Origin of the sequence: Streptomyces sp. NPDC012508, from assembly GCF_042902595.1 — a bacterium.
Taxonomy (GTDB): Bacteria; Actinomycetota; Actinomycetes; order Streptomycetales; family Streptomycetaceae; genus Streptomyces.
Map to the genome: position 1 here is coordinate 400,862 of NZ_JBIBEO010000004.1, position 108,884 is coordinate 509,745.

Genomic DNA, 108,884 nt, shown 5'->3' on the forward strand with positions numbered 1-108,884 from the left:
ATGTCGGGACCAAGGGGCGGCGCAGTAAGCGCCGGAGGAGGACCAAGTGCGCAAACTGCTGCCGCTGCTGAGCACCAACCCGCACGGAGGCGGCCGTTCCGCCCTCACCTGTCGGTTCCGCTGTGGTGACGCCTGCTTCCATGAGGTGCCCAACACCAGCGACAACGAGTACGTCGGTGACGTCATAGCCGGCGCTCTCTCGCGTCGTTCCATGGTGCGCGCCGCCGCTGTCGTGACCGTCGCCGCCGCTGCCGGCAGCGCCGTCATCGGCTCGGGTGGCGCCACGCCCGCCGTCGCCGCGGCCAACTCGGACGCCGCCACCGCCGCCGCCAAGGGCCGCCCCGTCGCCGACGGAGCCCGTGGTCTCCGCTTCACGCCCGTCGCGCCCAACACGGCCGACAAGGTCACGGTGCCCGCCGGCTACGAGCAGAACGTGGTCATCCGCTGGGGCGAGCCGATCCTCCGCGGCGCACCGGCCTTCGACGCCGACAAGCAGACCGCCGCCGCGCAGGCCGGCCAGTTCGGCTACAACAACGACTTCCTGAGCCTCCTCCCCCTCCCCGGGGAGCGGGACCGCCAGATCCTCGTCGCGAACCACGAGTACACCGACGAGATCCTGATGTTCAAGGCGTACGACGCCGCCAACCCGACCCGCGAGCAGGTCGAGATCGCCTGGGCCGCCCACGGCTTCTCCGTCGTCGTGGTCCAGGAGGAGAAGCGTTCCGGCAAGCTCACGCCGGTCACGCGCCACCCGCTCAACCGCCGTCTCCACACCACCAGCGAGTTCGAGCTGACCGGCCCCGCCGCCGGCTCCGCGCTCCTGAAGACCTCCGTCGACCCGACCGGCCGCAAGGTCCTCGGCACGCTCAACAACTGCGCCGGCGGCACCACCCCCTGGGGCACCACGCTGCACGGCGAGGAGAACTTCAACCAGTACTTCGCCAACGGCTCCAGCGCCACCGACAAGCGCTACGGCATAGGCACCGGCGCCTCCGAGCGCAAGTGGGAGCGGTTCGACAAGCGCTTCGACCTCGCGCAGGAGCCCAACGAGGCCCACCGTCAGGGCTGGGTCGTCGAGCTCGACCCGTACGACCCCGAGTCCATCCCGAAGAAGCGCACCGCGCTCGGCCGCTTCAAGCACGAGGCGGCGCAGCCCCGCCTCACCGCCGACGGCCGCCCGGTCGTCTACATGGGTGACGACGAGCGCTTCGACTACTTCTACAAGTTCGTCTCGTCGAAGCGGATGATGAAGGGCAACTCCCGCGCCGCCCACGCCCACAACCTGACCCTGCTCGACGAGGGCACCCTCTACGTCGCCAAGCTGACCGGCGACAGCCCGGCCGCCCAGATCGACGGCACCGGCAAGCTCCCGAACGACGGCGAGTTCGACGGCTCCGGCGTCTGGATCCCGCTGGCCACCGGCGACGTCTCGCACGTCGAGGGCATGACCGCCGCGGAGGTGTACGTCTTCACCCGCCTCGCCGGTGACAAGGTCGGCGCCACCAAGATGGACCGTCCCGAGGACGTCGAGCCGTCCCCGCGCTCCGGCCGGGTCTACGTCGCGCTCACCAACAACTCCGACCGCGGCAAGGCCGGCAAGGCCCCGGCGGACGAGGCCAACCCGCGCAACCTCAACAAGCACGGCCAGATCCTGGAGCTCGCCGAGCACTGGGACGACCCGGCCTCGGACGGTTTCGCCTGGCGTCTCTTCCTCGTCGCGGGCGACCCGAACGACCCGGCCACGTACTTCGCGGGCTTCCCCAAGGACAAGGTCTCCCCGATCTCCTGCCCCGACAACGTCGCCTTCGACCCGCACGGCAACCTGTGGATCTCCACCGACGGCGCCCAGCTCGGCTCGCACGACGGCCTGTTCGGTGTCGCCACCCAGGGCGAGCGGCGCGGTGAGATCAAGCAGTTCCTGACCGTCCCCAAGGGCGCCGAGACCTGCGGCCCGATCATCCAGGACCGCCGCGTGATCGTCGCGGTCCAGCACCCGGGCGAGCTCGACGGCGCCTCCGTCGAGAACCCCAAGTCGGAGTGGCCCGACGGACCGGGCAAGATCGTCCGCCCGTCGGTCGTCTCCGTCTGGCGCAAGGACGGCCGCGACATCGGCGTCTGAGCCCGCTGAACGTGGTGTGAGGGGCGTGGCACCGCCCCTCACACCACTCCCAGACCCTCCCTGAACCGTACGAACTGCTCCTCCGGGTCCCCCGTGTACGCCCATGGCACCCATGCCGCCCGCGTCCCGAGCATCCCGAGCACCTCGCGCGCCACCTCCACCTGGCCCGCGTAACAGGCCGCGTGTGCCAGGTAGTTGAGGTCCGGTACCTCTTCCGGCGCCACCGGGCCGCCCGGCTCGCGGCCACCGATCCACCGCTCGAACGTGCGGCGCAGCTCGTCCACCGCCAGCTCGTGCTTCCAGTGCTGGTCGAAGCCACGCACGGGACCTCGCCCGAGCGCCCCGTCCGCGATGTAGCGGTACTCCTCCACCCGCGCCACCTGCACCAGGACCGGCAGCGGCGACCCGGGCGGCGCGACACCGGCCGCGTCCCGCGCGAAGTCGTACATCGCCCCGTGCGTGCCGTGCCACCGCGCCGACCAGTAGCGCATCACCTGCGCGTGTCCCTCGGTGTTGTACGGGTCGCGGCGCCGCAACTCGTCGAACCACTGCCGCAGTTCTCGGCGCGGCACCCCGCCCTCGTACAGCCGGGCCACCGAGAGCAGCGAGACCCACGGCATCGGGTCCGCCGGGGCCGCCTCCGTCGCCCGCAGACAGGCGTCGACGGTCGCGTCGACCCGCCCCCGGTCCACGACCGTGCCCCGGCCGGCGGCGATCGCCGTGTCGAAGACCCGCACCACCTCGGTGGCCGCCCGCAGCACCGCCGCGTCCGGGCTGTCCGGCTCCGCCGCCCGCCACGCCTCGACCGACGAACTGCCCGCGGCCGCGTGCGCGAGGAGCCGCACCCGGTGTGTCCGGCGCGCCCAGTCCTCACCGGTGTCCCGCAGCAGATCCCGTACGCCCTGCCAACGGCCGATGACGATGTCGTGCCGCGCCTCGGTGAGAGCGCGGTCGCCGAAGTCCGGGTCGAAGACGGGGGTGAAGCGGGCCGCGCGGGCCGAGCGCCCCGATCGGCGGAGAGCGGCCATCCAGGTCCTCCCTCGGAAGCCATGAAGCCAGAAGCCGTGAAGCCGGAAGCCGTGACGCCGGCGGCGCCTCGTGTCAGAAGTCCGTCGCCAGTGATTCGTCCGTCCTGCGTGCCCGCGCCGTGCTCGGTGCGAACGGCTCCGCGGCCGCCAGCGCGCGCGCCGCGTCGAGCCGCGCCGGGCGGTAGTACGCGCTGCCCCGGCGCCAGTACACGAGCATCGGGACCACGCCCACCAGCAGCCCGCCCAGGCCGATGACCCGTGACGTCGTGGTCAGTTCGCCGAGCGACTCGACGAACGCCCACAGCATGAAAGCCGCCCCGAGCAGTGGCCAGACGCCCCCGACGAGGAAGTTCCGTACGGAGCTGAGCAGCATCCCCCGGTACGCGACCACCGCGGCGATCCCGCCGAGGCCGTAGTAGAACGCGATCAGCAGGCCGATCGCGGACACCGCGTCGCTGAGGATCCGCCCCATCGGACCGGCGGCCGCCGCCGCGCCGAACATCAGCAGCGCGGCTCCCCCCACGGCGGCGATCGCCACCCACGGGGTGTTCCAGCGCCGGTGCACGGTCCCGAGCGCGGCCGGCATCGTGCGGTCGCGGCCCATCGCGAAGAGCGAGCGGGTCACCTGGATGAGGGTGGTCTCCAGGGTGGCGATCGTGGACAGCAGGACCGCCACGACCAGCAGCTTTCCCCCCACTCCCGGCCAGATCTCCTGGCCGAGCACGGCCAGGACGTTCGCGCCCGCGGACTCGATCTGCCCCGAGGTCAGGAGCACGTTGACCGCGACCGTGAACGCCTCGAAGACCAGGAAGACGACTCCGACGCCGACGATCGCGGCGAGCCCGGCCGTGCGACGGCTGTTCCGGGTCTCCTCGCTGAGGTTGCTGGTGACATCCCAGCCCCAGTAGTAGAACGCGGCGATCAGCGCGCCCGAGGCGAAGCCCGCCGGGCCGTCGAAGTGGCCGAAGCCGAACCAGGACCAGTCGAACGCGGTCGCGTGGCCGCGGTGCAGCAGCGCGGCCAGGATGAAGGCGACGAGGATGAACATCTCGACGCCCGACATGATCAGTTGGGCCCGTACGGTGAGCCGGGCGCCGCCCAGGACGACGAGCAGCATCATCAGGAACCAGCCGGCGCCGACGGCCGCGGCGAGCGGGGTGTTGTCGGCGAGCCCGGGATCGACGAGGGAGAGCGTCAGCGCGCCGGCGGGGAGCGATCCGGCGACCATGAAGACGGTCGCGGAGACGACGAGGGCCCAGCCGGAGAGGAAGCCGAGGAAGGGGTGGAGGGTGCGGCCCACCCAGGAGTAGCCGGCGCCCGCGTTGACGTCGATCCTGCCGAGGCGCGCGTAGGCGAGGACGATGCCGAGCATGGGTATCGCGCAGTAGAGCAGCGCCGCGGGTCCGGCGAGGCCGACCGCGCCGAAGAGCACGGCCGTGGTGGCGGCCAGGGAGTAGGCGGGCGCACTGCCCGCGACGGCCATGACGATGGTGTCGAAGGTCCCGAGAACATTGGGCTGGAGCCCTCTGCCGGTGGTCGTGCGCATGGCGGCTGTCCTTGGGGGGCACGGGAGCGGTGCAGGACGAAGTGACCGTGCCGCCGAGTCAGTTGTTCGCCGGACCGCGCACGGATCAAGGTGAATCGAGCGCATCGTAGTCGCCCGGACGGATTCCGGTAACGGCGGATGGAACCTTCCGTTCTGTGACCGCCGGTAAGGGCATCGGTGCGCCCCCAGCGGGGCGTTTAGCCCGCGGTGGCGCGGGGAGTGGCGATCGCGCGGGCCGCCATGACCTCCTGGCGCAGCGGGGCGAGCACGCCCTCCTCGTCGCCCGTCAGTTCCGTCCGTACCTCGATGAGGACGTCCGTGCCACGCAGCCCGTCGGCGAGTTCCCGCAACTGCTGCTCCACCGCCGTGACTTCCTCCCGGGCCGGGGGCGGGGCGCCGTGGTTGACACGGACCCGGGCGGCGGTCGTCGCGTCGACGATCCGCTCGACGGCGACGACCAGCGGCCACCAGGCGGAGGCCACGGTGCCGGTCGGCGGCGGTTCGGTCAGGGCGCGCTGGAACTCGGAGCGTACGGCGGACAGATCGCGGTACAGCTTCCGCCGGGCCCGCAGACGGGCGGGCGGGTCCTCGTCCTCCGGCGAGCAGAACGCCTGCGTCACATAGGCCGCCGAGTCGGCGACGGAGTCCGCGAGCCGGTCGCCGATCCGGCTGTGCCAGGACTCCGGCCAGAGCAGATAGCCGGCGACCAGGGCGATCCCGCAGCCGATGAGGGAGTCGTAGAGCCGGGGCAGCACCAGGTCGAAGCCCTGCTGGTTGAGGAGGTCGGAGAGCAGCAGGATGACGGGGGTGATCGCCGCGGTCTGGAAGGCGTACCCCTTGGCGGAGAAGGCGGGGATGAGCGCGGCGAGGACGATCATCACCGGCACGTCCCACCATCCGCGCGGCACCTCGGCGAGGACGAGCGCGGCCGTGACGAGCCCGACGGCCGTGCCGAACGCGCGCAGCACGGCCCGGGAGAAGACCGAGCCGAAGTCCGGCTTCATCACGAAGGTGACGGTGAGGGCGACCCAGTACGAGCGGGGCACCTCGATCACCGAGACCACCGACTGGGCGAGGCCGATGCAGAGCGCGAGCCGCAGCCCGTACCGCCAGGACTCCTCGGAGAGCAGGACCCCGCGCACCACCCGGCGGGACCTGACCCGCAGCGCGGCGGGGCGCCCGAGACGGTCGTCCACGTTGTAGGGGTTGGGCTCCGCCTGGCGGACGACCGTGGCCGCGTGGCGCAGGGCCTGGTCGACGGCCTTCTCGGCGGGGCGTGTGGCGTCGGGGAGGTCGAGGTCGGGGATGTCGGTACGGCCCTCCCCGACCGCGTCGGCGAGTGCGCGCACGGCGGCCGGGATCGCCGGGTGCAGGGGGCGGTGGAAGCGGCGGGCGGCGACGTGGGCGGCCGGGGCGGCCTCCACGAGGGCGATGACCGCGTTGAGCTGGGCCAGCAGCCGTACGAGGATCGGCGCGCGGCCGTGCTCGCGGGCGCGGCGGGCGAGGACGAGGTCGTACGACTGGTTGAGGGAGGCGGTGACATCTTGGCGCCGCTCGTCGTACGCGTCGGTGCCGGCGGCTTCGAGGACGTCGGCGACGGCCCGGTAGGTGCCGGCCACGGCGGTCCGCTCGGGGACCCCGCCGCGCAGCGGCCAGCCGAGCAGGGTCAGGACGAGGACGAAGGCCCCGCCGATCCCGAGCAGCAGGGGCGGCTTCCACCAGGGATCGGGCATCGGCAGGCCGGCGCCGACGACCGCGTTGAGGAGCAGCAGCAGGCCGGACACGGAGGCGACGGCGCCGATCGAGGAGATCATCCCGGAGACGAGCGCGATCAGGGTGAGCACGGCGACGGCGAGCCAGCCTTCGCCGTACACGAGGCTGCCGAGGGTGACTCCGAGAGCGCCGAAGAGCTGGGGGACGGCGATGTTGTAGAACCGCATGCGGTACGCGTCGGCGGTGTCGCCGATGACCCCGGAGAGGGCGCCCATGGAGACCAGGGCCCCGTAGACGGGCTGGTCGACGGCGAGTCCGACGGCGAGCGGGGCGGACAGCGCGACGGAGGCGCGGGCGACGGCGGCCCAGGGGATGGGCGCGGGGGCCGGACGGAGCCCGGCGGTGAGCCAGGGCGGTGGGGTGAGCCGCGCGGGACGTGCCATGGGGCTCACGGTACGGGGGCGGCGCGTGCCTGCCGGGGAGGCGGACGGGGCGGTGTCAGCTGCGGTATCCCTCCACCTCCGCCGCCGGGCGGACGGCCGCCGTGTCCGGGTCCTCGCCGAACTCGACCTTCGCGCGGCGCTGGCGCAACAGGTCCCAGCACTGGTCCAGTTGCACCTCCAGCTCGGCGAGCCGCGTCCGCTCCTCCGGGAGGAGCCCGCCCATCCGCTGGCGCAGGGCCCGCTCCTCCTCGACGAGGGTGCCGATGTTCGTGAGGATCTGCTCGTCGTCGTACATCCGGTCCATGGTTCCAGCGTCGCCGATCAGCGCCCGGCGTGCAGGTCGAGCTCGGTCAGGACGGCCCGGTGGTCCGACCCCGCGAGGTCGAGGAACCGCACGTCACGCACCCGGAAGTCGTCGCTGACCAGCACGTGGTCGATCTGGACGTACGGCGGCAGGGGCAGCTCACGCGGCCAGGTCGGGGTCCGCGCGGCGCCCCCGAGCCGCGCGGCGTCGTGCAGCCGGCCCGCGTCGAGGACGGCGCGGAACGCGGCATGGTCCTGGGAGGCGTTGAAGTCGCCGGCCAGGAGCACCGGGGCGCCGTCGCGGTGCGCGGCGGCGAACTCCGCCACCCGCGCCAGCTCGCGCTTCCACAGGTCGACCTGGCGGGGGATCGGCGGGAGCGGGTGCGCGAGCCGCAGCTCGACGTCCCGGCCCCCGATCCGGGCGCCCGCGCCCGGCATGCCCATCGCGGCCGGGATCGGGGGCCGGGGGGTCAGCGGGTACGCGCTCAGGATCACGGAGCCGGTCGAGCCCTCGCCGTCCACGACCGCGCGGTGCGGATGGCTGCCGGCCAGGGCCGCGGTGAGGGCGCGGACGCAGGCGTGGTCGCACTCGGAGACGTACACGAGCTGCGGCCGTTCCCGTCGTACGGCCTCGGTGAGGGCCTCCGTCGCCTGGCCGAACTCGACGTTGGCGGTGAGTACCCGGAGCCGTTCGACGACGGGCCCGCGGGCGGTGGTGGTGTCCGGCCCGTACGGCAGCGTGAACCAGGCGGTGACGGCGAGGGCGAGGACCGCGAAGCCCGCGAGCGCCCGCCGCCGGGCGCCCGTCGCGAGCAGTGCCGCGAGGCCTGCCGGGACGGTGAGCCAGGGCAGGAACGACAGCGCCTGCGGTACGGGAGTGACCGCGTCGGTGCCGAGGAGGCGGCAGCCCGTGACGACCGTCGGTACGGCCACGAGCAGGCCCGCGGCCCAGGCGGCGAGGCGCCGTCCGGGCCGGGGAGAGGTCGGAGGGGATGCGGGCGCGGGGGACGGGTGTTCTGCCAGGACGTGCTCCACCCCGTCAGTGTCGCAGCGCCTGCTGGATCTCCGCCTTCGTCGCCCCCGAGAGGGTGCGATTGCTGCGCGCGGTACTGGTCTTGGACCCGGCCGGCTCCACGCCGTCGATGCTGACGACGACGGCGTCCAGCAGATTGCCGTCGCCGTCACGGAAATTGACCCGGACCGTGTAGTCGGCGTTCGAGTCCGTGGGGTTGGTGGCGGTGATCTCCGCGGTGGTCCGGTCGCCGTCCGTCCCCGTCGCGCCCGCCTTCACGTTGTCGGTGGCGTTCACCCCGTCCTTGACCTGGTTCATCTTCTCCTCGGCCGCCGAGGCGACCGCCGCCGTGGCGGAGGAGACGATGTCCTCGGCCGCCTGCCGGTCCTCGTCGGTGCAGCCGGTGACGCCCGTCATGACGACCGTGAGGAGCGCGGCGGCGCGGACGGCGCGGCTGCGGGTGCCGGCGCGGGCGCGTGTAGGGGTCACACCCTGTCCTTGCCGAAGGAGGTGTCGTCCGTGGCCAGCGCCCAGATCACGAAGATCGAGATGGCCATCGAGAACAGCGCCCACCAGGGGTGGTACGGCAGGAAGAGGAACTGGGCGATGACGTTCAGGGAGGCCAGGGTGATGCCGCCCATGCGACCCCACTCGGAGCCCTTGAGGATCCCGGCTCCGGAGACGGCGACGAGGATGCCGAGGACGATGTGGATCCAGCCCCAGCTGGTCAGGTCGAACTTGAAGACGTAGTCGCCGACGCGGGTGTAGACGTCGTCCTCGGCGACCGCGGCGATGCCCTGGAGGACGTCCAGGACGCCGATCACGAGCATCAGGACGCCGGCGAACAGGGTGCCGCTGGACGCCCAGGCGGAGCTGGAGGGGCTGCGGGGCGGACGAGGGGGTGCGGTGTGCTGGCTCATGGGCTCATCGTGCGGCGGCCGGTCCGGGAGCGACCGTTCAGCTGGGCCGTACGGGTGACGGCGCGGGAGCCTTGCCTCCCGCGCCGGTGCCTCGGAGCGCGCCGAGGAACGCGGCGAGCGCCGCGTCGAACTCCGCCGGTCGCTCCAGGTTCGGCATGTGCGCCGCCCGCTCGACGACCGCCAGCGTGGAGTGCGGCAGCGCCGCGTGCATCGCCTCCGCGTCCGACACGGGGGTGTACGCGTCGTCGCGGCCGACGACGACGAGCGCCGGAACGGAGACGGTGGTGAGGAGCTCGCGGTAGTCGGGCCGCTCGGCCCGGCCGCGCAGCGCCGCCGCCGCGCCCTCGGGATCGGTGGCGCACATCATCCGGTGGACGTGGGGCGCGGCGTGCGTGTTGTACGGGGCGACCATCCGGTCCAGAACCTCGTCGGCGTACCCCTTCATGCCGTCGCGGACCAGCCGGTCGGCCGTCTCGCTGCGGCCGGCCCTCCCCTCCTCGGTCTCGGCGGCGGGGAACGTGTCGGCGAGGACCAGGCCGCGGATCCGGCCGGGGAAGAGGCGGTAGCACTCCATGACGATCTGGCCGCCCATGGAGAGTCCGCCGAGGACGAACTCCTCGATGCCGAGGTGGTCGAGGAGCGCGGCGAGGTCCTCGGCGAAGGCGGAGAGCGGGGTGGTGCCGGGGACTACGGTGGTGGCACCGTAGCCGCGCAGATCGGGGGCCACGACCCGGTGCGTGGCCGAGAAGCGGTCGATCTGGGGCCGCCACATCGTGCGGTCGAAGGGGTGGCCGTGGACCAGGACGAGCGCGGGGCCCGTGCCCTCGTCCTCGTAGCCGATCGTCAGTCCGTCGATCTCTGCGGAAGCCATGGTCCGAGGCTAGGCAGCCCTCATCACTCGGTGCAATGACATCCTTTGCTCTCGGTGCAATGAGAGCGGGTGTGGCGAGGGAGAGGGGCCGATGGACGAGTACCGCCGGATCGCCGACCGGGTCGCGGAGCGGATCGCGGACGGGCGGCTGCGCCCCGGTGACCGGCTGCCGCCGCAGAGGGTGTTCGCCCGTCGGCACCGGATCGCCAACTCGACCGCGATCCGGGTGTACGGGGAGCTGGCGCGCCGGGGTCTGGTCGTTGGCGAGGTCGGGCGTGGCACGTTCGTACGGGCGGCTCCGCCGCCGCCCGGTGCCGCGCTCGCGCTCGCCGAGGCCACCGGGCACGCGCCGGTCGACCTCCAGCTCAACTACCCGGTGGTGGCCGGGCAGGCGGAGCTGATGGCGCGGGCGCTCACCTCCCTCGCCCGCGCCGACGTACTGGGCGAGGCGACGGGCCGTCCGGCGGCGGCCGTGGGGACGCCGGAGGCGCGCGCCGCCGCCGTCCGGGTCCTCGCGCGCCCGGGCTGGGAGCCCGACCCCGACCGGGTGCTCTTCGCGGGCAACGGCCGCCAGGCCATCGCGGCGGCGCTCGCCGCGCTCGTGCCGGCCGGGGGCAGGCTGGGGGTCGAGGAATTGACGTATCCGCTGGTCAGGGCGGTAGCGGAGCGGCTCGGGGTACGGCTGGTGCCGATCGCGCTCGACGGGGAGGGGATGCGGCCGGACGCGCTGGCGGAGGCGGTCCGCGCGGGATCGCTCTCCGCCGTGGCCAGCCCACCCTGCACAATCCGCTCTCCGTGACGGCGAGTTCGGCCCGCCGGGCCGAACTCGCGGGCGTGCTGCGAGAGTCGGGGCTGACCGCGATCGAGGACACCACCTGGGCGTTCCTGGTGCCGGACGCCCCGGCGCCGCTGGCCGCCCATGCCCCGGAGCGGGTGGTGCTCGTCGACAGCCTCTCCAAGCGCCTCGCGCCCGGGCTGACCGTCGGCCATCTGGTCGCGCCGGAGGGGCTGGTGGAGGACCTGGCGCGTGCGCTGCGCTCCGGTGCGTGGACGGCGGGCGGCCTGGCGCTCGCGGCGGCGACCCGGTGGGCGGCGGACGGCACGGTGACGGAGGTCGTGGCGGCGAAGCGCGCGGACGCGGCGGCCCGGCACGCGCTGGTGGAGCTTCATCTGGGCGCGTACGCGATCCGCACCTCGCCGCACGCGTACTACTGCTGGTGGAAGCTGCCGGCGCCCTGGCGGGCGGAGGCCTTCGTGGCCGCGGCGGCGGCGCGCGGGATCGCGCTGACGCCGGGCGCGGACTTCGCGACGGGCGGTCGCGGGGCGGCGGACGCCGTACGGGTCGGGCTCGCCTCGCCCCCGCTGCCCGTCTTGGACGACGCGCTGCGGCGGCTCGCCGGGCTTGCCTCGGAGATCCTGGATATCTAATATCCAGAACATGAGGATGAACGAGGGCGTGGAGTGGGCGCTGCACAGCTGCCTCAACCTGGCCTGGATCGGGCCGGAGCGGGCGGTGACGGCGGCTCGGCTCGCGGCCTATCACGAGCTGCCGGCCGCCTACCTCAACAAGCAGCTCCAGGCCCTCTCCAGGGCCGGGATCGTCAGCTCGGTCTCCGGGCCCAAGGGCGGCTTCCGGCTGGCCCGGCCGCTCGACCGGATCACCCTCATGGACGTCGTGGCGGCGATCGAGGGCCCGGAGGAGGCGTTCCGCTGCTCCGAGATCCGGCAGCAGGGGCCCGGCGCCGGTCCGGCCGGAGGGTACGCGGCCGAGTGCGCGATCGCGGGCGCGATGGGGGCGGCGGAGCTGGCCTGGCGGCGCGAGCTGGCGGCCCGCACCCTGGACGACGTACGGCAGCGGGCGGAGCTCCAGGCGCCCGCGGCGCCGGAGCGTATCCGGCACTGGTTCGCCAACGCCTGACGGGGTTGCCAGGCCGGTGGTCGACTCGGTGACCGGCCCGTATTCGACGCGCCCTCCCTGCGGGGAGGGCTTTTCAAGAGGGTTATTCTGGATGTTAGATATCCAGGTTGAAGGCTCGCGGCAGCGGGCGGGCTGGGCCCGGGTCGGGGCCGTCACGCTCGGCATCTTCACCGTGATGACGGCCGAGCTGCTGCCGGTCGGTCTGCTCACCCCGGTCGCGGCGGAGCTGAACGTGTCCCCCGGCACGGCGGGTCTGACGGTGACCGTCCCGGGCCTCGTGGCCGCCGTCTCCGCCCCGCTGATCGCCGTGCGGGCCGCCGGGGCCGACCGGCGCGCGGTCCTCGTCGTCCTGATGGCCCTCGTCGCCGCCGCGAACCTGGTGACCGCGGCCGCCGCCCACTTCGCGGTCGTCCTCGGCGCCCGGGTCCTGCTCGGTGTCGCCATCGGAGGCTTCTGGGCCCTCGCGGGCGGCCTGGCGCCCCGGCTCGTCCCTGCGGCCGACGTCGGGCGGGCCACCGCCGTGGTCTTCGGCGGGGTCTCGGCCGCCTCCGTGCTCGGCGTCCCGGCGGCCACCACGGCAGCGGAATGGACCGGCTGGCGAGGGGCGTTCGCGGGGGTGGGGGTGGTGGCGGTGGTGGCGACGGGGGCTCTGGTGTGGCTGCTGCCCCGCCTGCCGGGCGCGGGCACGGGCCCAGGTACCGGCACAGGTACCGCCCCAGGTACTGGTACTGGTACGGCCACGGGCTCAGGTGCCGGTACGGGGACGGGCTCAGGTGCCGGTACGGGCACGGGCTCAGGTGGGTTCGGCCCGCTGCTGCGGCTGCCGCGCGACAACGCGCGCGTGCGCACCGGGCTGCTGCTCACCCTCCTCCTCGTGACCGGCCACTTCCTCGCGTACTCCTTCGTCCGGCCCGTGCTCGCCGAGCACGTCGACGTCTCCGGGGAGCTCATCGGTGCGGTCCTCCTCGGGTACGGACTCGCGGGCGTGGCGGGGAACTTCCTCGCCGGCCCCGCGGCCGGCCGCTCCCCCCGCCGTACCCTCGCCGTCCTCTCCGCCGGCCTGACCGCCGCGCTCCTCGCGCTCGCCCTCGCCGGCTCCACGACCCCGGCCGGTGCCGGGCTGCTGCTCCTGTGGGGGCTCGCGTACGGAGGGGTCTCCGTCGGGCTGCAGTCCTGGTTCATGGCCGCCGCCCCCGAGGACGTGGAGACGGCGACCGGCCTCTACGTCAGCGTCTTCTGCCTCTCGATCGCGCTCGGCGCGCTTCTCGGCGGGCTGCTCGTCGACGCGACCACGCCCACCGCGCTGCTCTCCACGGGGGCCGCGCTCACCCTGGCCGCCTGCCTGGCGGCCGTACTCTCCGGAAGGAAGCACACCTCATGACCAGCACCGACACCACCGGCACCACGGGCACGACCGCCTCGACCGCCACCGGCGCCGACCAGCGCACGATCACCAACCCGGCCACGCTCCACGACCCGTCCCCCTTCGGCTACAGCCACGCCGTCTCCGCCCCCGGCGAGCTCGTCTTCATCGGCGGCCAGTACGCCTCCGACGAGACCGGCGCCCCCGTCCCCGGGGACTTCGCCGCCCAGGTCGAGCTGTCCTTCACCAACCTCCGCCGCGCGCTGGAGGGCGTGGGGCTCGCCTTCGACCACGTCGTACGCCTCGGTTCGTACATCGTCGATCACGATCTCGCGAAGCTGGAGGTGCTCGGCAAGGCGCTGAACGGCGCCTTCGGCGACCGGCTCCCCGCGCAGACGCTCAGCGGCGTCGCCGCGCTCGCGCTGCCCGGGATGCTCTTCGAGATCGACGCGGTCGCGGTACGGCCCGCGGGCTGACCCGGCCCGCGGCCTGGCCCGGCCCGCCCCGGCCACGTCCTTCCGGCCCCGCCGCCCCGCCCCGTCCGGTTGCGGCGGCGGGGGCTCCGGGTGTGCCCTAGAGGGTGCAGGGGGGCGAGAGTGAAGGAGCTCCTGCCATGGCCGCACACGCAGCGATGCCCGCCCGGAGGCATCCGAGTACACACGGCTGGGGTCTGCCCCTCACGCTGGGCTTCGCCTACGGCTTCTGGGCGGCGGCGATCGTCCGTGAAGGCGGCATCATCGACTGGGGCGAGGTCGTCCTCGGCATCGTGTCCGGAGCCGTGCTCGCCGGCGCCGTGTACGCGATGCGACGGTGGGGCCACGTCCTGCCGCGCGAAGTGCACGCGGCGGCCTGGGGCGTGCTCGCCGGCTGCGCCGTCGGCTTCCTCTTCAGCCTCTCGAACCCGAGCGTGCTCTCGGCCACCGTCCTCGGCCTGATCATCGGCGCCGGGACCACCATCGCCGCGTTCTACTGGCTCTACACGCACGAGGACGTCAAGGCCGTCGAGCGGGCCGTGGCACGACGGCGCCGGTAGGCGATCGCGACGGCGGCGAGCAGCGGGGCCCAGGCCGCCAGGGGCAGGTAGCAGACGAGGAACAGGGCCTGCTGGACCGCACCCTCGGTGTGCGTGCCGACGGCGTCCGCGGCGCCGATCCCGGCGACCGCCACGTACGTGAACCAGCCCGTCAGGGCGAAGAGGCCGAACGCCCCGCCCAGCGCGGCGGCGCTCGCGCCCCGAGCCGGGACGGGCCTCCCGCCCAGGAACGGCAGCCGTCGCGGGAACACCTCGCCCCACGAGCGGACCAGCCCGAGCGTGAGGAAGGCGAGCAGCTCGGCGACGACCGTCAGGACGATCTGGAACGTGTTCTGGGCGAGTCCCGGGTCGTCGACGCGGGCGACGGGCAGTCCCAGGGTCAGCGCGATCCGCCAGATCCCCGAGGGCAGGACGATCAGCGGTACGGCGTGGGCGGCGAGGTCGGCCCAACGGGGCACGCCGGGCAGGGACTTCATCTTCGGCATGACGTCAGCGTGCCGCCGGGACGGGGGCCGGGACGTCGGCTCGGCAGCCGTACCCTCTCCGCCGTACGGGGGAGATCGGGTCGTTCTCTGGCATCCGGGCCGGGTCCGTCGGAGACTGGGTGGGAGCGGAACGCATCCGGCAACCTGGAGGCACGCGCATGACCGACCTCGCCATCGAGACCGAGGGTCTGGTCAAGGTCTTCGGAACGAACCGTGCCGTCGACGGGATCGATCTGCGTGTCCCGACCGGCATCGTCTACGGCGTCCTCGGCCCCAACGGCGCGGGCAAGACCACGGCCGTCAGGATGCTCGCGACCCTGCTGAGACCCGACGAGGGGCGGGCCCGGGTCTTCGGCAAGGACGTCGTCAAGGACGCCGACACCGTGCGCGGCCGGGTCAGCCTCACCGGCCAGTACGCCTCCGTCGACGAGGACCTCACCGGCACCGAGAACCTGGTCCTGCTCGGCAGACTCCTCGGCCACAGCCGCCCTGCCGCCCGGGACCGCTCCGCGCAGCTGCTCGCCGCCTTCGGGCTCGCGGAGGCCGCCGACAAGCAGATCAAGAACTACTCGGGCGGCATGCGGCGCCGTATCGACATCGCCGCGTCCATCCTCAACACCCCCGACCTGCTCTTCCTCGACGAACCGACGACCGGACTCGACCCGCGCAGCCGCAACCAGGTGTGGAGCATCGTCCGCGCGGTCGTCGACCAGGGCACCACCGTCCTGCTCACCACCCAGTACCTGGACGAGGCGGACCAACTGGCCTCCCGTATCGCCGTCATCGATCACGGCAAGGTGATCGCGGAGGGCACCAAGGGCGAGTTGAAGGCCTCCGTGGGCTCGGGCTCCGTGCACGTACGGCTTCGGGACCCCGAGCAGCGCCCCGAGGCCGAGCGGGTCCTCCGGGACGCCCTGAAGGCCTCCGTCCAGCTCGACCCGGACCCGGTCGCGCTCACCGCCACCGTCGACGGCCACGGCACGGACCTCGGCGCCGCCGAGCAGGCCGCGCGGGCCCTGACGGAGCTGGCGCGGGCCGGGATCACGGTCGACAACTTCGGGCTCGGCCAGCCCAGCCTCGACGAGGTGTTCCTGGCGCTGACGGACAGGAAGGGAACGACGGCATGAGCACCGTCACCTCCGGCAAGGACGCACAGACCACCGACACCCTCGACTTCGTCGCCCCGAAGGCGGACGAACTCGCGGCGCTGCTCGTGGGCCGGTCCCGCCCGCCGCGCCCCAGCGCGCTCTCCGCCTCGATGACGTTCGGCTGGCGGGCCATGCTGAAGATCAAGCACGTGCCGGAGCAGCTGTTCGACGTGACGGCTTTCCCGATCATGATGGTGCTGATGTTCACGTACCTCTTCGGGGGCGCGCTGGCCGGCTCGGTCTCGGAGTACATCCAGTTCCTGCTGCCCGGCATCCTCGTGCTGAGCGTTGTGATGATCACGATGTACACCGGCATGTCGGTCAACACGGACATCGAGAAGGGCGTCTTCGACCGCTTCCGGACGCTGCCGATCTGGCGGCCCGCGCCGATGGTGGGCTATCTGCTCGGCGACATCGTGCGGTACGTCATCGCCTCCGCGGTCATGCTCACCGTCGGCATGATCATCGGCTACCGGCCGGCCGGCGGGGTGGTCGGCGTCCTGCTCGGGGTCGCGCTGCTGCTCGTGTTCTCGTTCGCCTTCTCGTGGATCTGGACCATGTTCGGGCTGCTGCTGCGCACCGAGAAGGCGGTCACGGGCGTCAGCATGATGGTGATCTTCCCGCTGACCTTCCTGTCCAGCGTCTTCGTCCTCCCGATGACCATGCCCGGCTGGCTCCAGGCCTTCGTGAACAACAACCCGGTGACACACCTGGCGGACGCGGTACGCGACTTGATGGCCGGGAACTGGCCGGCGGCGGACATCGCCTGGTCGCTCGGGTGGTCGGCGCTGTTCGTGATCGTCTTCGGCGCTGTCACCATGCGGCTCTACAACCGCACGTAGTCACTGCCCTCGCGGAGTGGTCTGCTGGACCGACCAGCGGTTGCCGTCGGGGTCGGCGAAGTACACGAACGAGCCCCACGGCTGGTCGTCGATGTCGGTGACCTCGACGCCGCGCCGCTTGAGGTCGGCGTGGGCCTCCTCGATGTCCGTGACGACGACCTGCATGTTGTCGAGTGAGCCCGGCTTCATCTGGGTGATGCCCTTGCCGAAGGCGATCGAACAGGCCGAGCCGGGCGGGGTCATCTGGACGAAGCGGATGTCGTCGCTGACGGGGAAGTCGTGGTCGAGGTGGAAGCCCACCTGCTCGTAGAAGGCCTTGGCCCGCTCGATGTCGGTGACGGGCACGCCGATCAGTTCCAGCTTGATGTCCATGACGGCATCATGCGCCCGCCGGGTCCCTGTCGCACGGGAAACCCGGTCAGTCGCCGCGGACCACGACCACCGGACACGGGGCGTGCTGGGCCACTCGCGTGGAGACCGAGCCCAGGACCGCCGCCTTGAAGCCCGCGTGGCCGCGGTCGCCGACCACCAGCAGGGACGCTCCCTCGGCCTGGTCGATCAGGGCCTGGGCCGGGTTGCCGCCGACGACCGTGCGGGTGACGGCGGCGGCGACGTCCGGGGGCAGGGCCTCGGTCAGGGACTCCTCCAGGATCTGGTGCGCGAGATGCTCCGGCTCGAAGTCCGGCGGCACCCCGGGCGCCGCCGACCAGGACGCCGGGTACTCCCATCCGATCACCGCGTGGAGCGTGTCCCCGGTGAGGGCGGCCTGCCCGGCCGCCCACCGCAGCGCCTTCTGGGACGGCTCCGAACCGTCGACGCCCACCACGATCCTGCCGGCCATGTCGATCTCCGCTCGTCGTACGGCACATCCGCCCCCAACGTAAGAGAGGATCAATCCAGGCGCAGGTCGGCGAGCTGCCGCTCGAACGGCACGACCTCCTCGTCGTCCGCGGCGCCCGCCGGGCCCCTGGCCGCGACCAGGTCGGCGAGTTCGTGGCCCGCCCGGGCGATCCGGGACGGCAGGCCGTCCGTGTACTCGTCGCCGCCCGAACCCCAGTCCTCCGACGCCGCGTAGACGGCCGTCGGGACGACCAGCGCCCGCAGATAGGCGAAGAGCGGGCGCAGCGCGTGGTCGAGGACGAGGGAGTGGCGGGCCGTGCCGCCGGTGGCGCCGACGAGCACCGGCCTGCCCGTGAGCGCGGCCGGGTCGATCAGGTCGAAGAAGGACTTGAACAGGCCGCTGTACGAGGCGGTGAAGACGGGGGTCACCGCGATCACCCCGTCGGCGCCAGTCACCGCGTCGATCGCCTCCTGGAGCTGCGCCGAGGGGAAGCCGGTGACGAAGTTCTTCGCGATGTCGACGGCGACGTCGCGCAGTTCGACGACGCGGACCTCGACGATGTACTCCTGCTCGGTCAGCCGCTCCTGGGCGGCCTTGGCGAGGCGGTCGGCGAGCAGCCGGGTGGAGGAGGGGCTGCTCAGCCCGGCCGACACGGCGACCAGCTTCAGGGTCTGCATGACTTACGCCTCCTGGTTCTGCGGGGCGGTGCGGGTGACGGCGGGGTGGAGCGGGGCGGTCTCCGGGACACCGGCCGGCCGCAGGTTGGCGAACTCCTTGCGCAGCACCGGGACGACCTCCTCGCCGAGGATGTCGAGCTGCTCGAGGACGGTCTTCAGCGGCAGGCCCGCGTGGTCGACCAGGAAGAGCTGGCGCTGGTAGTCGCCGACGTACTCCCGGAAGGACAGGGTGCGTTCGATGACCTCCTGCGGCGAGCCGACCGTGAGCGGGGTCTCGCGGCTGAACTCCTCCAGGGACGGGCCGTGGCCGTAGACCGGCGCGTTGTCGAAGTACGGGCGGAACTCCCGTACGGCGTCCTGGGAGTTCTTCCGCATGAAGACCTGACCGCCGAGGCCCACGACGGCCTGCTCGGCGGTGCCGTGGCCGTAGTGCGCGTACCGCTGCCGGTAGAGGCGGACCATCTTCTCGGTGTGCTGCTTGGGCCAGAAGATGTGGTTCGCGAAGAATCCGTCGCCGTAGTACGCGGCCTGCTCGGCGATCTCGGGGGAGCGGATGGAGCCGTGCCAGACGAACGGCGGGACGCCGTCGAGCGGGCGGGGCGTGGAGGTGAAGCCCTGGAGCGCGCTGCGGAACTTGCCTTCCCAGTCGACGACGTCCTCCCTCCACAGCCTGTGGAGGAGCGCGTAGTTCTCGATGGCGAGCGGGATGCCCTGGCGGATGTCCTGGCCGAACCACGGGTAGACCGGGCCGGTGTTGCCGCGGCCCATCATCAGGTCGACGCGGCCGTCGGCGAGGTGCTGGAGGGTGGCGTAGTCCTCGGCGATCTTCACCGGGTCGTTCGTGGTGATCAGCGTCGTGGACGTGGAGAGGATCAGCTTCTCGGTCCGCGCGGCGATGTGCCCGAGGAGGGTCGTCGGGGAGGACGGCACGAACGGCGGGTTGTGGTGCTCGCCGGTCGCGAAGACGTCGAGTCCGACCTCCTCCGCCTTCAGCGCGATGGCGACCGTGTTCTTGATCCGCTCGTGCTCGCCGGGGGTGCGGCCGGTCGTGGGGTCGGTCGTCACGTCACCGACGGTGAAGATCCCGAACTGCATCGTGCTCACCTCTCGCCTCGGGGGCTGTTGGTTGAATCGTAAACTATCTCCGCCAACGACGCGACCCCCTGCCCTATTCCCGGCCCCCTCGCGTCCCGTGCCGCCCCCGACCCGGCCCGTACGCTGGTGGGCATGTCCGACTACGAGCGCTGGAAGGAACGCGGCGTCGCCCTGCGCGTCTTCGTGTACGTCTTCGCCACGCACGCGTTCGCCGGCTTCGTGTGGCTCCTCTTCTACGTGGGCCAGAACGCCCAGAAGTAGGGGCCGGAGCGGGCTCCCGTAGAGTTCGGCGACGTGAGTACCGTTCCTCCAGCTGCGATATCGGTCGTCGGGATCGGCGCGGACGGCTGGGACGGCCTTCCCGCGCGCTCCCGCCGCGTCCTCGGTGCCGCCGAGGTCCTGATCGGCGGACCCCGACAGCTCGACCTGCTGCCCGCCGCCGAGTGCGCCGGTGAGCGGGTCGCCTGGCCGTCGCCGCTGCGGCCCGCCGTCGCCGGACTGCTCGCCGCCCACGAGGGGCGCTCCGTCGCCGTCCTCGCCAGCGGGGACCCGACCTTCTACGGGATCGGCCGCACGCTCGCCGAGACGGTGGGCGCCGAGCGCCTGCACGTCCTGCCGCACCCCTCATCCGTCTCGTACGCCTGCGCCCGCCTCGGCTGGGCCCTGGAAGCCGTGCAGACGGTCTCGCTGGTGGGACGCGCCCTCGCCGCGCTCTCCGCCTCCCTGCACCACGGCCGCCGGCTCCTCGTCCTGAGCGAGGGCGCCGGGACGCCCGGAGCGGTCGCGGCGCTGCTGCGGGAGAAGGGCTTCGGAGAGACCCGGATGCGGGTCCTGGAGCAGCTCGGATCCGAGCGCGAGCGGATCGTCGACGGCACCGCCGCGACCTGGCCGCACGAGCGGGTCGACCCCCTGAACGTGATCGCCCTCGACCTCGTACGGTCCCCCGGCGCGCTGCGGCTCGGCGCCGTACCCGGGCTGCCGGACGAGGCGTACGAGCACGACGGCCAGCTCACCAAGCGGTACGTGCGCGCGGCGACGCTCGCCGCACTCGCCCCCGCGCCGGGGGAGCTGCTGTGGGACATCGGCGGTGGTTCCGGCTCGATCGGCATCGAGTGGATGCGCACGGACCGGTCCTGCCGGGCCGTCGCCGTCGAGAAGGCCCCGGAGCGGGCCGCCCGGATCGAGCGCAACGCCGCCGCGCTGGGGGTCCCCGCGCTGCGGGTCGTCACCGCGGCCGCCCCCGGCGGTCTGGCCGGTCTGCCCACCCCCGACGCCGTGTTCGTCGGCGGCGGTCTGACGGCGCCGGGCCTGCTCGACGCCTGCTGGGACGCCCTGCCGGCGGGCGGCCGGCTGGTCGCCAACACCGTGACGTTGGAGTCCGAGGCGCTGCTCGCCCGGTGGTACGGCGAGTACGGCGGGGAGCTCGTCCGGCTCGCCGTCGCCCAGGCCGTTCCGGTGGGCGGCTTCACCGGCTGGCGCCAGGCGATGCCGGTCACGCAGTGGTCCGTAACGAAGGCAGGAGCTGGAGCATGACCGTCTACTTCATCGGCGCGGGGCCGGGCGCGGCCGACCTCATCACCCTGCGGGGCGCCCGCACCCTCGCCGCCTGCGGGGTCTGCCTGTACGCGGGCTCCCTGGTCCCGCGCGAGCTGCTCGCCGAGTGCCCGCCGGAGGCGCGGCTGGTCGACACGGCGGACCTGGACCTGGACCGGATCGTCGCCGAGATCGTCCGCGCCCACGAGGCCGGGCAGGACGTGGCGCGGCTCCACTCAGGCGACCCGTCCGTCTTCAGCGCGGTCGCCGAGCAGATGCGCCGGCTCGACGCGCTGGACATCCCGTACGAGGTCGTGCCGGGCGTGCCGGCGTTCGCCGCCGCCGCGGCCGCGCTCAAGCGTGAGCTCACGGTCCCGACCGTGGGCCAGACGGTCATCCTCACCCGCATCGCCCAGCAGGCCACCCCGATGCCGGAGGGCGAGGACCTGGCGACCCTGGGCCGCAGCGGCGCCCTCCTGGTGCTCCACCTGGCGGCCCGGTACGCCGACCGGGTGGTCGCCGAACTGCTCCCCCACTACGGCGCGGACTGCCCGGCCGCGGTCGTGGCGATGGCCAGCAGGCCGGACGAGATCGTGCTGCGGGGGACGCTGGAGGACATCGCGGCGCAGATGAAGGAGGCGGGGATCACGAAGACGGCGGTGATCCTGGTCGGCCGCACGCTGGCGGCCTCGCAGTTCCGCGACAGTCACCTCTACGACCCGGCACGCGAGCGGCACGTCTGCTGACGCCGGCAGGGCCGCGGGACGCGCCTTGACGCCTGGCGCCGTGGCGGGGGCAAGGCCGCGGGACGCACCGCCCCTGCGCCCGGCGCCGCGTCGGTGGGCCGGTGGGGCGGCCATGCACTCTGACGCGCCGGCGCCGTGACGGCGGGCAAGGGCGCGGGACGCGCCGCCCCCTGACGTGCCGGCGCCGTGTCGGTGGGCCGGTGGGCGGGCCATGCACCCTGACGTGCCCGGCGTGAGGAGGGCGCGCCCCTGAGGCGGCGCTGTTCTCCGACGCGTTCGGCGTCCGGGCGGCTCCCGTGCGGTCCCTGCCGCCTGGCGGCGCCCGTGGGGCAGCACCTGCCCCACGGCGTGCTTGTGGGGTGGCCCGCGAGCGGCTGGGCGGCTCCCGCCGCCTGACGCGCCCGGGCCGGACACCCGGTGGGTGTCCGGCCCCGGCTTTCAGGCGTTCGGCCGCTTGCCGTGGTTCGCCTTCTTCTTCTTGCGGGCGCGCTTCTTGTTGCCTCGCTTCGCCATGGGCACTTCCCTCTCTACGTGGGGGCCTTGCCCTCGCCAGCCTAGGTTCGCGCGGCAGCGGCCGCATCCGGTGTGCCGGCGTGTCGACGCGGCGGTGCCGCTACGGCCCCGCCACCGCCGACCGCCCCACCACCGTGCCCGCGCGGTCGATGCAGACGACGTCGACCGCGACCGGGGCGCCGCGCAGGACCGTGAGGGACTCGTCGCGGGCGCGGGCGGCCACCAGGTCGCCGAGGGGGACGCCCGCGGACTCGCAGAGGCGGAGAGCCGCCAGGCCCGTGTTCGCCTCGGCGATCTCGGCGGCCAGGGACTCCGACGCGCCGCCCGCGCGGGCCAGGTCCGCGAGGAATGCCTTGTCGACCTGGGAGCGGGCCGAATGGAGGTCCAGATGGCCCGCGGCCAGCTTGGAGAGCTTGGCGAAGCCGCCGCAGACCGTGAGGCGGTCGACCGGGTGGCGGCGGATGTACTTGAGGACGGCGCCCGCGAAGTCGCCCATGTCGAGCAGGGCGATGTCCGGCAGGTCGTAGAGCGTCGTCACCGTCTTCTCCGAGGTGGAGCCGGTGCAGCCCGCCACGTGCGTCAGACCCGCCGCGCGGGCCACGTCCACGCCCCGGCGGATGGAGTCGATCCAGGCCGAGCAGGAGTACGGCACGACGATCCCGGTCGTCCCCAGGATCGACAGGCCGCCGAGGATCCCGATCCGCGGGTTCCACGTCGACCGGGCGATCTCCTCTCCGTGGTCGACGGAGACCGTGATCTCCACGTCGCCGCCCGCGCCGTGCGCCGCCGCGACCTCCGCCACGTGCTCGCGCATCATCTGCCGCGGGACCGGGTTGATCGCCGGCTCGCCGACGTCCAGGGGCAGGCCCGGCAGGGTGACCGTACCGACGCCGGGACCGGCGCGGAACACGACGCCCGAGCCGGCCGGGAGGAGCCGTACCGTCGAACGGATCAGCGCCCCGTGCGTGACGTCCGGGTCGTCGCCGGCGTCCTTCACGACCGCCGCCATGGCGTGGCCCGCCGTCAGCTCCTCGGCCGCGAGCGCGAACGCCGGGCGCCCGCCCTTCGGCAGCGTGATCGTCACAGGGTCGGGGAAGTCGCCCGTCAGGAGGGCCGTGTACGCGGCCGTCGTGGCCGCCGTCGCGCACGCCCCGGTCGTCCAGCCGGGGCGCAGACCGGTGTGCTTGAGTTGGGCGTCGCGCCCGCCGCCTGCGCTCACGCTCATGAAAGGGCTCCCGTGCACGTACTCATTCTCGGGGGGACCACCGAGTCCCGCGCCCTCGCCGCGCGCCTCCAGGAGCCAGGCGCCGCGACCGTACGGGTCACCAGCTCGCTCGCCGGACGGGTCGCCGCCCCCCGGCTGCCGGCCGGGGAGGTCCGGATCGGCGGCTTCGGCGGCGTCGAGGGGCTCGTGGAGTGGGTCCGCGCGCACGCCGTGGACGCGCTCATCGACGCCACCCATCCCTTCGCGGAGAACATCAGCTTCAACGCGGCCCGGGCGGCCGCCACCGCCCATGTTCCCCTGCTCGCCCTGCGCCGCCCCGGCTGGGTCCCGGCGGCCGGGGACGACTGGCACCAGGTCGCCTCCCTGGAGGAGGCGGCCCGGACCCTGAACGGGCTGGGGCGGGGGCACCTCCCGGGACGAAGTCCTTGGGGGAGGGTGTTCCTGACGACCGGCCGGATGGGGCTCGCAGCGTTCGCCGACTGCCCGCAGTGGTTCCTCGTACGGTCGGTGGACGCCCCCGAGCCGCCGATGCCGGCCCGCACCGAAGTCCTCCTGGACCGGGGACCGTTCACCCTGGAGGGAGAACGGGAGCTGCTCGCCCGCCACGCCGTCGACGTCCTCGTCACCAAGGACAGCGGCGGCGCGGCGACGGCCCCCAAGCTCCAGGCCGCCCGAGAGGCGGGCGTCCCGGTGGTCGTCGTCCGCCGCCCGCCCGTCCCGGAGGGCGTCCGGGTGGCGACGACGGTCGAGGAGGCCGCCGCCTGGGTACGGGGGCGGGCGGGCGCCTGACGCGGTCCGCCTCGCCTTCCGACCCCGCGCCCCCGTCGGCGTCGCGACAGCCGCCGGGCCCCGGCGGCCGTTCGACGAACCGTCCACGGGCAGCGCGGAGTTCCGCCGGATCTGGGGCAGCGGCGCGGTCCTGATGTGCCCGCCGCGCCCGGAGAGCCGGGTCTGGTCGTGCACGCGTACAGCGCCGAGGAGGGCGGCGGAAAGACCGCCGCCCTCGCCCGCCTCGTCGCGGCGGCCGCGGTCAGGCCGACGGCCGCGGTCACGCCTCCGGATACCGTCGCGGCGTCCAGGTGATCGTGCGGCCGTCGCCGCGCTCGACCGCGCGCGTCTGCGACGAGCCGATGAGCAGCAGTGTCCGCATGTCGACCTCGGACGGCTCCAGGGTCTTCAGCGTCACCACCCGTACCGACTGCTCCGGTCCGCCGACGTCCCGCGCGACGACCACCGGGGTCTCGGGCGAGCGGAGTTCGAGGAGCAGTTCACGGGCCGCCGCCACCTGGTGCGTACGGGACTTCGAGCCCGGGTTGTAGAGCGCCAGGACCAGGTCCGCCGAGGCCGCCGCGCGCAGCCGCGCCGCGATGACGTCCCAGGGCTTGAGGCGGTCGGAGAGGGAGATGGTCGCGTAGTCGTGGCCCAGCGGGGCGCCCGCCGCGGCCGCCGCCGCATTCGCGGCCGTCACACCCGGGAGGACCCGTACCGGAACGTCCGCGTACCGCCCCTCCGACGCCACCTCGAGGACCGCCGTCGCCATCGCGAAGACGCCCGGGTCGCCGCCCGAGACGACCGCGACCCGGCGCCCGCGCCGGGCCAGGTCGAGGGCGAACTCGGCGCGCTCGGACTCGACCTTGTTGTCCGAACCGTGCCGGAGCTGGCCGGGGCGCAGCGCCGGGACCCGGTCGAGGTACGTGGTGTAGCCGACCAGGTCGTCGGCGTTGACCAGTGCGCCGCGCGACTCCGGGGTCAGCCAGGGCGCGCCCGCCGGACCCGTGCCGACGACCACGACCTCGCCGCCGGTCTCCCGGGACTCGGGGGTGACGGCGTCGATACGGGAGGGCAGCACGGCCACCGAGAAGTACGGCACCGTCTCCGCGTCGACCTCGGCGAGGATCTCCGTCCGCTCGCCCGCCATGAACGCCCGCTCCACGTAGCGCGCGTCCTCCAGCCGGCCCGCCCGCTCCAGGGCGCGCCGCACGGTGGGGAACGTGCGGCCGAGCTTCATCACGACCGCCGAGTCCGTGCCCGCGAGCCGTGCCGTCAGCTCGTCCTCCGGCAGCGTGCCGGGAATGATCGTCAGGACCTCCTCCGCCTCGCACAGCGGCTCCCCGAGCCGGGCGGCGGCGGCGCTGACGGAGGTGACACCGGGGATGACGGTGGTGTCGTAGCGGTCCGCGAGGCGCTTGTGCATGTGCTGGTACGAGCCGTAGAAGAGCGGGTCGCCCTCGGCGAGCACGGCCACCGTGCGGCCGGCGTCCAGGTGGGCGGCGAGGCGGGCGGACGCCTCCTCGTAGAAGTCGTCGAGCGCGCCCCGGTAGCCGCCGGGGTGGTCCGTGGTCTCCACCGTGAGCGGGTACATAAGCCGCTCCTCGATGTGGTCCTCGCGGAGGTGCTCGGCCGCGATCGAGCGCGCGATGGAGCGGCCGTGGCGGGCGGAGTGGTACGCGATCACGTCGGCCGAGGCGATGGCCTTCACGGCCGCCAGCGTCATCAGGTTCGGGTCGCCGGGGCCGAGGCCGACGCCGTACAGCTTGCCGGGGGCGTCGGCGCTCATGCCTGGATCTCCGCTTCGGTCGCGAGGGCGTTGATCGCGGCGGCGGTCATGGCGCTGCCGCCGCGCCGGCCCCGTACGACGAGGTAGTCGAGGCCCAGGGTCTGGGCGGCCAGCGCGTCCTTGGACTCGGCGGCGCCGATGAAGCCGACGGGGATGCCGAGGACGGCGGCCGGGCGGCCGGCGCCCTTCTCGATCATCTCCAGGAGGTGGAAGAGGGCGGTGGGCGCGTTGCCGATGGCGACGACGGAGCCTTCGAGGCGGTCGCGCCAGAGTTCGAGCGCGGCGGCGCTGCGGGTGGTGCCGAGCTCGGCGGCGAGTGCGGGCACGGACGGGTCGGAGAGCGTGCAGACCACGTCGTTGTCGGCGGGCAGCCGCTTGCGGGTCACACCGCTGGCGACCATCTGCGCGTCGCAGAGGACGGGTGCGCCGGCGCGCAGGGCGGCGCGGGCGCGGGAGACGACCTGCGGGGAGTAGGCGAGGTCGCGGACGAGGTCGGTCATGCCGCAGGCGTGGATCATGCGGACGGCGACCGTGGCGACGTCGGCGGGCAGATCCGCGAGGTCCGCCTCGGCGCGGATCGTGGCAAAGGACTGGCGGTAGATCTCCGCGCCGTCCTTCTCGTAGGCGAACATCGTGTCGTTCTCGCTCATCTCGTTGTGCGGGCCGTTGCGACTGCTTCGGTCAGGGAGTTACGGGGGGTGGGGCGGCCGTCCACGAGGTAGGTGCCCTCGGCGGTGGCGACGACGTCGACCCAGGTGCCGGGGGCGCCTTGGGGGTGGCCGCAGCGGCGCTCGCACCCGGAGAAGTGGACGGGGACGCCGGGCGCGCCGGGAACGGCGTCCGCGCGGACGTCGGCGAGGGACTTGGCACAGCCGGGCCGCCCGGTGCAGGCGCCGACGCCGACCCGGGGGTCGTCGGGTCGGGTGATCAGCCCGGCCGCGTCCAGCTCGGGAAGCCGTGTGCTGGGGGACCCGACGACGACGGCCCCGCGCCAGGGCGTGAGCCGCACCTCGTCGGCGGGCAGCAGCGCGCGCAGTTGGGCGACGGTCAGCCGCCCGAGGGGCGCGAGGACGTGCAGCGCGTCGCTGCCGAGGAGCCCGGGCGCGGGCGGCGCGCCGTGCGGCAGCGGCGGCGCGGGGACGACGGGACGGGCGTCGACCCCGGCCCGCGCGAGCGCGGCGGCGAGGTCGAGGAGGCCGGCCCCGGCGCCCGGCGCGTCGGTCGTTCCGGCGCCCGCGCCCGGGGAGTCCGCGGGTCGGAGGCCCGGCAGCTTTTTCGCGTCGGCGGCGTCGATGGCCTCCGCGCCCGTCGCGCCGGCGCCCGGCAGCTCCTTCACACGCCACGCGCCGTTCCCGGCCGCTTGCGCGGCCCGCAGGAACGCGTCGGCCGCGGCGAGCGCCGCTCGCGGCGCGTCGGCGCCCGCGACGCGGAACGCCTGCCCGCCGACGTACAGCAGGGCGTCGGCCGCGCGCGGGACCGCGCCGACCAAGCCCCCCGCCGAGGCCCGCGCTCCGCCGGGCGGTCGGCTGCCGCCCGTGACCCGGGCTTCGTCCGCCCAGGGTCCTGCTGCGATCAAGGTCACATCTCCCCCGAGACCGGCCACGTCACCGCGGCCGTCGTCCAGGGCGAAGAGGAAGCGGCCCGACAGGGCAGCCGTCCAGGGCTCCGCGCACAGCAGCGCGTCCAGCTCGCGGGCCCACAACTGCACGTCCGCGTGGCCGAGTCCGTCCAGTCCGGCCGTCGGCGAGGCGACGATGTTGCGGACGCGTTCGTGGGTGTCCGAGGGGAGAAGGCCCGCTTCCGTCAGGCGGTCCGCGAGTTCCGCGCCGCAGCCCTCGCCGAGGCCCCGCAGCTCCACGTTCCCCCGGGACGTGACCGTAACCCGGCCGTCGCCCAGAGACTCCGCCGCCGACGCCAGGACGTCGATCTGACGTGGCGTCAACAAGCCTGCGGGCAGGCGCAGTCGGGCGAGACCGCCGTCGTCGGCGGGGTGCAGGCGCAGCGCGCCGGGGCAGGCGTCGCCGCGGTCCCGTATGAGAGGTTCGCCCCGGTTGGGCGTTGTGGGTGGGGTGGGCGACATGGCCGCGAGCATACCCACGTGATTCCGGGCGACCCCTGGGGACGACCCCTCCCCGCCGTGCGCACGATCTACTATGCAGAACGGCATGGGGTCCCAGGACCCCGGGGAGGAAGCCCGGTGAGAATCCGGCGCGGTCCCGCCACTGTGAGCCAGGCCCCGGAAGGGGCCGGGTGAGTCAGGAACTCCCGCCGTCCATACGACCACCCGGGGCGCGGACAACCCCGAGGAAGGCCTGCGCACGCATGCGAATTCTGTTGCTGTCGCACTCCGACACCGACCTGCTCAGCGCCCGCGCGGCCGGCGGCCCCGTCGCGTACCGGTTCGCCAACCCCTCCCGTCTCGCCCTGGACGATCTGCCCGGGCTGCTGGACGACGTCGACCTCGTTCTCGTACGGCTCCTCGGCGGTCTGCGTGCCTGGGAGGAGGGCCTCGAGGCCCTGCGGACGGCGGAGAAGCCGCTGGTCGTGCTCTCCGGCGAACAGGCCCCCGACGCCCAGCTGATGGAGGCCTCCACCGTCCCCGTCGGCGTCGCCACCGAGGCGCACGCCTACCTGGCGCACGGCGGCCCCGCCAACCTGGAGCAGCTGGCGCGCTTCCTCTCCGACACCGTGCTGCTCACCGGCCACGGCTTCGACGCCCCGGCCGCCGCGCCCACCTGGGGCCCGCTGGAGCGCACGCCCCGGACGACCGACGGCCCGACGGTCGCCGTGCTCTACTACCGCGCCCACCACATGAGCGGGAACACCGCCTTCGTCGACTCGCTCTGCGAGGCGATCGAGGACCAGGGCGCCCGCGCCCTGCCGCTCTACGTCGCCTCCCTGCGCGCCCCCGAGCCGGAGCTGCTCGACACCCTGCGCGCGGCCGACGCGATCGTCACCACGGTCCTCGCGGCCGGCGGCACCAAGCCCGCCGAGGCGCAGGCCGGCGGCGACGAGGAGGCGTGGGACGCGGGCGCGCTCGCCGCCCTCGACGTACCGATCCTGCAGGCGCTCTGCCTCACCGGCTCGCGCGCGGCCTGGGAGGAGAACGACGAGGGTCTCTCCCCGCTGGACGCCGCGAGCCAGGTCGCCGTGCCCGAGTTCGACGGCCGGCTCATCACCGTCCCGTTCTCCTTCAAGGAGATCGACGAGGACGGCCTCCCGGCCTATGTCGCCGACACCGAGCGCGCCGCGCGCGTCGCCGGGATCGCGGTACGGCACGCCCGGCTGCGCCACATCCCGAACGCCGGGAAGAAGCTCGCCCTGGTCCTCTCCGCGTACCCGACCAAGCACTCCCGGATCGGCAACGCGGTCGGCCTCGACACCCCCGCCTCCGCCGTCGCGCTCCTGCGCCGCCTGCGCGAGGAGGGGTACGACTTCGGCCCCGTCGAGGAGATCCCGGGCCTGGTCTCGGGCGACGGCGACGAGCTGATCTACGCCCTGATCGAGGCGGGCGGCCACGACCAGGACTGGCTGACGGAGGAGCAGCTCGCCCGCAACCCCGTCCGTATCCCGGCCGCCGACTACAAGCGCTGGTACGCGACGCTCCCGGCCGAGCTGCGGGAGGCCGTCGAGGAGCACTGGGGCCCGGCGCCGGGCGAGATGTTCCTCGACCGGTCCCGCAACCCCGAGGGCGACATCGTCCTCGCCGCCCTGCGGCGCGGGAACCTGCTGATCCTCATCCAGCCGCCGCGCGGCTTCGGCGAGAACCCGATTGCGATCTACCACGACCCCGATCTCCCGCCGTCCCACCACTACCTGGCCGCCTACCGCTGGATCGCGGCGCGCGCCGAGGACGGCGGCTTCGGCGCGGACGCGATGGTCCACCTCGGCAAGCACGGCAACCTGGAGTGGCTGCCCGGCAAGAACGCGGGCCTGTCCGCCGCCTGCGGCCCGGACGCGGCGCTCGGCGACATCCCCCTGGTCTACCCGTTCCTGGTCAACGACCCGGGCGAGGGCACGCAGGCCAAGCGGCGCGTGCACGCGACCCTGGTCGACCACCTGGTGCCGCCGATGGCGCGCGCCGACTCGTACGGCGACATCGCGCGCCTGGAGCAGCTGCTCGACGAGTACGCGCAGATCTCCTCCATGGACCCGTCCAAGCTGCCGGCGATCCGCGCGCAGATCTGGACGCTGATCCAGGCGGCGAAGCTCGACCACGACCTGGGACTCGAGGACCGTCCGGAGGACGACGGCTTCGACGATTTCCTGCTGCATGTCGACGGCTGGCTGTGCGAGGTCAAGGACGCGCAGATCAGGGACGGTCTGCATGTGCTCGGCGGTGCCCCGACCGGCCCCGAGCGCGTGAACCTGGTCCTCTCGATCCTGCGCGCCCGGCAGATCTGGGGCGGTACGCAGGCCCTGCCGGGTCTCCGTGAGGCCCTGGGTCTGGACGAGTCCGCCGCGACCCGGACCACCGCCGACGAGGCGGAGGCGACGGCGCGCGAGCTGGTCGAGGCGATGGAGGCGGCGGACTGGTCCGTGGACGCGGTCCCGGCGGTGGCCGAGGCGTACGGTCCCGACGTCGCCGCCGTGCTGCGCTTCGCCTGCGAGCAGGTCGTGCCGCGGCTCGCCGCCACGACCGACGAACTCGCGCACGCCGTGCACGCGTTGAACGGCGGCTTCGTCCCGGCCGGCCCCTCCGGGTCACCGCTGCGCGGCCTGGTCAACGTGCTGCCGACCGGCCGCAACTTCTACTCCGTCGACCCCAAGGCCGTCCCCTCCCGCCTCGCGTGGGAGACCGGCCAGGCGCTCGCCGAATCGCTCCTGGAGCGCTACCGCTCCGACAACGGGGAGTGGCCGACCTCCGTCGGGCTCTCCCTCTGGGGTACGAGTGCGATGCGCACGGCGGGCGACGACGTGGCCGAAGCCCTTGCGCTGCTGGGCATCCGCCCCACGTGGGACGACGCCTCGCGCCGGGTGAACGGCCTGGAGCCGATCCCGCTCGCCGAGCTCGGCCGCCCGCGCATCGACGTCACGCTGCGCATCTCGGGCTTCTTCCGGGACGCGTTCCCGCACGTCATCGGGCTCCTCGACGACGCCGTACGGCTGGCCGCCTCGCTCGACGAGCCGGCCGGGGACAACTTCGTACGGGCGCACGCGCAGGCCGACCTGGCCGAGCACGGCGACGAACGGCGCGCGACGACCCGGATCTTCGGCTCGCGGCCGGGTACGTACGGCGCGGGCATCCTCCAGTTGATCGACTCGCGCGACTGGCGGACGGACGCGGACCTCGCCGAGGTGTACACGGTGTGGGGCGGATACGCGTACGGCCGTGGTCTGGAGGGCCGTCCGGCGCGCTCGGAGATGGAGACGGCGTACAAGCGGATCGCCGTGGCCGCGAAGAACACGGACACGCGCGAGCACGACATCGCCGACTCGGACGACTACTTCCAGTACCACGGCGGCATGGTGGCGACCGTCCGTGCGCTGACGGGCACGGCCCCCGAGGCGTACATCGGCGACTCCACCCGCCCGGAGACGGTCCGCACCCGGACCCTGGTCGAGGAGACCTCGCGGGTCTTCCGCGCCCGGGTGGTCAACCCGAAGTGGATCGAGGCGATGCGCCGCCACGGCTACAAGGGCGCGTTCGAGCTGGCGGCGACGGTCGACTACCTCTTCGGCTACGACGCGACGACCGGTGTGGTCGCCGACTGGATGTACGACAAGCTGACGGAGACGTACGTCCTCGACCCGGAGAACCAGGCCTTCCTGAAGGAGGCCAACCCCTGGGCCCTGCACGGCATCGCGGAACGCCTCCTGGAGGCCGAGTCGCGCGGCATGTGGGAGAAGCCGGACCCGGAGACCCTGGCGGCCCTGCGCCAGGTCTTCCTGGACACGGAGGGCGACCTGGAGGACGACGGCTCCGAGGGCTAGGCCTCAACGGAGGCCGGGGCCGGGGTCAGTTCGAGCCGACGGCCCCGGAAGCCCGCGCGGATGCGGCGGTCGTGGGTGACGATCACCAGGGTGCCGGGGTAGGTGGCGAGCGCGGCCTCCAGTTCCTCCACCAGGCCGGGGGCCAGGTGGTTGGTCGGTTCGTCGAGGAGGAGCAGGTCCGCCGGGCGGGTGACCAGGCGGGCCAGCTCCAGCTTGCGGCGCTGGCCCGTCGCCAACTCCCGTACGGGCGTGGTCAGATCGGCCGCTCCGAAGAGCCCGAGCCGGAGCAGCTCCTCCTCCCGGCCCGCCCCGAACGCCGCGGCGACCGTACGGGGGTCGTCCGGAAGCGAGGTGTCCTGGCGGAGCATCCCGACCCGGGGCGGCGCCGTCACCGTCCCGCTGTCCGGGGCGAGTTCGCCCGCGAGGACCCTGAGCAACGTGGTCTTGCCCGCGCCGTTCGGGCCGGTGACCAGGAGGCGCTCGCCGGGGACCAGGTGGAGGGAGTCCAGGCGCAGCCTGCCCTCCACCCGTACGTCCGTCAGCGCGACCGCGCCCGCGTCGCCCTCGATGTCCGTCGTGAACCGCAGTGGTTCCGGGGGCGGCGGCACCGGGTTCTCGGTGAGCCGGTGGAGCTTCTCCCGGGCGGCCCGGATCCGGCTCATCGCACCGTGCGCGCGTGACCGGGCCCGGAACGCGCCCGCCCCGCTGAAGGACGCCGGGGCCTTGCGCGGGATGGCGGAGAAGCGGTCGATGTTCGTGTCGGCGAGCGCCGAGTGGCGGGCGGTCTCGGCCCGCCACTCCTCGTACTCCCGCTCCCACCGGGCCCGTTCGGCGGCCCGCCCGGCCAGATAGCCGGCGTAGCCGTTGCCGTACCGGCGCACTGTGCGCTGCTCGTGGTCGACCTCCAGGACGGCGGTGGTGACCGCGTCGAGGAAGGCGCGGTCGTGGGTGACGGCGACGACCGTCCCCCGGTGGGTGCGCAGCCGTTCCTCCAGCCAGGCCACGGCCTCGTCGTCGAGGTCGTTGGTCGGCTCGTCGAGCAGCAGCAGTTCGGGGTCGGCGGCGAGGGTCGCGGCGAGCGCGAGGCGCGAGCGCTGCCCGCCGGAGAGGGTGCCGAGGGGGCGGTCGCGGTCGAGCGGTGCGCGCTCGCCGAGTTGCCGGAGCGTCGTCTCGACCCGCCGGTCGGCGTCCCGCCCGCCCCGCGCCTCGTACGCGACGAGGAGCGCGGCGTATCCGTCGAGGTCCTCGGTGTGCGCGAGCGTCGCCTCGGCCGCCCGGATCGCCCGCTCCAGCTTCCGTACGTCGGCGAGCGCGGCGTCGACGGCGTCGCCGGCGGTCGCGGTGCCCGGGAGGTCCAGGGTCTGGGCGAGGTGGCCGAGACCGCCGGGGGAGTCGACGGTGACGGTGCCGTTGTCGGACGGCTCCAGGCCGGCGAGGAGCCGGAGGAGGGTCGACTTCCCGGAGCCGTTGTCGCCGACGACCCCGACGCGTTCGCCGGGCCGGACGGTGAGGGAGACGCGGTCGAGGACGAGCCGGTCGTCGTAGCGCTTGGTGACGTCGGTGAGATGGACACGGAACAAGGGCGGATCCTTCGCCTGGGCGACAGGGAACAGTGATACGAGACGTCTCGTCTCGTGTTGTTCGACCATAGAGGCCTGCTCGCCCTTCCGCAAGACGCTGCGTCTCGTCAGTCCCCGGCGTGCTCGCCCAGCACCCGCACGGCCTCCACGATCAGCTCCCAGAAACCTGCGACGTCGACCTCCATGCCCACCTCCGCGTTGGCCGGGCGGCCCGTCACTCCCAGCAGGTCCACCACTGTGGCGCCCCGCGTGTACGTGCCCGTCAGCTCGACCGACACCGCCGCCCGCACCAGGCTGATCAGCGACGGGTCGATCAGATGCGCCACGGTCAGCGGATCGTGCAGCGGCGGCGCGTCGAAGCCGAACACCTCGCGGTACGTGCCGGCGAAGTACGTCAGCAGCTCGACGCAGAGCTTGGCCAGCGGCGTCCCGAGCGCCGCGATCCGGGAGACGACGTCGGCGGTCGCCCGGGCCTGGTGGGTGGCGTTGAGCCCGAACATCGTGATCGGCAGGCCGCTGGAGAAGACGATGTCCGCCGCCTCCGGGTCACAGACGATGTTGAACTCCGCGGCCGGGGTGGTGTTCCCGCGCCCCGTCGAGCCGCCCATCAGCACGATCCGCTCGATGCGTGGGGTCAGTTCCGGGTGGGCGAGCAGAAAGGTGGCGATGTTGGTCAGCGGGCCGGTCGGGACGAGCGTCACGGGCGCGGGGTGCGCGAGCAGGGTGTCCCGGATCAGGGTGCGGGCGTCGCGCGGGTCCTGCGGGACGTCCGGCTCGCCGTCGCCGAAGCCGGGGCCGTCGAGCCCCGAGCCGCCGTGGATGTTCTCGGCGACGAGCGGCGCCCCGTGCAGCGGGCGGTCCCGGCCGGCCGCGATCGGCACCCCGCGGATCCCGGCGACGGCGCACACCCGGCGGGCGTTGAGGGTGGTCTTCTCCACGGTCTGATTGCCCGCCACGGTGGTCACGGCCAGCAGATCGACGGCCGGATGGGCCGCGGCCAGCAGGATGTTGAACGCGTCGTCGTGACCGGGATCGCAGTCGAGGATCACGGGTACGGGCATACGTCCACCGTCCCACACGACCGCCCGGCCGTCACGGCTCCCGGCTGCGTCGTGCCGCCCTCACGAGGCCCGGGCGGCTCTGGGGCCCCTGTCACGGCCTTTGGGGCTGGAGGCGCCCGGCACGACGCCCGGGCGGCTGGAGGCCCCCACGTCACCCGGGCCGCGCCTCCGGGGCGTCAGCCCAGGGTCCGTACCGGCGTACCCGCCAGATACGCCTCGATGTCCTCCACCGCCTGCCCGAAGTAGCGGTCGTAGTTGCCCCGCGTCACATACCCGAGGTGCGGCAGCGCCAGGACGTTCGGCAGCGTGCGCAGCGGGTCGTCGGCCGGGAGCGGTTCGGTGGCGAAGACATCCAGTCCTGCGCCCGCGATCCAGCCCTCGCGCAGCGCCCGCAGCAGCGCCTCGCCGTCGACCAGGCCCGCCCGGGAGGTGTTGACCAGGTACGCCGACGGGCGCATCGCCCGCAGTTCGGGCTCCCCGATCAGCTCACGGGTCCGCTCGGAGAGCACCATGTGCAGCGACACCACGTCCGCGCGCTCCAACAGCTCCCGCTTGTCCGGCACGTACGCGACCCCGTGCTCCGCCGCCCGCTCCGCCGTCAGGTTCGGACTCCAGGCGGCGACCTCCATGCCGAAGGCGAGCCCGACCCGGGCGACCCGGCCGCCGATCTTGCCGAGGCCGACGAGCCCGAGCGTCCGCCCGGACAGGTCCGCGCCGACCGTCGACTGCCAGGGCCCGCCCTCGCGCAACGCCTGCGACTCGGCCCGTACCTGCCGGGCCAGGCCCAGGATCAGCGCCCAGGTCAGCTCGGCGGGCGGCTCGGAGCTGCTGGCCGTACCGCAGACGGTGATCCCGAGCGCGGCCGCCGCCGTCAGGTCGATGGAGGCGTTGCGCATCCCCGAGGTGACCACGAGCCGCAGCCGGGGCAGCCGGCCGAGCAGCTCGGCGTCCAGCGGTGTCCGCTCCCGCATGACGACGAGGATCTCGCAGTCCTCGACCGCCGCGACCAGCGCGTCCGGGTCGGTCAGGTGCTCGCGCAGGACGCGTACGTCGACGCGGTCGGCGAGCGGGCTCCAGTCGGCGGACGACAGGGCGACGCCCTGGTAGTCGTCGAGTACGGCACAGCGCAGCTTCATGCCCCCATGATCGCGCGGCCGGGCGATCGTACGACAGGGGCCGGCATCCTGCCTCGCGCTGCTGCTGCACCCGGACGACGGCCCACGATCGGCCCCGCTCGGAGCGACAAACCCGTCACCCGACCGGAGACTTGGCCCGATGTGCCCGTGCTCCAGGCGTACGGCCCCGACGAAACGGTACGTCGATGAACACACCGGAATCCGACCGCGAACTGGAATCCCTGCGGGCGCGGGTCGCCGCCCTGGAGGAGGAGGCGGCGCGGCCGCCCGTGCGCCGCCACCGGCTGCGGTCCTTCTTCGCCGCGCTCCTGATCGTCCTCGGCTGCGTCCTCGCCCCGCTGGGCATCGTCGCCGCCTGGACGGCCGACGAGGTCGGCGACACCGACCGTTACGTGGAGACGGTCGCCCCGCTCGCCTCCGACCCCGACGTCCAGGCCGCCGTCGCCAACCGCGTCACCGGCGCGGTCATGGAGCACATCGACCTCAAGGATCTCCTGGAGGGCGTGGCCCCCGAGCAACGCCCGCTCCTGGAGAAGGCCCTGGGCAGGCTCGGCGACTCCCTGGAGGGCGCGGTCCGCAGCTTCGTGCACGAGAAGGCCGAGGAGGTCGTGTCCTCCGACGCCTTCGAGACCGTCTGGACCGACGCCAACCGCGCGATCCACACCTCGGTCGTCCGCGCCCTCACCGGCAGCGGGGAGGGCGCGGTGCAGATCAAGAACGACACGGTGACGCTCGACCTCGCGCCCGTCATCGAACGCGTCAAGACCCGCCTGGTCGACTCGGGCCTCACGGTGGCCGAGAAGATCCCCGAGGTCCACACCGACTTCACGATCCTCAAGTCCGACGACATCGGGAAGGTGAAGACCGGCTTCCGGCTGCTCCAGCTCATGGGCTTCTGGCTGCCCGTCATCGCCGTCCTGCTCGCCGCGGGCGGTGTCCTGCTCTCCGTCCACCGCCGCCGTTCCCTGATCGCCGCGGCCCTCGGCTTCGCCGGGGCGGCGCTGGTCCTCGGCATCGGCCTGACCGTGTTCCGTACGGTCTATCTCAACGCCCTGCCCGACACCGTCTCGCAGGCCGCCGCCGGCTCCGTCTACGACGCCTTGATCCGGCTCCTGCGGACGACGGTCCGGATGGTCGTGACCCTCGGGGTGGTGCTCGCCGTCGCGGCCTGGCTGTCCGGACGGGGCCGGTCCGCCACGGTGGTCCGGCAGCTGTGGCACTCGGGCATCGCCGCGACCCGCGCGACGGCCGACCGGTTCGGCATGCGCACGGGCCCGGTCGGCCCGTTCGTGCGGCGGCACCGGGCGTGGATCACCTGGATCCTGGTGGCGGCGGCGATCCTGGCGTACGTCCTCTGGAGCTACCCCACGGGGTGGGTGGTGCTCGGCCTGGCGCTGGCGCTGCTGTTCGCGCTGGCGGTGGCGGAGTTCCTGGCGGACGCGCCGGACGCGCCGGACGCGCCGGGGGAGACGGAGGAGATGCCCGACCACTCCCCGAAGGGTCCGGGCGGGACCTCTCCTCCGGGCGGGACCTCTCCTCCGGGCGGGACTTCACCTCCGGGCGGGACCACATCCCCTGGCGGGACCTCGTCCCCCGGTGGGACCCCGTGATCACTCGCCGAGCTCGCCGATACGGACCAGCGCGAGGGTGATGTTGTCCGGCCCGCCGGCGTCGATGGCGGCCTTCCACAGCTCGAAGGCCGCCCTGCCGTCGTCGTGGACCCGCAGCAGCTCCTCGATCTCGTCGTCCGGCACCGGGTCGGTCAGCCCGTCGCTGCACACGAGATAGCGGTCGCCGGAGGAGAGCGGGAAGGCGGCGACGTGCGGGGTGACGGCGTTGAACGTGAGGCTGCCGCCCAGGGTCTGGGTGACCGCCGACGTGGTGCGGTGGCCGGGCGCGGGCGGCGGACTGTCGTCCACGCTGACCTGGCGCAGCCCGTCCCCGGCCGCGTGGAAGACCTTGCTGTCGCCGACGTTGAACGACAGCAGCGACTCCGTCAGAACGAGCGTGCCCGCGACCGTCGTCCCCATGGTGGCCAGCTCGGGACGGCCGTCGGCGGCCGCGTACACGGCACGGTTGCAGAGGTTCAGCGCCTCGCCGACGGTCTCCGTACCGTCGAGCGCGGGCCCCAGCGCCGCGAGCCGGCGGACGACCAGGGCGCTGGCCACCTCACCCGCCGGCTGGCCGCCGAGCCCGTCCGCGACGGCGACGAGGAGCGGTCTGTCCACCGGGAACACCAGGGTCTGGGGGCTGTCGGTCACCGTTCCGCACAGGGTCCACGGCCCGACGACGAGGCTGTCCTCGTTGTGCTCGCGCAGCAGCCCGGCATGGCTGAGCGCGGTCACGGCTATGTACGGCGCCACGGCGTCCCGCCTCCTCACGCCTCGTACCCCCATTGTCCCGCTAGGCCGCCTCGCGTGCGGAAGCGCGTCGCGGGTGTACGGCGCGTTCCACGGTGACGAGGTGTCCCACCTGGACGACCCGGCATGCGGTGCGCGCCCGGCCGTCGCACGCTGGTCCTGAGCCGCCCGCCCGCAGGGGAAGGCCGAGGAAAGGACGTCCCTCGATGTTCGCGAGGCTGAGCACTTACCAGGGGTCACCGGTTCCGCCGGACGGCGACCTGACCGCCAAATCGGAGGCGATCGTCAAGCAGGTCGAGAACCTCCCCGGTTTCCGGGGCGCGTACTACCTCGTGGACCGGGTGACGGGAAAGTCGCGGTCGCTGACCTTGTGGGCGGACGAGGCGTCGATGGTGGAGAGCGAGGAGGAGGCGGCGCGGGTACGGCTCGAGTCGTCCCACCGGGAGGGCCAGCGGGTGGTCTCGGTGGACCACTTCGAGGTGGCCTTCGTCCGCCTGGCGCCCTGACTCGACGGGCGCCGCGGCGGGACCGGCGTCAGCTCGCCGCCCGCTTGACGAGCGCGGCGATGAACGCCTCGTCGTCGGCGGTGAGCCGCGTCAGGGCGAAGGCGGTCGGCCACACGGTGCCCTCGTCGAGGTTGGCGGGGTCGTTGAAGCCGAGGGTGGCGTAGCGCGCCTTGAACTTCGCCGCGCTCTGGAAGAAGCAGACGACCTTGCCGTCCTTGGCGTACGCGGGCATCCCGTACCAGAGCTTGGACGTGAGGTCCGGTGCGGCGGCCTTCACGATGGCGTGGATCTGCTCGGCGAGGACGCGGTCCGCCTCCGGCATCTCGGCGATCTTCGCGAGCAGGTCGCTCTCGCCGTCCGCCTTGGCCGCGCGCGGGCTGCGGGTGGACTTCTTCAGCTCCTTGGCGCGCTCTTTCATCGCGCCCCGCTCCTCGTCGGTGAAACCGTCGTACGACGTGGTGGCGGCGTTGTCGCTCTTCATGGCAGGCCTCTCGCAATGCTCGGTCGGGGCAGTTCTGGAGGGGACGCGTGCGGGTGGTGCGTGCAGGGTGGTGCGTGCTCGGTGGTGTGTGCTCGGTGGTGTGTGCCGGTTACCGCGTGCTGTGTACGGCCCGGTTCAGATCCGGCTGGTCGCCGAGGCGGGCTCCCAGGTGAACCCGTCAGGGTCGGTGAAGGCCCCGGATCCGCCGCTGAGGACGAGCCGGTGCGAGCCCGTGCCGTCGATGGGGACACCGACGTCCTTGGCAAGGGCGCGGCGGCCGTACAGGGCGAGCTTGACGGGACCGGATCCGGCGGCGAACTCGACGTACTTGCGGCCGAAGCTCTTCGCCACGGTGAGGCCCTGCTCGACGTAGAACTGCTTGCTCTCGGCCACGTCCGTGGCTCCGAGCAGGAGCACGATCTGCTCGATGTGCCGGGTGGCCGGGCCGGTGTCCTTCTTCGCGGACGTCGCGATCTTCCAGATGGTGCCGTCGGGTGCCTGGACGACGCCGCCGTAGCCCCAGAAGGACTTCGACGCGGGCTTCAGCGCCGTGGCGCCGGCGTCGAGGGCGGCGTCGACGAAGGCTCTGACGTCGGCCGGCTGGGAGACCGTGAGCGACAGCGAGAAGCCGCGGAAGCCGGTGGTCGGGGCGTCCGAGGCCCGCAGGCTGATCCGGTCGGCCAGGCCGAAGGCGGTGTAGAAGCGTTCGGCGGCCGTGGTGTCGGCCACCTCGAGGGTGACGGTGTCGATGGAGTTCATGACTGCCACGCTAGTGACGGCACGGGTACAAGTGCTTCTCGATTCCTGACCGTTCCCGTCGCCTGCTCCGTCACGCATGTCGGCAGCACCGCGGCACCGGCCGCAGCACCGGCCACCGCACCGCCCACCGCACCGGCCGCACCACCGTCCGCCGACTGGCGGCGGTAGTCGCCGGGCGCCATGCCGACCAGCTCGGTGAAGCGCGCGCCGAAGGTGCCGGGCGACGAGCAGCCCACCTCGGAACAGACCTCGGTGACGCTCAGGTCGCGATGGCGCAGAAGAGCCATCGCGCGTTCGACGCGCCGCGTCATCAGGTACGCGTACGGCGACTGGCCGTAGGCCTGGCGGAACTGGCGGCCGAGATGCCCGGCCGCCATGCCGGCGCCACGGGCGAGCGCCTCGACGTCCAGGGGCCGCGCGTACTCCCGGTCGATCCGGTCACGGACACGGCGCAGCCGCGCGAGGTCCTTCAGGCGCTGCGCCGCGACGAGTGCGCTCGTCCACGCGGGATGGCACATGGGGGAACTCCCTTCCGGCCCTACGGCTCAGCGGACTTCCTGGATGCGGACGAGGTTGCCCGCGGGGTCGCGGAAGGCGCAGTCCCGCACGCCGTACGGCTGCTCGGTCGGCTCCTGCACGACGTCGACGTCCCCGGCCTGCACCTTCTCGAAGGTGCCGTCGAGGTCTGGGGTGGCCAGCAGGATCCAGCCGTACGTCCCCTTGGCCATCATCTCGGCGATGGTGCGCCGCTCGTCCTCGGTGATCCCGGGGTCGGCGGCCGGCGGCGCGAGGAGGATGGAGGTCCCGGGCTGTCCGACGGGCCCGACGGTGATCCAGCGCATCTTGCCCTGTCCGACGTCACTGCGGACCTCGAAGCCGAGGACGTCCCGGTAGAAGGCCACGGCGGCGTCGGGGTCGTCGTGCGGAAGAACGGTGGTGTGAATGGTGATGTCCATGCCCACCACGCTAGTTGGGCCGGTGGGCCACCGCTTCTTGATTCCTGACCGAAGCGCCGCCCCTCGCCCCGCCCGCTGCCTCTGCCGCATGTGCGCTCGACGCGGCGTCGACGGTGCCGAGGCCGCTCCGCAGACGGTTCAGCAGCGCCCCGGCGGCGGGGCCGGTCGGCCCTGTGGTCCGCCAGGCGAGGGCGATCCGAGCGCGAGGCTGCGGCTCGGCGAAGGTCAGGACCCGTAGGCCGAGGGCCGAGGCGAGGTGTTCCGGAATCCTCGGCACCGCGGCCACCCCGAGTCCTCGGGCGGCGAGCTGGGCCAGGAACCGCGGATCGGCGGCTTCGAAGACCACACGCGGCCGGAACCCGGCCCGTGCGCAGGCACGTTCCAGCACCCCGCGGGTGCCGGTGCCGCGCGGCAGGCTGATCAGCGGTCGGTCACGGAGCGCCTCCAGGCGCAGGCCGGTGCCGCCGGCGTCCGTGAGCGGGGATCCGGCCGGGTCCAGGGTGCCGCCGCGCCGCGCGGATCCGTCCGGTCCGAGCGAGTCGTCCGCCAGGAGTGCGTCGTCCGGGGCGACGGCGGCGACCAGGGGCTCGTCGATCAGGACCTGAAGGCTGACCCCCGCCGGTGGTTCCTCGTCCGCGAGCCCGACCAGGGCGATGTCGAGCGAGCCGTCCTGCAGCGCCGCCAGCATGCGTTCCGACGAGTCCTCCGTCAGGGTGACCTCGATCCGCGGATGCTGTTCGTGGAAGGCGGCCAGGACCGCGGCCAGGTCGAACTCGTGGACCGCGGCCCCCGAGACCACGCCGATCGTGACCCGACCCCGGAGCAGCCCGCTGAACTCGTCCACCACCTGCCGGGCGCCCTCGACGGCGGCGAGCGCGGTCCGTGCGTACGGCAGCAGAGCAGCGCCGGCCTCCGTCGGTGTCACCGTCCGGCCCGAGCGGTCCAGCAGAGGCTGCCCGAGCTCCCGTTCGAGGTGCCGGATCTGGGCGCTGATCCCCGGCTGAGCCACGTGCAGGCGGGCGGCGGCCCGGGTGAACCCGGCCTCCTCCACCACCGCGACGAAGTACTGCAACTGCCGGAGCTCCATAACCGTTGATTCTAGGAGGGAGAACAACAGGCTCTTGGACTTATGGGTCCGTCCGCGACCACCCTGGACGGCATGGGAGACAGCACGCACGGACGCACGGCACGGAGGAAGGACCTCGCGGCGGCGATCGCGGCCGAACGCCGGGAACTGGCGGACCTGTTGGACGCGCTGCCGGCGGAGAGCTGGGACAGCCCCACGTTGTGCGGGGGATGGCGGGTGCGTGAGGTCGCGGCCCACATGTCGCTGGGATTCCGCTCCTCACTGCCCAGGACGGCGCTCGAACTCGTCAGGGCCCGCGGACGCCTCCACCGGATGACCGACCGATGCGCGCGGCGCGACGCGGCCCGGTACTCCACGAGAGAACTCGCCGCCCTGCTGCGGGACAACGCGTGGCATCCCTGGACGCCACCGGTCGGCGGCGCCGCGGCGGCGCTCGGCCACGACGTCGTGCACGGCCTGGACATCACGGTCGCGCTCGGTCTCGACCGCCGGGTTCCCGACGACCGCCTGCGGATCCTCCTCGCCGGTGTCGACGCCAGGACGCTCAGGTTCTTCCGGGCGGAACTCGACGGGGTCGAACTCCGTGCCACCGACCTCGACTGGTCCTTCGGCACCGGGACACCCGTACGCGGCGCGGCACAGGACCTCCTTCTCCTCGCCTACGGCCGCAAGCTGCCTCCGGGACGTGTGCAGGCGGAGTCCGGCAGCCCGGGACTCCGTCGACAACGGTGAGTACGGTGGGCCGCGACCACTCCTTCCCACGAACGGAGCACCACATGTCGGAGCACGGTTCCCCGGGCGAGGTGGTCTCGGATCCGGTCGGCCGGGTGGTCGGCGGGCGGGCGGACGTCCGTGACGACGAGTGGGGAGAGGTCTCCGCGGTGATCCGGCTGGACGAGCGGTTCGGTCCGGACGCCCTCGCGGGCCTGGACTCCTTCTCGCACGTGGAGGTCGTCTACCACTTCGACCGCGTGCCGGTGGAGAAGGTGCAGACCGGCGCTCGGCATCCGCGCGGCAACACCGACTGGCCGCTGGTCGGCATCTTCGCCCAGCGGGGCAAGAACCGCCCCAACCGGCTCGGGGTCTCCCGCTGCCGGCTGCTGCGCGTCGAGGGACGCGACATCCATGTGCAGGGCCTTGACGCCGTGGAGGGCACGCCCGTCCTCGACATCAAGCCGTACATGTCCGAGTTCGGCCCCCGCGGCACCGTCACCCAGCCGGACTGGGCCACCGAGATCATGCGCCGGTACTACTGAGCCCTGCCGTGCAGCAGTACGTCACGCCCTGCCCGGGCCCGGGCGCCAGGCCGTGGGGTTGTCGGCGCCCACGACGGGTTCGTTCTCCTCGGGCCATGTCCCGGGCCGCGCTCCGGGCCGGGGTGCGGGCCGCGCCTCGGGCCCCGTCTCCGCCCGGTCGAGCTCCTCGTCGAGTGCCATGGCCGCGGCGATCAGCGCGAGATGGGTGAACGCCTGCGGGAAGTTGCCCAGTTGCTCGCCGGACGGGCCGATCTCCTCGGCGAAGAGCCCCACATGGTTGGCGTACGTGAGCATCTTGTCGAAGACGTACCGCGCCTGATCCAGCCGGCCGGCGCGGGCGAGGGCCTCCACGTAGAGGAAGCTGCACAGGTTGAACGTGCCCTCGGAGCCGCGCAGTCCGTCGGGCGACTCCGCCGGGTCGTACCGGTGGACCAGGCTGTCGCTCACCAGCTCCCGGTCCATGGCGTCGAGCGTGCTGAGCCAGGCCGGGTCCCGTGGGGAGAGGAAGCCGACCCGCGGCATCAGCAGCAGCGAGGCGTCCAGGACGTCGGTGTCGTAGTGCTGTACGAACGCCATCCGCTCCTGGTGCCAGCCGCGCTCGAGGATCTGCTTGAAGACCGTGTCGCGGGTGTGCAGCCAGCGCGCGAGGTCCGCCGGACGGGAGTACGCGGTGGCGAGCCGGATGCCCCGGTCGAACGCGACCCAGGTCATGAGCCGGCTGTACGTGAAGTTCTTCCGACCGCCCCGGGTCTCCCAGATCCCTTCGTCGGGCCGGTCCCAGGTGTCGGCGAGCCAGTCCAGTACGTCGCTGAGCGCCTTCCAGCCACGGATGGCGCCCATGTCGTCGCCCTGGGCCAGAGCGTCGGCGGCCTCGCCGTAGATGTCGAGCTGGATCCGGTCCGCCGCGGCGTTGCCCGCGCGTACCGGCGCCGAGCCCCTGTACCCCTCCAGATGGCCGAGGTCCTCCTCGGATAGGTGGGGGTCGCCGTCGATCCGGTACATGATCTGCAACGGGTCTCCCGATCCGCTCCCACCCGCCTCGATGCGGTCGCGCAGCCAGTGGCGGAAGGCGTTGGCCTCCTTCACGAACCCCAGGTCGACCAGGGCCCGCACGGACAGGGAGGCGTCGCGGATCCAGGTGTAGCGGTGGTCCCGGTTGCGCTCGCCGCCGACCTGTTCGGGAAGTCCCATGGTGGCGGCGGCGATCGGGGCGCCGGTCGGGGCGTACGTGAGCAGCTTGAGCGTGATCGCCGAGCGGTTCACCATGGTGCGCCAGCGCCCGCGGTACGTGGAGGAGCGCAGCCACGAGAGCCAGAACGCGCGGCAGGACTCCAGCTCGTCGGCGATGTCGTCCATGTACGGGGGGACGGGCGCGGGTTCGCCGCTGGCCACGCTCGTCAGTACCACCGCCGCCATCTCGTGGGCGGCGAGCGTGAAGCCGGCCGTGATGTCGTCGCCGTCCGCCTCGAGGGCGACGGGGGCGGTGGCCTGGACGTGCAGGTCCATCCCGGGCCCCTGGAACACGACGGAGCGGTCGTCGGTCCGCTCCAGGGTGTGCGGGGCGCGTCCGTAGTCGAAGCGCGGGCGACAGCTGAAGGTGAAGGGCAGGCTGCCCCGGACCACGCGAGCGACCCTGACCAGGCGGTGCCGGTCGCTGGGTGTGGCGCTCTCGACCGGGTGCATGAGGTCGGCCACTTCGCCGACACCGCCCGGGGCCAGGAACCGGTCGATGAGGACGGCCGTGTCCGGGAGGTACAGCTGCCGGACCGTCCCGCTCTCCTCGCCACGGAGATCCGCCGCGAACCGGCAGTCGCCCCCGCGTTCGCCGTCCAGGAGGGAGGCGAAGACGCTGGGGGAGTCGAAGCGAGGGGTGCACCACCAGTCGACGGTGCCTCCGGAAGCCACCAGCGCGGCGGTCTGGAGATCGCCGATCAGGCCGTGATCGGCGATGGGCGGGTATCCGGTCACGTGCCCTCCTTCGGCCGGGCGAGAGGCTCGGGCGACTCGGGAGACTCGGGCGCCGTCGGGCGACTCGGCGACTCGTGCGCCGTCGGGCGCCCCTCGGGCGCCTCGGGCCCTCGGGCGCCGTCGGGTGACTTGGACGCCTTCGGGTGACTCGGGTGTGGAGCCTGCGCCCGCGACGGGCCCGCGTTCCTGCGCCGTCCGCCCCTGCTCACAGCGTGCGCCTCGGCGCAGCCTGCCGCATTCCGGATGGGGGTGCTGCCGGGCATCGCCTCGGTATCCGCCGGCCTGGGGACACCGTGGGAGGGATCGCCGGCCTGCGCGACGATCCGCTCGCGGCGAGCAGGCCCGGCCAGGACTGAGGGTCGCGTCCGGGCCGATGCGGGCGACGGGCCCTGTCGCGGTCAGGCCCGACGCGCGTCGGTCGCTCGTCTCAGTCCGAGGCCGGCGGTGCGGAGTCTTCGGCGGCGCGGCGGTATTCGGCGTTGATGCGCTGGGCCTCTTCGAGCTGGTCTTCCAGGACGATGATGCGACAGGCGGCCTCGATCGGGGTGCCCTGGTCGACGAGTTCCCGGGCGCGGGCGGCGATGCGCAGCTGGTAGCGGGAGTAGCGGCGGTGGCCGCCCTCGGAGCGCAGGGGAGTGATGAGGCGGGCTTCGCCGATGGCGCGGAGGAAGCCCTGGGTGGTGCCGAGCATCTCGGCGGCCCGGCCCATGGTGTAGGCGGGGTAGTCGTCGTCGTCGAGACGGCCGTACGAGTCGTCTGCTGTCATTTGCACCTCTCTGTGAAACGCGTCGAGGGGCCCTGGTGCCGTACGGCACCAGGGCCCCGAAGGAACTACTACACCACCTGCCGACCCTGATACTGCGTCGGCGTTCTGTGTCCGCTGACCCGACCTGGCTGCTGTCGGGGGTGCGGGGATCGCGGTTGCTTGACCGGAGACCACCTCACTATCGATGTCCTGCGGTACCCGGGCTCACGACTTCCGCCCGGGCGATCCAGATGGCGCGGGTTCCTCCGTTCCTTCGCTGTCCTTCGATACTGGTTACTGCACTCACGGATACCGCAACTGCCATGACCGCGGTCCCGCTTCGGCGGCCCCTGATCACTGCGGGCCACCCGGTGCGGCTGTCAGTCCCGTCGCCGTCCTGCAACCGCTGGCTTCGAAACTCCACCGCCGCACCGCCCTGCGTACTGCACCTGCGTGTACTGCCGGCCGGCAGTTCGTCTCTGCCAGGCCCTGTTGTCTCTCTGGGCTACGAGAGAAACCATAGCCAGACCGACAGGGAATGTCTACTCCGGCCAACATAGATTTTCACGTGTTCGGCGGTGAGGTAATCGACGTCGAACGGCAACGTCGGACATCGACATCCTCGGTCGACGTCACACCGGCCGTGGTCATCCGTCGGCCTCCGGCCGGAAGACGGTGCCGGCCGTTCCCGAGCGGTGGCACGTCCGGTCGGAGGTGGGGCGACCCGCGATAAAATCGGCTTCCATGTCGAAGCCTGACGAGCTGCTCGTTGACGTCGCCACTCTGGTGGAGTCCGGGCAGAGCAATCAGATGTCCCTGACCGTTGTGACCGGTGGCGCTGTCATCACCGGCCGGCTCGCTCCCGAAGCCGTGTGGAGGCGACGGGTGTCGGAGGTCCTGTCGGACTCGTCCCACCTGGGCGAGTTCTCCGCCGTCTTCACCGCGACGGCCCGGCGAGAAGGTCCGCCCGCGCACCTGCACTTCCATATGGCGCGGATCCTTCAGGGCACGGTGGGGATCCCGGAGACGGGCGGGATGTACCGCGTCGCGATCGCGGACGTCAGCGCCTGGACGATGGGTGACTTCAGCTACTCCGATCACTGACATCGCGCCGCGTGGAGTAGCCACGGATATGCGGGAGGGCCCGACCGGCGTGTGCCGGTCGGGCCCTCCTGGCTGTACGGGTGCGGGCTCGCGCTCTCGTCGAGCGCGGCGCCTCGGACGGTCAGACCGCCACCGGGACGCCGAGCAGCGCGGAGGCGTGCTGGAGCGGGTCGAGACCGCGGGCGGGCGCGGCGGTACGGGGAAGGCTGCGGCAGGTGAAGCCGAGCTTGGTCATGGCCCGGAGGACTTCGGCGGCTGTGAAGTCGCGTCGGTCCTGGCGCGTGATGACCTGCCCGACCTGCTTGACGGGGTAGGTGCGGCGGCCGATGATCACGGACTCACCGATGGCCTCCTCGGGCGTGACGCCCTTCATGGAGTCCAGGACGCCGCTCTTGGTGAGCTCGAACGGGAAGCGGGCGATGACACAGCGCACGATGCCTCACAGGGGAGAGGAGGGAGAGGGAAGGGTTCCGTGGTGAGGCGGATCAGTGGGCCAGGGCGAGTTCGCCCGGGGTGCTGTCCTGTTCGTCCACGACGGGCGAGGCGATGAGCCGCCGTCGGCGCACGGTGTGCTCGGCCGTCACGAGGGCGGGCGGGGTGAGCGGCGCGTCGTCGCCGGGGATGTCGCGGCTGAGGATGTCGCGCAGCTGGAGCCGGTCCGTATAGGCGGGGCTGTGGCGGACGGTGGCGAGCTGTGCCTGGGTGACCCAGCCGGTGCACAGGCCGTCGTTGTCGCAGACGAGCAGGTGACCGGTGCGGGCACTGGCCATGACGGACAGGGCCACCTCGACGGTCATGTCGTCACAGACCTGGGGCCCTGCCGTGTCCGGTCCTGCCGTGTCCGGTCCTGTCGTGTCCGTGTCGTCGGCCGCCGTCCCGTGGACGAGGACGGCCTTCGCCGGGTGGGGCTGCATCTGGACGAGCGTCACAACGTGCCTCCTGCAGGGAGCGGAGAGGGGGTGGTCGTCTTCCGGTTCACGCGGTGTCAGGCCGCCGTGTCGACGGCGGTACGCCGCACGTCGCCGCGCCGGGCGGCCGCAGCGGGACGGCGCCGACCGCGGGAGGCCGAGCCGCGCTTGCGCTGCTCGGCGGGCGGCGCGGTGATCGTCACGGGAATGCCGGAGGGGGCCTGGGCGCCCGTGATCCGGTGGAGTTCGTCCTCGCCGGATCGGACCTGGGTGGTCCGGGGGACGATGCCGGCGGCCGCCATGAGGCGGGTCATGTCGCGGCGCTGCTGGGGCGTGACGAGGGTGACGACGCTGCCGGACTCGCCGGCCCGCGCGGTACGTCCGCCTCGGTGGAGGTAGTCCTTGTGGTCGGTCGGCGGGTCCACGTTGACGACGAGGTCGAGGTTGTCGACGTGAATGCCTCGCGCCGCGACGTTCGTCGCGACCAGGACGGTGACGTGCCCCGTCTTGAACCGGGTGAGGGTACGGGTGCGCTGCGGCTGCGACTTCCCGCCGTGCAGGGCCGCGGCCCGGACACCGCTGGCGAGGAGATCCTCGGTGAGGCGGTCCACGGCGTGCTTGGTGTCCAGGAACATGATCACCCGGCCGTCGCGCGCCGCGATCTCCGTCGTCAGGCGGTGCTTGTCGGCGCCGTGGACGTGCAGGACGTGATGCTCCATCGTGGTGACCGCGCCCTGGGAGGGGTCCACGGAGTGGACGACGGGGTCGGTGAGGTAGCGACGGACCAGGAGGTCGACGTTGCGGTCGAGGGTGGCGGAGAACAGCATGCGCTGGCCCTCGGGGCGGACCTGGTCCAGGAGCGCGGTGACCTGCGGCATGAAGCCCATGTCGGCCATCTGGTCGGCCTCGTCGAGGACGGTGACGGCGACCTGGTTCAGGCGGCATTCGCCGCGGTCGATGAGGTCCTTGAGGCGGCCGGGGGTGGCCACGACGACCTCGGCGCCGCCGCGCAGTGCGTTCGCCTGCCTTCCGATCGGCATCCCGCCGACGACGGTGGCCAGGCGCAGCTTCACGGCGCGGGCGTAGGGAGTGAGGGCGTCGGTGACCTGCTGGGCGAGTTCCCGGGTGGGGACCAGGACCAGGGCCAGAGGCTGACGGGGCTCGGCGTGCTGCCCGGCGGTGCGGGCCAGCAGGGCCAGGCCGAAGGCGAGGGTCTTGCCGGACCCGGTCCGTCCGCGGCCCAGGACGTCACGGCCCGCCAGGGAGTTCGGCAGCGTCGCGCCCTGGATGGGGAACGGCACGGACACGCCCTGCGCGGTGAGCGCGGCCAGCAGGCCCCTCGGCATGTCGAGTGCGCCGAACGTCTCGACGGCGGGCAGAGCCGGAGTGATCGTCTTCGGCAGGGCGAACTCTCCCTGCACCGCGCTGGGCCGGCGGCCTTGACCGCCCGAACGCCGCGGGGCTCCCGAACGGCTCGGCGCTCCCGAACGGCTCGGGGCGGACGAACCGAAGCGGCCGCCCCGGTCCGTACCGGCGGTGGAGCCGTACGCGTGGCCGCCGTTGCGGCGGGCGCGGGAGGAACGGCTGTTCGTGCGTGTGGGGTTCATTCAGAACCTTCCTTGATACGGCGCGTATCGAGGAATTCCGGCAGCGTATGAACAGCGCGGGAATTACAGGCACGGGCCGGAATGAAATGCGAGGTGAACTTGGCGCGCGAGGAATCAGCGACAGCGCAAGCAGAAAAAGGTGAGGGCGTTTGGAAGCGGATCCAGCGCCTCGACGGGCACGGCTCCGACGAGCCGTTTGTCCCTGAAGAATGGGTTCCGCAGGTGAAAGCACTGCGGAATGCGTGCAGCTGGGGCCCGCACCCCGAGGGATGCGGGCCCCAGCTACGTTTTGCGTGTGGGTCTCAGGCGGGAACGATGTTCTCGGCCGTCGGGCCCTTCTGGCCCTGCGCGATGTCGAAGGTGACCTTCTGGCCTTCCTGCAGTTCGCGGAAGCCCTGGGCGGCGATGTTCGAGAAGTGGGCGAACACGTCGGGGCCGCCACCGTCCTGCTCGATGAAGCCGAAACCCTTTTCCGCGTTGAACCACTTCACGGTGCCTGCAGCCATGTCATATCTCCTTTGGGCAGTACGCCGGTATCCGCACTTTGCGGATACCATGTCGCCGCGATGATGCCCTGCCCGGAAAATGACCGGAAATACAAAGCGCTTCCCAGTGGCGCGGAGGCCGATCGGGAGGCGCTTGAAGTTTTTTGGGTACCAAAACTGCAACCGACTTCGACAGTAGCACGCCGCAGCGGCTTCTGGGCGTCGAAAAATCTCTTCCTGTGCGCCGCGGAAAAAACTCTCCTTGCACGGGCCGTCAAATTCTAGGACGGCGAGCACAGGTATTTCCTCGTCCCGGGTACAGCGTTTGCCGGTGAGGAGGCCGGCGGAAACGGCCGCGCCGCTGCTCCGCCAGGGTTTTTCGCGACTAGCCTCCGCAGCATGCTGCGTATCGTCGACGCCCGCACCGGCCACCTCGTGGAGATTCCTTCCGTGAGCCGCCATCTGCTGAGCATCTGCGTCCACCTGCCGGCCGGCGACTCCGGGATCGGCATGGCGGACCTGCGGGCGCTCCTCGTCGGTGACGTACTGGCGCGCACGGCGGAGCTGCACGGCCTGCAGTCCCGCACGCTCCTCGCCGTGCCGGACCTGCCGTCCGAGCAGGCCCAGGCGCTTGATCACGCCATGTCCGCCCTGGGCGTCCACCCGCCCGCCGCCGTCGGCGGCCACCATCGGAACGGACCACTCCGCGCCGCCGCCGACGTACACGTGGACGCGTCCGGGACCGCCGCACAGGACGCGGTGGACGGGGTCCGGGTCGACGTCGGCCAGGTCGACCCGGCATCCCGGGACAAGGGCGTCGCCTTCGTCCCGGAGGGGACCGATCCGTTGGCGTTGAGGATGCTGATGCTCGGCCACACCTACCGCACGCCGCTCACGGTCACCGGCACCGCGCTCGATGAAGCCGGGCGCCGGCTGACGCACTGGCGGCAGCTGGTGGCCGACTGGGCGGACGAGCCGTCCCGCCCGGTCCCCGCCGATCTGCTGCGGCACGCCCACGCCGTGCTGGCCGACGATCTCGGCGTCCCCGCCGTCCTGGACATGCTGGGCACCGTGGCGGCGGGCACCGACGTACCGGCCGGGGCCAAGTTCGAGACGTTCGCCCTTCTCGACCGGGTCCTCGGCCTGGACCTCGCGCGCGAGGTGGGGCACCAGCACAGGGCGGCGACATGACGCCCGGAGGAGCGGGCCCTCGGGCGGTCCGGCTCAGCCGCGCTCTTCCTCTTCGGCCTCCATACGGCGGATTCCCTGGTGGGTCAGGGAGACCATCGCGGGTGTGTTGCCCGGTTCCCAGTCGACGGTGATCAGGCCCTCACCGGCGAGGTAGGTGCAGGCGGCGGCCAGGTCCTCCTCCGGGATGCGCAGGTCGTTCCGGAGTTTCCGCCCCGGAACTCCGAGGAGACGGTTGCCTTCGGTGGCTTCGTAGAGGGCGGTCAGGACCCGTTCGCGGTAGACCTGTCGCTCGCGGAGTGTCGCCATGACCGAGCCTTTCGAGCGTGTGAGGAACGGCCGCGCTCCTCACACCTCGTCGACGTGGGCGCCGGCGCGAGAGGACGGTCTGCTGCTGGCGAGCCAGGAACGGGTGGGTTCCGCGGCGGATCCGGTGTCGACGGTGAGGTGGAGCCGTGTGCCGCCCTCGGGGACGGGGTAGCTGCGCTGTTCCGCCCCCGCGAAGGAGCGGCGGATCACTTCGGCGACCGCGCGGGCGGCTTCGGGGGTGGCGGCGACGATACGGATCTCGGCGTGTCCGGCCGAGGGCAGGACCACGGTGTCGGCGGGGTACAAGAGGTGGGTCCCTTCACGGGTGAGCGAGAGGCCGGCGGGTGGGTTGTCCCGGGTGTCGGGTGCCCCACCCGCGGCCTTCGGTCGGAGGAATGGTCCAGGTGGTCAGGGCCAGGTGCCCGTGAGCCGGCGGCGGGAGGCCTGACCTGTCGGTGTGGGGAGGCGGTGGCCGGGTGGCCGGGCGATGGCCGGGAAGGGGTCGCTGAAGTGGTGGGCCGCGATGCGTGCGTCGTGCTGGGCGTTGAGCCGGTGGATCAGGCGCGTGCCGAGCGCGATCAGGAGGGCGACTGCCGCGAGCGCGATCAAGGTCTCCATGACGTCACCTCTGCGGGTTCCCGGGCAGTGCGATCATCCGCGCTCCGACGACCGGGTGCCGGAGCGGCGGCCGGGCCGACCCGCCTTCGGTCTCCCAGGCGTCCTCGCTGCTGCGGGAGTCCCGCGTACGGCGGCCGGTCGCGACCTCGTCGGACATCAGGACACCGGCGGTGAGGATGCTGCCGGGGATGGCGGCGGCGGTCATGAGCCGGGCGGCTGAGGCGGGTTCGGTCTCGGGGGGGATCACCAGCAGGTCGCAGCGGCCGACGGTGTAGGAGAGCAGGATCATCTTGTCGGGATCCTGTTCGGTGAACCAGCCGACGTGCACGGTGTGCCCGGTGACGGCGACCTTGTGAGGGACGACGGGCCATCGGGTCGGGTTCACGGTGACGCGGGTGATGCGTCCGTAGCGCCCCTCCAACGCATCGGTCAAGGAGGGAAGTTCGGCGGCGAGATCACGCGAACGAGGCCACCAGGCGCCGTCCAGGAGCCCGGCGAGTGTGGTCTTCGGCGTCAGCGACAGGCGTGCCGGAAGAGGGGGTGCGAGGGTGGTCATGATCGCGGACCCGTCTCCGGGCCGCCCTGCAGGGCGGCCCAGTGTCTTGATCGCCGGAAACGACGTCCGCGTGGGAGCGGGTGTTCGAGTTACTCCCGGTATCTTCAGCGTACTCCGCGCCGGGACCGAACGAGCCGTTCCGACCAGGTGACTTCCACCCGGGTCACGCCCGGCCGATGACCGCCCGTGACCAGGCACGCGGAGTACTGGCCACAGGCGGGACCGCAGGCACGCGGAGTACGGTGAGACCACGGCGGTATCGCGCTGGCCATGAGTGTCGGCGGCCCCGCACAGGCAGGCGGACCACCATGACCGAATCCGGCACCCCCACCCCTCGGAAGCTCCTTCCGGACGAGATCCACCGAGCGGTGAGGCCCGGGACGGCCCTGCTCCGGCTTCAGACGACCGGCTCCCGCGAAGGCGTCCTGGACGGCGCCTGGTGGCCCCGCTCCCGTACCGTCGGGGCCGAGCTGCCCGCCCTGATCGAGGCGCTCACCGCGCACCTCGGTCCCATCACGCGGGTCGGTCTCGACACCGCCGCCTGGGAGGAGGTCCCGACCCGTGTGGTCGTCGGCGACCGTGTCGTGCACCTCGACTCCTTCCCCGTCGGTGACGACACCGTCCTCATCACCCGTGGCGACAGCGACCACTTCGCCCTTCTGGTGGTGCCGCCGGACACGACGCCCGACGCGGCACGTGACGCCATGGCCCGTGCGGTCGACGCCGGTAACGTCACCCGAGCCGCCGAGATCCTTCTCGCCCCGCTCCCCGAACCAGCGACCGGCCGCGAGGAGTCGGCATGATCCAGATGGCGGACATCCGTGAGTGGCGAACCCACGACGTGGTGGACACGCGGGGCCACAGGATCGGAGAGCTGGAGGCGATCTACGTCGACACCAGGACCGACGAGCCGGCCATGGCCACGGTCCTGGTCGGCCTGCCCACCCGGCACCGTCTGGTGTTCGTCCCCCTGGACGGGGCGACGGTGGGGCCTGGGTATGTGAAGGTCGTCCACGACAAGGCGCTGGTGAAGCAGGGCCCTTCGATCGGCACCGACGACGTCCTTCCGGCCGGGGACGAGGAAGCGGTCTTCCGGCACTACGACCTCTCCTACGAGCCCGGGGCGAACGGTGAACGCCAGCTGGCCCGCCGCTGAACCCCTCGACCGACCGAGGAGGTGGCCCTCGTGTCGCTCTTCCTGGCCCTGATCATCGTGGCGATCGTGCTGGGCATCATCGGCGCCGTCGCCGACGGACTGCTCTTCCTCCTGTTCATCGGCATCGTGCTGCTCGTGGCAGACCTCCTCTACTTCGCCCTGCGCACGCGCAGCTCGTCCCGCCACCGCCCGGTCCGCTGACCCCATGAGCCCCCGGAGCGCGCGGAGTTGATCACGGCGCTTGCCGGACCTCAAGGACACGATGGCGCGCGCCGGTCGGTCCTCCGAGAAGGCCGCCATGGAACATGAAAGGGAGTTCAGCGGGCGCTGTGGATGCAGAAAGGCTGACCGGAGGGGTCGAGGAGGACCGTCCAGTGTTCTCCGCCGGGCTGGTGATTGGGGCGGGTGGCGCCCAGCTTCAGAAGCCGCTTCTCGGCCGCTGTGACGTCGGGGAAGGTGAAGTCCATGTGGAAGGGCAGTTCTTCCTCCGGCCACCGGGGCGGCGTGAAGGAATCGGACGTGTAGTAGAGGTACATCGCCCCGTTGACGTGGAAGGCGCAGGCGGCGTCGTCGCCGTTCGCGTCGGGGTAGGTGTGGGAGATCTCGGTGCCGAGGGCGGTGGCGTAGAAGTCGGCGAGGCGGCGTCCGTCGCGGGCCCACATCGCATGGCACATGATCTTTCCGGACAGGGGGCCGGGGTTGTTCTCGTTGCTCATCGTGTCCTTTGCGCGTCGTGCGGGTCAGCGGACGACTTTGATGCCGAAGTGGCCGCCGAACCGCCGGCCCAGGCCGAAGCCGATGGCGGAGTGCACGGCCGCTGAAGGGCATCCGGCCCCCCGACAGGTCGGGACGACGACGAAGCCCCAGGTCGCTGACCTGGGGCTTCGTGGAAGAGCGGATCAAGGGAAGGAACCCGCGCTTCACGCTTGGGAACGACCCGGTATTTGGATGTGCGCATGGCTTCTGATGCACTGCCAGGTGGCGTTCGGCGGCCCGTATGTCGTCCATGAGTTCGGGGTCCTCGATTCCGGTGAGGAAGCCGGCCGGACGTCGTCGCTCGTGGGCCGGGGCACCGAGGTCATGCCTCCCGCTTCGCGTCGATCTCGGCGATGAGGCCCTCGACGAGGCCCTTGATCTCGTCGCGGATGGGGCGGACGGCCTCGACGCCCTGGCCGGCCGGATCCGCCAGGGCCCAGTCCAGGTACTTCTTGCCGGGGAAGATCGGGCAGGCGTCGCCGCAGCCCATGGTGATGACGTAGTCGGACGCCTGGACGGCCTCGGTGGTCAGCACCTTCGGCTCCTGGTCGGAGATGTCGACGCCGGCCTCCTGCATCGCCTCGACCGCGGCCGGGTTGACCTGGTCGCCCGGGATCGAGCCGGCCGAACGGACCTCGATCCGGTCACCGGCCAGGTGGTTCAGGAACCCGGCGGCCATCTGCGAGCGACCGGCGTTGTGGACGCAGACGAAGAGCACGGAGGCGAGCGGAGCGGTCATCGGTTCATCCTCGGGGGACGGCGCGGTCGCGGCGAGAAGCGCCGACTGCGCATCGAAAGAGATCAGCCCAGGCTGGTATCAGCACCGGGTGATGTGAGAGTATCAGCCCATGATGACGTCAGTCGATACTGATCTGATCCGGGTTCTGGGTGATCCCCTGCGCCTTCAGATCGTGACCCTGCTCGCCCGCGAGACGCTCTGCACCACCCACCTCGTGGAGGAGACCGGTGCCAAGCAGACCAACCTCTCCAACCACCTGAGAGTGCTGCGCGAGGCCGGGGTCGTCGAGACCGAGCCCTGCGGCCGGTTCACGTACTACCGGCTCAAGCCGGACGTCATCGAAGCCCTGGCCGGGCAGTTCGCCGCCCTCGCCGAGGCCGCGCGCGTCAACGCCGACACCAAGAGAGCCTGCCCGTAAGCCTCTCGCCTCACCTGCCCGAGGAGACCCTCCCTGTGACCGCCACCGAGCCCGCCGCGAGCGACGCCATAGCCGCCGACACGTCACCGCGGCCCGCGCCCGGCGCCACCCCGCCCCGTACTCCGCTGGCCGCCCGAGCCGCCGCCGAGCTGGTCGGCACCGCTGCCCTGGTGGCGATCGTCGTCGGCTCCGGCATCCAGGCCACCGACCTCACCGACGATGTCGCCCTGCAGTTGCTGGCCAATTCCACGGCCACGGTGTTCGGCCTCGGCGTCCTCATCGCCCTCCTCGGCCCGGTCTCCGGCGCGCACTTCAACCCGGCCGTCACCCTGGCGGAGTGGTGGACCGCCCGCCGCGGAGGCGCGGGCGTGAACGGACGCGAGCTCGCTGTGTACGTCCCGTCGCAGGTCGTCGGCGCGGTCGCGGGCGCGATCCTGGCTGATGCGATGTTCGGCGAACCGCTGGTGAAGTGGTCCACGCACGACCGCTCGGCCGGCAACCTGCTCCTCGGTGAGGTCGTGGCGACGGCCGGCCTCATCCTGCTGATCTTCGGCCTGGCCCGTACCGACCGGCTCCGCTTCGCGCCCGTCGCTGTCGCCTCGTACATCGGCGCGGCCTACTGGTTCACCTCGTCCACGTCCTTCGCCAACCCGGCCGTGACGATCGGCCGCGCCTTCACCGACACTTTCGCGGGCATCGCGCCCGCCTCGGTCCCGGCGTTCATCGGCATGCAGCTCATCGGGACGGCCGTGGGACTGGTCCTGGTCGCGGTCATCTTCATGCGTGGGAAGACCGACGCCGAGTGACCCAGGTCGTGGACGTGGTGGTGATCGGCGGGGGCCAGGCAGGACTCGCCGCCGGCTACCACCTGCGCCGCCTCGGCCTCGACTTCGTCGTCCTCGACGCCCAGGCCGAGCCGGGCGGAGCGTGGCGGCACGCCTGGGACTCCCTCCACCTCTTCTCCCCGGCCGCGTACTCCTCCCTGCCGGGTCGGCTCATGCCACCGCAGTCCGGCGAGACGTACCCGACCGCGGCCCACGTCGTCTCGTACCTCACCGACTACGAGCGGCGGTACGGGCTTCCCGTCGTCCGATCGGTCAGGGTCGAAGCGGTTCACCGGGACGGCGAGTTCCTGCGGGTGGAAGCGGGCGCCGGCAGTTGGCGGGCGCGTTCGGTGATCAGCGCGACGGGCACCTGGTGGCGCCCCTTCCTCCCCGCCGTCCCCGGGCGTACGGAGTTCAAGGGCACGCAGCTCCACACCGTGGAGTACCGCCGCCCCTCCGACTTCGGCGGGCAGAAGGTGGTGGTCGTCGGAGGCGGAAACTCCGGCGCCCAGATCGCCGCCGACCTCGCGTCCGGCACCGATCTCACCTGGGTCACCCTCCGCGAACCGCGCTACCTCGCCGACGACATCGACGGCCGCGCCCTCTTCGACCACGCGACCGCCCGCCGCCGCGCGCTCGACGAGGGTCGTACGGACACGGGTGGTGTCGCCTCGCTGGGCGACATCGTCGCCGTGCCGCCCGTCCGCGAGGCCCGCGACGCGGGACGCCTCAAGGCCCAGCCGATGTTCACCCGACTCACCGCGACCGGTATGGAGTGGGCCGACGGAACCCGCGCGAACGCCGACGCGATCATCTGGTGCACCGGCTTCCGTCCGGCCCTGTCCCACCTGGGGCCACTTGGTCTGCGCGGCCCCCGCGGCCACATCCCCACCAGCGGCACACAGGCCCGTGCCGAACCCCGCCTGCACCTCCTCGGCTACGGAGACTGGACCGGGCCTGCCTCCGCCACTCTCATCGGCGTCGGCCGCCCCGCCCGCGAAGCCGCCCGCCAGATCGCCGAGATGCTGCGCTGAACCTGGTCGACGGCGGAGACTGGGCGACCGTGGCGCCGGGCGGTCAGTCGATATGAGGGCTGCGCCGCTCGACCAGCACGACGTCACGCCAGACGCCGTGATGGCGGCCGATGCGCTCGCGGGTGCCGATCACCCGGAAGCCGGCCCGCTCGTGCACGGCCAGGCTCGCGGCGTTCTCGGGGAAGATCCCGGACTGGATGGTCCAGATCCCGGTCGCCTCGGTGGAGTCGATGAGCGCCTTGAGCAGGGAGGACGCGATGCCACGGCCTCGGGCGGCGGGGTGCACGTACACCGAGTGCTCGACCACGCCCGCGTACGCGCACCGGTCGGAGACCTTGGTGGCGGCGACCCACCCGAGCAGCGTCCCATCGGCGTCGACGGCGGCGAAGCGGTGCTCGGGCAGCTTGGCCGCGTCGAACTGCTCCCAGGTGGGTGCGGTGGTCTCGAAGGTGGCGTTGCCCTCGTCGATACCGGCCTGGTAGATCGCGACGACCTCGTCGGCGTGTGCGGCGGTCAGGGGCACGACGGAGGCGGTCGCGACGGTCATGCGGCAGCCGCCTTGGTGAGAATCGCGCCCATGGCGGCGAGGACGGCGGGCTCGACCCGGTAGTAGACCCAGGTGCCGCGCCGCTCGGAGGAGAGCAGCCCGGCCTCCTTCAGCTTCTTCAGGTGATGGGAGACGGTCGGCTGGGAGACGCCGACGTCGGAGATGTCGCAGACGCACGCCTCGCCGCCCTCGTGCGAGGCGACCGCGGAGAAGAGCCGAAGTCGGACCGGATCGCCCAGCGCCTTGAACATGGTGGCGGTCCGCTCGGCCTCCTCGGCCGTGAGCGGGCGCTCGGCGAGCGGCGGGCAGCAGGCGGCGACCTCGGGCTCAAGGAGCGGCAGCGCGGTGACATTCGACATGTATCTATGTTGACACACGTCGAACCAGGAGCCCAGACCTCTCCAGGGAGGGAACTTCGATGAATGTCTATGTTGACGGATGTCGATTCAGGTGCCAGGCTGGCGACACGAGAGATCGACGGATGTCGAAGCAAGGGGAATCGTCGTGAACATCACCGCCACCGACCAGCTGCCCGTCGTGGTCGTCGGGGCCGGGCCCACAGGCCTGGCCGCCGCCGCCCACCTCGTCGAGCGCGGCCTCGAACCGCTGGTCCTGGAGGCCGGACCAGCGGCTGGCGCGGCGGTACGCGAGTGGGCACACATCCGTCTCTTCTCCACCTGGGGCGAGGTCACCGACCCGGCAGCCGAGAAGCTCCTGGCCCCCACCGGATGGGTGAAGCCCGACGCGACGACGTACCCGACGGGCGGCGACTGGGTGGCCGACTACCTCCAGCCGCTCGCCGACGTCCTCGGCGACCGCGTCCGCACCGGCGCCACGGTCACCGGCGTCTCGCGCGCCGGCCGCGACCGCATCGTGGACGCCGACCGCGAGGCCCAGCCGTTCGTCGTCCACGTCGCCTACGCCGACGGCCGCGAGGAACGGCTGCTCGCCCGCTCGGTCATCGACGCCTCCGGCACGTGGTCCACCCCGAGCCCGGCAGGAGCGTCCGGCCTCACCGCCCTCGGGGAGAAGGCCGCCGCCGACCGCGTCACCTACCGCGTCCCCGACCTCGAGGACCCGTCCGTCCGAGCCCGGTACGCGGGCAGGCGCACCGCCGTCATCGGCTCCGGCGCCTCCGCCTTCACCGCGCTTGCCTCCCTCGCCGAGCTGGCCAAGGCGGAGGACGGCGCGGGGGCGAAGGCCGTGTGGATCCTGCGCCGGGGCATCTCCGGCTCCACCTTCGGCGGCGGTACGGCCGACCAGCTGCCCGCCCGCGGCGCACTGGGCCTTGCCGCGAAGGCGGCGGTGGACGAGGGCCACGCCGATGCCGTCACCGGCTTCCGTACGGAGGCTATCGAGCGCGATGGCGACCGCCTGGTCCTCGCGGCCGAGGACGGCCGCCGGCTCGACCCGGTCGACGAGGTCATCGTCCTCACGGGCTTCCGCCCCGACCTCTCCTTCCTCTCCGAGCTCCGCCTCGGCCTCGACGCTCGCCTCCAGGCCCCGGTGGCGCTCGCCCCGCTGATCGACCCCAACCAGCACTCCTGCGGCACGGTCTACCCCCACGGCGTGAACGAGCTGTCCCACCCGGAGCAGGGCGTCTACCTCGTCGGAATGAAGTCCTACGGACGAGCCCCGACCTTCCTCGCCCTCACCGGCTACGAGCAGGTCCGCTCCGTCGTCGCCGCCATCGCGGGCGACCAGGAGTCGGCCGAGCGCGTCGAGCTCGTCCTCCCGGAGACCGGAGTGTGCGGCGGTGCCGGCCTTTTCGACCAGCCGGACACGGAGCAGTCGGCGGACGGCGGAGGCTGCTGCGCCCCGGCCCCGGCGCTCATCCAGCTCGGCACCACGACCTCGGCTCCTTCCTGCGGCTCCTGACCGACCTCCACATCCCCACGGACGGGGCCGCGACCGGAACGGGGGACCGGTCGCGGCCCCGCGCCGTGCTCCCTTCGGCAGCAGCACCACTACAGCGGCCCTGGCCCTGGTCGCCGGCCCCGTCCCGCTCCTGGTCCTGCTCTCCGTCCTCGCCGGCGCCGTTCGCGGCAACCTCACCCTCCTCCAGGCCACCGCGGTCACCGACCGATGGGGCGCCGGCCGATACGGCCACCGCTCCGTCCTCCTCACGGCCCGGCCACCATCGCCGCCGCCCTTGGGCGCCCTCGGTCGGGGCCACCCTCGCCGGACCCCTCGGCGGCTACAGCGGCCTCTTCCTCGCCTTGGCCGGAAGCTCCGTCGTGGCAAGCCTCCTGGCGATGAGAACGTGTCCGCACCGCACTGTCGGGACTACTGCGGTCTGTCGAGCGGTGACCGCCCGCACGGCGTGACCGCGCCAGTTCACGTATCCGCTCTGGTCAGGGAGTGCGGCGGGAACGGGTCAGAGCTCGCCCGCCCAGGGCAGTGCCGGCCAGCCCGAGCAGCAGGGCCACGTACGCGCCACCGAGCCCGTTGCCGGTGCCGAGTCCACCGTCGGCGGTGGCCGCGACCAACCCGCCGAGAGCCACGGCGATCAGCCCCGCGACCACGGCCGCTATCGCCCCGAGCGACCCGTTGTCGATGCCGAGACGGCCGGCGGGTCGGGTCAGCGACAGCACGGCGATGACCACCGCGGCCAGCCCCAGCACCCCGCCGGAGGTGGCTCCGAGCCTCCCGAGGCTGAAGTCGGTGACGGCGGCGGCGACAGGCTGGACCGAGGCGTGCGCCGCCGCTGGTGTGGCAAGACCGATCCCGCCCAGCAGGGCGGTCGCGGAGGCGGCGAACAGACGACGAGCGGACATCAGGGCGCTCCTTCTCTTCCCACGACTGGATGCCCTTCGAGCATGGCGGCCCGGCCCCTGGCAGGTCGTCCAGCAGGCGCAGGCACTTCGCGTACCACGGACGCGGCAGGCGCCGCCGAGCTACTGCGCACGCGGTAGTCCGACCCTCGTCCGCGAGCGGGAGTCGCCCACGGCGTTCACGGGCTACGGTGCGCGCATGAGCGAACGACGGTTCCGCGTTCGGGCCGCTGTCAGGGACTGGCTGATCGCCGTAGGCGTGGCGGCGGCGCTGCTGGTCACCGGTCTGTCAGGTCAGCACTCCGCCACGGGCTTCGGCCTGCTCGGCTACGTGCTGCTGGCGGTGGGCGGCCTGGCACTGGCCGCAGGCCGCCGGGCTCCGGTCGCCGTCCTTGTCGCCACCGGGCTCTGCGCGGTGGGCTACCAGGCCGCGGGGTTCGACGTGGCTGCCGTCGCGTTCCTCTTCGCGGTGTACGCGGCCATGCGGGCGGGACACCGCATCATCACGGTGGCGGTGAGCGTGGCCGTGCTGGCCTCTCTTCCCCTCGCGGCCCTGGTATCGGGCCTGCACGACACGGGCGAGGCGTTCGCGCAGGCCCGGGGCGCCCTCCAGATCGCCTGGCTCATCGCCGCCGGCGCCGCCGGTGAAGCCCTCCGCCAGGCCGAACGGCGGGCCGACGAAGCCGAGCGCACCCGCGAGGAGACCGCGCGGCGCCGCGCCGACGAGGAGCGGTTGCACATCGCGCGGGAGCTGCACGATTCGCTCACCCATCAGATCTCGGTCATCAAGGTGCAGTCCGAAGCTGCCGTCCACGTGGCCCGCAAGCGTGGCGAACCGGTCCCGGCTGCCCTCCTGGCGATCCGGGAGGCCGGCCGGGAGGCGTCCCGGGAGCTCCGCGCGACCCTGGAAGTGCTGCGCGACGACGACACCACCCCGCCGCACGGACTCGATCACGTCGCCGAACTCGTCGAGCGGGCCGGCAAGAGCGGCCTGAAGGCGACGCTGACGATCGAGGGTCAGCGACACGACGTGCCAACCGCAGTGGGCAGGACCGCCTACCGGGTCGTTCAGGAATCGCTGACCAACATCGCCCGTCACGCGGACGCCGGCACGGCATCGGTCCACATCGACTACCGGCCGGACACCCTCGCGATCCGCGTCGACGACGACGGCAGAGCCACGCCGGACAGTGCGCCGGAGCCCGGCATCGGGCTCCTGGGGATGCGCGAACGCGTCACCGCCCTTGGCGGCCGGCTCCGCGCCGAACCGAGAAGCGAGGGCGGCTTCACCGTCCAGGCCGAACTTCCCGTGGAACGAGCATCATGATCCGTGTCCTGCTGGTCGACGACCAGCCGCTCATCCGCAGCGGATTCCGCGCGTTCCTCGACCTCGAGGACGACATCGAGGTCGTGGCCGAGGCCGCCGACGGGCAGGAGGGCTTGGAGCTCGCCAGGGAGCACCTCCCCGACATCGCACTCATCGACATCCAGATGCCGGTCCTCGACGGCATCGAGACGACCCGGCGCATCGCAGCCGACCCTGCCCTCGCCGGAGTGCACGTCGTCATCCTGACCAACTACGGCCTGGACGAACACGTCTTCAACGCCCTGCGCGCGGGTGCCGCCGGATTCCTCGTCAAGGACATCGTGCCGGAGGACTTCCTGCACGCCGTACGCGTGGCCGCACGCGGCGACGTCCTCCTCGCGCCCTCGATCACCCGCAAGCTGATCAACCGGTACGTCACCCAGCCGCCCCTCACCCCCAGCGGCCCCGGCAAGCCTCTGAAGGAGCTGACCGGCCGCGAACGCGAGGCCGTCGTCCTGGTTGCGCACGGCCTGTCCAACGACGAGATCGCGGCCCGCATGGTGATCAGCCCGCTGACCGCGAAGACCCACGTCAACCGGGCCATGACCAAACTCCACGCCCGCGACCGCGCCCAGCTCGTGATCCTCGCCTACGAATCCGGCCTGGTGACACCGGGCTCGCCACCCCACCTCGGGTAAGGCGCCAACCTGCGCTTCGCCGCCCTCATGGCTTCGGGATCGCGCCCCGGCGCGCTTCTCGGCGGGCTCCTCCCCGGGGTGACCGCTCGCCACGGCTGACCGGCAGGGCCCTCGGCCAAGTGCCTCTTCGGGAGAGCGAATTCGCTCAGATTCACGCTGCGAGTAGGGCACGTGGAGGACGGTGAAGCGAACCGAGCCCTGGGCGGCGGCGATCACAGGCCCTAGGCTCTGAAGCCTGATGGGCCGGACAGTGCCTGGTGGGTCAGCTGCGCGCGTCCCTGGGAAACACAGAAGCCCCAGGTCGCTGACCTGGGGCTTTGCTATGGAGCGGATGACGGGAATCGAACCCGCGCCATAAGCTTGGGAATCACCCGGCACTTGAGCGCGCAGACGGCGTCTGACCTGCGATTTCGTCCGCCTTGGTCGCCATTCTGGCTACCTCGGTGAAACCCTTGTTGACCGCTGTGACCGTCCCCACTGGCACGTTGTGGCACGGCCGCTTCCGTGTCGTGGCGTCACGGCGGTCATGGTGGAGAGGTCGGTCCGTTTTGGTGCGGGGTGATGGTCAGGCGAGGGCGAGGAAGAGCTTTTCGAGTTCTTCCTCGGTCATGGGGGCCTGGTTCTCGTCCGCGGTGGTCATGCACTGGCGCATGCCGCTGGCCACGATCTTGAAGCCGGCGCGGTCCAGGGCTTTGGAGACCGCCGCGAGCTGGGTGACGACGTCCTTGCAGTCGCGTCCGGCTTCGATCATGGCGATAACACCGGCGAGCTGCCCCTGAGCGCGGCGCAGCCGGTTGAGGACTGCATCGACCGCGTTGTCGTCGACCTTCACTCCGTACCTCCTGAGCTGTTGCCTTCTCCCATCATGGTACCCCAGGGGGTATATCAGTCTCTGGGATCAGTGGTTGCGGAGGGCGTCGAGGGTGGCTTCCAGGTCGCCCTGGTGAGGACGGTTGTGGGGGAGCTTCGCGAGCAGGGCGGCCATGCCGCAGGTGTTGGTGAGGGAGGAGAAGACCAGGCCGCCGGCAACGCCCGCGGAGGCGAGGCGGAACGCGGGGCGCAGGCGGCCCAGTGCGAGGCCGGTCAGGACGACGGCGCCGGCGGTGAGACGGACCTGGCGTTCCATGCTCCAGGTGGAGCGGGTGCCGCCTTCGGGGTGGTGGAGGGTGTGGCCGCCGGCGGCCCAGGCTCCGGTGCCGCCCGCCAGGGTGGCGGTGGTGATGCCGTTGTCGGCGAGGGTGTCGCAGGCTTTCTCGGAGCGGGCGCCGGAGGCGCAGACGACGAGGATGTCTCCGCGGGCGGCGGCCGCGCGGATGTCGGGCAGCGCGAGGCTGAGGCGGTCGAGGGGGACGTTGAGGGCGCCCGGCAGGTGGCCGGTGGCGTATTCGCCGGGGGTGCGGACGTCCAGGACGATCAGTTCGTGCAGGCGGCTGCTGGCCTGGTGGGCGTCGAGGGTGCGGGGGTGGGTCATGGTGCGGGTTCCGTCCTTGGTGGGGGTCTTGGCCTCCTCCGCTCGGTACCCCTGGGGCATCGCTGAAGGTGACCGGTGAAAGGGGATGTCGCCGGGTCAGTTGATGGCGTCGACGAGCATGAGGGCGGCGACGGCCAGGAGTACGGCCGCGAAGGTCCGCTGGAGTGTGGTTCCGGAGATCTTGGCGGCGAGGCGCTTGCCGTCCCAGGCCCCGAGGATCGCGGCGCCGGTGAAGGGAGCGATGACCGTCCAGTGCAGGGGGGCGTGTGTGCCGGCGCGGGCTGCGAGCGCGGCGAGGGAGTTGACGGTGATGACCAGGAGGCTGGTGCCGACCGCCGCGCGCATGCGCAGGCCCACGGCGCCTACGAGGGCGGGGACGGCGAGGAACCCTCCGCCCACGCCGAGGAAGCCGGTGACCGTGCCGAGTCCGGCGCCCGCTCCGGCGGCCCGCGCGGGCCGGACGGGTCGGCGCTGCGGGTCGGCGGGCGGGGTTCTGAACATGGCGAGTGCGGCGAGGGTCGCTATGGCGGCGAACGCCGTGGTCAGCACTGCCTCGGGCAGGTGGGCGGCGAGGGTGCCAGCGGCGATGGCGGGCAGGATTCCTGCCGCCGCGAAGAGGGTGCCGGTCTTCCAACGCACGTTGCCGGAGACCGCGTGGGCGTAGAGGGCGGTGGCGGAGGTGGCGGTGACGATGATCAGGGACGCGGTGGTGGCGGCGGCCGGAGTGAAGCCGAGGAGGTAGATCAGGGCGGGGACGGCCAGGACGCTGCCGCCTCCACCGAGAGCCCCGAGGGCCAGTCCGATGACAGCCCCGGTGACGAGGGCGAGTATGAGCGTGCTCACGTGATCCGGCCGCTGCTTCCGCGCGCGTCGACGACCGGCAGTCCGGCGTCCGCCCAGGCGTTCATACCGCCTTTGACGTCGATAGCCTCGATGCCGCGTCCGGTCAGCAGTTTCGCGGCCTGTTGTGAACGGTGCCCGGAGCGGCAGATCACCACCAGCGGCCGCCCCTGAGCGGCTGCGGGCAGGGCTGCGCCGGTCGCTAGGCGGGAGAGTGGCGCGTGTACGGCGTCGGGGGCGTGTCCGGCGTTCCACTCGACCTGTTCGCGCACGTCGAGGAGTACGGCGTCACCGTTGGTGGCGCGCTGGTGGGCCTGGGGCGGGGTGAGACGGGCGGTGCCGCGTCGGAAGAGGAACATCCGACTTCCTTCTCTTTGTCGGTGGCGGTGGTTCAGCTGCCGGTCGTCAGTGGCAGGCCGGCTTCCGTGGCAGCGTCGAAGGAGTCGTCGACCGCGACGACGTCGCGGCCCGCGGCGTCCAGCAGGGAGGCCGCGATGGCCGCGCGCATCCCGCCCGCGCAGTGCACCCACACCGTCCCGGCGGGCACGTCGGCCAGGCGCTGGTGCAGGTGGTGGATGGGGATGTGGACGGAGTCCTCGATCCAGCCGTTGGCGCGCTCGGAGTCGCGGCGTACGTCCAGGACCACGTCCGGGCGGGGCGTCTGGGCGGCCAGGTCGGCGAAGGTGGCACGGGGGAAGGAGCGCGGGGTGTGGCCGTCCGGCATCCAGTTCCCGGGAGTGCCGGTGGCGGCCGCGGCGGGTCGGTCGATGCCGACGCGGACCAGTTCGCGCTGGGCGGCGGCGAGCTGGGCGGGGGACTCGGCGAGGAGGGTGACGGGCTTGCCCCAGGGGATCATCCACGCGAGGTAGGTGGCGATCTTTCCCTCCGCCTCGAAGTTGAACGATCCCGCGACGTGGCCCTCGGCGAACGCGATCCGATTGCGCAGGTCCACCACCCACTCCCCGGCGGCCAGCCGCTCCGCGATGTCGGCCGCGTCGGTCAGGGGCGGCGTGCTCAGGTCCACGGGCCGGGGGCCGGCGGCATTGGCCGGGCCCATGTGGGCGTAGTAGGCGGGTACGTCCTCCAGGTCGGCCAGCAGGTTGGCGACGAAGGAGTCGACGTCCTTGACGAGTGCGTCGTTGGCGGTCTTCTCCTTGCCGATCGTGGTGGCGTCGCCCTCGGCCTGAGAGGACGAGCAGAAGCTGCCGAAGCCGTGGGTGGGCAGTACCGGCGTCTCGTCGGGGAGCTCGGCGGCCAGGCGGCGGGCGGAGGCGTGCTGGGCCCGGGCCAACTGTTCGGTCAGCCGGGGCTCCACCAGGTCCGGGCGGCCGACCGAGCCGATCAGCAGCGACCCGCCGGTGAAGACCGCCGCCACCGACCTGTGCTCCTCCAGTACGTAGGAGGTGTGGTGCGGGGTGTGTCCGGGGGTTGCCAGCGCCCGCAGCGTGATGCCCTCGTCCACGCTCACCGTGTCGCCGTCGGCGACGGGCGTGCGGGCGAAGGAGACACGGGCGGCGAAGGGCACCAGGTAGGCGGCGCCGGTCAGGCGGGCCAGGTCGAGGCCACCGGTGACGTAGTCGTTGTGGACGTGGGTCTCCACCACATGGGAGATCCGCACTCCCCGCGCGGCGGCCGCCGCCAGGACCCGGTCGATGTCGCGGGGCGGGTCGACCGCCACTGCGGTGCGCGCGCCTCCCGCCAGGTAGCTGCGGTTTCCGAGGCTCTCGGTCTCGATGGTGTCGATGAAGAACACGCGGTTGCTCCGTTCGGCTGGACATTACCCCCGGGGGTATATTTCGAGCCTAACACGGGTACCCCAGGGGGTATTTTTGGCGGCGGGGACAGAACCCGTCATACGGGGCACATGCCCGGACCCTCCCGCCCACGCACTCGACGAAAGGGATGACGCCGTGCGCTACGACCGGACCGTCCACTGCACCACCGACTTCGCCACCACCGTCGCCGCCGTCCGCGACGCCCTGGCTTCGCAGGGTTTCGGCATCCTCACCGAGATCGACGTCACCGCCACCTTGAAGGCCAAGCTCGGCCACGACATGGAGGACTATCTGATCCTCGGAGCCTGCAACCCGCCCCTCGCCCGCCGGGCTCTGGACGCCGACCGCACCATCGGCCTCCTCCTGCCCTGCAACGTCGTGGTCCGCGCCGACGGGGACCGCACCGCCGTCCAGGCGCTGGACCCCGGCGTCATGGTCACCCTCACGGGACTTCCCGCCCTCCAGGAAGTCGCCGACGAGGCCACCCGCCGCCTCGACGCCGCCCTGAGCACCCTCGACGCCGTCGGCTGACCGACCCGCCCCGGGTTGGACGAGCCCCCGGAGTGCCGCTGCCCCGCAGCGCGCTCAGGTGAGAGGGGCGCGGCTCTTCGAGGGCGCAAGGTTCGGGATCTGGGTGGGGGAGGTCGCGGTGGTCCTGGGAACGGTGGTTGTCACTGGAGCGGCAGGGAGAATCCGTTCCGTGGTGCGGGCAGCGCTGTGGCACGCGGCGGCCAGGGTGGGTTCCGCGCGACCGCGCTTTCACTGCGACGGGAAGCGGCCGACGAGGAGGTGCACACGGCCGATCTGCGCCATGCGCCAGCCGTTGTGCTCGACCCGCTTTCCAAGTGCCTGCTTGCTCTGCCGTTGCGGGGCGGTCGCGACGGCCACAGGCTGCTGGTAGGCGCCCTGGTCGAGTTGGGCGGCTGTGGGATCGGGGAGGTGAACGGGCATGCGGCACCCGCTGGATCCCGAGCCGCGCAAGGGCGGCAAGGAGCGCAGCACGGTGGTGCTCGACGTGCGGGGCCTGATCCGAGCCACTCAGCAGAACACGGTCGCTACCGTGCTGGGCCGGCGGCCAGGTGTGCTGGACGTCGAGGTGAACGCCGTCGCGCAGTCGGCCACGGTCGTCTTCGACCCGAGCCGGACCTCCCTGGCCGAGCTGCGAGGCTGGGTCACCGAGTGCGGCTACCACTGCGCGGGCCAGTCGGTGCCGTCCCACATCTGCGACCCGATGGACGAGCCGGATCCGCCCGGAGGGGTGGAAGCGACCGAAGCCGTACCGCCGGCGCACGCGGGGCACGGCCCGGAGAGCGGGCCGCCGCCCGACGAGGAGGCGGGCGACGACGGTCATGGCGGCCATGCGGGGATGTCGATGGCGGCCATGGTGGCCGACATGCGCAACCGCTTCCTCGTCGCGGCGGTCTTCTCGATTCCGATCGTGGTCTGGTCCCCGATCGGCGAGGAGGTCTTCGGATGGCACGCACCCGTGCCGTTCGGGCTCAGGCAGGACGTGTGGGCGCTCCTGCTGAGCCTGCCGGTGATCTTCTACTCGTGCTCGATCTTCTTCGTCGGCGCCGTCCGGGCCCTGCGCGCCCGGACCCTGGACATGATGGTGCTGGTCGCGGTCGCCATCGGCGCGGGCTGGCTGTACTCCCTGGTCATCACCCTCACGGGCGGCGGAGAGGTGTTCTACGAGGCGGCCACCGTGCTGGCCTCCTTCGTGCTGCTCGGCCACTGGTTCGAGATGCGCGCCCGCGGCGGCGTCAACGACGCCGTCCGTGCCCTGCTGGACCTCGCCCCGCCCAAGGCGCTCGTCCTGCGGAACGGGGAAGCGGTCGAAGTCGCCACCTCCGAGGTGGTCGTCGGGGACCTGCTGCTCGTCCGCCCCGGGGCCAAGATCCCTGCGGACGGGGTTGTGGAGGACGGCGAGAGCGAGGTCGACGAGTCGACGGTGACCGGGGAGAGCCTGCCGGTGCACAAGGCCCCGGGCGCCGCCGTGGTCGGTGCCACCCTCAATGCCAACGGGACCCTGCGGGTGCGGGCGGCCAGGGTGGGCGCCGACACCGCCTTGGCCCAGATCGTCAAGCTGGTCCAGGAGGCTCAGAACTCCAAGGCCCCCGGCCAGCGGCTCGCCGACCGGGCCGCGTTCTGGCTGGTCTTCGTCGCCCTCGTCGGCGGCGGACTCACGCTCGCCGTCTGGCTGCTGGCCACCGACCGGCCCTTCAGCAGCGCGATGCTGTTCGCGATCACGGTGGTCGTCATCACCTGCCCCGACGCGCTCGGCCTGGCCACTCCCACCGCGATCATGGTCGGCACCGGCCTGGGGGCCAAGCGTGGGGTCCTGTTCAAGAATGCTATGGCTCTGGAAGCGTCCGCCGGGATTCAGACCGTGGTCATGGACAAGACCGGCACCCTCACCAAGGGCGAACCGGAGGTCACCGAGATCGTCATCGCACCCGACCGCCACGAGGACGAGGTCCTGCGGCTGGTCGCGGCGGTCGAGCGGGAATCCGAGCACCCGCTGGCCGAGGCGGTCGTACGCTACGCCGATTCGCGCGGCGTGAGCCCGGTGCTTGCCCGTCAGTTCGAGAGCGTGCCCGGCCACGGGGCGGCCGCGGTGGTGGACGGCCACCGGGTCGCCGTGGGCAACCGCCGGCTGGCCGAACGCGACGGCGTGTACCTCGGTCCGCTCGCCGTCCGGCGGGACGAGCTGGCCGCCACCGGCCGTACCGTGGTCATCGCCGCCGTCGACGGCCTGGCCGCCGCGCTCATCGCCATCGCTGACGCGCCGCGGGAGACCTCCGCGGCCGCCGTACGCGAACTCCACGCACTCGGTGTCGAGGTCGTCATGCTCACCGGCGACAACCGGGCCACCGCCGAGCGGATCGCACAGCGCCTGGGCATCGACACCGTCATCGCAGAGGTCCTGCCCGGCGACAAGGCAGCCACCGTCGCCGAACTCCAGCGCGGAGGCCGCAAGGTCGCGATGGTCGGCGACGGAGTCAACGACGCACCCGCCCTCGCCCAGGCCGACCTCGGGATCGCCATCGGCGCCGGCACCGACGTCGCCATCGAGACCGCCGACCTCGTCCTGATGCGCTCCGACCCCCTCGACGTCCCCACCGCCCTGCGTATCGGCCGGGGCACCCTGCGCAAGATGCGCCAGAACCTCGGCTGGGCCATCGGCTACAACGCCATCGCCCTGCCCATCGCCGCCGGTGTCTTCGAGCCCGCCACGGGCCTGATCCTCCGCCCCGAGATCGCCGCCCTGTCCATGTCCGGATCCAGCGTCATCGTCGCCGTCAACGCCCTCGCCCTCAAGCGCCTCAACCTGCCCGGCCCGGTCCCTGCGGTCTCCGCTGACAGAGACGACGGCCAGGAGGGGTAGCCGTGCCCAGGCTGTGCTGCGCTAGGTGCGGGGGCGTCCTACGGTTGAAACGTGACCCCTCGCGAGCCCCGCAGGCAGCCGCAGCCCGGGCCGGTGACTCGGCTGGGACCGCTGCTCGTCCTCGCCCTCCTGATCGGGTTGCTCGGCATGCACGGTTTCGGCCCAGCAGCCGCGCAGCCGGAGGCGGGCTTCACGGTGCACGTGTCCCACCACTCGGCGGCCGCCGAGTCGCAGTATCCGTGCGCCGACGACGAGGATCAGGGTTCAGCCCGGGACGCCGGACACGCGGACCAGATGTGCACATCTGCGACCCCGCCCGATGCCCCCGGCATCGCCGCGCCGGATACCGTCCCCCTCACAGGTGTGCCGAGCGGCCTTGTCCACGTTCAGTCTGTGGTGTCGCTCGCACTGGCCTACGAGCCCGCCTAAGGGCGGGCACCACCTTTGCTCGCCGACCTCCAGATCCTGCGGACGTAGGGGCTTCATTTGTGGCGCGCGCCCAATGAGCGCCAGCCACGGAAGGCCGACCCCCACTCTCGCATCCGATCACTGGAGCTCAGCGAAATGAACACGAACCGATCCCGCCGGGCGGCCCTGGCGGCCACCGCGATCGCCGCCGGCCTGGTCCTCGCCGCGTGCGGCAGCGACAACACCACGAACACGGCCGGCACGGCTTCGGCGACCACGACCGCCCCGGCCTCGTCGGATGCCGACCGACACAACCAGGCGGACGTCGCCTTCGCGCAGGGGATGATCCCTCACCACCGCCAGGCCATCCTGATGTCCGACATGGTCGCCGCCCACGGCGCATCCGCCGACGTCAAGGCACTCGCAGAAGAGATCAAGAAGGCGCAGGCCCCGGAGATCGAGACCATGTCCGGCTGGCTCAAGGCGTGGGGTGAAAAGGTCCCCACCGGCGTCGGCATGGACGGCATGGGCCACGGCGATGACGACTCCGGCATGCCCGGGATGATGGACGACCAGGACTTGAACCGGCTGGGCAACGCCAGGGGAAGCGCCTTCGACACCATGTTCCTGACCATGATGATCGAGCACCACGAAGGCGCGATCGACATGGCCAAGACGGAGAAGCTGCAGGGCGCTTACGGCCCCGCCAAGGACCTGGCCGACGACATCATCACTTCCCAGACCGCCGAGATCACCCAGATGCGGCAGATGCTCGAGACCGGCTGACAACTGCCGGCGGGCGATCTTGCTGACCCGCCCATCACGTCATCAGGCCGAGAGAAGCTCACACGACCCCGACAGGTCCGTACGACGACGAAGCCCCAGGTCTCTGACCTGAGGCTTCGTAGTAGAGCGGATGACGGGAATCGAACCCGCGCTATAAGCTTGGGAAGCTCATGTTCTACCATTAAACTACATCCGCCTGGCGGTTCGTTGATCGGTACCGCAGACTCCGACACTGTACCCCATCGCGGAGTCAGGGCGTACCTCCCCGTGACGGAGCGGCGCCTGGAGACCGGGTGCCTCGGCGTTTAATGTGGCTGTCTCGTCCACCACTTGTCGGGGAAGGGACTTGATGGGTTCGATGGAGCGCACCGTCGTTCGTTGTGCCGAAGGGCATGTGTTCAGTACCGCTTCGTTCCCGCTGCAGCAGCTCGGTGCCGGGCGGATCGGGCCAGGGCGGCTCATTCGGTGTCCACGGTGTGCGCGGTTGCGGCATGCCGTGCCCGTGGAGCTCGAGCGGCGCTGATGGCCGGCAGGGCGCGGAGTCTTCCCGATTGGGGCAGGTCCGCGCCCTCTGCGTATCGTGGGGGCGTGCTTCTCTCAGACAAGGACATCCGGGCCGAGATCGACGCCGGACGGGTGCGCATCGACCCGTACGACGAATCCATGGTGCAGCCCTCGAGCATCGACGTGAGGCTTGACCGCTTCTTCCGGGTGTTCGAGAACCACCGCTACCCCCACATCGACCCCGCCGTCGAGCAGCTCGACCTGACGCGTGAGGTCGAGCCCGAGGGTGACGAGGCGTTCATCCTCCACCCCGGTGAGTTCGTGCTCGCCTCGACCTACGAGGTCATCACCCTCCCCGACGACATCGCGTCGCGGCTCGAGGGGAAGAGCTCGCTCGGGCGGCTCGGGCTCGTCACCCACTCCACCGCCGGGTTCATCGACCCCGGCTTCTCCGGGCACGTGACGCTGGAGCTGTCGAACCTCGCCACCCTGCCGATCAAGCTCTGGCCGGGGATGAAGATCGGGCAGCTGTGCATGTTCCGGCTGAGCTCGCCCGCCGAGTTCCCGTACGGCAGCGAGCGGTACGGCTCGCGCTACCAGGGGCAGCGGGGGCCGACGGCCTCCCGTTCGTACATGAACTTCCATCGGACCCAGGTGTGACAGCAATGAGTGACGTACGGGAGAACCTCACCTACGAGGGCTTCGGCCGCGCCATCCGCGAGCTCGCCCAGACCATCGCCGACGACGGCTACGAGCCCGACATCGTGCTCTCCATCGCCCGTGGCGGCGTCTTCGTCGCCGGCGGTCTGGCGTACGCCCTCGACTGCAAGAACATCCACCTGGTGAACGTCGAGTTCTACACCGGCGTGGGGACGACCCTGGAGATGCCGGTCATGCTGGCGCCCGTCCCGAACGCCATCGACTTCAGCGACAAGAAGGTGCTCATCGCCGACGACGTCGCCGACACGGGCAAGACCCTCAAGCTCGTCCACGACTTCTGCGTCGACCACGTCGCCGAGGTCCGCTCCGCCGTCATCTACGAGAAGTCGCACTCGCTCGTGAAGTGCGAGTACGTGTGGAAGAAGACCGACGAGTGGATCAACTTCCCCTGGTCCGTCGAGCCGCCCGTCGTGCGGCGCGAGGGCCAGGTCCTCGACGCCTGACCCGAGGGACGACGCCCGGGGTATGACGAAGGCCCCCACCGCTCGCGGTGGGGGCCTTCCCTCTTCCTACGGCTCTTACGGCGTGTTCCTTACAGCGTGCCCAGCTTGATGATCGACAGCAGCGCGATCAGCTGGATCGCCGACGCTCCCAGCGCCTTCGGCCACGGCAGGTCGTGCGAGCGGCTCACCATCAGCGTGAACAGCGCGCCCGCCGCCAGCCAGGTGGCCCAGCCGAGAACCTGCACCAGGCTGTTCTCGCCGCCGAGGAACATCGCGAAGACCAGCCGGGGCGCGTCCGTGATCGACATGATCAGCATCGACAGGCCCACGGTCGGCTGCCAGCTGCCGTCGCCGCCCAGCTGACGCGCCAGGGTGTGCGTGACCGCGCCCAGGATCAGACCACCGACGACGAAGCCGGCGCCCGTCATCAGTACGTACGGGATCGCCGTCGACAGCGTCGCGCCGATGGCCTCCTCGCGCGCCTGGTCGAAGCCGAAGATCGCCAGCAGCCCGTAGAGGAACGTGACGATCAGCGCCGGGCCCCAGACCGCGTGGTCCCGCATCTGCAGGAACGTCGGCGCCGGGCGCAGCACGATGCCGCTCAGGAGGGCCTTCCAGGGCAGCCGGGGGCCGCTCGGGGCGGCGGCCGCACCGGAGTGGTACGTCGCCGCGTCGCCGTAGGGGTCGTCGTTCACGCTGAACATCTGCGTGTGCCCCGGCGTGTTCGCCGCGTAGTGCTGCTGCTGATGCTGCTGCGCTCCGTGCGGGTCCCCGAAGTACTCCGGCTCCCCGTACCCGCCACCGCCGCCCTGCGGGGCCTGCTGGGGCCACTGCTGCTGCGGGTGGGGCGGCGGGGCCGCGGTGTACCCGTACGGCGCCTGCTGCGGTTGTTGTTGCGGGGGGCGGTTGTCCCGGCCGCGTCCGTTCCTGAATCCAGCCACGCCTTGAACGTACCCGTTTCCGCTGTGTGGGCGCTCCTTTGCCACTGAGCTGTGACATCCCCTAGGGGGCCCCTAGGGGCTTTACGAAGGCGCTCCGTCCTCGGCTCACTGGTACAGGGCCGACGGTCTGCCTCGACATCCGCTCCGTAGCTTTACGGATGTCGCACCGTCACCTCCTGGGCCGAGGGCGCCCCCAAGCCCGCCCCCAAGCCGACCCCCAAGCCCGCCTCCGTCACCACGCCCGACGGGCAGCTCGCCAAGCTCGTCAAGGGTCCCACGGGCCCCGCGTCGTGATCTCCGTGCCCGGCGGGAGGCACCTCGGCACGCTCGGCCTCAGGCACCCCACCGCCACCCACCACGGCTGGACCTACAAGCTCGTCGTCGCCGGCAAGGGGCACGACGCGTTCGTCGTCGTCGACACCCCGAAGCAGGGCGGCAACAGCTGGGTCTACGACTTCCGCGGGCGGCTGATCGAGAAGTACCGGGTCCAGAAGGGTACGAAGTCGACCACCGTCGTGCCGAAGGCCGCCGCGCCGCGGACCGACGTCCCCCGGGGCGCCGTCCCCGAGGGCGCCGTGAAGGCCGGTGCCGAGGACGTCTCCGGCTCCTCCCACGAGGCACCCTCATCGGCGGCGGCGGTGGTCTCGCGGCCCTCGGGGCCGCCGGGCTCGGGTTCGCCCTCCATCACCGCCGCGGACAGCGGCAGGGCTGACGGAACGCAGAAGGGCCGCCCCGCGCATTCTCGCGCCGGGCGGCCCTCCCCTACGTACCTCTTACTCGGCCGAGACCGGCTCCGGGTCGTCCGCCTGGACGTCCTCCGGCTTGGTCTTCACCGAGTCGAGCAGCAGCTGCGCCACGTCCACCACCTGGACGGACTCCTTCGCCTTGCCCTCGTTCTTCTTGCCGTTCACGGAGTCCGTGAGCATGACCAGGCAGAACGGGCAGGCGGTGGAGACGATGTCCGGGTTGAGGGACAGGGCCTCGTCGACGCGCTCGTTGTTGATGCGCTTGCCGATCCGCTCCTCCATCCACATCCGCGCGCCACCGGCGCCACAGCAGAAGCCGCGCTCCTTGTGGCGGTGCATCTCCTGCTGCCGCAGGCCCGGGACGGCCGACATGATCTCGCGCGGGGGCGTGTAGACCTTGTTGTGGCGGCCCAGGTAGCACGGGTCGTGGTACGTGATCAGACCGTCGACCGGCGTCACCGGGATCAGCTTGCCCTCGTCGATGAGGTGCTGGAGCAGCTGCGTGTGGTGGATGACCTCGAACTCGCCGCCCAGCTGCGGGTACTCGTTCGCGATCGTGTTGAAGCAGTGCGGGCAGGTAGCGACGATCTTCTTCGCCGACTTCGGCTTCTTCGTCGACTCGTCCTCGTCGTCCTCGCCGAACGCCATGTTCAGCATCGCGACGTTCTCCTGGCCGAGCTGCTGGAACAGCGGCTCGTTGCCCAGGCGGCGGGGCGAGTCGCCCGTGCACTTCTCCTCGCCGCCCATGATCGCGAACGAGACGCCCGCCATGTGCAGCAGTTCGGCGAAGGCCTTGGTGGTCTTCTTGGCCCGGTCCTCCAGGGCGCCGGCGCAGCCGACCCAGTACAGGTAGTCGACCTCGGTGAGGTCCTCGACGTCCTTGCCGACGATCGGGACCTCGAAGTCGACCTCCTTGGTCCACTCGACGCGCTGCTTCTTCGCCAGGCCCCAGGGGTTGCCCTTCTTCTCCAGGTTCTTGAGCATCGTGCCGGCCTCCGAGGGGAAGGCGGACTCGATCATCACCTGGTAGCGGCGCATGTCGACGATGTGGTCGATGTGCTCGATGTCGACCGGGCACTGCTCGACACAGGCGCCGCAGGTGGTGCAGGACCACAGGACGTCCGGGTCGATGACGCCGTTCTCCTCGGCGGTGCCGATCAGCGGGCGCTCGGCCTCCGCGAGGGCGGCGGCGGGCACACCGGCCAGCTGCTCCTCGGACGCCTGCTCGTTGCCCTCCATGTCCTTGCCGCCGCCGGCCAGCAGGTACGGGGCCTTGGCGTGCGCGTGGTCGCGCAGCGACATGATCAGGAGCTTCGGGGAGAGCGGCTTGCCCGTGTTCCAGGCGGGGCACTGCGACTGGCAGCGACCGCACTCGGTGCAGGTGGAGAAGTCGAGGATGCCCTTCCAGGAGAACTGCTCGACCTGGGAGACACCGAAGACGGCGTCCTCGGCCGGGTCCTCCCAGTCGATCTCCTTGCCCGCGGTCGTCATCGGCTGGAGCGCGCCCAGCGCGGTGGAGCCGTCGGCGTTCCGCTTGAACCAGATGTTCGGGAAGCCGAGGAAGCGGTGCCAGGCGACACCCATGTTGGTGTTCAGCGAGACCGTGATCATCCAGGTGAAGGACGTGACGATCTTGAGCGCCGCGAAGAAGTAGGTGAGGTGCTGGATCGTGCTCAGGTCCAGGCCGTCGAGGAGCGCGATCAGCGGGTACGAGGCGAAGAAGCCCGGCTCCCAGCTCGTCACGTGGTGCTGGACGCCCTCCAGGGCGCGCAGCGTCATGATGCAGAGGCCGACGATCAGGATGACCGCCTCGACGAAGTACGCCTGGCCGGTCTTGGATCCCGCGAAGCGCGACTTGCGGCCCGCCTTGCCCGGGCGGCTCAGCTGCCGGATCACGATGAGGGTCACGATGCCGAGGACGGTCATCAGGCCGAGGAACTCGGTGAAGACCTCGTACGGCAGCCAGTCGCCGATGATCGGGATCAGCCAGTCGGCCTGGAAGAGCTGGCCGAAGGCGTTGACGATCGTGAGCAGCAGCGAGAAGAAGCCCACCGCGACGAACCAGTGCGCCACGCCGACGACACCCCAGCGGTTCATGCGGGTGTGGCCGAGGAACTCCTTGACCAGGGTGATGGTGCGCTGTGTGGGGTCGCCGGTGCGCGTGCCCGCGGGCACGGGCTGGCCGAGCTTCACGAAGCGGTAGATCTGCGCGATGGCGCGGCCGAACAGCGCGACGGCCACCACCGTGATGGCGATCGACACGATGATCGCGGCGAGTTGCATGAGGGGCTCCTCGGGCGGGCCTGCGAGGCGGAGCGCCTGCACTCCCCAGTGTGGCGGAGTCCGGCGCTACTAAGCGGTAACTTATTCAGTCCGTGCTGAGATTACCCCGTCACGGCTCCGCGCTGTAGCGGCGCCTGCGGTGATCTGTGTCGCTCAGGCAAGCCTTGCCGACCGGGTTTCCCCCGTCGTGGAAGCGCTCGCCCCGCGACGCCTGCGGACTGCTGGAAGCGTACGCGCCAGGATGGCCAGATCCATCCCGAGCCAGTGATGGTCCACATAGTGGAGGTCGAGGAGCTCACGTTCCTCCCAGGGAAGATCCGAGCGTCCGCTGATCTGCCACAGCCCTGTCATCCCCGGCCGTACGGTCAGCCTCCGGCGGGACTCGCCCACGCATTCGCGGTGTCCGGGAGTGAGCGGGCAGGGTCCGACGAGCGACATCTCGCCGCGTACGACATGGACCAGTTGGGGGAGTCCGGCCAGCGGACCCTTCGTGCGGAACGTGCGCATCGTGAAGGCCTGTCCGCCCCGGCCCGCGACGGTCCGGCGGCGCATCACCCCGCCTGCTCCGGCCGTCGCGAGTGCGAGGGGGAGGGCGACGGCGGCGAAGAGAGGGGAGAGGGCGGCCAGCAGGGCGAGTCCGCCGAAGAGGTCGAGTGCGCGCTTGGCCGTCATTCCCCACACCCTTTCGAGTGACATTCATGGGATATTCGTGGGATACGCCCGGTTTGCCCGGCAGGGGCATCCCGGACTCTCTCATGACGAAGGGCCCAGAACCGGGGAATGACGCGCCCTGGCGGGCCTCTCGGCGCCTCTTTGAGCGACTCTCAGGGTGAAGAGTTGAGTCGCCCCCGCTCAGGTCTGTTGACGGGTCGGGGATCGTCATGCATCCTTGAGTCAGATCCACTCAAGTCAGTCAGCTGGAGGAATTGAAATGGCACGTGCGGTCGGCATCGACCTGGGCACGACTAACTCCGTCGTCAGCGTTCTGGAAGGCGGCGAGCCCACCGTCATCACCAACGCCGAGGGCGCCAGGACCACGCCGTCCGTCGTCGCTTTCGCGAAGAACGGTGAGGTGCTCGTCGGCGAGGTCGCCAAGCGCCAGGCGGTCACCAACGTCGACAGGACCATCCGGTCGGTCAAGCGCCACATGGGCACCGACTGGAAGATCGAGATCGACGGCAAGAACTTCAACCCGCAGCAGATGAGCGCCTTCATCCTGCAGAAGCTGAAGCGCGACGCCGAGGCGTACCTGGGTGAGAAGGTCGTCGACGCGGTCATCACCGTCCCGGCGTACTTCAACGACTCCGAGCGTCAGGCCACCAAGGAGGCCGGTGAGATCGCGGGCCTCAACGTCCTGCGTATCGTCAACGAGCCGACCGCGGCCGCCCTGGCCTACGGCCTGGACAAGGACGACCAGACGATCCTCGTCTTCGACCTCGGTGGCGGCACGTTCGACGTGTCCCTCCTGGAGATCGGTGACGGCGTCGTCGAGGTGAAGGCGACCAACGGTGACAACCACCTCGGTGGTGACGACTGGGACCAGCGTGTCGTCGACTACCTGGTGAAGCAGTTCGCCAACGGCCACGGCGTCGACCTGGCCAAGGACAAGATGGCTCTCCAGCGTCTCCGCGAGGCCGCGGAGAAGGCGAAGATCGAGCTGTCGTCCTCCACCGAGACGTCGATCAACCTGCCGTACATCACGGCCTCCGCCGAGGGTCCGCTGCACCTGGAGGAGAAGCTCACCCGGGCTCAGTTCCAGCAGCTGACGGCCGACCTCCTGGAGCGCTGCAAGACGCCGTTCCACAACGTCATCAAGGACGCGGGCATCAACCTGTCCGAGATCGACCACGTCGTTCTCGTCGGTGGCTCCACCCGTATGCCGGCCGTCGCCGAGCTCGTCAAGGAGCTGACCGGTGGCCAGGAGGCCAACAAGGGTGTGAACCCGGACGAGGTCGTCGCCATCGGTGCCGCCCTGCAGGCCGGTGTGCTGAAGGGTGAGGTCAAGGACGTCCTGCTCCTCGACGTGACCCCGCTGTCGCTTGGTATCGAGACCAAGGGCGGCATCATGACCAAGCTCATCGAGCGCAACACCACGATCCCGACCAAGCGGTCGGAGATCTTCACGACGGCCGAGGACAACCAGCCGTCGGTGCAGATCCAGGTCTACCAGGGTGAGCGCGAGATCGCGGCGTACAACAAGAAGCTCGGCATGTTCGAGCTGACCGGTCTGCCGCCGGCCCCGCGTGGTGTCCCGCAGATCGAGGTCGCCTTCGACATCGACGCCAACGGCATCATGCACGTGACCGCGAAGGACCTGGGCACGGGTAAGGAGCAGAAGATGACCGTCACCGGTGGCTCCTCGCTGCCGAAGGACGAGGTCGACCGGATGCGCCAGGAGGCCGAGCAGTACGCGGACGAGGACCACCGCCGCCGCGAGGCCGCCGAGTCCCGTAACCAGGGCGAGCAGCTCGTCTACCAGACGGAGAAGTTCCTCAAGGACAACGAGGACAAGGTCCCCGGTGAGGTCAAGACCGAGGTCGAGACCGCCGTCGCCGAGCTGAAGGAGAAGCTCAAGGGCGAGGACACCGCGGAGATCCGTACGGCCACCGAGAAGGTCGCGGCCGTCTCCCAGAAGCTCGGCCAGGCCATGTACGCCGACGCGCAGGCCGCGCAGGCCGCCGGCGGCGACGCCCCGCAGGGCGAGGCCAAGGCCGACGACGACGTCGTCGACGCCGAGATCGTCGACGACGAGAAGCCGAAGGGCGGCGCTGCCTGATGACGGAGGAGACCCCGGGTTTCGAGGAGAAGCCCGACGTCCCCTCCGGCGCCGACGACGCCGCCGAGGCCGCCGAGACCCCCTCCGCGGAGGAGGGCTCGGCGGCCCCGGCCGGGGACGCCGCACAGACGGCCGGTCTGACCGCCCAGCTGGACCAGGTCCGCAGCGCGCTCAGCGAGCGCACCGCCGACCTCCAGCGGCTTCAGGCCGAGTACCAGAACTACCGCCGTCGGGTGGAGCGTGACCGTGTCACCGTCAAGGAGATCGCGGTCGCGGGCCTTCTGACGGAGCTGCTGCCCGTGCTCGACGACATCGGCCGGGCCCGGGACCACGGCGAGCTGGTGGGCGGCTTCAAGTCGGTCGCCGAGTCGCTGGAGACGGTGGCCGCCAAGATGGGGCTGCAGCAGTTCGGCAAGGAGGGCGAGCCCTTCGACCCGACGATCCACGAGGCCCTGATGCACAGTTACGCACCGGACGTCACCGAGACGACCTGCGTGGCGATCCTGCAGCCTGGGTACCGGATCGGCGAGCGGACCATCCGGCCCGCGCGCGTGGCGGTGGCCGAGCCCCAGCCCGGGGCGACGCCGGCCGCGAAGGAAGAGAAGTCGGCAGACGAGGAGAGCGGTGGCCCCGAGGAGGGCTGACGCGAAGATCGTCCGAGAGGAGGGACGTCGATGAGCACGAAGGACTTCGTCGAGAAGGACTACTACAAGGTTCTCGGCGTCCCCAAGGACGCCACCGACGCCGAGATCAAGAAGGCGTACCGGAAGCTCGCCCGCGAGAACCACCCGGACGCCAACAAGGGCGACACGAGCGCCGAGGCGCGCTTCAAGGAGATCTCCGAGGCGAACGACGTCCTCGGCGACCCCAAGAAGCGCAAGGAGTACGACGACGCCCGCGCGCTGTTCGGCAACGGCGGCTTCCGGGCCGGCGGTCCGGGCGCGGGCGGCTCGTTCAACTTCGACCTGGGTGACCTCTTCGGCGGCGCCCAGGGGCCCGGTGGCGCGGGCGGGGCCGGCGGCTTCGGCGGCGGCCTCGGCGACGTCTTCGGCGGACTGTTCAACCGGGGCGCGGGCGGCGGCGCGGGGACGCGTACGCAGCCGCGTCGCGGTCAGGACATCGAGTCCGAGGTGACGCTCAGTTTCACCGAGGCCGTGGACGGTGCGACGGTGCCCCTGCGGATGTCCTCCCAGGCGCCCTGCAAGGCCTGTTCGGGCACCGGCGACAAGAACGGCACGCCCCGCGTGTGCCCGACCTGTGTCGGCACCGGCCAGGTCTCGCGCGGCGGCAGCGGCTCGTTCTCGCTCACCGACCCGTGTGTGGACTGCAAGGGGCGCGGTCTGATCGCCGAGACCCCCTGCGAGGTCTGCAAGGGCAGCGGGCGGGCCAAGTCCTCCCGCACCATGCAGGTCCGCATCCCCGCCGGGGTCTCCGACGGGCAGCGGATCCGGCTGCGCGGCAAGGGCGCTCCGGGCGAGCGCGGCGGGCAGAGCGGCGACCTGTACGTCGTCGTGCATGTCGACGCCCACCCGGTCTTCGGCCGCAAGGACGACAACCTCACCGTCACCGTGCCCGTCACGTTCGACGAGGCGGCGCTCGGCGGCGAGATCAAGGTGCCGACGCTGGGCGGCCCGGCGGTGACGCTGAAGCTTCCGGCCGGCACCCCCAACGGCCGGACGATGCGCGCCCGCGGCAAGGGCGCGGTCCGCAAGGACGGCACGCGCGGCGATCTGCTGGTGACGGTGGAGGTCGCGGTGCCCAAGGAGCTCGACGACAAGGCCCGCGAGGCCCTCGAGACGTACCGTCAGGCGACGGCGGGCGAGGACCCCAGGGCAGAGTTGTTCCAGGCCGCGAAGGGAGCTTGACCCGATGGACAGCCGACCGGGACGCAGCCGTAATCCGTACGAACTGACCGACGAGACGCCGGTGTACGTCATCTCGGTCGCGGCCCAGCTGTCGGGCCTGCACCCCCAGACGCTGCGTCAGTACGACCGCCTCGGTCTGGTCTCGCCCGACCGTACGGCGGGCCGGGGCCGGCGCTACTCGGCCCGTGACATCGAACTGCTCCGTACGGTGCAGGCGTTGTCGCAGGACGAGGGCATCAACCTGGCGGGCATCAAGCGCATCATCGAGCTGGAGAACCAGGTCGCGGCGCTCCAGCAGCGTGTCGCCGAGCTGTCGGCGGCCGTCGAGGGCGCGGCGTCGGCGATGCGCCAGCGCGAGGCGCAGGTGCACGCCTCGTACCGGCGCGATCTGGTGCCGTACACCGACGTCCAGCAGGCGAGCGCGCTGGTGGTGTGGCGCCCCAAGCGCCCCGAGTAGTCCCCCTGGTTCCCCGCTCCTTCGGCGAGGCCCCCTCCGGTTCCACGGAGGGGGCCTCTCCGTATGTCCGTACGGCCGGTGTCTGTACGGGCGGTGTCTGTACGGGCGGTGTCCGTACGGCCGGTGTGCGTACCGTCCGGCGTTACGGGATCAGTTCGGCGACGATGTTCGTCGCCGTGTCCCACCAGGGTGCCCCGCCGGTGCCGAAGGCGGCGGCGAGGGCGGTGCCGACGGCCCGGTCCAGCGGCTCGGGTTCCGTGCCGGACGCCCACTCGGCGTCCACGCGGCCGTCCCCGGAGGACTCCAGGGTCCCCAGGGGGCGTCCGTCGCGCAGCAGCCGGCTCTCGACGTACGAACAGGGCACGAGCCGGTAGCGGGTGCCGGAGACCACGGCGTCGACCCGGTACGAGCGCCGCAGGAGCCGCCCCCGGCCGGGCCGGATGCGTGCGGGCGCGCCGTCGACGGTGAGGGTGAGCCGTGCCGCGCGCCGGGTGCCGATGGGGATCAGCGGCTCGGGTTCGTCGCCGGGGGCCCGTACGAGCTCCACGGTGGGCATGTCGTGCCCGGAGACGCGCAGGGTTCCCGAGGGGCCGTCAAGGTCGATCTGTACGTACACGTTCAGTGTTCCTGCTCCAGGATTCCGGACTGGGCGATGAGGTAGCCGAGCTGTGCCCGGCTGCCGCTCCCGAGGGCGGAGGCGAGCTTGGCGATATGGGCCCGGCAGGTCCGGACGTTCATGCCGAGCCGGCGGGCGATGGCCTCGTCGACGTGGCCCTCGACGAGCAGCTTGGCGATGGAGCGCTGGATGCCGCTGATGCCGTCCAGCGGCGGCTGGTAGGTGACCGGGTTGTCCAGGGGGATGGCCTGGAGCCAGAACTGCTCGAAGACGCCCACGAGGTACTCGACGAGCCCGGTGTGGCGCAGCTCCAGGGCGACCTGGCGGTCCCGGCTCGCGGGCACGAAGGCGACCTTGCGGTCCACGATGATGAGCCGGTCGATGATCTCCTCGAGCGTGCGGACCTCGACCTCGGGGCCGATGCGTTCGAGATAGGCCAGGGTGATCGGCTGGTGCCGGGCGGTGTGCTGATAGAGCGTCCGCATCCGGATGCCGCGGCCGAGCAGGGGCCTGACGCGGCGGAGGGCCTCGCCGAAGGTGTGGGCGCTGCGTCCGCTGCCGGGCTGCACGGTCAGCAGCTCGGAGGAGCATTCGGCCACCACGCGGTCCAGGGAGGTGTTGATCCTGGTGAGGCCCTCCAGGACGGTGATCGCGTGCGTGGTGGTGGGGTCCTGCACGCTGACCGACATGAATGGCTCGAACGCGTCGGAGAGTTCGATGCTGAGACGTCTACGCTCCTGGATCTCCTTCTCGATCGGGAGCAGGAGACGGGCCAGAGCGGCCGAGGGGGGAACCGGCCGGAGCCACTGCACGTCGTCAGGGTCGGGCCGCAGGAGATCGAGGTCCATCAGGCAGGGCGTCGACTCGATGTCCGACCGGGCGATACGTCCCGTACGCAGGGCCTCTTTATAGACCCGTGTGCCCGCTTCGCACAGCTCGGCGTGCGTATGAGGATGCCCCGTTTTATCCGGTTCTATTCGCATATGTACACCCCCAGGCTTTTCCGATACAGGAACATGATGCATTGAGCCAGTGGTGGAAACGTGAGGAGTGAGCCATCGTCGTGCCTGCGGGGGAGCAGGAGATACACACCAAGTGAGGTTGCTCGGTCATGGCCAAGAAGCTCATACGCACCGTAGTTGGTGTCGCGTTCATAGCTGCTGCCGCGGTCGGCGCGGTGGCAGCCACCGATGATCCGGGCTGGGGCCTCGCTCCGCAGCAGGTCGTCGCCAAGGCGGGCGACCCGGGCTGGGGCGCAGCGCCGGCCGACTCCGACCCTGGTTGGGAGTCCGTGCGGGCATGACGGTTCCCGAAGATCCTCGATTCCGGCGTGAGATGGCGGCCGCTTACCGCTCCGGGTGGCATTTCATCGACCTCGTCACAGCCGTGCCGCACGGTGGCGATTCGTTGATGGTCACCCTCTTCGGTGAGCCGATCATCATCACGCGCGGGGACGATGAGGATATTCGCGCCTACCGATGTCTCCGGAAGCCCCGTGGCGCCCCGCAGCCCGTCCGCTGTGCCATCCGGTACGGCATGATCTTCGTCAATCTCGACCAGCGGGACCACCAGCTCGTCGAGCCCGAAACCATCACCGCCACCCCCCGCAGTGCCTGAGCGGTTCCCCCGTCGTTGTAGATCGCTCAGGTGCTTCCCCCACACAGCGGCGCCATCGCGGACCTGAAACGCGATGGCGCCGCTGTGCTGTGCCCGGACAGTTCCAGCCGGGCTGCCTTCGGCCCGGAATCCCTCGGCCCGGAAGGCTTCGGTCCGTAAGCGCGCCGACGAGCACGCCACCGGATCAGGCCCGGCCCATGGCCCGCGTCAGCGCGATCTCGATGACCACCCGGTCGGGGTTCGGGGCCGGCGTCCGGCCGTAGCGCGTCGCGTACCGCTCGACCGCGTCGGCGACGACGTCCGGCTCCGTACGGATGCGGGCCACGCCCTCCAGCGTCGCCCAGCGCCCCTTGTCCACCTGGCAGACCGCCACGCGCGCGCCGTCCGGGCCCGCCGCCAGGACGTTGGCGACCTTGTGGCTGTGCTTGTTGGTGATGACCCGGGCGATGCCGTTCTCGCCGCCCTCGGGGTCGTACGTCACCCCCACTGCCACCACGTGCGGCGTGCCGTCCGCGCGCGGGGTCGTCAGGGTGGACATGTGGTACTCGCGCCAGAAGCTGAGATACGCGTCGTCGGGGTTCCTCGGGTCAGTCGCCATGCCCGGAACCTACCCGTGGCGGCGGTAGGTGCGACACCTTGAGCGGAATGGACTCAACTTTGTGTACGCTGGATGAGTCATGGACCGTGTGTAGCCGGACGTCGAGGAGGAGACAGCGCACGTGGACGCCGAACTGACCAACAGGAGCCGGGACGCGATCAACGCGGCCAGCAGCCGTGCCGTGTCCGAGGGCCACCCCGACCTGACCCCCGCGCATCTGCTGCTCGCGCTTCTGGCCGGTCAGGACAACGAGAACATCACCGACCTGCTCGCCGCCGTCGAGGCCGACCAGGCCGCTGTACGGTCCGGAGCGGAGCGGCTGCTCGCCGCCGAACCCAGCGTGACCGGCTCCACGGTCGCGCCGCCGCAGCCCGACCGTGAGCTGCTCGCCGTGATCGCCGAGGCCGCCAAGCAGGCCAAGGAGCTCGGGGACGAGTACCTCTCGACCGAGCACCTGCTCATCGGGATCGCGGCGAAGGGCGGAAAGGCGGGCGAGGTGCTGGCCCAGCAGGGGGCCGGCGCGAAGAAGCTGCTGGACGCGTTCGAGAAGAGCAGGGGAGGACGCCGGGTGACCACAGCCGACCCGGAGGGTCAGTACAAGGCACTGGAGAAGTTCGGTACGGACTTCACGGCCGCCGCGCGCGAAGGGAAGCTGGACCCCGTCATCGGGCGGGACCAGGAGATCCGGCGCGTCGTCCAGGTGCTTTCCCGCCGCACCAAGAACAACCCGGTCCTCATCGGCGAGCCCGGCGTCGGCAAGACCGCCGTCGTCGAGGGGCTCGCGCAGCGGATCGTGAAGGGCGACGTCCCCGAGTCCCTGCGCAACAAGCGGTTGGTCTCGCTCGACCTCGGCGCGATGGTCGCGGGCGCCAAGTACCGCGGCGAGTTCGAGGAGCGCCTCAAGACCGTCCTCTCCGAGATCAAGGCCAGCGACGGCCAGATCATCACCTTCATCGACGAGCTGCACACGGTCGTCGGGGCGGGCGCCGGCGGAGACTCGGCCATGGACGCCGGCAACATGCTGAAGCCGATGCTGGCCCGCGGCGAGCTGCGTATGGTCGGCGCGACGACCCTCGACGAGTACCGCGAGCGGATCGAGAAGGACCCCGCCCTGGAGCGCCGCTTCCAGCAGGTCCTGGTCGCCGAGCCGAGCGTCGAGGACACCATCGCGATCCTGCGCGGACTCAAGGGCCGGTACGAGGCCCACCACAAGGTCCAGATCGCCGACTCCGCCCTCGTGGCCGCCGCCACCCTCTCCGACCGGTACATCACCTCCCGCTTCCTCCCCGACAAGGCCATCGACCTCGTCGACGAGGCGGCCTCCCGGCTCCGGATGGAGATCGACTCCTCGCCCGTCGAGATCGACGAGCTCCAGCGCTCCGTGGACCGGCTGCGCATGGAGGAGCTCGCGCTCAAGAACGAGTCCGACGACGCCAGCAAGCAGCGCCTGGAGAAGCTCCGCCGAGACCTCGCCGACCGCGAGGAGGAGCTGCGGGGGCTGACCGCCCGCTGGGAGAAGGAGAAGGAGTCCCTCAACCGCGTCGGCGAGCTCAAGGAGCAGCTCGACGAGTTGCGCGGCCGCGCCGAGCGCGCCCAGCGCGACGGCGACTTCGACACCGCCTCCAAGCTGCTCTACGGCGAGATCCCGGCGCTGGAACGCGAGCTGGAGGAGGCCTCCGAGGCCGAGCAGGAGGTCGCCAAGGACACCATGGTCAAGGAGGAGGTCGGCCCCGACGACATCGCGGACGTGGTCGGCTCCTGGACCGGCATCCCCGCCGGCCGCCTCCTGGAGGGCGAGACGCAGAAGCTGCTGCGCATGGAGGACGAGCTCGGCAGGCGGCTCATCGGCCAGACCGAGGCCGTACGGGCCGTCTCCGACGCCGTACGCCGTACGCGCGCCGGGATCGCCGACCCCGACCGTCCCACCGGCTCGTTCCTCTTCCTCGGCCCGACCGGCGTCGGCAAGACCGAGCTGGCGAAGGCCCTCGCGGACTTCCTCTTCGACGACGAGCGGGCCATGGTCCGCATCGACATGTCGGAGTACGGCGAGAAGCACTCCGTCGCCCGGCTCGTCGGCGCGCCTCCCGGCTACGTCGGCTACGAGGAGGGCGGCCAGCTCACGGAGGCGGTGCGCCGCCGCCCGTACAGCGTGGTGCTGCTCGACGAGGTGGAGAAGGCCCACCCGGAGGTCTTCGACATCCTGCTGCAGGTCCTCGACGACGGCCGGCTCACCGACGGCCAGGGCCGGACGGTCGACTTCCGCAACACCATCCTGATCCTCACCTCCAACCTGGGCAGCCAGTACCTGGTCGACCCGCTGATCGGCGAGGGGGAGAAGAAGGAGCGTGTCCTGGAGGTCGTGCGGTCCTCCTTCAAGCCGGAGTTCCTCAACCGGCTCGACGACCTGGTGGTCTTCTCGGCCCTCGACAAGACCGAGCTGGGGCGGATCGCGCAGCTCCAGATCGACCGGCTGGCCAAGCGGCTCGCCGAGCGCCGGCTCACGCTGGAGGTCACGCCCGCCGCGCTGGAGTGGCTGGCCGACGAGGGCATGGACCCGGCGTACGGCGCCCGCCCGCTGCGCCGCCTGATCCAGACGGCCATCGGTGACCGGCTCGCCAAGGAGATCCTCGCGGGCGAGGTCCGCGACGGCGACACGGTCCGGGTGGACCGCTTCGAGGACGGGCTGATCGTGGGCGCGGCGCAGTAGAGCGTCGCGGTCAGGTGTCGAAGGCCAGCAGATGTACGAGGGCGGACTCGCCCTCGTACGTCACCCTCACATCGACCGCGACCGGGCCGTCCGGCTCGGCCTCACCGTCGTACTGCACGTTCAGGCACAGGTCGTGGTCGCAGAACTGGGGCTTGCCGGGTTCCGTGCCCGGGTAGGTCCCGGCTAGCCACTGCGCCGCCTCGTGGCGCGGCATCCGGAAGTCGGCCGTGACCTGGGTGTCCAGCCAGCTGGCCGTGGTGCACCGGGGCTCCACCGCACTCTTCGGCAAGGTCGCCTGTGCCCATCTCATGGCGTCCGCGCAGTCGACCGGCTGGGCCTCGCCGGCCTCGCTGAAGGCCATCGCTCCCCAGGCCAGCAGGGCGACCGGCCCTCCGCAGAAGATCGACACCAGCACCGTCACCCAGATCCAGGTGCGCGCACGCGGCCTCACTTTGTCCCCCATAGGAACCAGATCTTGTCAGCCTGCAGCGGATCGCGGGAGTCGGGGCTTGCGCCGTACCGCCCGGCATGGGGGAGGATGGCGTCAACCGTACGAAGGGATATTCACGGTGAGCATCGACCCGTCCTCGATTCCGAATTTCGGGGGCCAGCCCCAGCCTCAGGCCGCAGGACCGGCGGGCCCCGTCGTCCCCGACCAGGATCTGGTCAAGCAGCTCCTGGACCAGATGGAGCTGAAGTACGTCGTCGACGACGAGGGTGACCTCGCGGCGCCGTGGGAGGAATTCCGGACGTACTTCATGTTCCGCGGCGAGGAGGACCAGCGTGTCTTCTCGGTGCGGACGTTCTACGACCGCCCGCACTCCGCCGACGACCGCGCCAAGGTTCTCGACGCGATCGACGACTGGAACCGCCGCACCCTGTGGCCCAAGGTCTACACGCACCTGCACGAGGAGGAGGACGGCTCCGCCACCCTCCGCCTCATCGGTGAGGCGCAGATGCTGATCGGCACCGGCGTCGCGCTGGAGCACTTCGTGTCCTCCACCGTCAGCTGGGTCCGCGCCTCGATCGAGTTCGACAAGTGGCTCGTCGAGCAGTTCGGCCTGGAGTCCCCGGAGGACAAGTCCTCCGACGGCGACGAGGCCTGAGCCGCTCAGGGCCGGTAACGGCCCCGGGCCCCTCACAGGGCCATGCGTGCGAGCGTCAGCGCGTACGCACCGAAGCTGAACGAGAGCCCGGCCAGCGCCGCGATCACCACGATCGCGGCCCTCGGCCGGGCTTTCGTCAGTGCCTGCGCCAGCGGGAGGAGCAGCGGGAACGCGGGCAGCAGGAAGCGCGGCTTGGACTCGAAGAAGCCTGAGCCGCCGACCGTGATGACCACGAGCACGGCCGTGTAGACCAGGACCGGCAGCGGTGGCCGCTCCACCAGCGCGAGCAGCGCGAAGAGCAGTACCCCGGCGCCCGTGATCAGCAGCGCCATCCCGAAGCCGAACTGCGTCGGCCCCCGCAGCATCTCCAGGACGAACCGCAGCGCGCCGCGCCCGAAGTCGAAGCGGGAGGTCCAGCCGTCCTGGACGGCGAAGTAGCCCCCCAGCAGATCGCCGCGCCGGGCGCCCACCCAGAGCAGGTACGAGAGCCACCCGGCCGGGGCGAGCACGGCACCGGCCCATACGCGCGGATCGGCCCGGCCGCGCCCGCGCCACAGCTCGTACGCCGCCGCGACCAGGACCGCGGCGGCGATGGCGACGCCGTTGGGGCGGGACAGGCCGGCCACGGCGGCCAGAGCGCCCGCCCACAGCCAGCGGCCGGTGAGGAGCGCGTACAGCGACCAGGCGGACAGGGCCGTCATCAGCGGCTCGGTGTACGCCATCGAGAGCACGATCGAGTGCGGCAGCAGGCCCCAGAGCAGGACGAGCAGGACGGCGGTGGGCCGTCCGTGCAGCCGCTCGCCGATCAGGTAGATCCCCCACGCCGCGACGCCCGCCGACAGCCAGGACAGCAGCAGCCCGGCCGTACCGCCCTCGACGGGCAGGACGGTGGTGACGGCGCGCACCAGGGCGGGGTAGAGCGGGAAGAACGCCAGGTCGGACTGGACGACGCCGTCGGGCCAGTGGAGCGTGTGGCCGTAGCCGTGCGCGGCGATCCGGGTGTACCAGTCCGAGTCCCAGGACGTGGCGAGCAGCGCCCGCGGTGAGCGTCCCACGTGCCAGGCCCAGACCGCGAGCACGAGCATCCCGGTGAGCCGGGCCGCGGCGAACAGACCGAGCGCGGGGGCGGCCCGGTACAGCGAGGCCCGCCAACGGGGGACGCTCCGGGCGCCGGCCGTCGTGGCCCGGCGGTCGAGAGTCTCGGCGGACAGGGTGCACCTCCGTGCGCACGGGAATCGGGAGCGGCTTCGATGAAGAGAATCGGGATCAGCCCGACAAATCGGTCTACCCGACCATCGGCGCGGCACGGAGGAAGCGCGCGCGAGCGCGGGGCCCACCGGGTGAAAAATCCCGCTCGCCGGGGGCCCCGTGAGGTGCCCGTCGTCCTAGCCCGCCAAGCCCTTCAGACGGGAGACCGCCTCCTCCAGGACATCCACGCGCTTGCAGAACGCGAAACGGACGAACGGCTCACCCTCCGCGCGGTGGTCGTAGAAGACGGCGTTGGGGATGGCCACCACGCCCGCGCGCTCGGGCAGGGCGCGGCAGAAGGCGAAGCCGTCGGACTCGCCGAGGGGGCGGATGTCGGTGGTGACGAAGTAGGTCCCGGCCGGGCGGTAGACCTCGAAACCCGCCTGCGCCAGACCGTCGCACAGCAGGTCCCGCTTGGCGCGCAGATCGGCCCGAAGGTCGTCGAAGTACGTGTCGGGCAGGCGCAGCGCCTCGGCGACGGCGTACTGGAACGGTCCGGACGCCACATAGGTGAGGAACTGCTTGGCGGACCGCACCGCGGCGGTGAGCTCCGGGCTCGCGGTGATCCAGCCGACCTTCCAGCCGGTGAAGGAGAAGGTCTTGCCGGCCGAGCCGATGGTGACCGTGCGCTCCCGCATCCCCGGCAGGCTCGCGATCGGCAGGTGCTCGGCCTCGTCGAAGACCAGGTGCTCGTACACCTCGTCGGTGACGACGAGCAGATCGCGGGCCACGGCGAGTTCGGCGATCGCGGTCAGCTCGGCGCGGGTGAGGACGGTGCCGGTCGGGTTGTGCGGGGTGTTGAGCAGGATCAGCCGGGTCCGGTCGGTGACGGCGGCCCGTAGCTCGTCCAGGTCCAGGCGGTAGGCGCCCTCGTGCGGGCGGAGCGTGACCGGTACGCGCGTGCCGCCCGCCATCGCGATGCACGCGGCGTACGAGTCGTAGTACGGCTCCAGGGCGATCACCTCGTCGCCGGGCTCGACGAGGGCGAGCAGCGCGGCCGCGATCGCCTCGGTCGCGCCCGCCGTGACGAGGACCTCGGTGTCGGGGTCGTACGCGAGCCCGTACCGCTTCAGCTGGTGCTCGGCCACGGCGGTGCGCAGCTCGGGGACGCCGGTGCCGGGCGGGTACTGGTTGCCGCGCCCGTCGCGCAGCGCCCGGACCGCGGCCTCCCGGATCTCCTCGGGGCCGTCGGTGTCGGGGAAGCCCTGGCCGAGGTTGATCGCCCCGGTCCGGACGGCGAGCGCGGACATCTCGGCGAAGATCGTCGTCCCGAACTCGGCGAGCCGGCGGTTGAGCAGCGGTCGTGTCATGCCCGTCATCCTGCGGGGAAGCTCTGGACTTCCTCAAGTGCGCTTTGGGCCGGAGGCGTGGAGGGCATCCCCCTGTCACACAAGACCTACGGGGGTGTCACACATGGAAGTTCTGATCATCGGAGTCATCATTCTGTTCGTGGTGGCGGGCGTCGCCTCATCCGTCGGCGGCGCACGGCGCGGGGGCGGTCGACGGCGCCGTGGGGGCTGGTCGGACGGCGGCGGAGGCGGCTGCGGGGGCGGCTCGTCCTGCGGCGGCGGGGGCGGCTGCGGGGGCGGCGGCGGGGGCGACTGACACGGGGCAGTCGTCCTCGCGGTCACCCGGGTGCCCGGCCGGTCCAACATTGGCCGGGCACCTTCGTGTTGGAGCCGTAATCGATTCCGATTGAACAAGTGAACTGTGGGGTCCCCGAAGGGGATGGAAACCACGGCAAGTTGGGTAAAAGCGCTGCGAGTCGCTCGACGTCCATGATTCCCTCGCACTTGATAAAGACAGCCCTCGGACCGTGTGTGGACCCGAGCCGGCGATCCCCCACTCCCGTTGGACCCTTCTCCGGGGCGCCCCCGGCCCACCCGTCAAACCGTGTTTGCGGAGCCGACCCATGCTCACGACCCTGAAGACCTCCTACACCGATACGCGTGCGGCCGATCTGGCCTGGGCCCTCGGGCGCGAGCCGCTGCCCGCCCTCGCCGTGCTCGACCTCGAACTGACCGGCGCGAAGCTGCAATTGCGGCTTCTCGGCGCCTCCCATCAGGTGCTTCTGGAGGAAGAGCAGTACAACTGCTCGGAGACCGTCGCCTGTATGCCCGGCAGCAGTACGCCGCTGCCGCTGGGCGTCTCCAAGCGCATCGGCGGATGGGAGTACGAATTCGCCGCCCGCGTCGAGAAGCTCTCGCACGGCTCCTTCGCGGGCCGCGCCCAGGAGCTGCTCGCACTCGTCGCCGACCATCCCAACGGCCTCGCGGGGACGTTCCCCGGCTCCCCGCACGCCTTCACGGCGATGCTGGCGCAGCGCCACGAGGGCCAGGTGCGGTGGCGCACCTGGCACGCGTACCCGCAGGAAGGGCAGTTGGTGGTCACCAGGACGCAGATCGGCGTTCGTATGCCCGCCACGCTGTAATGCGCCGTCCCGGAGCACCAGGTGCACTCGTGTGGGTGACAAGCAGCGACAAGTGTGTGACGTAGCGTTACGAACATGATCGATCCGCCCCTGACCATGCCACCCAAGAGGGTGACGCGGCTGCCCGTGCGGCCGAGAGCGGTGCGGTTTCCGGTCCTCGTCGTCGTCTTCGTCTGCGCCGCCTGCGGGCTTGTCTACGAGCTGGAACTGGTCGCGCTCGCCTCGTACTTGATCGGCGACTCCGTCACCCATGCCTCCGTCGTGCTGTCCGTGATGGTCTTCGCGATGGGTGTCGGCTCGCTGCTCGCCAAGAGGCTGCGCTGTCGCGCCGCCGTCGGCTTCGGGCTCGTCGAGGGCGGCCTCGCGCTGATCGGAGGCTGCTCGGCCCTCGTGCTGTACGCGGCGTTCGCCTGGCTGGGCGAGGCGCGGTACGTCCTGGTGGCGTTCTCGCTCGCCATCGGGGTCCTCATCGGGGCGGAGATCCCGCTGCTCATGTCGCTGATCCAGCGTGCGGAGTCGGCGCGTTCACCCGGCGTACGGGAGAAGGAGAGCGCGACCGATCCGGCCGGGACCGTCGCCGACCTGTTCGCCGCGGACTATGTCGGCGCGCTCGTCGGCGGCCTCGCCTTTCCCTTCCTGCTGCTGCCCTGGCTCGGTCAGCTCACCGGCGCGCTCGTCACCGGAGCGGTGAACGCGGTGGCGGGCGGCGGTCTGGTGCTGTGGTTGTTCCGGCGCGATCTGACCGGCCGGTCCCGGGCGCTGCTGATCGGTACGAACCTCGCGGTACTCGCCGTTCTCGCCACCGCCACCGTCCTCGTCGACGACTTCGAACGGGCCGCGCGGCGCGCGGTGTACGGCGACAGCGTGCGCGTCGCCGTCCAGACCGACCTCCAGGAAGTCGTGGTGACGGGGGAGCGCGGCAGCCCGCCGGATCTCTTCGTGGACGGCCGGCTGCGGGCCGGTGGCGAGGACGCCTCCCGCTACCACGAGTCGCTGGTGCACCCCGCGATGAACGGCCCGCACGCGCGCGTGCTGATCATCGGCGGCGGCGACGGCCTCGCCGCGCGCGAGGTGCTGCGCTACGCCGGCGTCCGGTCGGTCACCGTCGTCGAGATCGACCCCGGAGTCGTACGGCTCGCCCGGAGCCACCCCGAACTTGCCGCGCTCAACGCGAACGCCCTGCGCGACCCGCGCGTCCGGGTCGCCTCGGCGGACGCCTTCCGCTGGCTGCGCGAGACGGCGACGACGGGGCCTGCGGGAGAGGAGGAGGGGCCGCGCGAGCGGTACGACGTGGTGATCTCGGACCTGCCCGATCCGGGGATCTCGGCCGGCACCAAGCTGTACTCGGAGGAGTTCTACGGCCTCGCGGCCCGAGTCCTCGCCGACGAGGGACGGCTCGTCGTGCACGCCGGCTCGGCCTCCGCCCGCCCCCACACGTTCTGGACGGTGGACTCCACCCTGCGCGCGGCCGGTTTCGCGACCCGGGCCTACAGCGCGTACGGCCGCGGGGCGCACCTCGCCGCGGGCCCCGACCGGGCCGACCGCTCGGGCGACACGGACACGGGGACGGGTGACTGGGGCTACCTGCTCGCGGCCGCGGGCACCTACCCGCCCGAGCTGGGCCTCGCCCCCGACACGCCCCGGCTGCGGTCCCTGACGGCCGGCGCCCTGGTGACGGGGGCGCGGGCCGCCGAGCGGACCAGGGACGACCGGGGCGCCCCGCCGCCGCCCTCGACGTTGATCCACCCGCGGTACGGCGGCTGAGCGCGTGGATGGCCGCCTGGGTGGCCGAAGGCGCGGACCCGGGACAAACAGGCGACGACGACGCCCGGTCTGAGTAGGCTCGGCTTCCATGGAGCATGAGGTGTTCGTTCCGGTACCGGCCGAGGTCCTCCGCGCGACCCTGACGGACCCCGCACGGGTGGCGCGCTGTGTCCCCGGTCTCCAGCAGGACGCGGAGGCGGGCCCGCTCGCGGGCCGGCTGAGGATCCGGGCCGGCGGCAACACGATCACCTATCGGGGCGCCCTGCGGCTGACCGAACGGGACGAGGTCATCGCGGTCGAGGGCAAGGGCACCGAGGTCCGAGGCAAGGGCTCGGTGAAGCTCTCCCTGGCGATCGCGCTCACCCCGGTGGCCGACGGTACGACGCTCGCCTTCACCGGCGCGGTGAAGAGCGCGGGCCGCCTCGCCGACCTCTCCGATGAGGCACGGGAGGCGGCGGCCCAGCGGCTCATCGACAAGTTCGTGTCCGGACTGGCCGCGGCGGCCAAGGAGCCGGACGCCGGGTCCGCGGCGGAAGCCGAGATCGCCGAGCTCAAGGCCGAGTCCGGGACCGAGTCCGGGACCGAGTCCCGAGCCGAGTCCGGAACCGCGTCCGGGACCGAGTCCCGAGCCGGATCCGCGCACGAGCCCGCGGCCGAGTCTGTGGACGAGTCCCTGGACGCGCTCGACGACGAGGCCGACAGCGACAGCGACGGTGTCGACGACGGCGTCGAGGAGCCCCACCGCCCGTCGGTCTTCGAGACGCCCGTCCCCCCGCCCTCGCTCGACCCGTTCCAGGGCGGAGACTTCGAGGACGACACCCCGGTCGAGTACCCCGCCCAGCCTCCGGCCGCCGAGGCCGCCCACGCCCGGCGCACGATGATCGGACGGAGCGCCGAGGAGGTCGACCACGCCCCGCCGCGCGGCCGGTACGCCCCCGTGCCCGCCCCGGAGCCGACCACCGCGGGCGCCACCCTGCGCTGGATCGCCCCCGCCGCCGCCCTCGCGCTCGCCTCCGCGGTGGTCGTCGGCCGGGCGCTGCGCCGCCGGCGCTGATCCCCGTCTACTGTCGGGGCGTGAGCAAGCAGACGCGACTGACGGCGGGCGACGCCGAGTTGACCATCAACCCCGACAACGGCTGCCGCATCGAGAGCCTGCGCATCGGCGGCACGGAGCTCCTGCGCCAGGGCGAGCGGTACGGCTGCTTCCCGATGGTGCCCTGGTGCGGGCGGATCGAGCTGGGGCAGTTCCGCAACGGCGGAGTGAAGCACCAGATGCCCCTCAACTCGCCGCCGCACGCCATCCACGGCACCGGCCGCGACTCCGCCTGGAAGCCCGCACGGACGGCGGACGACGGCGGGCGCTCGGCGGCGTTCACCTACGAGCTGGGGGACCCGTGGCCGTACGCCGGCCGGGTCACCCAGACCTTCGCCCTCACCGAGGAGGGCCTCACCCTCCAGCTCGGGGTCGAGACCCTCGCCGACTCCTTCCCGGCGCAGGCCGGCTGGCACCCCTGGTTCAACCGCAGCCTCGACGGCGGCGCTCCCGTACGGATCGACTTCACGGCCGACTGGCAGGAGGAGCGCGGCGAGGACCACCTCCCCACCGGGCGTCGGATCGGCCCGACCCCCGGCCCCTGGGACGACTGCTTCGGCATGTCCGGCGGTGTCGACGTCACCCTCACCTGGCCGGAGCAGCTGGAGCTGAAGGTGACCAGCCGCAGCGAATGGGTCGTGATCTACGACGAGCAGGAGGCGGCGGTCTGTGTGGAGCCGCAGTCCGGCCCGCCGAACGGCCTGAACACGCTCCCGCAGTACGTGACCCCGATCGAGCCGCTGGAGATCGCGGCCACGTTCGCCTGGCGGCGGCTCTAGCAGGCGGCGGCTTTAAGCTCATGAGCATGACTGACGTACGCGCTGACCTGCTCCAGCAGATCAAGGACAAGGCCGTGGTGCACGGCAAGGTGACCCTCTCCTCGGGTCTGGAGGCCGACTACTACGTCGATCTGCGCCGGATCACCCTGGACGGCGCCGCCTCCCCGCTCGTCGGTCAGGTCATGCTCGACCTGACCGCCGACCTGGAGTTCGACGCCGTGGGCGGTCTGACGCTCGGCGCCGACCCGGTCGCGACGGCGATGCTGCACGCCTCCGCCGCCCAGGGGAAGCGACTGGACGCCTTCGTCGTCCGTAAGGCCGCCAAGGCCCACGGGATGCAGCGTCAGGTCGAGGGTCCGGACATCAAGGGCCGCCGGGTCCTGATCGTCGAGGACACCTCCACCACCGGCGGCTCCCCGCTCACCGCCGTCGAGGCGGCGCGCGCGGCCGGCGCCGAGGTCGTCGCCGTCGCGACGATCGTGGACCGGGCCACGGGCGCGGGCGAGAAGATCAGCACCACCGCGGGCGTGCCGTACCTCTACGCCTTCGCGCTCGACGAGCTGGGTCTCGGCTGATCGAGGCATTGTCCTGATCGAGGCGAAGTCGTGACTTAGGTCCCGGAGGCCTTCGGGGGCATCCCTGACCTGGGGCTTTGGGCGGGGCGGAGTGTTTCACGTGAAACGCTCCGCCCCGCACGTCTCGGTGTCCGCACAAGAGTCTGGAAAGATGGGCCCCGACGATGACGTCGCCCCAGGTCAGGGTCTAGTAACGCACCCACCCGCACATCACAAGGAGCGGACGAATGCCCATCGCAACCCCCGAGGTCTACAACGAGATGCTCGACCGGGCGAAGGCAGGCAAGTTCGCCTACCCGGCCATCAATGTGACCTCCTCCCAGACCCTGCACGCCGCGCTGCGCGGCTTCGCGGAGGCCGAGAGCGACGGCATCATCCAGATCTCGACCGGTGGCGCCGAGTTCCTGGGCGGCCAGCACAACAAGGACATGGTCACGGGCGCCGTCGCCCTGGCCGAGTTCGCGCACATCGTCGCCGCCAAGTACGACATCACGGTCGCGCTGCACACCGACCACTGCCCGAAGGACAAGCTGGACGGCTATGTCCGTCCGCTGCTCGACGTCTCCGCCGAGCGCGTCAAGGCCGGTCAGAACCCGCTCTTCCAGTCGCACATGTGGGACGGCTCCGCCGAGACCCTCGCCGACAACCTGGCCATCGGCCAGGAGCTGCTGGCCAAGGCCGCCGCCGCCCGGATCATCCTCGAGGTCGAGATCACCCCGACCGGTGGCGAGGAGGACGGCGTCACCCACGAGATCAACGACGAGCTGTACACCACCGTCGACGACGCGATCCGCACCGCCGAGGCCCTCGGCCTGGGCGAGAAGGGCCGCTACCTGCTGGCCGCCTCCTTCGGCAACGTGCACGGCGTCTACAAGCCGGGCAACGTCGTGCTCCGCCCCGAGCTGCTCAAGGACCTGCAGGCGGGCGTCGCCGAGCGCTTCGGCAAGGCCAACCCGTTCGACTTCGTCTTCCACGGCGGTTCCGGCTCCACCGCCGAGGAGATCGCCACCGCGCTGGAGAACGGCGTCGTGAAGATGAACCTCGACACCGACACCCAGTACGCCTTCACGCGTCCGGTCGCCGACCACATGTTCAAGAACTACGACGGCGTCCTGAAGGTCGACGGCGAGGTCGGCAAGAAGTCCACCTACGACCCGCGCACCTGGGGCAAGCTCGCCGAGGCCGGCATGGCCGTGCGTGTGACCGAGGCGTGCGCCGCGCTGCGCTCGACCGGCACGAAGCTGAAGTAATCGGCTGGCGCAGCCACGTGGTGCGCGTTTGAATGCGTGGCATGTGAAGGAAGGGCCCGGCACTTGGTGGTGCCGGGTCCTTCGGCTCTCCAGGAGGCCTGAGTGACGACGTACGACTTCGACCGCGAGATAGACCGCCGGGGCACCTGCTCGGTCCAGTGGGACGACATCGCGGACCGGTTCGGCGTCGGGGAGCTGCTCCCCTTCACCATCTCCGACATGGACTTCGCCTCCCCGCCCGAGGTGCTCACCGCCCTGCGCGACCGCGTCGACCACGGCGTCTTCGGCTACACGGAATGGCGGATCGGCGAGTTCCGAGAGGCGATCCGCCACTGGTACGCGACGCGCCACGACACCGCGCTCGACATCGAGACGCTGGTCTACGCCCCGTCCGTGCTGAGCCAGCTCTCGCAGCTGCTCCAGATGTGGACCGCGCCCGGCGACGGCGTGGTGGTGCACACCCCGACGTACGACGGCTTCCGCAAGGCCGTCACCGGCCTGGGGCGCGAGCTGCGCCGCGTACCGGTCGGGGACACCGAGGCGCTGGAGGCGGAGCTGGCGAAGCCGGACAGCACGATGCTGCTGCTCTGCTCGCCGCACAACCCGACGGGCCGGGTGTGGCGGGAGGACGAGCTCGCGGAGTTCGCGCGGCTCGCCGAACGGCACGGGGTCGCCGTCGTCAGCGACGAGATCCACGCGGACCTGGTGGCGGACGGCCGGCGCCATCTGCCCTTCAGCCGGTTCGTCGAGGCGGGGCCCGGCCGGCGGTGGGCCCTGATCACCTCGGGTACGAAGGCCTTCAACTTTCCCGCGCTGAGCGGCTCGTACGGGATCATCGGCGACCCCGACGAGCGCGAGGCGTTCGTCCGCCGCATGGAGACGGGCGAGGGGCTCGCCTCCCCGGCCGTGCTCTCCCTGACCGCCCACGTCGCCGCGTACACGCGGGGCGCGCCCTGGCTGGACGAGCTGCGGGCCTATGTGGCGGACACGATGCGCCTGCTGGAGACGCGGCTCCGGGACGGGCTGCCGGGGGTGACCTGGACGCCCCCGGAGGCCGGCTATCTGGCCTGGATCGATCTGCGGCCGCTCGGCATCGACGACACCGCGCTCCAGCGGGAGCTGGTGGAGGTCGAGAAGGTCGCGATCATGCCGGGTGAGGTCTACGGGACGCCGGGCTTCGTCCGGCTGAACGTCGGCTGTCCGCGGAAGAAGGCGGAACGGGGCGTGGACGCGCTGGTCCGGGCTGCGACGAGGCTTCGCGTGACCTGACCGCTCCGGGCCGCCCGAACAACATGCACGTCCGCGCCGCCGCGAGGACGATGGCAGGCATGGACATCAGGCTCGCCTCGGGCACCGGGCGGTGGATCGTTCTCACCACCGTGCTCGGCTCGGGGATGGCGCTGCTCGACTCCACCGTCGTCAACGTCGCCCTGCCGCACATCGGCGAGGACCTCGGCACCGACATGGCCGCGCTCCAGTGGACCGTCAACGCCTACATGCTGACCCTCGCCGGGCTGATCCTGCTCGGTGGGGCGCTGGGCGACCGGTACGGGCGGCGGCGGGTGTTCGTGGTCGGCATCGTGTGGTTCGCCGTCGCCTCGCTGCTGTGCGGGCTCGCGCCGAACGCGGGCGTCCTGATCGCCGCCCGGGCCCTCCAGGGCATCGGCGGCGCGCTGCTCACACCCGGGTCGCTCGCGCTGATCCAGGCGAGCTTCCACCCGGACGACCGGGCCAAGGCCGTCGGGCTCTGGTCCGGTTTCGGCGGGGTCGGTGCGGCGATCGGGCCGTTCGTCGGCGGGTGGCTGGTCGACGGGCCCGGCTGGCGGTGGGTGTTCCTGCTGAACGTGCCGCTGGCCGCGCTGTGCGTGCCGGTGGCGCTGCGCCATGTGCCCGAGTCGCGCGACGAGTCCGCCCACGGCCGCTTCGACGTGCTCGGCGCCTTCCTGGGCGCGGCCGCGCTCGCCCTCGTGACGTACGCGCTGATCGCCGAGGCCTGGTGGGCCGCGGGGGTCGGGGTCGCGGTCGGGGCGGCGTTCGTCGCCCTGGAGCGGCGGCTGCCGGAGCCGATGGTGCCTCCGTCGATCTTCGCGTCCCGGCTGTTCACGGTGGTCAACCTGGTGACGCTGTGCGTGTACGCGGCCCTGGGCGGCTTCTTCTTCCTCGCCACGCTCCAGCTCCAGGTGGTCTCCGGCTATTCGGCGCTCGCGGCGGGGACGGCGCTGCTGCCGACGACGGTCCTGATGCTGCTGCTCTCGGCGAAGTCGGGCGAGCTGGGCGAGAAGATCGGGCCCCGGATTCCGCTGACCGTGGGGCCGCTGCTGTGCGCCGGCGGGATGATCCTGATGCTGGGGGTCGGGGAGGACGCCTCGTACGTACGGGACGTGCTGCCGGCGATGGTGGTGCTCGGCCTCGGGCTGACCGCCCTGGTGGCCCCGCTGACGGCGACCGTCCTGGCCTCGGTGGACGTGGCGCGGGCGGGCCTGGCGAGCGGGATCAACAACGCGGCGGCGCGGGCGGCCGGACTGCTCGCGGTGGCGGCGCTGCCGACGCTGGCGGGGATGGGGCCGGAGGCGTACCGCTCGGCGGAGGAGTTCGGGGAGACGTTCCGGCGCGCGATGCCGATGTGTGCGGGGCTGATGGTGGCGGGTGCGGTCCTGGCCTGGGCGGCCGTGCGGAAACCGGCCGAGGCGTCCGACTGCCACCCCGAGTGCAAGGTCCACTGTGGGGTGACGGCGCCCCCCTTGGACCCGGGGGACCGCACGGCACGGGAGACCGGCGGCTGAGGCAGACTGGCCCCATGGCCATCCACGAGAACCTCCTGGGGGGACCGCCCCCCACCCATCTGCCCGACGACCCGGAGCCGCGCGAGCTGCTCGCGGCGGGCACGGCGCCGGCGGACGTCGCCGCGAAGTACCCGACGTCCTCGCTCGCCTGGGCCCAGCTCGCCGACGAGGCGTACGAGGGCGGTCGCGTCATCGAGTCGTACGCCTACGCCCGTACCGGCTACCACCGCGGCCTCGACGCGCTGCGCCGCAGCGGCTGGAAGGGCCACGGTCCGGTGCCGTGGGAGCACGAGCCGAACCGCGGCTTCCTGCGGGCCCTGCACGCGCTGGCGCGGGCCGCCGGAGAGATCGGCGAGAAGGACGAGTACGAGCGCTGCTCGACGTTCCTGCGCGACTCCTCGGAAACGGCCGCGGAAACTCTGGGCTGACGCCCGCGGAAACTCTGGGCTGAGCCCCGCGGAAACCCGGGGCTGAGGCCCGCGGAGACGCACCAGTTTCCCCCGTCCTGCGGGGCAGGGGGAAACCGGTCATCGTTCCGGGAATGTTCGAGGCCGTTCGAAGCGGCGGTTACGATCCTTCGGTCCGTTGTACCGAGAGCAGCCGGCACAGAGGCCCCACCCTCTTCCCCCCAACCGGCCGACGCAGGGGAGAAGTCTGTCTTGGGCAAGCGCGCCGCCGCACCCGCGAGCCGGGGACGAACGCAGAGCCGCAGCCGCAGTCGGAGCCAGGGCCGCGGCCGTGGCAGGTCCCAGCGTCGCCCCGTCAGACGGCTCGTCCTTCCGACGCTCGCGCTGATCACGCTCTCCCTCGGCGGCGGCGCCGCCCTCGCCCACTACAACAGTGGCCAGGACTCCGGCACCGACCGCGCCGTGGACACCCCCTCCCGCACGGCCGAGACGACCAGGGCGATCCCCACCCCGAAGGCCGCGACCCCGACACCGGCACCGAAGAAGAGCTCCGCCAAGCCGAAGCCGCCGCCCGCACCCAAGAAGCCGCAGGTGCCCGTCAAGGGCTCAGGCAGCTTCACCACCGCCCGGGCCTCCGGCGACGCCGTCGGCACCGGCGGCTCCCTGCGCCGCTACCGCGTCCAGGTCGAGGGCGGCATCGACCTCTCCGCCCTCCAGGTCGCCACCGAGATCCAGCAGATCCTCGACCATCCGCGCGGCTGGGCCGCCCACGGCCGGGGCCGGTTCCAGCTGGTCTCCGAGAACGCCGACTTCGTCATCCGGATCGCCACCCCGGCGACCGCCGACAAGCTATGTCTCGCCCAGGGCCTCAACACGCGCGGCGAGCTGAACTGCGAGACCACGGACGGCGTCGTGGTGAACCTGAAGCGCTGGCTGCTGGGCTCCCCGACCTTCAGCGGGACCCCCGCCGAGTACCGGCATCTGATCATCAACCACGAGGTCGGGCACGAGATCGGCATCCGGACCCATATGAGCTGCCCCGGTGCGGGCAAGCCCGCGCCCGTCATGATGCAGCAGATCAAGGGGCTCAAAGGCTGTCGTTCGAACGCATATCCGTATGACGAAGACGGTAGCTACATCGAGGGGCCGATCGTGCCATGATGCGCATGGGACCGCGTGCGACGAAGCGCGCGGTACCGAGGGGACCGGGGCTCCACTTGCCACACGGAAGGAGCGGACCGCTACCCGGTAGTTGCGTATCGAGGAGACAGCGATGTCCACCTTCCCCGATGCCTCCGAAGCCGGTTCGGTCGAAGACCCGAACCTCGACTTCGCGGGCACGACGCCGTACGAGGACTACGTACAGGCGGACGTACTCACCCACCTCCAGCACCTCCGCTCCGACGATCCGGGCGAGATGGTCTTCCTGGTCACCACCCAGGTCATGGAGCTGTGGTTCACCGTCATCGTCCACGAGTGGGAGACCGCGAGCCGCGCGCTGCGCGAGGACCGCATCCCCGTGGCGATGGACGCGCTCAAGCGCTCCGTGCGCGAGCTGGAGGCGCTGAACCACTCCTGGCGGCCGCTCGCCCAGCTCACCCCGGCGCAGTTCAACTCCTACCGCTCGGCCCTTGGCGAGGGCTCCGGCTTCCAGTCGGCGATGTACCGGCGCATGGAGTTCCTGCTCGGTGAGAAGTCCGCGTCGATGCTGGTGCCGCACCGCGGGGCGCCCCGCGTCCACGCCGAGCTGGAGAAGGCGCTGCAGGAGCCGAGCCTGTACGACGAGGTCCTCAGGCTCCTCGCCCGGCGCGGGCTGCCCGTGCCGCAGGCCGTGCTCGCCCGTGATCTGGCGAAGAAGTACGAGCCGTCGCCCGAGATCGAGGAGATCTGGGCCGGGATCTACGCCGACGGCGACCAGAACGGCGAACTCGTCCGCCTGGGCGAGGCGCTGAGCGATGTCGCCGAGCTGATCTGGCGCTGGCGCAACGACCACCTCGTCGCCACCCGCCGGGCCATGGGCTCCAAGACCGGCACCGGCGGCTCGGCGGGCGTCGCCTGGCTGGAGAAGCGCGCGCAGAAGAACGTGTTCCCGGAGCTCTGGACGGCGCGCAGCCATGTCTGAGGCCCTGCGCGAGAACGCGCTGCTCCGTGACACGCACGACCCGCTGGCGAAGCTGCGGGAGAAGTTCGCCCTCGACGACGCGACCGTCTACCTCGACGGGAACTCGCTGGGCGCGCTCCCCGCGCACGTGCCCGACCGGATGGCCGACGTCATCACCCGCGAGTGGGGGCAGCTGCGCATCCGCTCCTGGGACGAGAGCGGCTGGTGGACCGCGCCCGAGCGGATCGGCGACCGGATCGCCCCGCTCGTCGGCGCCGCCCCCGGCCGGATCGTGGTCGGCGACTCGACGAGCGTGAACGTCTTCAAGGCCGTCGTCGCGGCCACCCGGCTGTGCCCGGACGACCGGGACGAGATCCTGGTCGATGCCACGACGTTTCCCACGGACGGGTACATCGCCGCCTCGGCGGCCCGGATGACCGGCCGTAAGCTCGTGCCCGTCGCCCCCGAAGGCATGGCGGAGGCGGCCGGGCCGCGGACGGCCGCGGCCCTGGTCAACCACGTCGACTTCCTCACCGGCCGGCTCCACGACCTGCCCGGGATCACGGCCGCGCTGCACGAGGCGGGCGCCCTCGCGATCTGGGACCTGTGCCACACCGCGGGCGCGCTGCCCGTCGGCCTGGAGGAGCACGGCGTCGACCTGGCCGTCGGCTGCACGTACAAGTACCTCAACGGCGGCCCCGGTTCGCCCGCGTACCTGTACGTCGCCGAACGCCACCAGGCCGGCTTCGACTCGCCGCTGCCCGGCTGGACCTCCCACGCGGACCCGTTCGGGATGACCTCCGGGTACGCGGCGGCCGAGGGCGCGACGCGGGGCCGGGTCGGTACGCCCGACATCCTGTCCATGCTGGCCCTGGAGTCGGCGCTGGACGTCTGGGACGGCGTCGGCATCGAGGACGTACGGGCCAAGTCCCTCGCGCTGACGGACTTCTTCCTTGAGTGCGTGCGGGTGTACGTCCCGCAAGGCCGTGTCGAGTCGCTGACGCCCGAGGCGCACGGTGAGCGCGGCAGTCAGGTCGCGCTGCGGTGCGTCGACGCACCCGCGGTCATGCCGGAGCTGATCCGGCGCGGGGTGGTGGGCGATCTGCGCCGCCCCGACGTGCTGCGGTTCGGCTTCACGCCGCTGTACGTCGGCTTCGCCGACGCGGAGCGGGCGGCACGTGTCCTCGCCGAGGTACTGGCGGAGGTGGGGTCCGGCCTCGACGGTTGAGGTCGGACGGTCCGATGATCGCTTGATCTGTGGGGGCGTCAGTCCTGATACGGTCCCCGCAGGTCAGGCCAATTCGGCCCCGTCCCCGAGAGGTTGGAACAGCATGCCGGACCCCGCCGCGCGCGACGCCGCCGAAGAAGCGTCGGCGTTCTCGCACCCGGCCGTCGCCCCGGACGCGTCCGCCGCGTACGGCGAGCACCCCGACCAGGTCGTCGACTTCTACGCGCCGCGCGACGGCCGGCAGCGGGCGCCGCTCGTCGTCGCGCTGCACGGCGGTGCCTGGCGGGCGCCGTACGACCGGCAGCATCTGACTCCTTTCGTGGACTTTCTGGCCCGCCGGGGTTTCGCCGTCGCCAACGTCGAGTACCGGCGGGGCGGCGCCATCCCCCGTCAGGGCGGTACGGGACCGGTCGCCGGCCGCTGGCCGGAGACCTTCGACGACGTGGCCGCGGCGCTCGACGCCGTACCGCGGCTGGCCGCCGAGCATCTGCCGCAGGCCGACCCGCGCCGGATCGTGCTCACCGGGCACTCCGCGGGCGGCCACCTCGCCCTCTGGGCCGCGGCCCGGCACGTTCTCGCACCCGACGCGCCCTGGCGCCTGCCGACCCCGCCCGCGCTGCGCGGCGTGGTCGCGCTCGCCCCCATCGCGCACTTCGACCGGGCCGTGGAGCTCGGGGTGTGCGGCGGGGCGGTGACCCAGTTCCTGGGCGGGGAGGGCGAGTTCGACGTACGAGCCCGGCACGCCGACCCGTCGCTGCTGCTGCCGACGGGGATCGCCACCACGGTCGTCCAGGGCCGGGACGACGTCGTCGTCCCGCAGGCCGTCGCGGACGCCTATGTGGAGGCGGCGGCGAAGGCGGGCGAGACGGTCGGCTTCACGCTCCTCCAGGACGTCGGCCACTTCCCGCTGATCGACCCGGCGGCGGACGCGTGCGCGGTGGTCGCGGAGGAGATCGCGCAGCTGGCGTTCTGACGGGTTTCCGGCGCCGCCGGCGACCTGCGGACCTCGCCGGCCCGACGCACTCGCCGTCGGCCTCCAGGGGCGCCGTCGGCCTCCAGGGCGTCACCGGCGCGGGGCGTGTAGTACCTGGGACGGACGCGGGAGGATCCGTCGTCATGGTGACGACCGCGTCCGGCGCCGCCCGTACCGTTGCTGACGTGACAGACACCCGTGAAACGAGCCGCAGCCCCGAGTTCCGCCTGGCCCAGGGCATGCTCGGCGGGCTGCGGCAGGATCTCTTCCATGACGCGTTCGCCTACCGGCCGTTGTACCCGATGGCGGTCGACGGCCCCGTGACCCGGCGCCTGCCGGAGCGGATACGCAGGAAGGCCCGCTGGACGCCGCACGCGGTCGTCGCCGCCTTCGCGTTCTTCGTCTTCGCGGTGGGGCTGGACATCGGGCCCGGCAATGGCGTGTTCGTCCTCGTGTTCGCCGGGATGCCGGCCGTGGCCGTGCTGCTGACGCTGGTCCGCCCGGTGCTCGCGTTCTGGGCGTCGCTGGCCTTCACCCCCTTCGTGGCCTTCCTCGGCTCGTACGGCGACGGCTGGCCGTGGGGCCCGACGTCCGGTATCGCCCAAGTGGTGGTGATGACCGTGGTGGCCGCCCGCACCCGGCCCCGTACCGCCGCCTGGATGTGGGTGATCACCCTCGCGTACGCCTTCTTCGCCGCCACCCTCCGGGGCGGCAGCGACAACGCCGCGTCGGTCCTCTTCCCGGCCGCGCTCGCGCTGCTCTTCGTTACCGTCCTCCAGGTCCGCCGCGAGGCGGAGGAGACCGTCACCGCCCAGCAGAGCGTGACCGCCGTGGAACGCTCCCGGCGCACGCTGCTCGAGGAGCGCACCACCATCGCCCGCGAGCTGCACGACGTCGTCGCCCACCACATGTCGGTGGTCGCCATCCAGGCCGAGGCCGCGCCCTACCGGGTCGAGAACCCGCCGCCGGAGCTGGAGCAGGCCTTCGTCACCATCCGTGAGAACGCCGTCGCCGCCCTGACCGAGCTGCGCCGCGTCCTCGGGGTCGTACGGGCCGAGGACTACGAGGCCCCCGACGCCCCGCAGCCCACGCTGGCCGACCTCGGCGGGCTGATCGGCAACGTCCGTGAGGCCGGGCTCGACGTCGAGCAGACGGTGACCGGCGCGGTCCGCGAGCTGCCGCAGGGCGTGGAGCTCTCCGCGTACCGGATCATCCAGGAGGCGCTGAGCAACGTGCTGCGGCACGCGCCGGGGGCCGCGGCGAAGGTCGAGGTGTCGTACGTCCTCGGCGGCCTGGGCCTGCGGATCGTCAACGGTCCCGCGCGCGGCCTGGTCAAGCCCGCCCGTCACCCGGCCACCACCCCTCAAGGAGGGGTTCGTCAGCCCCCGTCGATGGGAGCGGGGCACGGCATCACCGGGATGCGCGAGCGGGTGACGATGCTGAACGGCGAGATGACGGCCGAGGCGACGGAGGACGGCGGCTACGAGGTCACGGCCTTCATCCCTGTGACCCGTGAGGAGACCGACCAGTGATCCGCGTACTGATCGTCGACGACCAGATGATGGTCCGCGAGGGCTTCTCGGTGCTGCTCGGCGCGATGCCGGACATCGAGGTCGTCGGCGAGGCCGTCAACGGTCGCGAGGCGATCGCCCAGGTCGCGGCGCTGCGCCCGGACGTGGTCCTCATGGACATCCGTATGCCCGAGCTGAACGGCATCGACGCGACCCGCGAGATCGTCGCGGCGGACGCCGACGCCAAGGTCCTCGTCCTGACGACGTTCGACCTGGACGAGTACGTGTACCAGGCGCTGCGCGCCGGGGCCTCGGGCTTCCTCCTGAAGGACGCCTCGGCGCGGCAGCTGGCCGACGGGGTACGGGTGGTGGCGGCCGGCGAGGCGCTGCTCGCGCCGACCGTGACCAAGCGGCTGATCACCGAGTTCGCGAAGGCGGCGGAGACTCCGAGGGCGCCGGCGTTGTCGCAGGTCGGGGAGTTGACCGAGCGGGAGACCGAGGTCCTGGTGCTGATCGCGCAGGGCCTGTCGAACGCGGAGATCGCCGACCATCTGGTGGTGGCCGAGTCGACGATCAAGACGCATGTGAGCCGGATCCTGGTGAAGCTGGGGCTGCGCGACCGGACGCAGGCGGCCGTGTTCGCGTACGAGGCGAGGCTGGTGCAGGTCGGCGGCTAGGGAGTGTCCCGCGGGCCACCCCTAGGCCGGTCGGTGGTGGCCCGGTAGCGTCCGGTCATGGACGTTCCTTTCGAGCCGTGGTCGCCCGACTTCGTCGCGGACCCGTACCCCGCCTACGCCGAGCTGCGGGCCACGGGCCGGGCGCACTGGTACGGGCCGACCCGCCAATGGCTGATCCCGCACCATGCGGACGTGTCGGCGCTGCTGCGGGACCGGCGCCTGGGCCGCACGTACACGCACCGCTTCACGCACGAGGAGTTCGGGCGTACGGCCCCGCCCGCCGCGCACGAGCCGTTCCACACGCTCAACGACCACGGCCTGCTCGACCTGGAGGCGGCCGATCACACGCGGATCCGGCGCCTGGTGTCGAAGGCGTTCACCCCGCGGACGGTGGAGAACCTGGCTCCTACGGTGGAGCGCCTCGCCGCGGAGCTGGTGGGGGGTCTCGTCGCGCGGGGCGGCGGCGACCTGCTCGCGGACGTGGCGGAGCCGCTGCCGGTCGCCGTGATCGCGGAGATGCTGGGCATCCCGGAGGAGGACGAGGAGCGGGGGCTGCTGCGGCCCTGGTCGGCCGACATCTGCGGGATGTTCGAGCTGAACCCGTCGGAGGAGACGGCGCGGCGGGCGGTCCAGGCCTCGCTCGACTTCTCGGCGTATCTGCGGGAGCTGATCGAGCGGCGGCGGAAGGACCCGGGAGAGGACCTGATCTCCTCCCTCATCGCGGTGGAGGAGCTGACCGAGCAGGAGATGATCTCGACGTGCGTGCTGCTGCTCAACGCGGGGCACGAGGCGACGGTGAACACGACCGTCAACGGCTGGTGGACGCTGCTGCGGCACCCTGAGCAGCTGGCGGCGCTGAGGGCCGATCCGGTCGGGATGTTGTCCACAGCTGTGGAGGAAGTGCTGCGCTACGACACACCGCTGCAGATGTTCGAGCGGTGGGTCCTCGACGACATCGAGGTCGGCGGTGTCGTGATCCCGCGCGGCTCGGAGGTCGCCCTCCTCTTCGGCTCGGCCAACCGCGACGCCGCGCGCTTCGACCGCCCGGACGATCTGGACCTCACGCGCAAGGAGAACCCCCACATCACCTTCGGCGCGGGCATCCACTACTGCCTGGGCGCGCCGCTGGCCCGCCTGGAACTGACCGCGATCTTCGGCGAACTGCTCCGCAGAGCCCCCGGGCTGCGCCTGGCGGGGGAGCCGCGATGGAAGCCGGGCTATGTGATCAGG

The 108,884-nt window shown here is 71.9% G+C and carries 116 protein-coding genes, 1 tRNA gene, 1 pseudogene and 1 riboswitch (1 of these 119 cut by a window edge); of the genes and pseudogenes, 59 read left to right on the plus strand and 59 right to left on the minus strand.

Features of this window, described 5'->3' with window-relative positions:
• Positions 1-46 precede the first annotated feature (46 nt).
• The gene (locus ACFY8U_RS16075; RefSeq protein ID WP_389570350.1) at positions 47-2,119 is read left to right on the plus strand and encodes a PhoX family protein; all 2,073 of its coding nucleotides are present in this window, start codon (positions 47-49) and stop codon (positions 2,117-2,119) included.
• 38 nt (positions 2,120-2,157) lie between these two features.
• Here the strand turns inward: ACFY8U_RS16075 and ACFY8U_RS16080 are convergent, their stop codons facing one another.
• The 8 genes from ACFY8U_RS16080 to ACFY8U_RS16115 form a co-directional block, all read right to left on the minus strand.
• Positions 2,158-3,147, minus strand: coding sequence for a hypothetical protein (locus ACFY8U_RS16080; protein ID WP_361600446.1), 990 nt, complete (start codon positions 3,145-3,147; stop codon positions 2,158-2,160).
• A 73-nt stretch (positions 3,148-3,220) separates the two neighbouring features.
• Positions 3,221-4,693, minus strand: a complete 1,473-nt coding sequence (locus ACFY8U_RS16085) for an APC family permease (protein ID WP_389570353.1) — start codon at positions 4,691-4,693, stop codon at positions 3,221-3,223.
• Positions 4,694-4,890: 197 nt separating this feature from the next.
• A complete protein-coding gene (locus ACFY8U_RS16090) occupies positions 4,891-6,849 on the minus strand; it encodes an FUSC family protein (RefSeq protein WP_389570356.1) in 1,959 nt (652 codons plus the stop codon).
• A 55-nt stretch (positions 6,850-6,904) separates the two neighbouring features.
• Positions 6,905-7,144, minus strand: a complete 240-nt coding sequence (locus ACFY8U_RS16095; RefSeq protein ID WP_361435840.1) for a DUF2630 family protein — start codon at positions 7,142-7,144, stop codon at positions 6,905-6,907.
• 26 nt (positions 7,145-7,170) lie between these two features.
• Positions 7,171-8,187: an endonuclease/exonuclease/phosphatase family protein gene (locus tag ACFY8U_RS16100; protein WP_389570358.1), complete on the minus strand. Its 1,017-nt coding sequence runs from the start codon at positions 8,185-8,187 to the stop codon at positions 7,171-7,173.
• A 4-nt stretch (positions 8,188-8,191) separates the two neighbouring features.
• Complete coding sequence (locus ACFY8U_RS16105) at positions 8,192-8,653, minus strand: hypothetical protein (RefSeq protein WP_389570361.1); 462 nt, start codon at positions 8,651-8,653, stop codon at positions 8,192-8,194.
• Positions 8,650-9,084 (minus strand): hypothetical protein, encoded by a 435-nt coding sequence (locus tag ACFY8U_RS16110; RefSeq protein WP_389570364.1) that lies wholly within the window; start codon positions 9,082-9,084, stop codon positions 8,650-8,652. Before ACFY8U_RS16110 ends, ACFY8U_RS16105 begins: the two co-directional genes overlap by 4 nt.
• A gap of 37 nt (positions 9,085-9,121) precedes the next feature.
• Entirely contained in the window at positions 9,122-9,955 is an 834-nt protein-coding gene (locus ACFY8U_RS16115) for an alpha/beta fold hydrolase (protein WP_389570367.1), read from the minus strand.
• Positions 9,956-10,046: 91 nt separating this feature from the next.
• Between ACFY8U_RS16115 and ACFY8U_RS16120 the strand changes: the two are divergent.
• The 5 genes and pseudogenes from ACFY8U_RS16120 (at position 10,047) to ACFY8U_RS16140 (ending at position 14,269) form a co-directional block, all read left to right on the plus strand.
• Positions 10,047-11,383: pseudogene (locus ACFY8U_RS16120) on the plus strand (PLP-dependent aminotransferase family protein).
• A 16-nt stretch (positions 11,384-11,399) separates the two neighbouring features.
• Complete coding sequence (locus tag ACFY8U_RS16125) at positions 11,400-11,873, plus strand: RrF2 family transcriptional regulator (RefSeq protein WP_389570939.1); 474 nt, start codon at positions 11,400-11,402, stop codon at positions 11,871-11,873.
• 91 nt (positions 11,874-11,964) lie between these two features.
• The gene (locus ACFY8U_RS16130) at positions 11,965-13,254 is read left to right on the plus strand and encodes an MFS transporter (RefSeq protein ID WP_389570369.1); all 1,290 of its coding nucleotides are present in this window, start codon (positions 11,965-11,967) and stop codon (positions 13,252-13,254) included.
• The gene (locus ACFY8U_RS16135) at positions 13,251-13,712 is read left to right on the plus strand and encodes a RidA family protein (protein WP_389570371.1); all 462 of its coding nucleotides are present in this window, start codon (positions 13,251-13,253) and stop codon (positions 13,710-13,712) included. Before ACFY8U_RS16130 ends, ACFY8U_RS16135 begins: the two co-directional genes overlap by 4 nt.
• 137 nt (positions 13,713-13,849) lie before the next feature.
• Positions 13,850-14,269 carry a hypothetical protein gene (locus tag ACFY8U_RS16140; protein ID WP_389570372.1) on the plus strand — a complete coding sequence of 140 codons (420 nt, stop codon included), beginning with the start codon at positions 13,850-13,852 and terminating at the stop codon, positions 14,267-14,269.
• On the opposite strand, the gene ACFY8U_RS16145 is transcribed toward ACFY8U_RS16140, so the two are convergent.
• Entirely contained in the window at positions 14,212-14,754 is a 543-nt protein-coding gene (locus ACFY8U_RS16145) for a hypothetical protein (RefSeq protein WP_389570375.1), read from the minus strand. The two genes, ACFY8U_RS16140 and ACFY8U_RS16145, sit on opposite strands and share 58 nt — an antisense overlap.
• A gap of 158 nt (positions 14,755-14,912) precedes the next feature.
• Between ACFY8U_RS16145 and ACFY8U_RS16150 the strand changes: the two genes are divergently transcribed.
• Both ACFY8U_RS16150 and ACFY8U_RS16155 read left to right on the plus strand, forming a co-directional pair.
• Positions 14,913-15,881, plus strand: a complete 969-nt coding sequence (locus tag ACFY8U_RS16150; protein ID WP_361600482.1) for an ATP-binding cassette domain-containing protein — start codon at positions 14,913-14,915, stop codon at positions 15,879-15,881.
• Positions 15,878-16,744: an ABC transporter permease gene (locus tag ACFY8U_RS16155; RefSeq protein ID WP_389570378.1), complete on the plus strand. Its 867-nt coding sequence runs from the start codon at positions 15,878-15,880 to the stop codon at positions 16,742-16,744. Before ACFY8U_RS16150 ends, ACFY8U_RS16155 begins: the two co-directional genes overlap by 4 nt.
• Here ACFY8U_RS16155 and ACFY8U_RS16160 read toward each other — a convergent pair whose 3' ends face one another.
• The 4 genes from ACFY8U_RS16160 to ACFY8U_RS16175 are packed head-to-tail and all read right to left on the minus strand — an operon-like array spanning position 16,745 to position 19,357.
• Positions 16,745-17,116, minus strand: a complete 372-nt coding sequence (locus ACFY8U_RS16160; RefSeq protein ID WP_389570380.1) for a VOC family protein — start codon at positions 17,114-17,116, stop codon at positions 16,745-16,747.
• A 46-nt stretch (positions 17,117-17,162) separates the two neighbouring features.
• The gene (locus ACFY8U_RS16165; protein WP_389570383.1) at positions 17,163-17,585 is read right to left on the minus strand and encodes a universal stress protein; all 423 of its coding nucleotides are present in this window, start codon (positions 17,583-17,585) and stop codon (positions 17,163-17,165) included.
• 50 nt (positions 17,586-17,635) lie between these two features.
• Positions 17,636-18,262: an FMN reductase gene (locus tag ACFY8U_RS16170; RefSeq protein ID WP_389570386.1), complete on the minus strand. Its 627-nt coding sequence runs from the start codon at positions 18,260-18,262 to the stop codon at positions 17,636-17,638.
• Between the two features lie 3 nt (positions 18,263-18,265).
• On the minus strand, positions 18,266-19,357 hold the full coding sequence (locus ACFY8U_RS16175; protein ID WP_389570389.1) for an LLM class flavin-dependent oxidoreductase: 1,092 nt from the start codon (positions 19,355-19,357) through the stop codon (positions 18,266-18,268).
• 132 nt (positions 19,358-19,489) lie between these two features.
• Here ACFY8U_RS16175 and ACFY8U_RS16180 point away from each other — a divergent pair, with 132 nt between their 5' ends.
• The 3 genes from ACFY8U_RS16180 to cobM are packed head-to-tail and all read left to right on the plus strand — an operon-like array spanning position 19,490 to position 21,636.
• Complete coding sequence (locus ACFY8U_RS16180) at positions 19,490-19,618, plus strand: DUF6126 family protein (protein WP_315893974.1); 129 nt, start codon at positions 19,490-19,492, stop codon at positions 19,616-19,618.
• A 33-nt stretch (positions 19,619-19,651) separates the two neighbouring features.
• Positions 19,652-20,890 carry a precorrin-6y C5,15-methyltransferase (decarboxylating) subunit CbiE gene (gene cbiE, locus ACFY8U_RS16185; protein ID WP_389570392.1) on the plus strand — a complete coding sequence of 413 codons (1,239 nt, stop codon included), beginning with the start codon at positions 19,652-19,654 and terminating at the stop codon, positions 20,888-20,890.
• Positions 20,887-21,636, plus strand: a complete 750-nt coding sequence (gene cobM, locus ACFY8U_RS16190; RefSeq protein WP_389570395.1) for a precorrin-4 C(11)-methyltransferase — start codon at positions 20,887-20,889, stop codon at positions 21,634-21,636. The genes cbiE and cobM overlap by 4 nt, the downstream gene beginning before the upstream one ends.
• A 438-nt stretch (positions 21,637-22,074) precedes the next feature.
• Here the strand turns inward: cobM and ACFY8U_RS16195 are convergent, their stop codons facing one another.
• Both ACFY8U_RS16195 and ACFY8U_RS16200 read right to left on the minus strand, forming a co-directional pair.
• Entirely contained in the window at positions 22,075-22,149 is a 75-nt protein-coding gene (locus ACFY8U_RS16195; protein ID WP_099895366.1) for a 50S ribosomal protein bL37, read from the minus strand.
• 100 nt (positions 22,150-22,249) lie between these two features.
• A complete protein-coding gene (locus ACFY8U_RS16200) occupies positions 22,250-23,374 on the minus strand; it encodes a cobalt-precorrin-5B (C(1))-methyltransferase (protein WP_389570398.1) in 1,125 nt (374 codons plus the stop codon).
• A gap of 12 nt (positions 23,375-23,386) precedes the next feature.
• On the opposite strand from ACFY8U_RS16200, the gene ACFY8U_RS16205 reads away from it, so the two are divergent.
• Positions 23,387-24,163 (plus strand): cobalt-precorrin-6A reductase, encoded by a 777-nt coding sequence (locus tag ACFY8U_RS16205; protein WP_389570401.1) that lies wholly within the window; start codon positions 23,387-23,389, stop codon positions 24,161-24,163.
• Positions 24,164-24,422: 259 nt separating this feature from the next.
• Here ACFY8U_RS16205 and ACFY8U_RS16210 read toward each other — a convergent pair whose 3' ends face one another.
• The 3 genes from ACFY8U_RS16210 to ACFY8U_RS16220 are packed head-to-tail and all read right to left on the minus strand — an operon-like array spanning position 24,423 to position 28,023.
• Positions 24,423-25,931, minus strand: a complete 1,509-nt coding sequence (locus ACFY8U_RS16210) for a precorrin-2 C(20)-methyltransferase (RefSeq protein WP_389570404.1) — start codon at positions 25,929-25,931, stop codon at positions 24,423-24,425.
• Positions 25,928-26,563 (minus strand): precorrin-8X methylmutase, encoded by a 636-nt coding sequence (locus ACFY8U_RS16215; RefSeq protein WP_361600651.1) that lies wholly within the window; start codon positions 26,561-26,563, stop codon positions 25,928-25,930. Before ACFY8U_RS16215 ends, ACFY8U_RS16210 begins: the two co-directional genes overlap by 4 nt.
• 14 nt (positions 26,564-26,577) lie before the next feature.
• Entirely contained in the window at positions 26,578-28,023 is a 1,446-nt protein-coding gene (locus tag ACFY8U_RS16220; protein ID WP_389570406.1) for a cobalamin biosynthesis protein CobG, read from the minus strand.
• A gap of 58 nt (positions 28,024-28,081) precedes the next feature.
• A riboswitch (cobalamin riboswitch) is annotated at positions 28,082-28,215 on the plus strand.
• A gap of 38 nt (positions 28,216-28,253) precedes the next feature.
• On the opposite strand from ACFY8U_RS16220, the gene cobN reads away from it, so the two are divergent.
• A complete protein-coding gene (cobN, locus tag ACFY8U_RS16225) occupies positions 28,254-31,865 on the plus strand; it encodes a cobaltochelatase subunit CobN (RefSeq protein ID WP_389570409.1) in 3,612 nt (1,203 codons plus the stop codon).
• Here cobN and abc-f read toward each other — a convergent pair.
• The 3 genes from abc-f to ACFY8U_RS16240 form a co-directional block, all read right to left on the minus strand.
• Positions 31,862-33,445 (minus strand): ribosomal protection-like ABC-F family protein, encoded by a 1,584-nt coding sequence (abc-f, locus tag ACFY8U_RS16230; protein WP_389570412.1) that lies wholly within the window; start codon positions 33,443-33,445, stop codon positions 31,862-31,864. The genes cobN and abc-f overlap by 4 nt on opposite strands.
• 107 nt (positions 33,446-33,552) lie before the next feature.
• Positions 33,553-34,506, minus strand: coding sequence for a nucleoside hydrolase (locus ACFY8U_RS16235; RefSeq protein ID WP_389570415.1), 954 nt, complete (start codon positions 34,504-34,506; stop codon positions 33,553-33,555).
• A gap of 176 nt (positions 34,507-34,682) precedes the next feature.
• Positions 34,683-35,642 (minus strand): D-2-hydroxyacid dehydrogenase family protein, encoded by a 960-nt coding sequence (locus ACFY8U_RS16240; protein ID WP_389570418.1) that lies wholly within the window; start codon positions 35,640-35,642, stop codon positions 34,683-34,685.
• Positions 35,643-35,827: 185 nt separating this feature from the next.
• On the opposite strand from ACFY8U_RS16240, the gene ACFY8U_RS16245 reads away from it, so the two are divergent.
• The gene (locus ACFY8U_RS16245; RefSeq protein ID WP_389570420.1) at positions 35,828-37,252 is read left to right on the plus strand and encodes a hypothetical protein; all 1,425 of its coding nucleotides are present in this window, start codon (positions 35,828-35,830) and stop codon (positions 37,250-37,252) included.
• Here ACFY8U_RS16245 and ACFY8U_RS16250 read toward each other — a convergent pair whose 3' ends face one another.
• Entirely contained in the window at positions 37,253-38,038 is a 786-nt protein-coding gene (locus ACFY8U_RS16250; protein WP_389570423.1) for a PP2C family protein-serine/threonine phosphatase, read from the minus strand.
• Positions 38,039-38,208: 170 nt separating this feature from the next.
• Between ACFY8U_RS16250 and ACFY8U_RS16255 the strand changes: the two genes are divergently transcribed.
• Entirely contained in the window at positions 38,209-38,508 is a 300-nt protein-coding gene (locus tag ACFY8U_RS16255) for a hypothetical protein (protein WP_361435228.1), read from the plus strand.
• A 28-nt stretch (positions 38,509-38,536) separates the two neighbouring features.
• Here the strand turns inward: ACFY8U_RS16255 and ACFY8U_RS16260 are convergent, their stop codons facing one another.
• The 5 genes from ACFY8U_RS16260 to ACFY8U_RS16280 form a co-directional block, all read right to left on the minus strand.
• Positions 38,537-38,989, minus strand: a complete 453-nt coding sequence (locus tag ACFY8U_RS16260) for an iron chaperone (RefSeq protein WP_389570426.1) — start codon at positions 38,987-38,989, stop codon at positions 38,537-38,539.
• 135 nt (positions 38,990-39,124) lie between these two features.
• The gene (locus ACFY8U_RS16265) at positions 39,125-39,748 is read right to left on the minus strand and encodes a glyoxalase (protein WP_361600539.1); all 624 of its coding nucleotides are present in this window, start codon (positions 39,746-39,748) and stop codon (positions 39,125-39,127) included.
• Complete coding sequence (locus tag ACFY8U_RS16270) at positions 39,745-40,266, minus strand: helix-turn-helix transcriptional regulator (RefSeq protein ID WP_389570429.1); 522 nt, start codon at positions 40,264-40,266, stop codon at positions 39,745-39,747. Before ACFY8U_RS16270 ends, ACFY8U_RS16265 begins: the two co-directional genes overlap by 4 nt.
• Before the next feature lie 27 nt (positions 40,267-40,293).
• Positions 40,294-40,704 carry a VOC family protein gene (locus ACFY8U_RS16275; protein WP_361435224.1) on the minus strand — a complete coding sequence of 137 codons (411 nt, stop codon included), beginning with the start codon at positions 40,702-40,704 and terminating at the stop codon, positions 40,294-40,296.
• A 10-nt stretch (positions 40,705-40,714) separates the two neighbouring features.
• Entirely contained in the window at positions 40,715-41,791 is a 1,077-nt protein-coding gene (locus tag ACFY8U_RS16280; protein ID WP_389570432.1) for a LysR family transcriptional regulator, read from the minus strand.
• A 72-nt stretch (positions 41,792-41,863) separates the two neighbouring features.
• Between ACFY8U_RS16280 and ACFY8U_RS16285 the strand changes: the two genes are divergently transcribed.
• A complete protein-coding gene (locus ACFY8U_RS16285; RefSeq protein WP_389570434.1) occupies positions 41,864-42,523 on the plus strand; it encodes a maleylpyruvate isomerase family mycothiol-dependent enzyme in 660 nt (219 codons plus the stop codon).
• Positions 42,524-42,567: 44 nt separating this feature from the next.
• The gene (locus ACFY8U_RS16290) at positions 42,568-43,047 is read left to right on the plus strand and encodes an SAM-dependent methyltransferase (protein WP_389570437.1); all 480 of its coding nucleotides are present in this window, start codon (positions 42,568-42,570) and stop codon (positions 43,045-43,047) included.
• Positions 43,048-43,068: 21 nt separating this feature from the next.
• Here ACFY8U_RS16290 and ACFY8U_RS16295 read toward each other — a convergent pair whose 3' ends face one another.
• Positions 43,069-45,015, minus strand: a complete 1,947-nt coding sequence (locus ACFY8U_RS16295; protein WP_389570440.1) for a glycoside hydrolase family 15 protein — start codon at positions 45,013-45,015, stop codon at positions 43,069-43,071.
• A gap of 427 nt (positions 45,016-45,442) precedes the next feature.
• Positions 45,443-45,781: a MerR family transcriptional regulator gene (locus ACFY8U_RS16300; protein WP_361600551.1), complete on the minus strand. Its 339-nt coding sequence runs from the start codon at positions 45,779-45,781 to the stop codon at positions 45,443-45,445.
• Positions 45,782-46,504: 723 nt separating this feature from the next.
• Here ACFY8U_RS16300 and ACFY8U_RS16305 point away from each other — a divergent pair.
• On the plus strand, positions 46,505-46,864 hold the full coding sequence (locus ACFY8U_RS16305) for a hypothetical protein (RefSeq protein WP_389570443.1): 360 nt from the start codon (positions 46,505-46,507) through the stop codon (positions 46,862-46,864).
• Between the two features lie 121 nt (positions 46,865-46,985).
• On the opposite strand, the gene ACFY8U_RS16310 is transcribed toward ACFY8U_RS16305, so the two are convergent.
• The 4 genes from ACFY8U_RS16310 to ACFY8U_RS16325 form a co-directional block, all read right to left on the minus strand.
• Positions 46,986-47,297, minus strand: coding sequence for an SCO5918 family protein (locus ACFY8U_RS16310; RefSeq protein WP_361600557.1), 312 nt, complete (start codon positions 47,295-47,297; stop codon positions 46,986-46,988).
• 52 nt (positions 47,298-47,349) lie between these two features.
• Positions 47,350-47,793: a CBS domain-containing protein gene (locus ACFY8U_RS16315; protein WP_389570446.1), complete on the minus strand. Its 444-nt coding sequence runs from the start codon at positions 47,791-47,793 to the stop codon at positions 47,350-47,352.
• A 56-nt stretch (positions 47,794-47,849) separates the two neighbouring features.
• Positions 47,850-49,379, minus strand: coding sequence for a DEAD/DEAH box helicase (locus ACFY8U_RS16320; RefSeq protein ID WP_389570448.1), 1,530 nt, complete (start codon positions 49,377-49,379; stop codon positions 47,850-47,852).
• 302 nt (positions 49,380-49,681) lie between these two features.
• Positions 49,682-49,885 (minus strand): cold-shock protein, encoded by a 204-nt coding sequence (locus tag ACFY8U_RS16325; RefSeq protein ID WP_329118764.1) that lies wholly within the window; start codon positions 49,883-49,885, stop codon positions 49,682-49,684.
• A 378-nt stretch (positions 49,886-50,263) separates the two neighbouring features.
• On the opposite strand from ACFY8U_RS16325, the gene ACFY8U_RS16330 reads away from it, so the two are divergent.
• The gene (locus ACFY8U_RS16330) at positions 50,264-51,055 is read left to right on the plus strand and encodes a hypothetical protein (protein ID WP_389570451.1); all 792 of its coding nucleotides are present in this window, start codon (positions 50,264-50,266) and stop codon (positions 51,053-51,055) included.
• A gap of 33 nt (positions 51,056-51,088) precedes the next feature.
• Here the strand turns inward: ACFY8U_RS16330 and ACFY8U_RS16335 are convergent, their stop codons facing one another.
• The 4 genes from ACFY8U_RS16335 to ACFY8U_RS16350 all read right to left on the minus strand — a co-directional run bounded on the left by ACFY8U_RS16335 (position 51,089) and on the right by ACFY8U_RS16350 (position 52,535).
• Complete coding sequence (locus ACFY8U_RS16335; protein ID WP_137988399.1) at positions 51,089-51,361, minus strand: hypothetical protein; 273 nt, start codon at positions 51,359-51,361, stop codon at positions 51,089-51,091.
• A gap of 39 nt (positions 51,362-51,400) precedes the next feature.
• Complete coding sequence (locus ACFY8U_RS16340; RefSeq protein ID WP_389570454.1) at positions 51,401-51,667, minus strand: hypothetical protein; 267 nt, start codon at positions 51,665-51,667, stop codon at positions 51,401-51,403.
• A gap of 102 nt (positions 51,668-51,769) precedes the next feature.
• Positions 51,770-51,979, minus strand: coding sequence for a hypothetical protein (locus ACFY8U_RS16345; RefSeq protein ID WP_389570455.1), 210 nt, complete (start codon positions 51,977-51,979; stop codon positions 51,770-51,772).
• Positions 51,980-51,983: 4 nt separating this feature from the next.
• On the minus strand, positions 51,984-52,535 hold the full coding sequence (locus tag ACFY8U_RS16350; RefSeq protein ID WP_389570457.1) for a DUF5994 family protein: 552 nt from the start codon (positions 52,533-52,535) through the stop codon (positions 51,984-51,986).
• A 308-nt stretch (positions 52,536-52,843) separates the two neighbouring features.
• Here ACFY8U_RS16350 and ACFY8U_RS16355 point away from each other — a divergent pair, with 308 nt between their 5' ends.
• From ACFY8U_RS16355 to ACFY8U_RS16365, 3 genes are read left to right on the plus strand one after another with little or no spacing between them, the layout of a single operon-like run.
• Positions 52,844-53,338, plus strand: coding sequence for a DUF5994 family protein (locus ACFY8U_RS16355; RefSeq protein ID WP_389570460.1), 495 nt, complete (start codon positions 52,844-52,846; stop codon positions 53,336-53,338).
• A complete protein-coding gene (locus ACFY8U_RS16360) occupies positions 53,335-53,691 on the plus strand; it encodes a PRC-barrel domain-containing protein (RefSeq protein ID WP_389570463.1) in 357 nt (118 codons plus the stop codon). The genes ACFY8U_RS16355 and ACFY8U_RS16360 overlap by 4 nt, the downstream gene beginning before the upstream one ends.
• Before the next feature lie 30 nt (positions 53,692-53,721).
• Positions 53,722-53,892 carry a hypothetical protein gene (locus tag ACFY8U_RS16365; RefSeq protein ID WP_389570466.1) on the plus strand — a complete coding sequence of 57 codons (171 nt, stop codon included), beginning with the start codon at positions 53,722-53,724 and terminating at the stop codon, positions 53,890-53,892.
• Positions 53,893-54,008: 116 nt separating this feature from the next.
• On the opposite strand, the gene ACFY8U_RS16370 is transcribed toward ACFY8U_RS16365, so the two are convergent.
• Both ACFY8U_RS16370 and ACFY8U_RS16375 read right to left on the minus strand, forming a co-directional pair.
• Positions 54,009-54,407 (minus strand): VOC family protein, encoded by a 399-nt coding sequence (locus ACFY8U_RS16370; protein ID WP_389570469.1) that lies wholly within the window; start codon positions 54,405-54,407, stop codon positions 54,009-54,011.
• A gap of 362 nt (positions 54,408-54,769) precedes the next feature.
• On the minus strand, positions 54,770-55,186 hold the full coding sequence (locus tag ACFY8U_RS16375) for an arsenate reductase ArsC (protein ID WP_389570472.1): 417 nt from the start codon (positions 55,184-55,186) through the stop codon (positions 54,770-54,772).
• Positions 55,187-55,295: 109 nt separating this feature from the next.
• Between ACFY8U_RS16375 and ACFY8U_RS16380 the strand changes: the two genes are divergently transcribed.
• From ACFY8U_RS16380 to ACFY8U_RS16390, 3 genes are read left to right on the plus strand one after another with little or no spacing between them, the layout of a single operon-like run.
• Positions 55,296-55,604: an ArsR/SmtB family transcription factor gene (locus tag ACFY8U_RS16380; RefSeq protein ID WP_389570475.1), complete on the plus strand. Its 309-nt coding sequence runs from the start codon at positions 55,296-55,298 to the stop codon at positions 55,602-55,604.
• Between the two features lie 35 nt (positions 55,605-55,639).
• Entirely contained in the window at positions 55,640-56,410 is a 771-nt protein-coding gene (locus ACFY8U_RS16385) for an aquaporin (RefSeq protein ID WP_389570478.1), read from the plus strand.
• Positions 56,407-57,462 carry an ArsO family NAD(P)H-dependent flavin-containing monooxygenase gene (locus tag ACFY8U_RS16390; protein ID WP_389570481.1) on the plus strand — a complete coding sequence of 352 codons (1,056 nt, stop codon included), beginning with the start codon at positions 56,407-56,409 and terminating at the stop codon, positions 57,460-57,462. The genes ACFY8U_RS16385 and ACFY8U_RS16390 overlap by 4 nt, the downstream gene beginning before the upstream one ends.
• 43 nt (positions 57,463-57,505) lie before the next feature.
• Here ACFY8U_RS16390 and ACFY8U_RS16395 read toward each other — a convergent pair whose 3' ends face one another.
• Both ACFY8U_RS16395 and ACFY8U_RS16400 read right to left on the minus strand, forming a co-directional pair.
• On the minus strand, positions 57,506-58,009 hold the full coding sequence (locus ACFY8U_RS16395; RefSeq protein ID WP_389570483.1) for a GNAT family N-acetyltransferase: 504 nt from the start codon (positions 58,007-58,009) through the stop codon (positions 57,506-57,508).
• Positions 58,006-58,368 carry an ArsR/SmtB family transcription factor gene (locus ACFY8U_RS16400; RefSeq protein ID WP_389570485.1) on the minus strand — a complete coding sequence of 121 codons (363 nt, stop codon included), beginning with the start codon at positions 58,366-58,368 and terminating at the stop codon, positions 58,006-58,008. Before ACFY8U_RS16400 ends, ACFY8U_RS16395 begins: the two co-directional genes overlap by 4 nt.
• Before the next feature lie 145 nt (positions 58,369-58,513).
• Between ACFY8U_RS16400 and ACFY8U_RS16405 the strand changes: the two genes are divergently transcribed.
• Positions 58,514-59,887: an FAD-dependent oxidoreductase gene (locus ACFY8U_RS16405; RefSeq protein ID WP_389570486.1), complete on the plus strand. Its 1,374-nt coding sequence runs from the start codon at positions 58,514-58,516 to the stop codon at positions 59,885-59,887.
• A gap of 476 nt (positions 59,888-60,363) precedes the next feature.
• Here ACFY8U_RS16405 and ACFY8U_RS16410 read toward each other — a convergent pair whose 3' ends face one another.
• On the minus strand, positions 60,364-60,786 hold the full coding sequence (locus ACFY8U_RS16410) for a DUF6223 family protein (RefSeq protein WP_389570488.1): 423 nt from the start codon (positions 60,784-60,786) through the stop codon (positions 60,364-60,366).
• Positions 60,787-60,982: 196 nt separating this feature from the next.
• Between ACFY8U_RS16410 and ACFY8U_RS16415 the strand changes: the two genes are divergently transcribed.
• Entirely contained in the window at positions 60,983-62,110 is a 1,128-nt protein-coding gene (locus tag ACFY8U_RS16415; protein WP_389570491.1) for a sensor histidine kinase, read from the plus strand.
• Positions 62,107-62,787, plus strand: a complete 681-nt coding sequence (locus ACFY8U_RS16420; RefSeq protein WP_389570494.1) for a response regulator — start codon at positions 62,107-62,109, stop codon at positions 62,785-62,787. The genes ACFY8U_RS16415 and ACFY8U_RS16420 overlap by 4 nt, the downstream gene beginning before the upstream one ends.
• Positions 62,788-63,352: 565 nt before the next feature.
• Here ACFY8U_RS16420 and ACFY8U_RS16425 read toward each other — a convergent pair.
• From ACFY8U_RS16425 to ACFY8U_RS16445, 5 genes are all read right to left on the minus strand, one after another.
• A complete protein-coding gene (locus tag ACFY8U_RS16425; RefSeq protein ID WP_250763029.1) occupies positions 63,353-63,619 on the minus strand; it encodes a metal-sensitive transcriptional regulator in 267 nt (88 codons plus the stop codon).
• Positions 63,620-63,685: 66 nt separating this feature from the next.
• Positions 63,686-64,258 carry a rhodanese-like domain-containing protein gene (locus tag ACFY8U_RS16430; RefSeq protein ID WP_389570942.1) on the minus strand — a complete coding sequence of 191 codons (573 nt, stop codon included), beginning with the start codon at positions 64,256-64,258 and terminating at the stop codon, positions 63,686-63,688.
• A 96-nt stretch (positions 64,259-64,354) separates the two neighbouring features.
• A complete protein-coding gene (locus tag ACFY8U_RS16435; RefSeq protein WP_389570497.1) occupies positions 64,355-65,101 on the minus strand; it encodes a sulfite exporter TauE/SafE family protein in 747 nt (248 codons plus the stop codon).
• Complete coding sequence (locus tag ACFY8U_RS16440) at positions 65,098-65,457, minus strand: rhodanese-like domain-containing protein (protein ID WP_389570499.1); 360 nt, start codon at positions 65,455-65,457, stop codon at positions 65,098-65,100. The genes ACFY8U_RS16435 and ACFY8U_RS16440 overlap by 4 nt, the downstream gene beginning before the upstream one ends.
• A 32-nt stretch (positions 65,458-65,489) precedes the next feature.
• Positions 65,490-66,851, minus strand: a complete 1,362-nt coding sequence (locus ACFY8U_RS16445; RefSeq protein ID WP_389570502.1) for a rhodanese-like domain-containing protein — start codon at positions 66,849-66,851, stop codon at positions 65,490-65,492.
• Positions 66,852-67,008: 157 nt separating this feature from the next.
• Here ACFY8U_RS16445 and ACFY8U_RS16450 point away from each other — a divergent pair, with 157 nt between their 5' ends.
• A complete protein-coding gene (locus ACFY8U_RS16450; RefSeq protein WP_250763033.1) occupies positions 67,009-67,404 on the plus strand; it encodes a DUF302 domain-containing protein in 396 nt (131 codons plus the stop codon).
• A gap of 228 nt (positions 67,405-67,632) precedes the next feature.
• Here ACFY8U_RS16450 and ACFY8U_RS16455 read toward each other — a convergent pair whose 3' ends face one another.
• Entirely contained in the window at positions 67,633-67,824 is a 192-nt protein-coding gene (locus ACFY8U_RS16455) for a hypothetical protein (protein ID WP_389570505.1), read from the minus strand.
• Here ACFY8U_RS16455 and ACFY8U_RS16460 point away from each other — a divergent pair.
• From ACFY8U_RS16460 to ACFY8U_RS16470, 3 genes are all read left to right on the plus strand, one after another.
• Complete coding sequence (locus ACFY8U_RS16460) at positions 67,823-70,261, plus strand: heavy metal translocating P-type ATPase (RefSeq protein ID WP_389570508.1); 2,439 nt, start codon at positions 67,823-67,825, stop codon at positions 70,259-70,261. The genes ACFY8U_RS16455 and ACFY8U_RS16460 overlap by 2 nt on opposite strands.
• A gap of 51 nt (positions 70,262-70,312) precedes the next feature.
• Positions 70,313-70,690, plus strand: a complete 378-nt coding sequence (locus ACFY8U_RS16465) for a DUF6153 family protein (protein ID WP_389570511.1) — start codon at positions 70,313-70,315, stop codon at positions 70,688-70,690.
• 135 nt (positions 70,691-70,825) lie between these two features.
• Positions 70,826-71,455, plus strand: a complete 630-nt coding sequence (locus ACFY8U_RS16470; RefSeq protein WP_389570514.1) for a DUF305 domain-containing protein — start codon at positions 70,826-70,828, stop codon at positions 71,453-71,455.
• Between the two features lie 125 nt (positions 71,456-71,580).
• Here ACFY8U_RS16470 and ACFY8U_RS16475 read toward each other — a convergent pair.
• Positions 71,581-71,651: transfer RNA gene (locus ACFY8U_RS16475), tRNA-Gly, on the minus strand.
• A gap of 392 nt (positions 71,652-72,043) precedes the next feature.
• Between ACFY8U_RS16475 and dcd the strand changes: the two genes are divergently transcribed.
• Entirely contained in the window at positions 72,044-72,619 is a 576-nt protein-coding gene (gene dcd, locus ACFY8U_RS16480) for a dCTP deaminase (protein WP_030690788.1), read from the plus strand.
• A 5-nt stretch (positions 72,620-72,624) separates the two neighbouring features.
• Positions 72,625-73,122: a phosphoribosyltransferase gene (locus tag ACFY8U_RS16485; protein WP_352187362.1), complete on the plus strand. Its 498-nt coding sequence runs from the start codon at positions 72,625-72,627 to the stop codon at positions 73,120-73,122.
• Between the two features lie 89 nt (positions 73,123-73,211).
• Here ACFY8U_RS16485 and ACFY8U_RS16490 read toward each other — a convergent pair whose 3' ends face one another.
• From ACFY8U_RS16490 to ACFY8U_RS16505, 4 genes are all read right to left on the minus strand, one after another.
• Positions 73,212-74,063, minus strand: coding sequence for a Yip1 family protein (locus ACFY8U_RS16490; RefSeq protein ID WP_389570517.1), 852 nt, complete (start codon positions 74,061-74,063; stop codon positions 73,212-73,214).
• A 448-nt stretch (positions 74,064-74,511) separates the two neighbouring features.
• Positions 74,512-74,748 carry a hypothetical protein gene (locus tag ACFY8U_RS16495; protein WP_389570520.1) on the minus strand — a complete coding sequence of 79 codons (237 nt, stop codon included), beginning with the start codon at positions 74,746-74,748 and terminating at the stop codon, positions 74,512-74,514.
• Positions 74,749-74,836: 88 nt separating this feature from the next.
• Positions 74,837-77,092 carry a (Fe-S)-binding protein gene (locus tag ACFY8U_RS16500; protein ID WP_389570523.1) on the minus strand — a complete coding sequence of 752 codons (2,256 nt, stop codon included), beginning with the start codon at positions 77,090-77,092 and terminating at the stop codon, positions 74,837-74,839.
• A gap of 153 nt (positions 77,093-77,245) precedes the next feature.
• The gene (locus ACFY8U_RS16505; protein ID WP_389570526.1) at positions 77,246-77,764 is read right to left on the minus strand and encodes a sugar transferase; all 519 of its coding nucleotides are present in this window, start codon (positions 77,762-77,764) and stop codon (positions 77,246-77,248) included.
• 259 nt (positions 77,765-78,023) lie between these two features.
• Here ACFY8U_RS16505 and dnaK point away from each other — a divergent pair, with 259 nt between their 5' ends.
• The 4 genes from dnaK to ACFY8U_RS16525 are packed head-to-tail and all read left to right on the plus strand — an operon-like array spanning position 78,024 to position 82,190.
• Positions 78,024-79,868 (plus strand): molecular chaperone DnaK, encoded by a 1,845-nt coding sequence (gene dnaK, locus ACFY8U_RS16510; RefSeq protein WP_389570529.1) that lies wholly within the window; start codon positions 78,024-78,026, stop codon positions 79,866-79,868.
• Positions 79,868-80,512, plus strand: a complete 645-nt coding sequence (grpE, locus tag ACFY8U_RS16515) for a nucleotide exchange factor GrpE (protein WP_361441882.1) — start codon at positions 79,868-79,870, stop codon at positions 80,510-80,512. The genes dnaK and grpE overlap by 1 nt, the downstream gene beginning before the upstream one ends.
• A gap of 30 nt (positions 80,513-80,542) precedes the next feature.
• Positions 80,543-81,733: a molecular chaperone DnaJ gene (gene dnaJ / locus ACFY8U_RS16520; RefSeq protein ID WP_361441885.1), complete on the plus strand. Its 1,191-nt coding sequence runs from the start codon at positions 80,543-80,545 to the stop codon at positions 81,731-81,733.
• 4 nt (positions 81,734-81,737) lie between these two features.
• Positions 81,738-82,190, plus strand: a complete 453-nt coding sequence (locus ACFY8U_RS16525; RefSeq protein WP_361441888.1) for a heat shock protein transcriptional repressor HspR — start codon at positions 81,738-81,740, stop codon at positions 82,188-82,190.
• A gap of 142 nt (positions 82,191-82,332) precedes the next feature.
• On the opposite strand, the gene ACFY8U_RS16530 is transcribed toward ACFY8U_RS16525, so the two are convergent.
• Positions 82,333-82,806, minus strand: a complete 474-nt coding sequence (locus tag ACFY8U_RS16530) for a hypothetical protein (protein WP_389570534.1) — start codon at positions 82,804-82,806, stop codon at positions 82,333-82,335.
• Between the two features lie 2 nt (positions 82,807-82,808).
• On the minus strand, positions 82,809-83,789 hold the full coding sequence (locus ACFY8U_RS16535) for a helix-turn-helix transcriptional regulator (protein WP_361681294.1): 981 nt from the start codon (positions 83,787-83,789) through the stop codon (positions 82,809-82,811).
• Between the two features lie 128 nt (positions 83,790-83,917).
• Between ACFY8U_RS16535 and ACFY8U_RS16540 the strand changes: the two genes are divergently transcribed.
• Both ACFY8U_RS16540 and ACFY8U_RS16545 read left to right on the plus strand, forming a co-directional pair.
• Positions 83,918-84,109, plus strand: a complete 192-nt coding sequence (locus ACFY8U_RS16540; protein WP_352190420.1) for a hypothetical protein — start codon at positions 83,918-83,920, stop codon at positions 84,107-84,109.
• Positions 84,106-84,423 (plus strand): (2Fe-2S)-binding protein, encoded by a 318-nt coding sequence (locus ACFY8U_RS16545; protein WP_260228280.1) that lies wholly within the window; start codon positions 84,106-84,108, stop codon positions 84,421-84,423. The genes ACFY8U_RS16540 and ACFY8U_RS16545 overlap by 4 nt, the downstream gene beginning before the upstream one ends.
• A 184-nt stretch (positions 84,424-84,607) precedes the next feature.
• Here ACFY8U_RS16545 and ACFY8U_RS16550 read toward each other — a convergent pair whose 3' ends face one another.
• Positions 84,608-85,021: a pyridoxamine 5'-phosphate oxidase family protein gene (locus ACFY8U_RS16550; protein WP_361604979.1), complete on the minus strand. Its 414-nt coding sequence runs from the start codon at positions 85,019-85,021 to the stop codon at positions 84,608-84,610.
• Between the two features lie 121 nt (positions 85,022-85,142).
• On the opposite strand from ACFY8U_RS16550, the gene clpB reads away from it, so the two are divergent.
• Entirely contained in the window at positions 85,143-87,728 is a 2,586-nt protein-coding gene (clpB, locus tag ACFY8U_RS16555; protein WP_389570538.1) for an ATP-dependent chaperone ClpB, read from the plus strand.
• Positions 87,729-87,738: 10 nt separating this feature from the next.
• On the opposite strand, the gene ACFY8U_RS16560 is transcribed toward clpB, so the two are convergent.
• A complete protein-coding gene (locus ACFY8U_RS16560; protein WP_389570541.1) occupies positions 87,739-88,179 on the minus strand; it encodes a hypothetical protein in 441 nt (146 codons plus the stop codon).
• 118 nt (positions 88,180-88,297) lie between these two features.
• Between ACFY8U_RS16560 and ACFY8U_RS16565 the strand changes: the two genes are divergently transcribed.
• Positions 88,298-88,834 (plus strand): YbjN domain-containing protein, encoded by a 537-nt coding sequence (locus ACFY8U_RS16565; RefSeq protein ID WP_352190415.1) that lies wholly within the window; start codon positions 88,298-88,300, stop codon positions 88,832-88,834.
• Between the two features lie 32 nt (positions 88,835-88,866).
• Here ACFY8U_RS16565 and ACFY8U_RS16570 read toward each other — a convergent pair whose 3' ends face one another.
• Both ACFY8U_RS16570 and ACFY8U_RS16575 read right to left on the minus strand, forming a co-directional pair.
• A complete protein-coding gene (locus tag ACFY8U_RS16570) occupies positions 88,867-90,045 on the minus strand; it encodes a glycosyltransferase family 39 protein (protein WP_389570945.1) in 1,179 nt (392 codons plus the stop codon).
• A gap of 174 nt (positions 90,046-90,219) precedes the next feature.
• Entirely contained in the window at positions 90,220-91,401 is a 1,182-nt protein-coding gene (locus ACFY8U_RS16575) for a pyridoxal phosphate-dependent aminotransferase (protein ID WP_389570543.1), read from the minus strand.
• A 94-nt stretch (positions 91,402-91,495) separates the two neighbouring features.
• Here ACFY8U_RS16575 and ACFY8U_RS16580 point away from each other — a divergent pair, with 94 nt between their 5' ends.
• The 17 genes from ACFY8U_RS16580 to ACFY8U_RS16660 all read left to right on the plus strand — a co-directional run.
• A complete protein-coding gene (locus tag ACFY8U_RS16580) occupies positions 91,496-91,687 on the plus strand; it encodes a hypothetical protein (RefSeq protein ID WP_389570545.1) in 192 nt (63 codons plus the stop codon).
• A 307-nt stretch (positions 91,688-91,994) separates the two neighbouring features.
• On the plus strand, positions 91,995-92,513 hold the full coding sequence (locus ACFY8U_RS16585; protein WP_389570546.1) for a DUF2617 family protein: 519 nt from the start codon (positions 91,995-91,997) through the stop codon (positions 92,511-92,513).
• Between the two features lie 75 nt (positions 92,514-92,588).
• Positions 92,589-94,277 (plus strand): polyamine aminopropyltransferase, encoded by a 1,689-nt coding sequence (locus ACFY8U_RS16590; protein WP_389570548.1) that lies wholly within the window; start codon positions 92,589-92,591, stop codon positions 94,275-94,277.
• Between the two features lie 88 nt (positions 94,278-94,365).
• Positions 94,366-95,331, plus strand: a complete 966-nt coding sequence (locus ACFY8U_RS16595) for an SRPBCC domain-containing protein (RefSeq protein ID WP_389570550.1) — start codon at positions 94,366-94,368, stop codon at positions 95,329-95,331.
• 20 nt (positions 95,332-95,351) lie between these two features.
• A complete protein-coding gene (locus ACFY8U_RS16600) occupies positions 95,352-96,149 on the plus strand; it encodes an aldose 1-epimerase (protein WP_389570553.1) in 798 nt (265 codons plus the stop codon).
• A gap of 26 nt (positions 96,150-96,175) precedes the next feature.
• Complete coding sequence (gene pyrE / locus ACFY8U_RS16605) at positions 96,176-96,724, plus strand: orotate phosphoribosyltransferase (protein WP_260228269.1); 549 nt, start codon at positions 96,176-96,178, stop codon at positions 96,722-96,724.
• A 227-nt stretch (positions 96,725-96,951) separates the two neighbouring features.
• Complete coding sequence (fbaA, locus tag ACFY8U_RS16610) at positions 96,952-97,974, plus strand: class II fructose-bisphosphate aldolase (protein WP_389570555.1); 1,023 nt, start codon at positions 96,952-96,954, stop codon at positions 97,972-97,974.
• A 102-nt stretch (positions 97,975-98,076) separates the two neighbouring features.
• On the plus strand, positions 98,077-99,243 hold the full coding sequence (locus tag ACFY8U_RS16615; RefSeq protein WP_389570558.1) for a MalY/PatB family protein: 1,167 nt from the start codon (positions 98,077-98,079) through the stop codon (positions 99,241-99,243).
• 59 nt (positions 99,244-99,302) lie between these two features.
• The gene (locus ACFY8U_RS16620) at positions 99,303-100,757 is read left to right on the plus strand and encodes an MFS transporter (RefSeq protein ID WP_389570560.1); all 1,455 of its coding nucleotides are present in this window, start codon (positions 99,303-99,305) and stop codon (positions 100,755-100,757) included.
• A gap of 14 nt (positions 100,758-100,771) precedes the next feature.
• Entirely contained in the window at positions 100,772-101,185 is a 414-nt protein-coding gene (locus tag ACFY8U_RS16625) for a DUF3151 domain-containing protein (RefSeq protein WP_389570563.1), read from the plus strand.
• Between the two features lie 231 nt (positions 101,186-101,416).
• On the plus strand, positions 101,417-102,325 hold the full coding sequence (locus ACFY8U_RS16630) for a DUF3152 domain-containing protein (RefSeq protein WP_389570566.1): 909 nt from the start codon (positions 101,417-101,419) through the stop codon (positions 102,323-102,325).
• A 112-nt stretch (positions 102,326-102,437) separates the two neighbouring features.
• A complete protein-coding gene (locus tag ACFY8U_RS16635) occupies positions 102,438-103,286 on the plus strand; it encodes a tryptophan 2,3-dioxygenase family protein (protein ID WP_361681337.1) in 849 nt (282 codons plus the stop codon).
• A complete protein-coding gene (gene kynU, locus ACFY8U_RS16640) occupies positions 103,279-104,493 on the plus strand; it encodes a kynureninase (protein WP_389570569.1) in 1,215 nt (404 codons plus the stop codon). Before ACFY8U_RS16635 ends, kynU begins: the two co-directional genes overlap by 8 nt.
• 103 nt (positions 104,494-104,596) lie before the next feature.
• Positions 104,597-105,466, plus strand: coding sequence for an alpha/beta hydrolase (locus ACFY8U_RS16645; RefSeq protein ID WP_361441946.1), 870 nt, complete (start codon positions 104,597-104,599; stop codon positions 105,464-105,466).
• Between the two features lie 143 nt (positions 105,467-105,609).
• Positions 105,610-106,998 (plus strand): sensor histidine kinase, encoded by a 1,389-nt coding sequence (locus ACFY8U_RS16650; protein WP_389570572.1) that lies wholly within the window; start codon positions 105,610-105,612, stop codon positions 106,996-106,998.
• A complete protein-coding gene (locus ACFY8U_RS16655) occupies positions 106,995-107,654 on the plus strand; it encodes a response regulator transcription factor (protein ID WP_352190399.1) in 660 nt (219 codons plus the stop codon). Before ACFY8U_RS16650 ends, ACFY8U_RS16655 begins: the two co-directional genes overlap by 4 nt.
• A gap of 57 nt (positions 107,655-107,711) precedes the next feature.
• A protein-coding gene (locus tag ACFY8U_RS16660) for a cytochrome P450 (RefSeq protein WP_389570575.1) crosses the window boundary here: on the plus strand, positions 107,712-108,884 show its 5' portion. It continues 30 nt past the right edge of the window; only the first 1,173 of its 1,203 coding nucleotides appear in the window; it begins with the start codon at positions 107,712-107,714; its stop codon lies off the right edge, out of view.

Coding starts and splice junctions, on each gene's coding strand:
- ACFY8U_RS16200 (WP_389570398.1), bottom strand. CDS start 23,374: ATGAGCGTGAGCGCAGGCGGCGGGCGCGACGCCCAACTCAAGCACACC.
- ACFY8U_RS16370 (WP_389570469.1), bottom strand. CDS start 54,407: ATGAGCAACGAGAACAACCCCGGCCCCCTGTCCGGAAAGATCATGTGC.
- ACFY8U_RS16210 (WP_389570404.1), bottom strand. CDS start 25,931: ATGAGCGCCGACGCCCCCGGCAAGCTGTACGGCGTCGGCCTCGGCCCC.
- ACFY8U_RS16170 (WP_389570386.1), bottom strand. CDS start 18,262: ATGCAGACCCTGAAGCTGGTCGCCGTGTCGGCCGGGCTGAGCAGCCCC.
- ACFY8U_RS16415 (WP_389570491.1), top strand. CDS start 60,983: ATGAGCGAACGACGGTTCCGCGTTCGGGCCGCTGTCAGGGACTGGCTG.
- ACFY8U_RS16580 (WP_389570545.1), top strand. CDS start 91,496: ATGGAAGTTCTGATCATCGGAGTCATCATTCTGTTCGTGGTGGCGGGC.
- ACFY8U_RS16420 (WP_389570494.1), top strand. CDS start 62,107: ATGATCCGTGTCCTGCTGGTCGACGACCAGCCGCTCATCCGCAGCGGA.
- kynU (WP_389570569.1), top strand. CDS start 103,279: ATGTCTGAGGCCCTGCGCGAGAACGCGCTGCTCCGTGACACGCACGAC.
- ACFY8U_RS16305 (WP_389570443.1), top strand. CDS start 46,505: ATGTCGAAGCCTGACGAGCTGCTCGTTGACGTCGCCACTCTGGTGGAG.
- ACFY8U_RS16270 (WP_389570429.1), bottom strand. CDS start 40,266: ATGTGCCATCCCGCGTGGACGAGCGCACTCGTCGCGGCGCAGCGCCTG.
- ACFY8U_RS16330 (WP_389570451.1), top strand. CDS start 50,264: ATGCTGCGTATCGTCGACGCCCGCACCGGCCACCTCGTGGAGATTCCT.
- ACFY8U_RS16115 (WP_389570367.1), bottom strand. CDS start 9,955: ATGGCTTCCGCAGAGATCGACGGACTGACGATCGGCTACGAGGACGAG.
- ACFY8U_RS16250 (WP_389570423.1), bottom strand. CDS start 38,038: ATGGGGGTACGAGGCGTGAGGAGGCGGGACGCCGTGGCGCCGTACATA.
- ACFY8U_RS16620 (WP_389570560.1), top strand. CDS start 99,303: ATGGACATCAGGCTCGCCTCGGGCACCGGGCGGTGGATCGTTCTCACC.
- ACFY8U_RS16550 (WP_361604979.1), bottom strand. CDS start 85,021: ATGGCGACTGACCCGAGGAACCCCGACGACGCGTATCTCAGCTTCTGG.
- ACFY8U_RS16265 (WP_361600539.1), bottom strand. CDS start 39,748: ATGAACTCCATCGACACCGTCACCCTCGAGGTGGCCGACACCACGGCC.
- ACFY8U_RS16175 (WP_389570389.1), bottom strand. CDS start 19,357: ATGCAGTTCGGGATCTTCACCGTCGGTGACGTGACGACCGACCCCACG.
- ACFY8U_RS16635 (WP_361681337.1), top strand. CDS start 102,438: ATGTCCACCTTCCCCGATGCCTCCGAAGCCGGTTCGGTCGAAGACCCG.
- ACFY8U_RS16650 (WP_389570572.1), top strand. CDS start 105,610: ATGGTGACGACCGCGTCCGGCGCCGCCCGTACCGTTGCTGACGTGACA.
- ACFY8U_RS16485 (WP_352187362.1), top strand. CDS start 72,625: ATGAGTGACGTACGGGAGAACCTCACCTACGAGGGCTTCGGCCGCGCC.
- ACFY8U_RS16255 (WP_361435228.1), top strand. CDS start 38,209: ATGTTCGCGAGGCTGAGCACTTACCAGGGGTCACCGGTTCCGCCGGAC.
- ACFY8U_RS16290 (WP_389570437.1), top strand. CDS start 42,568: ATGTCGGAGCACGGTTCCCCGGGCGAGGTGGTCTCGGATCCGGTCGGC.
- dnaJ (WP_361441885.1), top strand. CDS start 80,543: ATGAGCACGAAGGACTTCGTCGAGAAGGACTACTACAAGGTTCTCGGC.
- ACFY8U_RS16470 (WP_389570514.1), top strand. CDS start 70,826: ATGAACACGAACCGATCCCGCCGGGCGGCCCTGGCGGCCACCGCGATC.
- ACFY8U_RS16260 (WP_389570426.1), bottom strand. CDS start 38,989: ATGAAGAGCGACAACGCCGCCACCACGTCGTACGACGGTTTCACCGAC.
- ACFY8U_RS16410 (WP_389570488.1), bottom strand. CDS start 60,786: ATGTCCGCTCGTCGTCTGTTCGCCGCCTCCGCGACCGCCCTGCTGGGC.
- ACFY8U_RS16335 (WP_137988399.1), bottom strand. CDS start 51,361: ATGGCGACACTCCGCGAGCGACAGGTCTACCGCGAACGGGTCCTGACC.
- ACFY8U_RS16145 (WP_389570375.1), bottom strand. CDS start 14,754: ATGCCGAAGATGAAGTCCCTGCCCGGCGTGCCCCGTTGGGCCGACCTC.
- ACFY8U_RS16355 (WP_389570460.1), top strand. CDS start 52,844: ATGACCGAATCCGGCACCCCCACCCCTCGGAAGCTCCTTCCGGACGAG.
- ACFY8U_RS16280 (WP_389570432.1), bottom strand. CDS start 41,791: ATGGAGCTCCGGCAGTTGCAGTACTTCGTCGCGGTGGTGGAGGAGGCC.
- pyrE (WP_260228269.1), top strand. CDS start 96,176: ATGACTGACGTACGCGCTGACCTGCTCCAGCAGATCAAGGACAAGGCC.
- ACFY8U_RS16350 (WP_389570457.1), bottom strand. CDS start 52,535: ATGACCACCCTCGCACCCCCTCTTCCGGCACGCCTGTCGCTGACGCCG.
- ACFY8U_RS16645 (WP_361441946.1), top strand. CDS start 104,597: ATGCCGGACCCCGCCGCGCGCGACGCCGCCGAAGAAGCGTCGGCGTTC.
- ACFY8U_RS16495 (WP_389570520.1), bottom strand. CDS start 74,748: ATGGAGGGCGAACCCGAGCCCGGCGGCCCCGAGGGCCGCGAGACCACC.
- ACFY8U_RS16575 (WP_389570543.1), bottom strand. CDS start 91,401: ATGACGGGCATGACACGACCGCTGCTCAACCGCCGGCTCGCCGAGTTC.
- ACFY8U_RS16540 (WP_352190420.1), top strand. CDS start 83,918: ATGGCCAAGAAGCTCATACGCACCGTAGTTGGTGTCGCGTTCATAGCT.
- ACFY8U_RS16325 (WP_329118764.1), bottom strand. CDS start 49,885: ATGGCTGCAGGCACCGTGAAGTGGTTCAACGCGGAAAAGGGTTTCGGC.
- ACFY8U_RS16215 (WP_361600651.1), bottom strand. CDS start 26,563: ATGTTCGCCTACGAGAAGGACGGCGCGGAGATCTACCGCCAGTCCTTT.
- ACFY8U_RS16085 (WP_389570353.1), bottom strand. CDS start 4,693: ATGCGCACGACCACCGGCAGAGGGCTCCAGCCCAATGTTCTCGGGACC.
- ACFY8U_RS16275 (WP_361435224.1), bottom strand. CDS start 40,704: ATGGACATCACCATTCACACCACCGTTCTTCCGCACGACGACCCCGAC.
- ACFY8U_RS16535 (WP_361681294.1), bottom strand. CDS start 83,789: ATGCGAATAGAACCGGATAAAACGGGGCATCCTCATACGCACGCCGAG.
- ACFY8U_RS16595 (WP_389570550.1), top strand. CDS start 94,366: ATGGAGCATGAGGTGTTCGTTCCGGTACCGGCCGAGGTCCTCCGCGCG.
- ACFY8U_RS16165 (WP_389570383.1), bottom strand. CDS start 17,585: ATGGCCGGCAGGATCGTGGTGGGCGTCGACGGTTCGGAGCCGTCCCAG.
- ACFY8U_RS16155 (WP_389570378.1), top strand. CDS start 15,878: ATGAGCACCGTCACCTCCGGCAAGGACGCACAGACCACCGACACCCTC.
- ACFY8U_RS16135 (WP_389570371.1), top strand. CDS start 13,251: ATGACCAGCACCGACACCACCGGCACCACGGGCACGACCGCCTCGACC.
- ACFY8U_RS16180 (WP_315893974.1), top strand. CDS start 19,490: ATGTCCGACTACGAGCGCTGGAAGGAACGCGGCGTCGCCCTGCGCGTC.
- ACFY8U_RS16240 (WP_389570418.1), bottom strand. CDS start 35,642: ATGAAGCTGCGCTGTGCCGTACTCGACGACTACCAGGGCGTCGCCCTG.
- ACFY8U_RS16130 (WP_389570369.1), top strand. CDS start 11,965: ATGTTAGATATCCAGGTTGAAGGCTCGCGGCAGCGGGCGGGCTGGGCC.
- ACFY8U_RS16400 (WP_389570485.1), bottom strand. CDS start 58,368: ATGTCGAATGTCACCGCGCTGCCGCTCCTTGAGCCCGAGGTCGCCGCC.
- ACFY8U_RS16090 (WP_389570356.1), bottom strand. CDS start 6,849: ATGGCACGTCCCGCGCGGCTCACCCCACCGCCCTGGCTCACCGCCGGG.
- ACFY8U_RS16320 (WP_389570448.1), bottom strand. CDS start 49,379: ATGAACCCCACACGCACGAACAGCCGTTCCTCCCGCGCCCGCCGCAAC.
- ACFY8U_RS16525 (WP_361441888.1), top strand. CDS start 81,738: ATGGACAGCCGACCGGGACGCAGCCGTAATCCGTACGAACTGACCGAC.
- ACFY8U_RS16380 (WP_389570475.1), top strand. CDS start 55,296: ATGATGACGTCAGTCGATACTGATCTGATCCGGGTTCTGGGTGATCCC.
- ACFY8U_RS16460 (WP_389570508.1), top strand. CDS start 67,823: ATGCGGCACCCGCTGGATCCCGAGCCGCGCAAGGGCGGCAAGGAGCGC.
- ACFY8U_RS16430 (WP_389570942.1), bottom strand. CDS start 64,258: ATGACCCACCCCCGCACCCTCGACGCCCACCAGGCCAGCAGCCGCCTG.
- ACFY8U_RS16235 (WP_389570415.1), bottom strand. CDS start 34,506: ATGCCCGTACCCGTGATCCTCGACTGCGATCCCGGTCACGACGACGCG.
- ACFY8U_RS16345 (WP_389570455.1), bottom strand. CDS start 51,979: ATGGAGACCTTGATCGCGCTCGCGGCAGTCGCCCTCCTGATCGCGCTC.
- ACFY8U_RS16440 (WP_389570499.1), bottom strand. CDS start 65,457: ATGTTCCTCTTCCGACGCGGCACCGCCCGTCTCACCCCGCCCCAGGCC.
- cobM (WP_389570395.1), top strand. CDS start 20,887: ATGACCGTCTACTTCATCGGCGCGGGGCCGGGCGCGGCCGACCTCATC.
- ACFY8U_RS16095 (WP_361435840.1), bottom strand. CDS start 7,144: ATGTACGACGACGAGCAGATCCTCACGAACATCGGCACCCTCGTCGAG.
- ACFY8U_RS16360 (WP_389570463.1), top strand. CDS start 53,335: ATGATCCAGATGGCGGACATCCGTGAGTGGCGAACCCACGACGTGGTG.
- ACFY8U_RS16300 (WP_361600551.1), bottom strand. CDS start 45,781: ATGACAGCAGACGACTCGTACGGCCGTCTCGACGACGACGACTACCCC.
- ACFY8U_RS16455 (WP_389570505.1), bottom strand. CDS start 67,824: ATGCCCGTTCACCTCCCCGATCCCACAGCCGCCCAACTCGACCAGGGC.
- ACFY8U_RS16150 (WP_361600482.1), top strand. CDS start 14,913: ATGACCGACCTCGCCATCGAGACCGAGGGTCTGGTCAAGGTCTTCGGA.
- ACFY8U_RS16110 (WP_389570364.1), bottom strand. CDS start 9,084: ATGAGCCAGCACACCGCACCCCCTCGTCCGCCCCGCAGCCCCTCCAGC.
- grpE (WP_361441882.1), top strand. CDS start 79,868: ATGACGGAGGAGACCCCGGGTTTCGAGGAGAAGCCCGACGTCCCCTCC.
- ACFY8U_RS16080 (WP_361600446.1), bottom strand. CDS start 3,147: ATGGCCGCTCTCCGCCGATCGGGGCGCTCGGCCCGCGCGGCCCGCTTC.
- ACFY8U_RS16220 (WP_389570406.1), bottom strand. CDS start 28,023: ATGCTCGCGGCCATGTCGCCCACCCCACCCACAACGCCCAACCGGGGC.
- ACFY8U_RS16505 (WP_389570526.1), bottom strand. CDS start 77,764: ATGACGGCCAAGCGCGCACTCGACCTCTTCGGCGGACTCGCCCTGCTG.
- ACFY8U_RS16285 (WP_389570434.1), top strand. CDS start 41,864: ATGGGAGACAGCACGCACGGACGCACGGCACGGAGGAAGGACCTCGCG.
- ACFY8U_RS16590 (WP_389570548.1), top strand. CDS start 92,589: ATGATCGATCCGCCCCTGACCATGCCACCCAAGAGGGTGACGCGGCTG.
- ACFY8U_RS16545 (WP_260228280.1), top strand. CDS start 84,106: ATGACGGTTCCCGAAGATCCTCGATTCCGGCGTGAGATGGCGGCCGCT.
- ACFY8U_RS16160 (WP_389570380.1), bottom strand. CDS start 17,116: ATGGACATCAAGCTGGAACTGATCGGCGTGCCCGTCACCGACATCGAG.
- ACFY8U_RS16500 (WP_389570523.1), bottom strand. CDS start 77,092: ATGCAACTCGCCGCGATCATCGTGTCGATCGCCATCACGGTGGTGGCC.
- fbaA (WP_389570555.1), top strand. CDS start 96,952: ATGCCCATCGCAACCCCCGAGGTCTACAACGAGATGCTCGACCGGGCG.
- cobN (WP_389570409.1), top strand. CDS start 28,254: ATGCGAATTCTGTTGCTGTCGCACTCCGACACCGACCTGCTCAGCGCC.
- ACFY8U_RS16395 (WP_389570483.1), bottom strand. CDS start 58,009: ATGACCGTCGCGACCGCCTCCGTCGTGCCCCTGACCGCCGCACACGCC.
- ACFY8U_RS16625 (WP_389570563.1), top strand. CDS start 100,772: ATGGCCATCCACGAGAACCTCCTGGGGGGACCGCCCCCCACCCATCTG.
- dnaK (WP_389570529.1), top strand. CDS start 78,024: ATGGCACGTGCGGTCGGCATCGACCTGGGCACGACTAACTCCGTCGTC.
- ACFY8U_RS16375 (WP_389570472.1), bottom strand. CDS start 55,186: ATGACCGCTCCGCTCGCCTCCGTGCTCTTCGTCTGCGTCCACAACGCC.
- ACFY8U_RS16140 (WP_389570372.1), top strand. CDS start 13,850: ATGGCCGCACACGCAGCGATGCCCGCCCGGAGGCATCCGAGTACACAC.
- ACFY8U_RS16125 (WP_389570939.1), top strand. CDS start 11,400: ATGAACGAGGGCGTGGAGTGGGCGCTGCACAGCTGCCTCAACCTGGCC.
- ACFY8U_RS16245 (WP_389570420.1), top strand. CDS start 35,828: ATGAACACACCGGAATCCGACCGCGAACTGGAATCCCTGCGGGCGCGG.
- ACFY8U_RS16585 (WP_389570546.1), top strand. CDS start 91,995: ATGCTCACGACCCTGAAGACCTCCTACACCGATACGCGTGCGGCCGAT.